The sequence below is a fragment of the Kutzneria sp. NPDC052558 genome, from assembly GCF_044547355.1.
Classification (GTDB): Bacteria; Actinomycetota; Actinomycetes; order Mycobacteriales; family Pseudonocardiaceae; genus Kutzneria.
Map to the genome: position 1 here is coordinate 586326 of NZ_JBIUAG010000002.1, position 92696 is coordinate 679021.

A 92696-nucleotide genomic window follows, 5' to 3' on the forward strand; every position below is an offset into this window, starting at 1 on the left:
GGAAGAACAGCGTCATCAGCCCGCTGTTCACCCATTCCCGCAGGTCGGCGGCGACCTCAAGGCCGCCGAGGCGCACCGACAGGTCGGTGCGCCACAGCGCCTCGTAGGACCCGGTGTCCACGTTGGACCACAGCAGGGCGGCCACGATCGCCGCCACGAGCACCCCGGCGCTGGCCGACTCGGTCCGCAGGAAGGCCCGGATCGGGGCGGCGATGCCGCGCTGCCACAGCGTCCGCTGCCGGGTGGGCTCGCTCACGAACCGGGAGTTTACCCAGCTCAGCTGAAGTCGAGCTCGGCGTCGCGGCTGCGCTTGAGCTCGAAGAAGTGCGGAAAACCGGCCAGCACCCTGGCCGCGTCGAACAGCTCCGCGGCGCGTTCCCCGCGCGGGATGGAGGCCAGCACCGGGCCGAAGTAGGCGACGTCGTCGATGTGGATGGTCGGGGTGCCGACCTCGTCGCCGACCGGGTCCATGCCGCGGTGGTGGCTCTTGCGCAGCTCCTCGTCGTACTCGGTGCTGGCCGCGGCGGCGGCCAGCTCGGCCGGCAGCCCGACCTCGGCCAGCGCCTCGGCGATCACGGCGTCGTAGTCCTTGTTGCCGCCGTTGTGGATCCGGGTGCCCAGGGCCGTGTAGAGCTCGCGCAGCACGTCGTCGCCACGCAGTTGGGCGGCGGCGATACAGACCCGCACGGGACCCCAGGCCCGGTCGCAGAACTCGCGGTACCAGGCGTCGATCTCGCGGTGCTCGTTGAGCACGGACAGGCTCATCACCCGGAAGTGCAAGTCGATGTCGCGGTGCTGCTCGACCTCCAGGATCCAGCGCGAGGTGATCCAGGCGAACGGGCAGGCCGGGTCGAAGTAGAAGTCCACACGGGTCACGGTGTTCCCCCTCGTCAAACGGGTTTGGCGCACCCTACCCGGCTGCGATACTCGGCGGATGTCGATCGTGACCACCGGCGTGGACGTCGCCGAGGAGACCATCGCCTTCAACAAGGGCCTGGCCGAGAAGATGGCCTCGGTGCCGCCGGTGTACGAGGTGACGGACATCGGCCGGCTGCGGTCCGGCTTCGGCTTGTTCCCGCCGCCGACGATCCTGCCCGAGGGTGTGGACCGGACCGTGCCCGGTCGTGACGGCGCGGTTGGCGTCCGTGTCTTCACGCCGGACGACGTCCGGGGCGTCTACCTGCACATGCATCCCGGCGGCCGGGTGCTCGGCTCGGCCCGCAACCAGGACGTGCGGCTGTGGGCGCTGGCCCGGGAGACATCGCTGGCCGTGGTGTCGGTCGAGTACCGCCTGGCCCCGGAGCATCCGCATCCCGCCGCCGTGCACGACTGCGAGGACGCGGCGCGGTGGCTGGTCTCCCAGTCGGCCAAGGAGTTCGGCGCCGACCGGCTGCTGATCGGCGGCGAGTCCGCCGGCGCGGAACTGGCCGTGCAGGTGCTGCTGAGGCTACGGGAATCGGGGCAGCACAAGGCTTTCCGGGCCGCGTACCTGGCCTACGGCGTGTACGACATGGCGTTGACGCCCAGCTCGCGGGCCTTCGGCGAGCAGCACCTGGTGACCGGGACGCCGGCCGAGCGGTGGTTCCGGGCGCAGGCATACCCGGGGCTGTCGGAGGCGGAGCTGCACGCCCCCGACATCTCCCCGCTGTACGCCGACCTGCGGGACCTGCCGCCGGCCCGGTTCGTCGTCGGCGCAAGGGATCCGCTGCTCGACGACAGCCTGTTCATGTCCGCCCGGTGGCGGGCCGCCGGCAGTCCGTGCGAGCTGGAGGTGGTCGCCGAGGCCGTGCACGGCTTCACCGCATTCCCCATCACCGTCGCGACCCGCGAAGTGGCGGCCCAGCACGCCTTTCTAGCCGCCCACTAGCCCGGTCCGGGACGCCACGAAGGCGAAGATGTCGGCCATGAGGGCGTTGCGCTGCTCTCGGGTCGATCCGATGCCGTGGCCGCCGTGCTCCTCCACGCGCAACAGCACGGGACGGCCGGAGGCGGTGGCCGCCTGGAGGCGCGCAGCCATCTTGGCCGGCTCCCAGGCCGCCACTCGCGGGTCGTTGAGGCCGACGGTGATCAGCGCCGCCGGATAGTCGACGCCGTCGACCACCCGCAGGTAGCTGTCGGTGATGAGCAGCGCGCGCAGGCCGTCCTCGGTGGTCTGGCTGCCGAACTCGGGCGCGTTGACCGGGCCGTTCTCGCTGAACTCCATGCGGGTCGTGTTGAACACGCCCACCTGCATGATCATCGCCGCGAACAGGTCCGGCCGCCGCACCAGCGCGCCACCGCTGGGGATGCCGCCGGCGCTGGTGCCGTCGCCGGCCAGCCGCTCCGGCCGCGTGTAGCCGGCGGCGACCAGGTGCGCGGCGCAGTCGATGAAGTCGGTGATGGTGTTTTCCTTGTTCAGCAACAATCCGGCCTCATGCCACTCGCGGCCGTACTCCCCGCCGCCGCGCAGGCCGGCCAGCGCGTACACGCCGCCGCGCTCCAGCCACGGCAGCAGCCGGGGGTTGAACGACCGTCGCAGCAGGAAGCCGTACGAGCCGTAGCCGGTCATCAGGGTGGGATTGCCACCGTCGAGCGGAAGTCCCTTGCGGTGCAACACGGTCAGCGGGATCAGCGCGCCGTCGCGGGCCGGCGCCCGCAGCTGGGTGATCTCGATGTCGCCGAAGTCCACGCAGGACGGTGCGATCCAACCGGTGTCACTCAGCTCGCCGTCGTAGCGGTACGCGGTCGGGGACTGCGTCCAGGAGCTGAACACGATCAGGGCCGACTTGCCGTCCGGATGGGCCGACCATTGCAGCACGGTGCCGCCAACCGGCAATGGCACCTCCTCGATCTCGCCGCCGGCCAACGGGATTCGGCGCATACGGGCGGTGCCGGCATCGATGTCGCGCACCAGCAGGTGATCCCCGACGACCTTGGCGCCCATCACCACCCGGTCGCTCTCGGGCACCACCGTGCGGCGCGTGCCGTCGGTGAGCGACCAAGCCTGCACTTGGTGGCGCGGGGCGTCCTTGTGCGTGACGACGTAGAGGGTGTCGCCGTGCACGGTGTGGGCGACGACGCCGTCGGACGGGTCGATGACCTTGCGCCACTGGCACGTCGCCAGGTCGGCCAGGCCGGAGCGGGGCGCGGCGTACAGGCTGAACCTGGACATCTCCTCGGTGATCGACTGGCCGGCGGCCTCGTGCGAGATGAGCGCGAACATCAGCTCGCCACTCTCGGGCAGCAGCATGTACGGCCGGTCGATCGGGTCCATCGGCAGCGTGAGGTTGTGGCCGCGACGCAGCGCGAGGACGGGTTCGTCCTGGCCGATCCGGTGCAGCCAGGTGGCGCTGTCCTCGCGGCGACGGTCGGCCGGCAGGGCCGGGTCGGGGTTCGGGTAGCGGTGGCAGAAGAAGCCGGAGCCGTCCGGCAGCCAGCTCGGAAAGCCGTGCGAGGACCGCTCCAGCCGGGTCGGCGTGAGCTCGCCGGTGGCCACGTCCAGCACGTGCACCACGCCCATCTCGCTGCCGCCCCGCGAGATGCCGCAGGCCACGAGGCGGCCGTCGGGGCTCGGCTCGTACCAGTCGATGCTGCTGTGCTCGTCGCCCTCGATCGCGCTCGGGTCGAGCACCGTTCGCTCCTGGTCGCCCTCGCGGACCAGCAGCACCGGCACGTCGGCGTCCTGCCGCAGGAAGAAGACGCGGTCCCCGGCCATGGCGAAGCCGGTGATCTCGACGCCGTCCCTGGTGACCTCGTCCAGCCGGGCCAGCAGGCCGGCCCGCAGCGGCAGGCCGGTCAGGTGCGCCTCGGCCGCCCGTCCCTGCGGCAGCGCCCACTCCCGCAGCTCAGGATCGTTCTCCAGCCACCGGTAGGGATCGGCCAGCTGGTGGCCGAACACCGTGTCCACGACGGTCTCCACCCGAGCAGTCGTCACCTGCGCCCCCCGTTGTTTGACAGCCCTGGTTCGGAGCGTACAGTCTTCCTGGTAAATGAACTGTACCGTCCAGTTCAGGAGGACATCATGCGCATCGACGTGCACGCGCACCTGTGGAGCGAGGACTACCTGGCTCGACTGGCCGCGATCGGCGTGCCGACCCAGGCCCAGCGGGGGATGGGGGCCGGTTCGGCCGAGGAGGAGCTGGCCGCCCGCTTCGCCCAGATGGACGCGGCGGGGGTCGATCTCCAGATCCTGTCGGTCACCCCGGTCTCGCCGCATGTGCCCGACGAGGCCGCCGCCGTCGCCGCGGCCCGGTTCGCCAACGACGAGTACGCCGAGATCGTGGCCAGGTATCCCGACCGGTTCCGGGCCTTCGCCGCGCTGCCGCTGCCGCACATCGACGCCTCGGTCAAGGAGCTCACCCGGGCCCTGGACGACCTGGGCATGGTCGGCGCGGCCGTCACCACCTCCGTGCTCGGGCGCGGCCTCGACGACCCCGCGTTCGAGCCGGTGTACGAGGAGCTCAACCGACGCGGCAGCGTGCTGTACGTGCACCCGGCCGGGGCCGGGGCCGAGTCGGAGCTGATCGCCGGCCACAACCTGACCTGGTCGATCGGCGCCCCCATCGAGGACACGGTGGCGATCACGCACCTGATCGCGGCCGGCATCCCCAGCCGCCACCCGGACATGAAGATCATCGCCTCACACCTGGGCGGCGCGCTGCCGATGGTGCTCAACCGCGCCGACCACCAGATCCCGTGGGAGGTCCCGAGCGCGCCCGAGCTGCCCAGCGTGGCCGCCCAGCGGATGTGGTTCGACACCGTCGGGCACGACCACGCCCCGGCGCTGCGGGCCGCCGTCGACACCTTCGGCGCGGAACGGCTGGTGCTGGGCACCGACTTCCCGTACCAGGCCGAGGCCGAGTACCAGGCGGCGATCGACTACATCGGCCGGACCGTGCGCCCCGAGCAGGCGGCCGCCATCCTGGACCACAACGCGGCGAAGATCTTCGGGCTCTAGAAGGGGGAACCGTCGAAGCGGTCGACGACGGTGAAGTCCTCGACCGCGGCCCGGCGCAGCTTGGTGATCACCTTGCGCGGGTGGCCGATCGCGATCAGGGCGGCTACCCCGAACCCGTCGGGAATGCCCAGCAGCCGCTTGACCGCCGGCTCCTGGCGGATCAGCACGCTGGTGATCACCCCGCCAAGCCCCTCGTTGCGGGCGGCCAGCAACAGGTTGTGGCAGAACGGATAGATCGAGCCGCCGCCGACGATCGACTGCCGGTCCAGGCCGTTGTCCACGGTGGCCAGCGCGCCGAACTCGGCTAGCACCAGCAGCAGCGCCGGCACGTGTTCCAGGTTGTCCCCGAACGCGTCCGGCGCCGGGGTCTCGCGGGCCTGCGCCAGATCGACCGCCGGCCCGGTCCAGCGGCCGTTGTCCTTGGCCGCGAAGGGAACAAGGCCCTCCCGAACGTGGGCCACGTACTCACGCCAGCCCAACTGGTAGAGCTCGCGGATCTTCAGGCGCGCAGCCGGGTCCTTGAGCACCAGCACCCGCCAGCCCTGCCGGTTGCCGCCGTTGGGCGCGAACCGGGCGTTGTCCAGCATCCGCCGCAGCACCTCGTCGGACACCGGCTCCTCGGTGAACTCACGGGTCGCCGGCGTGGTGCGCATCGCTTCGTAGAGCTCCATGAGAGCAGACTAGGGAAGGACCGTGCGATGGGTCTTATTGACGTTCATCACCACGCCGTTCCGCCGCGCTACGCCCTCGCGCTGCGCGGCAGCACCCCGATCCCCGGTGTCGACTACCCGACCTGGGAGCCGGAGCTGAGCCGGAAAGTCATGGACGACAACGGAATCGACGCAGCGGTGCTGTCGATCACGGCGCCCGGCGTGCATTTCACCGGCGATCCGGCGTCGACCCGGCGGCTGGCCCGCGAGGTGAACGAGTACTTCGCCTCGCTGCTGTCCGACCGATTCGGGGCGTTCGCCATCCTGCCGTTGCCCGATGTGTCGGCCGCGCGCGAGGAACTGGCCTACGCCATCGACGAGTTGGGCCTGGACGGCGTCGGCGTGCTGACCGCGTACGACAACCGATACCTTGGCGCGCCGGAATTCGAGCCACTGCTGGCCGAGATCGCCGAGCGGGGACTGGCCGTGCACGTCCACCCGGCCACGCCGGCGATGGCCGACCTGGCCACCTTCGGGCTGCCGCCGTCGCTGTACGAGTTCACCTTCGAGACCACCCGGGCGGCGGCGAGCCTGCTGTTCAACGGGGTGCTGGAGCGGTTGCCGGACCTGAGGCTGATCCTGTCGCACGCCGGCGGGAACGTGCCGTTCCTGGCCAACCGCCTCACCTACGGGCCGACGATCGGCTCGTACCTGCCCGAGCGGGACGTGCTAGGAGCGTTGCGGCGACTGCACTTCGACATCGCCATGTCGGCCAATCCGTTCACGCTGCCGTCGCTGGCCGCGTTCGCGGATCCGGCGAACGTGTTGTTCGGCAGCGACTTCCCGTTCATGCCGGCGTCCACCGCCGCGGAGACGGTGGCCGGGCTGGCCGACAGTCCGGTGTGGACGGACGCGGAGAAGGCGGCCGTCGGCCGGGACAACGCGCTGCGGCTGCTGCCCCGGCTGGCCGCCCGCCTCACTTCTTCGCGTAGTAGCTGAGGAACATGTCCACGCCGGAGACGATCAGGCGGTCCGCCAGCTTCTTGCCCGGGCTGCGGCCGTACACGCCGTAGACCAGGTTGGGCGAGAGCACCAGGCCCGAGAGCTGGAGGACCGCCAGCTCCACGTCGGCGATGTCCAGCAGGCCGCGCTGGCACAGGCGGCTCAGCGCCGCCGCGAACACCGCGTGCAGGCGGCTCGGGCCGTGCTCCAGCCAGGTCTCCCCCAGGTCCGGGAACCGCTTCGACTCGGCCGCGACCAGCGAGCGCAGGGCCAGCAGGCCCGGCGTGGCCAGCGCCGCCACCCACACCCGGCAGGCCTTGACCAGCTCGGTCCGCACGTCGTCGGACTCGCCGAGCCGGGCCGACACCAGCTGCTCCACCACCTCCAGCGCGCCGTGCAGCTGGCCGGAGACGACCGCCCGGAACAGGTTCTCCTTGCTGTCGAAGTGGTTGTACACCGTGACCTTGGAGACGCCGGCGGCCGCGGCGACGCGGTCCATGCTGACGTCGAAACCCTCGTCCAGGAACTCCTGGAGCGCGGCCTGCACGATCGCCTTGCGCTTGCCGTCGGCCCTCGCCCCCGACGGCGCCGTCCGCCCCGAATCGCCCATTCCCGTACTGTACCAGCCAGTTCAGTTGACGCCGGCCGGTAAACACTGGTGGCGGCTTCGGCCTCTCTCCTGACATGACGACAACGATGCAGGATCCCTTGCTGCTGACGGCGGTAATCGGTGCGGTCCGGCTGGCATGCTGGGGGATGATGTTGCACGCCGAGCGGGCGCGGCTGCGCGCGCTGGCTCGGCTGTCGCGGGCCGCCGGGCCGGGGTCGACGGTGGCGCGCCGGGACAGATCGGGCTGGCTGGTGATCGTCCGCGGGGAGGGCGAATGAGCTTCGAGGAGTTCTTCCGGGAGGCCTACCCCCGCATGATGGCCCGGGCCGTGCTGCTGTGCGGCGACCGGGCCGACGCCGAGGACGCGGTGGCCCAGGCGTTCGCCGAGGTGTTCCGCCGGTGGGACACCGCCAGTCGCTACGACGCCCCCGAGGCGTATCTGCACGTGACCATGACCCGCAAGGCGCTCCGGCTGGTGAAACGGCGCCGGCTGGAGGAGATGAGGGCCTTGGAACTCCCGGTTTCCCCGTACGCGACGCCGCACGAGGCGTTGGCGGCCAAGGAGGTGCTGGCCGCCGTCGCCGGACTGCCGCCGATGCAACGGGCCGTGCTGGTGCACTGCTGCCTCGACGGCATGAAGCAGGCCGAGGTGGCCAAGCTGCTGCGCATCCAGCGCGGCACCGTGGCGGCGCACCTGTTCAAGGCCCGCGAGGCGCTGTCGGCCAAGCTGGGGCTCGGCGCCAGAACCCCGGACGACGGTCTGGTCGGGGTGGTGCGGCGCGACCAGATCGCGGATTCGTTGCAAGTCGCGCAGCGGTGGCTGGCCGAGGGCTTCGCCGCGGACGAACGGGCCCGGGCCCGGGTGCGCACGGCCGTGGACCAGGTCAAGCCGCCCCGACGCCGGTGGGGGCGCGGATGATCACCCTGCGCGCGGTCCTGGCGATCCTGCTGCTGGTCGGCGTCTACCTGACCGCGCTGGTCGCGGTGGCCGTCGCCGGTGCGTTCGTGCTGCTCACCGCGTTGGTGGTACAGGGCTACGTCCAGGGCGAGACCAGCACGTTCAATGCCGCCATCGTGATCACCATGCTCGGTTCGGTGGCCGCGATCGCCGCCCTGGTCGGCGCGATCTTCACCGTCAACCGGGCGGCGGACGCCGACGGGGCGCCGGTCTCGGAGTCGGACGCGCCGGAGCTGTGGGCGTTCGTGCGGGAGGTGGCGGCCGAGGCCGGCGTCCGGCCGCCGGACGAACTGCGGCTGGACGGCGAGGTCAACGCCTCCGTCAGCGAGGACTCGCGGCTGCTCGGGCTGCTGCCCGGACGGCGGCGGCTGAACCTCGGGCTGCCGCTGCTGGCCGAGCTGACGGCGAACGAGCTCCGCGCGCTGCTCGGCCACGAGTTCGGGCACTACCTCGGCTGGCACACCCGCGTCGGCTCGGTGGTGCACCGGGGATACCTGGCGCTGGACCGCATCCGGGGCAACCTTGACTACGCCGACATGCATCCGCAGAGCCCGGTGTGGTTGTTCCGGCTGCTCATCCGGGTCTACACCAGCCTGTACGCGCACGTTTCCTTCGCTGTGCGGCGGCAGCAGGAGTTCGAGGCCGACGCCGTCGCCGCCCGCGTCGCCGGGCCGGAGGCCGCCGCCCGGGCGCTGCGGTCGCTGGCCGCCATCGACGCCCACTGGCAGGACTTCGTGCAGAACTACCTGGTGCTGACCGCCGCGACCGGGTTCGCGCCCGAGGATCCGCAGGCGATGTTCGTGGCGATGCTGGCCGAGCGCCGCCCCGCGCTCGACCGGCTCAAGGCCGCCGATCCCGAACCCGAGAAGCGCGACGCGTACGCCAGCCACCCCAGCATGGCCGACCGCTTGGCCCGGCTGGCCGACCTGCGCACCGAGACGCCGGCCCGGCTACACGAACCCGATCCGTCGACCTGGGCCTATCCCAAACCCGCCCTGCTGCGGCATTTGCTGCCCGACCACAAGGTCAAGTCGCTGCCGTCCGCCCAGTGGCTCGACAAGGCCGCCCGCACGGCCGCGCCGACCTCCGGATCCCGCCTCCTGCTCGGCGCGGACGGCACCCTCGCCACCGTGCTCGACCAGTTGGAGACCGGCTCCGCCGAGCTCGCCGCCCGCTTCGACGCCGAGGACCCGCATCGGGGTCTGGCCCGGCTGTGCGAGGCCCTGCACGGGCTCGTCGGCCATTACCTCGTCGAGGCCGGCAGCGCCCACTGGCGGCTGTCGTGGACCGGGCCCAGCGAGCTCGTCGTCAGCGAACTGCGCTCCGACGGCGTGCACGTGCTTCCCTTCGCCGAGCTCAATTCCCTCGTCTTCGACGCCGTCGACCACCACTCCGGCGTCGACCGCCTGCGCCTGCACCTCGCCTCCCTCCGCGTCGATCCCAGCCGTCACTACGGCCCCGTCGACACCACCACGCTGGTTGCCGTCGACACCACGCCCATCCGCCGCGAACGGGAACGCACCCGCCGAGTCCTAGCCTTCGGCGGCGTCGCGCTGGCCCTCATCGTCGGCATCTTCGTGTTCGCCGAGGTCACCCCCAAGCCCCTGCCCCGGGCCCTGACCACCGTGCAGCCCACCCTCGTCGTGCCGCCCACCACCGCTTTCCGCTACCCCACCAGCGACCTGTTACCCAGCTACCTGCCCACCTACTTCCCCACCCCCTCCTTCGACCTGCTCGCCCCCGCCCCCATCACCGTCCGCCCCGGCGACACCCTCGACCGCCTCGCCGCCTGCTACCTCACCACCGTCGCCGAACTCCAGCGCCTCAACGACCTCGGCGACTCCACCGCCCTCAAGGCCGGCCAGACCTTGTTGGTGCCCAACGCCATCCTGGCCTGCCGCTGACCGTGGCCGGACGAGCACGAAATCGGCTGGAAAAGCACTGCCACGGTGGCATATGCGCATGGGTCGTCCTAGCGTCGGGCGCAGCAGTCGTCCCGTTGGAAGGGAATCCTCCGTTGACGATCGAACTGCCGGAGACCATGCGCGCGGTCCGGTTCCACGCCGAGGGCCGGTCGCTGAGCCTGGAGACGGTGCCGACGCCGCGGCCCGGGCCGGGCGAGGTGGTGGTGAAGGTGGCGGCGTGCGGGATCTGCCACTCCGACCTGAGCCAGTTCGACGGGCACATCCCGGCCCGGTTCCCGGCGATCACCCCGGGGCACGAGGCCTCGGGCACGGTGGCGGCGGTGGGCGAGGGCGTGCGGCACTGGAACGTCGGCGACCGGGTGGTGATCGCGGCCGGCCGGGCCTGCGGCAACTGCGGGTCGTGCCGGCTCGCGGGCAGCGTCGACGACTGCGAGGCGCTGGAGATCATGGCCTTCGCCTACGACGGGGCGTGGGCGGAGTACGTGGCGACGCCGGCGGTGTCGTTGCTCGCGGTGCCCGAGGGCGTGCCGATCGAGCAGGCGGCGGTGCTGGCGGACGCCGTCTCGACCCCGTACAGCGCGCTGGAGACGGCCAATCTGCGCATCGCGGAGTCGGTGGGCGTGTGGGGCATGGGCGGCATCGGCACGCACCTGGTGCAGCTGGCCCGGGTGGCGGGGGCGTCGCCGATCATCGGTCTGGACCCGGTGCCGGGCGTGCGGGAGCGGGCCCTGAAGCTGGGCGCGGACTTCGTCCTCGACCCGCTGGCCGAGGACACCCCCGCGCGGATCATGGAGATCACCGGCGGCCGCGGCCTGCGGGTGGCGTTCGACTGCGTCGGCCGGACGTCCACGATGACGCAGGCCAACAACGCGTTGGGGTTGCGCGGCCGGCTGCTGCTGGTCGGCATCAGCGCCGACCAGGTCGAGCTCGGATGGGAGGGCGCGTTCGTGGGGCGCCGGCACACCGTGACCGGGCACCTCGGCTACACCATGAAGCACCTGAGCGAGCTGGTGGAGCTGGTGTCACGAGGACGGCTGGACCTGACCGCGTCGGTCAGCGCGGTGCTGCCGCTGGAGGAGTTCGAGGAGGGCATCCGCCGGCTGCGTGAGCACGACGGCCACCCGATCCGGGTGCTGCTGCGGCCCTGACGGTGGAGAGGCGGTCCACCCCGATCTCCACCGGCGGGAGGTCCTGCTCGGCGGGGGTGTCTCCGTAGCGTCCCGGCCATGGACAATTCCCTGATGGACATCGCCGGGTACATGGCGGTCCGCTTCGCCTTCATCGGCGGGGCAGTGGTGTTGGCGGTGCTCGGCCTGTTCGCGGTCGCCATGGTGTTGCGGCGGCTGGGCAGGCTGGACCGGGCGCGGGATCTGGTCGAGCCGGTGCTGCGCGAGCAGGCCCGGCGCCGAGGCGGCCTCACGAACATGGTCGTCGAGCGCGTGACCAAGCAGCGCCGCTGATGGGCGCGGTGGTGCAGTTCATGTTCCTCCGGTTCCTGATGATCGGCGGCGGCGTGCTCGCGCTGGTGCTGCTGCTGTTCGTGTTGGCCCTGATCTGGCGGCGGACGGGCCGCTGACGTGGCAGCCTGATGTCCGTGCGACTGCTCGATCGGATGCCGCCCGCGTGGCTGGTCATCAGCCTGCTCGGGACCTGCGTGTTCGTCGTCACGCTGGCCACCGTGCAGCGGGCGACCCCGGTCTGGCTGTGGGCGCTGTACGGCGTGAGCCTGGCTTGCTGGCTCGGTTTCGCGCTGTTGGAGCGGCGGGCGCCGCGCGCGGCCGGGGTGTCGCTGCTGGCCTGCCTGCTGGTGTCGGTGGCGTTGATCGGACCGGCTCCCGACGGCACGCCGGTGCTGCTGACCTGCGTCGCGCTGGCCGTCGTCTGCGCGCAGCCGCGGCTGTCGTCGCGGGCGCTGATCGGCCTGCTCGTCGGCACGTTCGTGCTGGCCGAGATCGGTGTCCTGGCGTGGGGACAGGACACCGCCTCGGCGCTCGGCGACCCGGCGGCGCTGCTGATCATGGCGTTGACCGGCCTGAGCTGGCGGCAACACCTGGTGCAGGCCCGTCTGCACGCCGAGTACGCCGCGTTGGACGAGCGGGCCCGCATCGCCCGCGAGCTGCACGACGTGCTGGCCCATTCCCTCGGCGCGCTCGGCGTGCAGCTCGAGGTGGCCGAGGGGCTGCTGGCCGAACGCGGCGATCTGGCCGGCGGCCTGCTCCGCGTGCAACGGGCCCGGCGGCTGGCCAACGAGGGACTCGACGAAGCCCGCCGGGCCGTCGCCGCCCTGCGGGCCGATGTGCCGCCGCTGCCCGAGTCGCTGGGGCAGCTCGTGGCCGACGGCCGGCGGGATCGGGGCCTGGACGTGGAATTCTCCGTCACCGGGGCGGAGCGGCCGCTGTCCGCCGGCACCACCGTGTCAATGCTGAGGATCGCTCGGGAGGCGCTGACCAACGCCGCCAAGCACGCCCCCGGCGCGTCGGTGTCGGTGGTGCTGGACTACGGCTCCGCCGTGTCGCTACGGGTGTACAACATCGCCGCGCCGGGGGAAGCCGCCCCCGGGCACGGTCTCACCGGGATGCGTGAGCGGATCGCGCTGGCCGGTGGCACCCTGACCGCGGGACGATCGGGAGAGGGTTGGCTGGTGACCGCCGAGGTGCCGGAATGATCCGGGTTGTCGTCGTCGACGACCAGCTCGTCATGCGGGAGGGCCTGGTCGCCCTGCTCGATCTCGTCGACGACGTCGAGGTCGTCGGCGACGCCGGCACCGGGGCGGAAGCGTTGGCGCTGCTGGCATCCCGGGCCGTCGACGTCGTGCTGATGGACCTGCGCATGCCGGTCATGGACGGCGTCGAGGCCACCAGCCGCATCACCGCCGAGTTCCCTGAGGTGGCCGTGGTCGTGCTGACCACCTACGCCGACGACGAGTCGATCACCACCGCCCTGCACGCCGGGGCCCGCGGCTACCTCACCAAGGACGCCGGCCGCGCCGAGATCACCGCCGCCCTCCGCGCCGTCGCCGCCGGGCAGGCCACCTTCGACGCCGCCGTCTCCCAACGCATCGTCGCCGCCCTCGCCGCCCCCGGTCGTCCCGCCGCCGGCCTCACCACTCGGGAGGCGGAGGTGCTCACCCTCATCGCCAAGGGCCTGGGCAACGCCGAGATCGCCGGGGCGCTGTTCATCGGCGAGACCACCGTCAAGACGCACATCAACAACCTCTTCGGGAAGATCAACGTGCGGACCCGGGCCGAGGCCATCCGCTACGCCTACCGCCATGGCATCGTGACGCCATGACGCTGTTGGAGCTGGCCCGGGCCGAGCGGACCGAGCTCGCCGGGTTACTGGCGACCCTGAGTCCGCGGGAGTGGGAGACGCCGAGCCTGTGCGCCGGGTGGCGGGTGCGGGACGTGGTGGCCCACATGATCAGCTACGACCAGCTCGACACCCGCACCCTGGTCGACCGGTTCACCCGCTCGGCCTTCGGGCTGCACCGGGCCAACGCCATCGGCGTCGACGAGCTGCGTGACGTGGACGTCTCGGAGCTGCTGGCCCTGTTCCGCCGGCACCTCGCCCCGCACGGCCTGACCTCGTGGTTCGGCGGCGTGCTGGGGCTGGAGGACGCCCTCGTGCACCACCAGGACATCCGCCGCGTCCTCGGCCGGCCCCGGCAGATCCCGGCCGAACGACTCCGGCCGGTCCTTCGCACCGTCGCGCTGAACCCGGCGGTCGGCGGGCCGTGGCGGGTCCGGGGATTGCGGGTGATCGCCACCGATCTGGGCTGGGCGGCCGGCTTCGGGCCGGTGGTCGCCGGCCCGGCCGAGCCGCTGCTGATGGCCATCGCCGGCCGCCGGGGCATCACGGCGGAGTTGACCGGCCCCGGCCTGCCGACGTTGACAGCACGGATCGAGCGCTGACCCGCTTCACCAGGCGGCGAGTTGGAGCCCGGCCTCGCTCTTCGTGCCAGCGCGCTCGAAGTCGAGCAGATACTGCTTGCGGGCCAGGCCGCCACCGTAGCCGGTGAGGCCCCCGCCGCTGCCGACGACGCGGTGGCACGGCACGATGATGCTGATCGGGTTCTTGCCGTTGGCCAGCCCCACGGCCCTCGCCGCGCTGGGCCTGCCGATCTGCTCGGCCAGTTCGCCGTAGGAAATGGTTTCGCCGTAAGGGATCTCGCACAGGGCGGTCCACACCCTGCGCTGGAACGGGGTGCCGCGCGGGGCCAGCGGCAGGTCGAAGGTGTCGAGCGTGCCGTCGAAGTACGCCGCCAACTGCTCGATGACCGCGCCGAAGGGCGAGGCGTCGAGCTCACCGAAGCTCTCCTCGGCCGGACGGTGCCGCTGGTCGGTCATGTAGAGGCCGGTGAGCTCCCGGCCCTCGCCGACCAGCGTCAACGGCCCGACCGGGCTGTCCACAATGGTCTTCACGTTCATGGCACAAGCATGACCCGTCTGGAGACCGCTGGCTGGCGGGAATCGGCCGTCATCGCCGGCGGTCGTCGCGGGGGACGAAGGCGGTCTCCCGGCGGAAGAGTCCCCCGGCTCGTCTTCCCGCCGCAGCTGCTGGAGATCAGGCTGATCGCCAGGGCATGGAGAGAGTCTCGGTTTCCAGGTCGCCGCCGGCGGCGTCGGCGACCAGCGCGGACAGGGTGTTGAGGCAGTGTTGGGCGGTGGGCCGACGGCCCGGCTCGCGGGCGGTCATGGCCCGCAGCAGCCCGGCCAGCGGCCCCGGCAGGTCGGCCGGGATCCGCGGATCCCGGCTGAGCCGGGCCAGGGCGGCCTCCATCTTGTTGGGACCGTCGAACTCCCGGCGGCCGGTGATGCACTCCAGCAGCACCAGGCCGAGGGCGTACACGTCGACCGCGGGCCCGAGCGCGCCGCCGAGGATCTGCTCCGGGGCCAGGTAGGCGGGCGTGCCGATGACCTCGTCGACGGCGGTCACCCGGGACTGCCCGGCCAGCAGCGCGATGCCGAAGTCGCTCAGGTGCGGGAAGCCGTCCTCGTCGAGCAGGATGTTGGACGGCTTCACGTCCCGGTGCACCACGCCCTGGGCGTGCACGTGCGCCAGCCCGTCGGCCAGCAGCGCGATCAGCACCACCGCCTCGGCGGTCAGCAGCGGGCCCTCGCGCAGCCGCCGGCTCAGGCTGATGCCGCGGATCAGCTGCATCACCAGGTACGGCCGGCCGAGGTGGACACCGCCGTCGTACACCGACACCAGCCGCCGGTGGTTGAGCCGGTCCAGCGCCCGGGCCTCGTCGGCGATCCGCCGGCAGGCGGTGTCGTCGAGGTCGGAGGGGAACAGCTTCACCGCGACCTGGAGGTCCAGCAGTTCGTCGTAGGCCTCGTACACCTCCGTGCCGGTGCCCCGACCGACCAGGCCCTCGACCTGGAACCGGGCCGGCAACGGCTGGCTCGGCGGCTCGTAGTCCACGTACGGCCGCTGGCGCATCGACTCACCTCCGCGCGTACCCCCGGTTGGCAGCTTTCCGTAACGATACGGGGCCGGCCGGCCGGGTGACTGCCGGTGTGAGATGTGGATCAGCTCCTGGCCTGTGGCAGCCTCGCTTTCCGGACCCCGCCGCGGGCCGACGGCGGCGGCACCACCGGGCCGATGTCCCCGTCCGGGGCCTGGTCGAGGTCCACGATCACCGGCGCGTGGTCGCTGGGGCCGGCGCCCTTGCGGGCGTGCCGGTCCACCCAGGCCGCCCGCACCCGGCCGGCCACCGGGGCCGAGGCCAGCACCAGGTCGATGCGCATGCCCAGGTCCTGGTGGAACATGCCGGCCCGGTAGTCCCAGTAGGAGAACACCCGCTCGGTCGGCCAGTGCTCGCGGACCACGTCGTGCAGGCCCAGCTCCAGCAGCGAATCGAGGGCGGCGCGCTCGGGACCGGTCACGTGGGTCTGGCCCACGAAGGCGGCCGGGTCGAACACGTCGGCATCCGTTGGCGCGATGTTGATGTCGCCGCACAGCACCGCGTCCGCCGGCCCCGACGCCGCGACCTCGCGCAGCGCCGCCAACCAGGCCAGCTTGTACCGGTAGTGATCGGAATCCGGCTCGCGGCCGTTCGGCACGTACAACGAGTGCACCCGGACGCCGCCGCAGGTGGCGGCCACCGCCCGGGCCTCCTGGTGCGGGAAGCCCGGCGCGCCGGCCAGCCCCACCACCACGTCGTCGAGGCCGACCCGGGACAGCACCGCCACCCCGTTCCACCGCGGCTCACCCACCACCGCGGCCTCGTAGCCGCGCTGGGCCAACTCATCGCCGAGCAGCGCCGTGAACGCGTCCTCGGACAGCTTGGTCTCCTGGAGACACACCACGTCCGGCTGCCGCTCGTCCAGCCACGGCAGCAGCCTCGGCAGCCGCTGCTTCACCGAGTTCACGTTCCACGTCGCCACTCGCACGTCCCCACGGTAGCCACCATTCCTGGCAATCGCCGCGATCACGCCGGCCACTCCCACCGGGCCCCGTAGGCCAGGCCGGGAGTCAGCTGGTGGAACCGCACATGCACCTCCCCGGCGCGGTCCACCGGCTGCTCACGGCCGTCCCGCGGCGGGTCCTCCCGCGGCGCCCCGTGCAGCGCGAACACGGTCGGCGGCCGATCGTCCCGACGGAACCGCAGCCGCAGGTCGAACCGCTCGCACGGCCGCTTCGGCACGCAGACCAGGTACTGCCGCATCGCCTGGCGGGTCGGCAGCCGGAACCGGACGGCAAGGTCGTGCCGCTCCTCCTTGGCCACCGGCGTCGGCAGGGCCAGCGTGAACCCGGCCGGATCGTCGGCCACCAGCGTGCCGCCGTAGAGCACCTGCACGTCGGCGGCCTGCCCGAGCGGGATCGGCGCGACCAGCTCCAGCTCGCGCAGCCCGTCCTGCTCGGCCACGATCCGGCGCTGCTCCAGCACCTCCGGCCGGTCCTGGTCCAGCGCCACGGCCACGCTCAGCTCGGTGGTACGCCAGCCGCCGAACCGCCCGCTCGACCCGGCGGCCAGCTCGGCGACCTGGCTGATGGCCTCGTCGACCCGGCGGCGGACCGTGCGCTCGTCCCGTTCCATCCGGATGGCCACCCACCGCACCCGGTCCTGGTAGAGGCCGGGCCGGACCTCGGGGCCGATGGCGAAGGCCACCAGCGTGGCCAGCCGCAGGTCGGACGGCAGCTGCTCGACCAGCTCGGTCAGCCGGGCGGTCAGCTTGCGCCGCACCGCCACCGGCCCGTCGCCGGCGTCGATGTCGCACGCCGCGCGCACGGCCGGCCCGACCCGCTGCTGGATGCCGCCGGCCAGCACGCCCCGCCCCTTGCGCAGCCGCTTCAACTCACGCACGAGCTCCAGGTGCCCGTTCATCGATCCGCCTCCCCGAAGACGTTCCCGCTCCCGGACAGGTTCTGGCGGACGAGTGGACCAGAAGTGGACACGGCGTGGATGAGCACGCTGGCGCTCAGCGCCGCCCCCATCCGCACGCCGCCGAGGAACACCCGGCCGGCCCCGATCCGGGTGAGGGTGTCCCGGTGGGCCGCGCCCACCGCGAAGGCGATCATCTCGGGTCGGGCCGGCCAGTCCGGGTCGGTGAGCGCGGCCAGCGCGGCCGGCCAGTCGGCCGGGTCGGTGGGCCGTCCGTCAGAAGCGAAGAAAACGATCGGACGGAGATTTCCCTTGAGAGCGTTCACGTCTCGCTCGATGGTGACCCGGAGCAACTCGAACACAGGCCCGAAATTCGTGCCGGCGCAGGGAATTCGGCCGGCCAGGTCGGTCAGCTCGGCCGCCGGGCGCAGCGGCTGCTGCACCCACGGCCTCGGCCCGACGACGATCACGCACACGCGGATCCGCGCGGCGGCGGCCGGATCCGCGTGCAAGGCGCCGCGAAATTCTCGTAACCCGGCGCGCAGATCGGCGATGTAGTCGGTCATGGAAGGGGAAAAGTCGCACACCACATAGCAGGGCAGCACAGGCTCCACCGCGGCAGCGTGCCCGGTGGACGTCGACAGATCGTGGACAGAACGCGGAAACGCGGGCACCCGGACGGGCGCTTGCGCGGCCGCGGCACGGATATCAGGCTCTGACGCCGGGAGGCCGCGTGGAGTTTCGGATGCTGGGGCCACTTCAGGCACGGCACGGCGGCGCGTCGGTGCCGCTCGGTGACCAACAGCAGCGATTCATCCTGGTCGTGTTGTTGTTGCACGCCAACCGGCCCATCTCGCCGGAGCGGCTGACCGAGATAGTGTGGCCGGGCCAGCCGAGTCGCCGATCGCTTGTTCGGGGATACATCAACAAGCTGCGCATAGCCTTTCGCGACACCGATGCGGAGATCGAGACGACGCCCACCGGCTACGTGTTGCACATCAACGAGGATCAGGTGGACCTCGCCCGCTTCGACCGGCTGCGCGAGGAGTCGCTGCGCACCGGCGACCAGCGCCGCCAGATCGAGCTGCTGCGCGAGGCGGTGGATCTGCGGCGTGGACCGTTCCTGGAGGACATCGACATCGACCGGGTCGGCGGGTCCGAGGTGGTGTCGCCGGATCCGGCCTATTCGGACGCGGTGGGGGATCTGGCCGAGCTGGAGCTGGCGGTGGGCGATCACCGGTCGGCGCGGGACCGGCTGCGCCGGGCGGTCCGGCAGGACCCGGCCCGGCAGAAGTACGCCGAGCTGCTCATGCGGGCGCTGCTCGCGGGCGGTGACAACGTGGAAGCTGTCCGCGTTTTCCGGGACGCCTCCGAGGCTTTGGCCGAGTACGGCATGGAGCCGGGCACGGCGCTGCGCAATCTGGCCGCACGGGCCGAGCGGGGCGAGCCGGCCAGCTCGCTGCCGTCACGGCCGGGCATGTTCACCGGGCGGGCCAAGGAACTCGACGTGATCACCGGCGGCGACGGCCGGGCGGTGTGGGTGAGCGGCGCGCCGGGTTCGGGCAAGACCGGGCTGGCGATCGAGGCGGCCTACCGGCTGCGGGACCGCTATCCCGACGGCCAGTTCCTGGTTCGGCTCAACGGTTTCACGCCGAACGTGGCCCCGGTGACCGTCTGCGAGGCGCTGACCCGCCTGCTGCTGGAGCTCGGCGTGCCGGCGGAGCAGATCCCGACCACGGACAGCCGCAAGGCCGCGCTGTACCAGACGAAGCTGTACGGCACGAGGACGTTGGTGGTGCTGGACAACGCCTTCTCGCCCGAGCAGGTCCGGCCGATGCTGCCGGAGGCCGACGGCTGCCTGGCCATCGTCACCAGTCGGCGGATGGGCGACCCGGACACCGGCGAGCCGATCCGGCTTTCCCCGCTGCCGGCCGAGGACGCCGCCGCGTTGTTCCGCGTGCTGACCGGCCCGCACCGCGTTCGCGGCAAGGCGGCGGAGGTGGCCGAAGTCGTCCGGCGGTGCGGGCACCTGCCGGTGGAGATCCAGCTGGCGGCCGCGTTGTTCCGCCGGCACGACCAGTGGCCGTTGGAACATCTGTTGGGACAGCTGGGCGACCTGTCCGGGACGGCCGCCGTGCAGGCCTCCTACCAGCAGCTGGACCTGTTGCAGCAGAAGACGTTCCGACTGTTCGGACATGTTCCCGGCGCGGACCTCCACGTGGCCGGGGCGGCGGCGCTGGTCGACAGCGACGTCGCCTGGGCCCGTACCGTGCTCGACACCCTGCACGAAGTCTGCCTGCTGGAGGAGATCGCCCCGGACCGGTACCAGATGCTCGATCCGCTCAAGGAGTTCGCGGCGTCGCTGCCTCAGCACACCTCGGACGCCTTGTTGCGGTTGCTGGACTTCTACCTGGTGACGCTGGCCGATGCCGCCGGCGTCGGCTATCCGTTCGACAATCTGCCCACCGTGGACCGATCGGCCCCGGCCGCCCCGACCTTCGCCGATCCGGACGCGGCGGTGGCGTGGATCGCCGCCGAGCGCGCCAATCTCGTGGCCGCGATCCGGCACGCCGCCACCAGCGGCGAGCCCGAGCACGCGTGGCGGCTGGCCGTGATGATGTGGCGGCACTTCAACACGACCAACCGGTTGGAGGACTGGGTCGACACCTTGCAGCTGGCCCGGGAGATCGTGCCGGACAACGACTACGCCCAGGCGCACGTGCTGCTTCGCCTGGCCACCGCGCACGACCGGCTCGGCCGGTTGACCGAGGCGCAGGCGTTGGCCGAGCAGGCGTTGCCCAAGTGGGAAAAGCTCGGCGACGCCTGGGGCGAGGCCGCCACGCTGTGCGCCATCGCCATCCCGGCCATGGAGCTCGGCGAGCACGAGTTCGCGATCACCCGGTTCGAGGCGGCGCTGGAGAAGTACCGGCAGTGCGGCGACGTGCGCGGACAGGCCCACGCTCTGAGCATGTTGGGCTACCTCAACGGAATCCGGGGACGTCCCGAGGTCGCGCTGGGGCGCCACCTGGCCTGCGTGCCCATGCTCCGCGAGATCAACCACGTGCCGGGTCTGGCCCACGCCTTGAACAATCTCGGCGCGGTCCAACTGGATCTCGGGCTGCTCGCCGAGTCGATGGCCAGTCATTTGGAGGCGTACGAGCACGCGTGCGAGGTGGACGACCGCTGTGCCGCCGCCTACGCGTTGAACAACATCGGCAACGTGCACCGGGCACGGGGAAAGCTGGCCGAGGCCGAGCACTACCAGCAGCGGGCCAAGGTCATGGCCACCGAGGTGAACGACGCCGACCTGCGCACCCAGCTGTACCACGACCGCGGCGCCACCGCCCTGGCCGGCGGCAAGCTGGCCGAGGCCCGCCGGGCGTTCCTGGCCGCGCTCGACCTGGCCATCGGCACTGGCAACCGCTTCTACCAGGCCCACGCCAACCACGGCGCGGCGCGAACCCTGCATGCACTGGGACATCACGCCGATGCCGCCGCCCACTGGAACGCCGCCGAGACCCAGTTCGCCGAGCTGGACCAGCCCGAGGCCGCCACCATCCGCACCGAACGCGCCACCCTCCACTGCCCCTGCCACGCGCCCCCGACGTCATGAAGGGCCCCTTACTGACGCTCAACGAGAGAAAGAGTCCCATCACCACACCCGACCCCGACACCCCATGTCATGAAGGGCCCCTTACTGACGCTCAACGAGAGAAAGAGTCCCTTCACCACACCCGGTCCCCACGTCCCATGTCATGAAGGGGCCCTTCCTGACGTTGAACGTCAGGAAGGGTCCCTTCACTGCACCGGCATCAACCGGGCCGGGTCGGGGGGCTAGTGGCGGTGCAGGACTCGGCTCAGTGATGGGGAAATCTCGCGCACGGTGCGGTGACCGCGCCACCGGCCCAGGGTTCGGGCCAGGTCACGGAGATCCATTCGCACGGTCGCGGAGTCGACCTGCGCGGCGTCGTCCAAGGTCTCGGCCAGGGTGAGGCAGCTCTGGTCGATCTCGCCGGCCAGGGCGTGGGCCAGCGAGCGCCGAGCGCCGAACCGGGCCCGGTTGCGGCGGGCCGACGGGGCCAGGCGGGTCAGCTCCAGGTCGAGGATCGCGGCGGCCTCGGCCGCGTGCCCGAGATCGCACAGCGCCCATCCCCGGGCCAGCCCGATCGGATCCGGCGCGGTGGAGCCGAGAACCGGGAACATGACACCGTCCGAAGTGGACTGGTCGAGCAGCTCGGCCGCCCGGTCCATGGCCCGCTCGCAGGCGTCGCGATCGCCGGCGATGGCATGTCCTTGCGCCTCACGGCGAAGCGCCATCCCCAGCGTGCGCGCGCTCGGCCGGCCGACGCGTCGTGCTTGCCGGGCAAGGTCGATCGTGCTCTTGGGGTCCTGCCGGTACAGGGCGAGGCCGGCCTCACGCACGAAGGCGTAGCTCTCGATCTCCCGGTCCCCGCCGGCCAGCGCCAGCTCCGAGGCCCGCCGGGTCCACGCCAGCGCCCCCGGCTCGTCGCCGGCCTCCTGGCACATCCAGCCGGTGTACTCGGCGATCCGCCCGCCGAGCAGCAGCAGCCGGGACCGGATCGGCTCCGGGTTCTCCGCGGCCAGCGCCACCACCGTGTTCGCCTGGGCCCGCAGGGATTCCAGCACCACCACCGGGCTGGTCACCATGCCCAGGGCCCGCAGGTTCTCGAACGAGGCGCGCATGCCGTCCAGCACCGACTCGTCCAGCACCGGCCGCGGCCCGCCGGCCAGGGCCAGGCCGACCATCGTGCCGGCGGCCAGCACCTGCCGCCGGTCCAGGGTGCGGGCCGCGCGGGCGGCCTCGATCAGCCGGCCGTCGGCGTCCAGGGCGTGGTCGCAGAGCTTGGCCATGGTCGGATTGGGCGGCTTCAGCTCGTTCTCGATCTTGCTGAGATAGCCTTTGCTGTAGTTGACCCGCCGGGCCAGCTCGCCCATCGAAAGGCCGGCGGCATCGCGGCATTCCCGCAGCAGCGCACCGAACGATTCGGTCATCGGCGCCTCCCCTGACGACGTGCCGCCGATTACACCACGGCCGCCCGGCCGGTCGCGACCATTTCGCGACCGGCGGGGCGAATTCGGTGGTCAGCCGTGCCAGGGGTTGCCGCCGTCGGTGGTGGCGCTGGTCGTGGTGGGCGGCGGGGTCGGGTCGTCGCCGTCCATGTGGTGGATCGCGCCGCTGGCCGGGGCGCCGAAGACGATGCACAGGGCGACCAGCGCGGCGCCGGCGGCCGCCAGCAGGCGGGCAAGCGAAGTGGACATGATGAATCCCCTCACGTGATGTGTCGGGTATTTCCACCGGGATTTCCGGGGCCCACATCAAGGATTCATCGACCAGAAAACGACAACAATATGGTGACCGTTTCCCGTCCCATCGGGAAACGGGAAACGGTCATTCAGCGACTCAGATCCACGGATCGCATTCGGCGGTGGCCGGCAGGTTGGCGTACTTGTCGCCCTCGAGGAAGACCGCGCTGGCGAAGCGGCGGCCGCCGTCCTCCAGGCTGATCAGCACCCAGATGTCGTTGGTGATGCCGTACGCGGTGACGGACTCGCCGTGCTTCCAGCAGTAGCCCGGGGCCGACTCGCCGGCCTTGAGGCTCTTGGCCTTGTCGACCGGGCAGGTCGTGGCCGCGCACCCCAGCCGGGCGTTGACGTCGTGCCAGGCCGTGACCCACGTGGCGGCGGCGGGATTCTTGCCGGTGGCGGCGTTCGCGGTGGCCGTGCCGCCGAGCAGGGTCGCGCCGACCAGTCCGACTCCGACGGCGATCTTGGCGATCGTCATGCATTGCCTCCTTGTCGTTGTCGATCAGGGGGCACGACGCCGGCCGGGCCGGCATGGTTGTCAGGCGGTCACGGTCGGTGCATCCACGGCGCGTCCACTTCCTGTCGACATCCGGCCCGGATCCTGCGCGCACAGCCAGTTCGATCAGGAGGTCAGAAGTGGACTACGACGTCGCCGTGTCGTTCGCCGAGGAGCAGCGGACCGCCGTCGAGGAGGTGGTCGAGGTGTGGCGGCAGCGCGGCCTGACCGTGCTGCACGGGCCCGACCAGACGCACGAATGGTGGTCCCACAAGGAAAGCGGCGACCTGCCGGACGCCCGCGTCCGGTTCCTGCTGCCGTTCGTGTCGTCGGTGGACGACTTCACGGCGGCCATGCTGCGCGCGGTCCGGGCCGGGGACGAGCACGTGCTGCCGGTGCTGGTGGGCGACACCGTTGTGCCGGCGGACCTGCTGCACCCGCACGTGACGTACCTGCGGGACGTCGCCGAGGAGCTCACCGAGGCACTGGCCGCCCGGGTCGAGGCGGCCGAGGCCGCCGGCCGGGATCGGGCCCCGGTCGCCCAGATCGTCAGCAGGGCCAAGGAGTTCGCGCCGGTGACGGCCACCGTGCCGGCCTCGTTCAGTCGCTACGCCGAGCAGGACGCGGCGCTGCGATACCTGGGCGAGCAGTTCGCGGCGGCGGTGCCGGGGCTGGAGCGGCGTGGCTTCGCCGGCACGGTGCACGTCGGCGACACGCGGATCGCCGTGCGGATCGAGCGGGCCGGCGACACCGTGTACGCCCTGGACATCCAGCGCGGCGGCATCGGCGGCGACGAGACCGTGAACTTCGTCGTGGGCCGGCACGACGCCGGCAGCGCGTGCAGCAATGGTTGGGCACGGCCGATCTACGACCTGGACGCCGGGGCGGCCGTGCTGGAGCTGCACGACCACTCGGTTCTGGGACGGGGCGCCGAACCCCGTTCGTACAGCCGGGAGGCGCTGTTCGCCGCGCTGTGGCAGCGCATCAACGCCGTGCTCGCCGCGACCGTCGGCTGAGCGGACGGAAATGGGCTCCCTCGGGGGGAGCCCATTTCCGCTATTCCGGGCGGGCCCGGTCGAGCACCTCCTCCAGGCGCAGCGGGCTCTGCGGGTGGTAGCTCAGGCACAGCGGGGCCCGGATCCGGCGGAAGCCGCCGGCCTCGGTCGTCGCGTAGAACTGCCCGCGCTCCAGCTTCCCGATGTCCGCCACCGCGCTTCCCTTGGCCCGCGCCATTTCCGTGGCCGCGCTGACCTGGGCCGCGGTGTTGAGGCGGCCGTAGAACTGCGTGGTCGCGTTGCCCACCACCTGGTTGTGCACGCCCTTGGGCGCCTGCGTGGCCAGCACCAGGCCCAGGCCGTACTTCCGGGCCTGCGAGGCCAGCAGGATCGTGCTCTGGGTGCTGGCCGTCAGCTTGCCCGAGGGGGCGATGGTCTGGGCCTCGTCCATCACGAGCAGCCCGCCCAGCGGCCGGTCCGCCGCCGGGTTTCGCTTGATCCAGGCGAAGACTTCCAGCTGTAGCTGGCTGACGAAGCCCTGCCGCTGCTCGTCGGCCGCCAGCCCAACGAAGCTGATCACCGACACCCGCGCCCGCTTGCCGTCCGAGGGCGTCAGCAGCAGCGCCGGATCCGTCGGCGCGCCCGCCCCGCCCAGCATCGGGTCGTTCACCATCGCCGCTCGCAGCGTCTCCGCCAGATCCGCCGCCGTGCCCGGGGCCGTGCTCAGTTTGCTCACCCCGTCCGGCAGTTCGGCCAGGACGTCCACGAACCCGGCCAGGTCCCGCTTTCCCTTGCGGGCGTAGTACCTCACCGCCTCCCTCAACACCGCCTGGCCGCGCCTGGCCCCTTTCGACGTGCCCGTCAGGCCCACGTGCGGCACCAGTCTCGCCACCGCCGCCTCCACCGAGGCCGTGAACTCGTCCGGGTCGTCCCCCACCCCGTCGAAGTCCGGCAGGGGCTGGAAACTCAGCGGCCGGCCGCCCGCCCGGCCCGGCGTCCACACCACCACTTCCGTGGTGGCCAGGTATTCCTTCGCGCTGTCCTCGTCGCCCGGCCCCCACCCTTGCGGCGGCTCCGGCCAGGCGTCGCCCAGCCTCGCCAGGTCGTTGTTCGGGTCCAGCACGATCGCCGACACCCCGCGCAGCGCGCACTCCTCCACGATCCGGCGCAGCAGCACCGTCTTCCCGCTCCCGGACCCCGCGAAGATCATCACGTGCTTGCGCAGCGACTCCAGCCCGATCCGTACCTCGTCCAGCCGGAACTCCTCCGGCTCCGCCGGCCACGTCACCGGCGGCGGCCGCGACTCCCGCTCCCGCGCCACCGCCTGCCCCACCCTGGGAGCAGGCAGGATCTCCCGCAGAAACGTCGTCGTGCTCACCGGCTTGCGCTGCGCCATCCACGCCAAGAGCTGCGGCGTGTGATCAGCCAGCATCACCTTGAGCGCACTGAGCGTCCGCAGATCGTCATCGGTGATCCGGACCCTTCCGCCACCAGCCCGTTCGATCTCCGCGACCTCGGCCTGGGTCGCCTTGCCGGTCCAGCTGCGATTCCCCTGGTCTATCAGGATCAGGTGACGATTGCGCACCCCCGGCTGGGCCTGTGCCGCGTCCCGAGCCCCGCGAACACCATGCACCACATGATTTCCGTGACCGCTGGCAATGAACCGGAAACTCCACAGCTCCTGCACATCTCGTTGCTCGTCGAGGGTGCGACGCAGGCCGGCGTGTAGAGCGCCTCCGGCCGGCTCGGCCGTCCACTCCAGCGCGTCGTTGCCAACCTCGCTGATCCACGATTTCAGGCCGGCCAGGAGAAGCCCCGGCATCGTGTCGTCCTCGTGGTGCTCCTTGAGATCACCCGCCAGGAGCTTGGCCTGGCGTCGCAGCTGCTCGAACTTCTCGTCGTAATCCCGGAGATGGTCCGGCGTCGGACCGGTCCGGACCGGGGCCTCCTCGGGCTTCTCGTCGAACGACCTCAGCTCGCGGATCTCCCCGAACATGCAGACCTCGGCGTGCGCGAGGATGGTCTTGAGCAGCTGCCGCGGCGTGTAGGCCGACCACGACTCGCCGAACGCCTCCGGCGCGACCGGCCAGGTCGGGTGCGGCGGCACAAACCCCTCGGCCGCGTACACCACCGACAGCCACTTGGTCACCAGCTTCCGACCGATCTCCGGGTCGCCGATCGTGTTCAGGATCGGGGTCTTGGTGAACCGGTCCTCGAACGAGTCGCTCGCCAGCCCTTCCAGCATCATCCACGTGTTGGGCAGACAGGCCACGATGGACACGGTCCGCCTGGTCACGTCACGCAGGCTCATCAAACCGTCGGCGATAGTCGCGACCTCCAGCTTGAGCTCGGGGCTGACCACCTCCGCGTCGGTCGCCTCCTGTCCGAGCGCGACCAGCGTGTCCAGCTGGTCGACGGCGATGACACACGGGCCGGTGATCGCCAGCACTCGGGAGATGTCCCGCACGAACGTGCGAGGATCCTGTCGCTCGGCCGAGATGCCCCAGGCCCGCTCCTGCTGCGCGGTTGCCGTTCCCCGCAGGAACGCCCGCCCGTCGTCGAAGTGCTCGGAGGCGTAGAGTGCCAGCGCCCGGATGGTGTTCGAGCACTCGCCGACGACCCGCTCGTCGACCTTCAGCAGGTGCCGGACGAGTTCGTCCAGGTCATTCGCGGTCAACCGGGCCCGGTTGAGCAGCGCCCGCCGCACCGACTCCGGCGCGTTGGCCCGCACGCACAACCGCCGCAACAGCGCGGTGATCTGGAGTTCGCCGTCCTCGTTGAGGCGGCGCAGCTCGCTGCGCATGGCGCTCGCGACGTCCGACCAGAAGGCGTCGCTCCTGGTCAACTCGACCAGGAAGAAGTAGCCGTCCCGCTGTTGCACGACACGGCGGGCTGAGCCCAGCAAGTGGGTCTTGCCGATGCCCTTCTGTCCCTGCAGCACCAGTCCGATCGGGCTGGGGCCGGTGCTGTCCGCCGCGTTCGCCACCTCGGTCTTGATGCGGTGCTCGGCCCGCATGTGCAGACCCTCCACATGGGACGGAGAGGTGCGCCACACGTCGTCCGGTGTCTCGGCGAAGTTGAAACGCAGCGCGGCCAGCGCCTTGCGTAGTTCGTCGGTCATGATTCCTCGATCGCCAACAGGTGCTTGTCCTCACTCCCGATCCGGATCGCCGCACGGTGGTCCTCATCGGTGAGCACCTTGCGGTTGGAGTCGGGAGCGAGCGCGGCCCGGTTCGCCTTGTTCATCGTCAGCAACACGTCGTCGACCGTCTTCCGGTCGATTCCCTCGGTCTGCGGCCGGATCTTGGCCAGGCGGACCCAGTCCTGGGACTTGAGGTCCTGATAGGCGTCGCGGATCGCCTTCTCGACACTGCCCCGATCGAGCACGTCCGCGAAGTCGGTGTCGTGCCACTGCAGGAAATCCGGGAGGTTCCTGGCCAGCTCAAAGATCATCTTGGCCAGCGGGCTGCTGCGCAGCGGCGTTTCGATCGCGCCCAATTCGCGGGCGCACCAGTCGATTCCCGCCTCGGTGATCTTGTGCACGTTCCGGATGCCGACCTTGGTCGACTCGATCAGGCCGTCCTTCACCAGCTTGTCGCGGCTGGTGGCGGGAAACTTGATGCCGTACTTCTTCTTGAGGTCGGGGTTCGGCACTCCGTTGCGGTCGAGCAACAGGAGCAGCAAGGTCGCCTGCTCGTGGCTGTCGTACATCTCCGACATGTGACGAGGCCTTTCAGGGGGTGGAGGCGGTGATTCGGCGGTCGATGCGGTCGAGCAGGGCGCGGACCTCGGACAGGAGGTCGTCGGGCAGGTCGAGGCCGGCGCCGTGGGTCTTGCTGAGGAGTTCGAGGTCGACGGACAGGTCGGGCAGGAGGGTGAGGTCGCCGGCGTCGAGGGCGGTGGTCATGCCGCGGACGGTGTCGCGGATGAGGGCCAGGCGGCCGGGGTAGGGGACCTGGGCGGGCAGCCCCCGGAGGGCGGAGGCGGCGTCACGCAGGGCTTCCCGGTCGGGGCTGGCCATGGGGAGGGAACCGTTGGCCATGAGGTCGTAGAGCTCCCGGGCGACGCCGGGACCGAACTTCAGGGGCCGCAGGTTGCGGAGGAAGCCGGGAAGGCTGGCGTTGTCGGCACGGCTGGTGAGCACGCAGAACAGCTGGCGTTGCCCGTCCCCGGGGGCCAGGGTCTGACGCAGGAAGTGCTCGGCCTCGCTGACCTGCCACCGGGTCACCTCCCCGTCCACCACGAGGCAGAGATGCTTGGCCAGCAAGGGAGAACGGTCCAGGAACTCGGGCACGCCGGACAGTGACTGCTCGGCGCGGACGCCGAGGTGGATCAGCTTGTCGATCAGCTCGGCGGCCGGCACGGCGGCGGAGCGGGGACTGGACACCAGCAGGTCCAGGTCGTACTCGTCGACATGGACCCTGGCCTCGGCCACGTAGGCGTCACGGTTGTCGGCCAACAGGTCCGTGCGGTCGAAGTGCTGCGCGATCACCGCGGCGACGGTCTCCAGGGCGTAGGAGAGCTGGTCGGCCGAGGGGGTCAGTTCCTCCAGCACCGGCAGTTGCTCCCCGAAGCTCCAGTACGAGACGTAGGGCAGCGTCAAGTGCCGCACCATCGCCTCGGGGGAGACGTCCTGGGACAACCAGTCGCTGAACAGCGGCTGCACGGCCTCCGCGCACTTGCGTTGCCACGCCTCGGCCCGCTCGTACTCGACCCGGTTGTCGAGGCGGGACAACACCGGCAGCACCATGTTTTTCGGCCGGTCGTAGGGCATGGCGTCGCGGGCCCGGTCGGCCCGGTGGGCGATGTCCACCACGTCGCTGAGGTTCTGGTCGTTGGCGGTGAACACGACCACCAGCCGGTCGGGCAGGTGCGCGGTGCAGATGCCGGCGGTGTCGGCGATGCCGGTGCGACTGTCGATCAGCACGAAGTCGTAGTTCGCGGTCCACTCGGCCCGGCGCTGCTCCAGGTATTCCGCGAACCCGCGCCGGTACAGCTCTTCCCAGTTGACGGCCTGGACGCGCTCCGGGTAGTCGCCGTCGAACCGGCCCGCGGCCAGCAGCGCGAGTGTGCCTTCCGGCAGGTCGAGCCGGATCTCGTACGAGCGTGGCGACACGTCGTCGAGGAAGTCGTGCGCCAGGTCGATGACGCCGCCCGCCGGCTCATCGGGCATGGCCTCCTTGAAGTAGTAGTGCAGGCCAGGGGCTTCGAGGTCCCAGTCGACGGCCAGCACGCGATAGCCCCAGCGCGCCAGCAGCACGGCGACGCTGGCCAGCGTGGAGCTGCGGCCGACCCCGCCCTTGTACGAGTAGAAGGTGACCACGGTTCCGGTCATCGCCGGAACCTCGGTATCGGCGCCGGCGGCATGAGGACCGGGTCCGGCTTCTCGATGAGCGGCCAGTCCGGCTGCCATTCCGGCGCCTGCTTGAGCAGTTCCACCAGGTCACGGGCCAAATCGCGGACCTTCCAGTGGAAGGACACGAACTTCTTCGTCTTCTGGAACGCCATGTCGGGATTGGCGAAATCCTTGAAGTCGACCCACGAGACCTCACGGGCCGCCATCGGGAAATTGTCCGAGTCGGCGTAGAGTATGGAATAGATCAGCCCCTGGGGAACGCCGACGCTGGCCAGCCCGAGCCGCTGCTGCCGTTCGCGCATGCTCAGCCACTCGGCCATGCACCATTTCGACTGGAAGTACGGCGGGTGCAGCACCTGGAGCATGATCTTGCTGTGCAGCAGGGCCCGTTGCAGGCTGGACGGCCAGTGCTCGCCGCGCGGCATCTCGCGGTCGACGTACACCCGTGGCTGCGGCGCGATCTCGTCGGCCAGGCAGTCCACCAGCTTCGAATAGAAGTGGTTCAGCAGCCATTTCTGCGCGCTGCCGTAGCGGCTGTAGCTGATGAATATGTCGTACTCGTAGCCGGACACGCGACCCATGATAAGCACGGATCACGTGGTGAAAAAAGGCAGAAAAGTGGTCAGAATTGAGGTTACCGGGCAGGAAGTTGACAAAAAGTGGGCATTATCGCGGAGCGGCGAGGCCCAGGCCGGCGCAGCGGGCGGGAATGAAGGGCTTGACGCGCTCGCGCGGCCGGCGGCTCCAGCGGCGGCGCGTTCCTGACCGATTTCGACGGCCACACCGGCACGGTCTTCTCAGTGGTCAGCCGGGGCGGGCTCGACACCGACCTGCGCACCCTCAACCTGAGGGGCGACGCGGCCGAGGCGGCCTACCTGGCGGCCTCGGCGCTGTAGCGGCGGGCCAGCACGGCGAAGGCGTCGACGAGCTCGGCGGGGCCGACGACCTCCAGGTCGGCGTCGAAGCGGCCGAAGCCGGCGGCGAGCGCGACCCAGGACCAGCCGCCGAGCACGAGGCGGCAGCGGTCGGGCCCGAGCTCCTCGACGATGCCGTCCCCGGCGTACTGGGCGGCGACGGCGGCGGGCATCGACAAGATCACTTCACCCCGGCACGGCCAGTCGTCGCTGCCGTCGGAGCCCTTGAAGCGGCCGGCGACGAACGCGGCGACGTCGGGCAGGTGCCGGGGCGTGAAGCGGGGGCCGGTGGGAGTGCGAGGCGCGATCCGGTCGACCCGGAAGATCCGCCAGTCGTCGCGGTCGAGGTCCCAGGCGACGAGATACCACCGCCCGCCCCGGGTCACCAAGTGATGGGGCTCGACCCGCCGCAGCGAGCCGGTGTAGTCGAAGCGCAGCACATGGCAGGCCCGGACGGCGGCCTCGATCTCCATCACCACCTGGACATCGACGGCGACGGAGCTGCCGGGAACGGCCGTGACCTGCAAGTCGATACGGTGCCGAAGCCGCGCGGGCATGACCTGCCGAATGGTGGTCAGCGCCCGCGCGGCGGCCTCCCCCACGCCGCTGGTGGTGATCGCGGTCTGGAGGGCGACAGCGATGGCCACGGCCTGCTCGTCGTCGAACAGCAGCGGCGGCAGCTCGGCCCCGGCCCCGAGCCGGTACCCGCCGTCCGGCCCCTTCAGCGTCCGGATCGGATATCCCAGCTCCCGCAACCGGTCCACGTCCCGCCGCACGGTCCGGGTGCTGACGTCGAGGCGCTCGGCCAGCAGCGCGGCCGGCCAGTCCCGGCGGGTTTGCAGCAGCGAGAGCAGCGACAGCAGCCGGCCCGAGGTTTTCGGCATGCCGACACAGTAGCGGCCACATTCTGTCCGCTACCCCTGGCAGAGTGGCCGTCATGACCGAGAACACCGATGTGCTCGCCGAGCTCGCCAAGGCCCGAAACGCCCTGATCCGCGCGACCGAGGGCCTGTCCGACGAGCAGGCGGGCCGGCGCACGACCGTCAGCGAGCTGTGCCTGGGCGGGCTGATCAAGCACGTGTCGACGATCGAGGAGCAGTGGCTGCGGTTCGTCGTGGACGGCCCGTCGGCCATGTCCTACGACCTGCCCGAGGGTGTGACCTGGCAGGACATCTTCTCCGGTCAGGCGGAGCCGCCGCAGTGGATGATCGATCACCGCAACGACTTCCAGCTGCTGCCGGGTGAGACCCTCGAAGGCGTCCTCAAGCGCTACGAGGAGGTCGCGGCCCGCACCACCGAGATCGTCACGACCGTGGATATGGACGCGACCCAGCCGTTGCCGGCGGCCCCGTGGCACGAGCCGGGCGGCGTGCGCAGCGCCCGCCGGGTCCTGATGCACGTGATCGCCGAGACCTCGCAGCACGCCGGCCACGCCGACATCCTGCGCGAGAGCCTGGACGGGCAGAAGTCGAGCTGATGACCGTCCTGTCCGCGAGGGCCCTCAACCGGGCCACCCTCGCCCGCCAACTGCTGCTCGACCGTGTCGATCACCCGGTGCTCGACACGGTCGGGCAGCTCTGCGGCATGCAGGCCCAGGAGCCGCAGGAGCCGTTCGTCGGCCTGTGGTCACGGGTCGAGGGCTTCGATCCGTCCGAGCTGTCGGAGCTGCTGTTGCAACGCCGGGTCGTGCGCACGCATCTGATGCGCCGCACGGTCCATCTGCTCACCGCGGACGACGTGATCGCCTGGCGGTCCCGGCACGATTCCATGCTGCGCCAACGGGTTCTCGGCACCTACCGCCAAGAGCTGGCCGGCGTCGACCTGGAGGCGATGGCCGCCGCCGGGCGCGAAGTGATGTCCGACGGCCAGCCCCGCACGGCGGCCGAGCTCGTGCGGGCGGTGAACCGGCCGGACCTGCCGAACCGACCGCTGGCCGAGTTGCTGATCGCCGCGCTGGTGCCGGTGGTCCAGGCGCCCCCTCGTGGCCTCTGGCGCGGCAAAGGCGGCGTTCGCAACGTGCTGCTCACCCACTGGCTCGGTCGTGAGCTGGCGCCACCGACCGACGGCGAGGAGCTGGTTCTCCGCTACCTGAAGGCCTTCGGCCCGGCGGCGACGGCCGACATCCGGGCCTGGTCCGGCCTGGCCGGCCTGCCCAAGGCGGTGAAAGCGGTCAAACCTGACCTGATCACCTTCAAGGACGAGCGCGGACGGGAACTGCTCGACCTCCCCGACGCCCCGAGGCCCGATCCCGACACGCCGGCCCCGGTGCGCTTCCTGCCGTCCTTCGACAACGCCCTGCTCGGCTACGACGACCGCAGCCGCATCGTCGACGACGAGCACCGGAACCTGTCCGTGGCCGGGGAGCGAGTGGTCCTCGTCGACGGCCGGGTCGCGGCGACCTGGACCGTCGTCGACGAGGCCGTCGCCGTCACGCCGCTGAGGCCCTTCTCCCGCAAGGAAAAGGTTTCCGTGCACGAGGAGGCCGACCGGCTGGCCGACTTCCTCACTCGACCAGGAACTCCAGCGGCAGCCACGGAGCCCGAGCGGTCAGGCTCAGCGCGGACAGGGCCTGCACGACGCCGACGGTGAGCTCCGATGTGGACATCGGCGCCGACAGGGCCACGGGATCGGGATTGTCCTGCCCCAGCGCGGCAAGCAGGTCCGAGCCCGGGGCCGGGCACAGATCGAGGGCCTTGAGCACGGTGGTGTGAAAGGCAGGATCCGAGTCGGCCTCGATGATCCGGCCCAGCCACGTGACGGCCTCGTGCCGCAGCGCCGGCTCGTCCCGGGGGTCGGCGCTGGTCAGCTCGGGCAGCTCGCCCGCCAGCTCGGCGGCGAACTCCACCGAGACGGCGCAGGACAACGCCACCAGGAACCGCCGCAGCACGGCGTCGACGTCCTGGTCGTCCCGGTCGACCATGACGCAGGCCAGCTCGGCCGGGCGGTTGAGCAGCAGCCGGGTGGTCTTGGCCACCTTGGCCGGCCCGGCGGCCAAGGCCACCTCGGCCAGGAAACCCAGGGCCGGCAGCACATCGTCGTCGGCCAGCAGGCCCTCCAGCACCTGGTACAGGTCGTCGATGGCGTCGTCGGCCTCGGCCTCGACGGCCCGCAACGCCGGCAGCAGGGCGTCGCCGACCGCGGCCGGCAACGCCGCCTCCACCGCCTCGACGCCGAGATCCAGCACGGCGTCGGCGTAGAGATGGTGCAGCGGGTCCGAGTCGATGTCGTCGAGGCCGAGCCGGCCGTGCTCGGCTGCGGAAGGGTCCAACAGCGACGGGTGCAGCAGGGCCACCCGCACCAGCAGATGCGCCCGCGCGGCGGCGGCGATCTGGCTGTGCTCGTCCTCGTCGCTGAGCTCCAGCTCCTCGTCGTCCTGCTCGGCCAGCCAGCCCACCACCGGGCTGTCGTCCAGCGTGGCCAGCCACATCCAGGGCGAACGCGCCTCGCCCTGAATGGAGTGGGTCATGGTGGCCAGGGCCCGCAGCCCGGCCCACAGCAGGGCCCGGAACTGCTGGCGGCTGCGCCGCTCGCCGTCGGCGGTGTCCTGCCAGGTCAGCTGGTGCTCGGTCATGAACCGGTCGAGCACGGCGTGCCCGCGCATGTCCTCGTCGCTGTCGTCGTGCTCGGTCGACGGCGTGTCGATCTCCCGCCGGACCGCGTCGACCAGGGCCTGGGCCAGCCCCGGATCGCCCTCGCCGCGGCCGACGATCGAGCCGCGGATGCCCAGCTCGTGCTCGACCCGGCCGGCGGCGATCAGCAGGCCGCCCAGGGCCCCGGCCAGCTCCCGGTCCCACGGGTGCTCGGTGCTGGCGCCGGCCACCACGTCGGCGGCGTCGATGGCCCGCGGCGGCCGCAGCGTGGGATCGATCAGGTGCCGCACGGCCCCGCCGATCAGGTACTGCGCGCACAGTCGTTGCAGGTCCCAGGCCAGGTGCTCGGCCACCGGGAACCGGGGCCGGGGCTCGTCGCGCAGCAGCGGGAACCAGTTGCCCTCGGCGTCCGGGCCGGTGGCCTTGTCCACCCGCAGCGAGTCCACGGTCCAGCCCATCAGGGCCGGGGCCGCGTCCCGCAGGTGCCGCCCGAGGCTCGCGCCCAGCGCCGTGGCCACGTCGATGGAGTCGGTGTCCACGGCCAGTCCGACGAAGACGCCGGCCGGGTAGCCGAGCACCCGCACGTCCAGCAGCTCGGGCCCTTCCTCGTCCTCCTCGTCATCGTCGTCGAGCACGGGAGCGGTCACTTCCCAGCCGCCCTGCACGAGTTCGAGAACCAGTTCGGGCACCTGGGCGCTCGCCAACTCGTCGTCCGCCTGGGTGTCGGGACCCGACAGATCGATCCACACCAGGTAGGGCATCCATTCCCCTTCCGCGCACGGCCGATGGGCATCGTAGCCACGACCACCTGCCCCCATCCGGTGGAATCGGTCACCGCGACGGTGTTCCCCTAGATGTCGACCCGCGTTCCGGCCAGGAACACCGCCGAGACCTTGGTCAGCGCGGTCAGGTCGGCCGTCGGATCTCCCTGCACGGCAAGGAGGTCCGCGTCGAAGCCGGGGGCGATGCGGCCCTTGCGGTGGCCCACGCCACACGACTGCGCGGCCAATCGGGTGATCGAGGTCAGCACGGCAGCATTGGAAAGCTGGGTGAACACCTGGAATTCCGGCAGGCCGTGCGGGAGGCAGTCATGCGGTTTGTCGGAAATGACGCCGGCATCGGACGAACAGACCAGCCGGGCGCCCCGCCACCGGGCGTCGGCCAGGACCGAGCGGGCGGCGACGACCTTCGGCGACAGCGGGACCCCGCCCGGCATGCGCCCGGCGGTGACGCCGACGAAGACGCCGGCGGCGACGATCTCCTCGACGGTGGCCCAGTCGGGGTCGGCTCCGTCGGCAGTGAGGAAGGTGGCGTGCTCGATGCCGTCCACGCCGGCCCGGACGGCGTCGCGGATGCCCGCGCCGCCGTGGGCGTGCGCGGTGACCGGCCGGCCGGCGGCGTGCGCGGTCTCGACGACGGCTCGGATCTGGTCCAGGTCGTACTGGGACTTGTGGGCGGCGCTGCCCGGGGTGATGCCGCCGCCGGTGGCCATGATCTTGATGACGTCCACGCCGCGGTCGATCCGCTCGGCCACCGCGTCGACCAGCGCCGACTGGTCCGGCGGGACTTCGCCGCCGAGGAACCAGCAGTGGCCGCCGGGGCTGGTGATCGGCGGGCCCGCGGCGAGGATCTCCGGCCCCAGCGGGAGGCCGGCGCGGGCCTCGATGGCCAGATAGTCCCGGTCACCGAGATCGCGGACGGTGGTGATGCCGGCGCGCAGGGCCCGCATCGCGTGCACGCGCATCCGCGCGAGCACGACCTCACGCGGCGTCTCGACCATGTCCCGGGGGATGTCGCTGCCGGGCTCGAAGGCCAGGTGGGAGTGCGCGTCCACCAGGCCCGGCAGCAGCGTGACCTCGCCGAGATCGGTCACCGGCACGTCGTCGGACGGCTCGACGATCCGGCCACCGTCGATCACGACGGTGGCCGGGCCGTGGTGGAGCGTGTCGCCGTCGAACAGCCGTGCGCAGCGGAGACCGATCACGAGGCCAGCATGGCACCGTCCGCGAGATAGCTGTCGACGGCCTCGCGCCGGGCGGAGGCGTCCCAGCCCAGCCGGCCGCCGACCAGGTCCGCGACCTGCTCGACCACGGCGCGACCCCGCTCCGGGGCCTCGAAGGCGATCCGGGTCCGCCGGCTGAGCACGTCGTCCAGGTCGAGCGCGCCCTCGTGGGTGACGGCGTGCACGATCTCGGCCGCCAGGTAGCCGTCGGTCACGTGATCGGCCAGGCTCGGGTCCTGCCCGATCAGCTCGAACAGCTCGGTGACGGCCGAGCCGTGCCGGCGCAGCAGACGCTCCACAGTGGACACCGAGAGGCCGTTCTTCGACGCCAGGGCGATCCGGTCGGCCCACAGCTCGCGGAAGCCGACCGCGCCGTGGATCGGCAGCCGAGCGGTCAGCGACGGGGCCACGCCGCCCAAGCCCTTGACCGCCACGTCGACGGCGTCGGCGGCCATGACCCGGTAGGTCGTGTACTTGCCGCCGGCCACCACGAAGTAGCCGGGCTCGGGCGAGGCGACGGAGTGCTCGCGGGACAGCTTGGCCGTCTCGCTGCCCTTCTTGCCGGCCAGCAGCGGCCGCAGGCCGGCGTAGGCGCCGACGATGTCGTCCCGGCTCAGCGGCTGCTTCAGCACCGAGTTCACGTGCTGGAGCAGGTAATCCACATCCTCGTCGGTGACGGTCGGGCGGTCCGGGGCGTCGGAGTAGGGCGTGTCGGTGGTGCCGATGATCCAGTGCCGGTCCCACGGGATCACGAACAGCACGCTCTTCTCCGTGCGCATGATCAGCCCGGTCTCCAGGTCGAGCCGTTCGCGCGGCACGACCAGGTGCACACCCTTGGACATCTGGATCCTGAACGCCGGGTTGTCCGGCGTCCACACCCCGGTCGCGCCGATCACGCGACGAGCCCGGACCCGGATCTCGTTGTCGGACAAGGCATCCCGCACGACCGCGCCGGCGACCCGGCCGCCGTCGCGCAGCAGCTCGGTGACCTCGGCCCGGGTGACCACGGTCGCCCCGTGCTGGGCGGCGGTGCGGGCCACCATCATGGTGAACCGGGCGTCGTCGACCTGGGCGTCGTAGTACCGCACAGCGCCGGTCAACGCGTCGTCCCGCAGGCTCGGCGACATGGCCAACGCCTTGGTGCGGGACAGGTGCTTGTGCATCGGCACCGAGGTCGCGCCGCCGATGGTGTCGTACAGCATCAGGCCGGCGCCCACGTACGGCCGCTCCCATCCCTTGTGGGTCAAGGGGTACAGGAACGGGACCGGCCGCACGAGGTGCGGAGCGAGGCGCTTGAGCAGCAGGCCCCGCTCCCGCAATGCCTCACGTACCAACGAGAACTCCAGCTGCTCCAGGTAGCGCAGCCCGCCGTGCACGAGCTTGCTGGACCGGCTGGAGGTTCCCGATGCCCAGTCCCGCGCCTCGACCAGCGCCACGGACAGGCCGCGCGAGGCGGCGTCCAGCGCCGCGCCGACGCCGACCACGCCGCCGCCTATCACCAGCACGTCGAACTCGGTCTCGGCCAGCGAGCGCAGCGCGGTCTCGCGGTAGCCGGCGTCCAGCCTTGCGGACATCGGGAAACTCCTTCTAGTCGATCAGTCAGCGCACGTCGTCGTCGACCCAGTCGAACGACTTGGTGACGGCCTTCTTCCAGTTGCGGTAGACGCGTTCCCGCTCGTCGGCGGCCAGCTCCGGCGTCCACCGCCTGTCCTCGGCCCAGTTGGCCCGCAGCTCGTCCTCGCCGCCCCAGTAGCCCACGGCCAGGCCGGCGGCGTAGGCCGCGCCCAGGGCCGTGGTCTCGGCGACCTTGGGCCGCACCACGGGAACGTCGAGGATGTCGGCCTGGAACTGCATCAGCAGCTCGTTGGCGACCATGCCGCCGTCCACCTTGAGCTCGGTCAGCGGCACCCCGGAGTCGGCGTTCATGGCGTCGAGCACCTCGCGGGTCTGGAAGGCGGTGGCCTCCAGCACGGCGCGGGCCAGATGTCCCTTGCTGACGAAGCGGGTCAGGCCGACCAGCGCGCCGCGGGCGTCGGATCGCCAGTACGGGGCGAACAGCCCGGAGAAGGCCGGCACGAAGTACGCGCCGCCGTTGTCCTCGACGCTGCGGGCCAGGCCCTCGATCTCGGCGGCCGAGCCGATGATGCCGAGGTTGTCGCGCAGCCACTGCACCAGCGAGCCGGTCACCGCGATGGAGCCCTCCAGCGCGTACACCGGGGCCTGCGAGCCAATCTTGTAGCAGACCGTGGTGAGCAGGCCGTTGTGGCTGGCCACCTTCTCGCGCCCGGTGTTGAGCAGCATGAAGTTGCCGGTGCCGTAGGTGTTCTTGGCCGTGCCGGGCTCGAAGCAGGCCTGGCCGAAGGTGGCGGCCTGCTGGTCGCCGAGGATGCCGGTGATCGGCACGCCGGCCAGCACGCCGCCGGCCCCGTGGCCGTAGTTCTCCGAGGAGGAGCGGATCTCCGGCAGCATGGACAGCGGAATGCCCATCTCGGCGGCGATCTCGGCGTCCCAGCTCAGCGTGTCCAGGTCCATCAGCATGGTCCGGGAGGCGTTGGTGACGTCGGTGACGTGCACGCCGCCGTTCGGGCCGCCGGTGAGGTTCCACAGCGTCCAGGTGTCGGTGTTGCCGAACAGCAGGTCGCCGTTGTCGGCCCGCTGCCGCGCGCCGGGCACGTTGTCCAGGATCCAGCGGACCTTGGGGGCGGAGAAGTAGGTGGCCAGCGGCAGGCCGACCTTGGCCTTGTACCGGTCGGCCCCGCCGCCCAGCGCGCCGAGTTCGTCCACAATGGACTGGGTGCGGGTGTCCTGCCAGACGATGGCGTTGTGGACCGGCTCGCCGGTGTGGCGGTCCCACACCACCGCGGTCTCGCGCTGGTTGGTGATGCCGACCGCGGCCAGGTCGCCGATGTTCAGGTCGGCCTTGGCCAGGGCCTGGCCGATGACGTAGCGGGTGTTGGCGGTGATCTCGGCCGGGTCGTGCTCGACCCAGCCGGCCCGCGGGAAGATCTGCTCGTGTTCCTTCTGCCCCACCGAGACGATCGAACCGGCGTGGTCGAACACGATCGCCCGGGTGCTGGTCGTGCCCTGGTCGATGGCGAGAATGTGCTGAGCCATGGAGGTTTCCTTCCGGTCAGAACGCGAGGTGGGAGAGGACACCGGCGATGACGCCACCGACGATGGGGCCGGCGACCGGCACCCAGGCGTAGCTCCAGTCGGAGTTCTTCGGCTCGGTGGAGGCCGGTTCTCCCTTGTAGCGCAGGGGAAGGATGGCGTGGGCGATGCGCGGCCCGAGGTCGCGGGCCGGGTTGATGGCGTAGCCGGTGGGGCCGCCGAGGGAGGCGCCGATGCCGACCACCAGCATGGACACCGCCAGCGGGCCCAGGCCCGACGGGGTCTTGCCGAACGACAGGATCACGAACACCAGCACGAACGTGCCGAGCACCTCGGTCAGGAAGTTCCAGCCGTAGCTGCGGATCGCCGGGCCGGTGGAGAACACGGCCAGCTTCTTGGCCTCGTCCGGATCCTCGTCGAAGTGCTTCTTGTAGGCCAGGAAGCACAGGCAGGCCCCGAGGAACGCGCCGGCCATCTGCCCGGCCAGGTAGACCAGGGTCGAGCCGAAGCTGACCGCCACGCCCGGGGCATAGGTGCTGGCCCCGCTGCTCAGGATGCCGATGGTGACCGCCGGGTTGAGGTGCGCCCCGGACTTGAACGAGACGTAGACGCCGGCCATCACGGCCAGCCCCCAGCCGAAGTTGATCAGCAGCCAGCCGCCGTCGAAGCCCTTGGACTTGACCAGCAGCACGTTGGCCACCACACCGGCGCCGAGCAAGATCAGCAGTCCGGTGCCGAGCACCTCGCTGAGGAACACCGCTCCGAGTGACACCCACTCCTCCATTCGTCATTGAACGGTCGACTCACCCCCAGTGAGTGAGGGGAACGTAAGCAGCGGGAACGGGCCGCTCAACGGCCACCGGTCGACAATGTCGAACGGTGACGCCGGCCACAGCGTGTCCACCCGGTTACCGTCCGATCGCCGCGCCTCTCCGGGGCGGCGCCGGCCTGGCCGTCCCACCACCGGGCGTTCGACATTGCCGACAACGTGCTCGTTTGATTAGCTGACGCCGTGCCCGGCCCCATCCAGTCCATCGAACGCGCCGCCGCCATGCTGCGGCTGCTGGCGCGCGGCTCCGGGCAGTACGGGCTGGCCGAGATCGCGGCCGCCCTCGGCCTGGCCAAGGGCACCGCGCACGGCATCCTGCGCACCCTGCAACGGGTCGAATTCGTCGAACAGGACCAGGAATCGGGCCGCTACCGGCTCGGCGCGGCCCTGCTGCACCTGGGCTCCAGCTATCTGGACGCCAACGAGCTGCGCTCACGGTCGATCAACTGGGCCGACACGCTGGCCGCCCGCAGCGGCCAGGAGGTGCGCATCGGCGTGCACCACGACGGGGCGGTGCTGGTCGTGCACCACGTGTTCCGGCCAGACGACACCATGCAGACCCTGGGCGTGGGCGCGATGCTTCCGTTGCACGCCACCGCGTTCGGCAAGGTGCTGCTGGCCTACGACGCCACCCTGGCCCGGGATCGCGAGCTCACCTCGCTGACCCGGCGCACCATCGTCTCGCCGCCGGCCCTGGAACGGGTGCTGGCCCAGGTGCGGGCCGACGGCTGGGCCAGCGAGGCCGAGGAGTGCATGCCGGGCGAGGCCGGCATCGCCGCCCCGATCCGCGCCCCCGGCGGCCTCGTGGTCGGGGCGATCGGCGTTTCCGGTGCGGTGGAACGGATCTGCGACTCGGCCAGCCGGCCCAAGCCGGCGCTGGTGGGTCAGGTGCGCAGTGCCGCCGATGCCGTCTCCCGAGCGTTGAGCGACTGAGCGGGGATCATGGCGCAACGGTTTGTGATGGCCATCGACCAGGGCACCACATCGACCCGGTGCATCCTGTTCGACCAGAGCGCCCGGCTGGTCGCGGTGGCCCAGCGGGAACACCGGCAGCACCACCCGCGGCCGGGCTGGGTGGAGCAGGACGCGGTGGAGATCTGGCGCAACGTCGACCGGATCGTGCCGCAGGCGTTGCGGGACGCCGGCGTCTCGGCCGAGCAGGTGGTGGCGCTGGGCATCACCAACCAGCGCGAGACGGCCGTGGTGTGGGACCGGCACACCGGGGTTCCGGTGGGGCGGGCCATCGTCTGGGAGGACATCCGCACCGAGGAGCTGGTGACGGAGCTGGCGGCCCGGCCGGAAAGCTCGGGCATACGCGAGCTCTGCGGCCTGCCGCTGGCCACCTACTTCTCCGCGCCGAAGCTGAGATGGCTGCTGGACAACACACCCGGGCTGCGGGATCGGGCCGAGCGCGGGGACGTGCTGTTCGGCACCATGGACACCTGGCTGATCTGGAACCTGACCGGCGGGGCCAGCGGGGGCCTGCACGTCACCGACGTGACCAACGCCAGCCGCACCATGCTGATGAACCTGACCACGCAGGCGTGGGACGCCGAGCTGCTGTCCTTTTTCGACATCCCGGCCCCGATGCTGCCGGAGATCCGGCCCTCCACCGAGATCCGCGGCGTCACCAGCCGGGTCGTGCCCGGCGTGACCATCGCCGCCGCGCTCGGCGACCAGCACGCGGCCCTGTTCGGGCAGACCTGTTTCGCCAAGGGCGAGACCAAATGCACCTACGGCACCGGCAGCTTCCTGCTGATGAACACCGGCGACACCCTCGTGCGCTCCGAGCACGGCCTGCTGACCACCATCGGCTACCAGCTCGGCGGCGAGCCCGTGACCTACGCCCTTGAGGGCTCGATCGCCGTCACCGGCTCGCTCGTGCAGTGGTTCCGGGACAAGCTGGGCCTGATCCAGAGCGCCCCGGAGATCGAGACGCTGGCCCGGACCGTCAGCGACAACGGCGGCTGCTACATCGTGCCGGCGTTCTCGGGGCTGTTCGCCCCGCACTGGCACAGCGAGGCCCGCGGCCTGATCGTCGGCCTGACTTCCTATATCTCCAAGGGACATCTGGCCCGGGCCGTGCTGGAGGCCACCGCCTGGCAGACCCGCGAGGTCGTGGACGCCATGACCGCCGAGCTCGGGCTGCCGTCCAAGGCGCTGAAGGTCGACGGCGGCATGACCTCCGACCACCTGCTGATGCAGATCATCGCCGACGTGCTCGACGTGCCGGTGATGCGCCCCATGGTGGCCGAGACCGTGTCGCTCGGCGCCGCCTACGCCGCCGGCCTGGCCGTCGGCTACTGGCCGGATCTCGAAGGCCTGCGCCGCAACTGGCATCTCGCCGCCCGCTGGAATCCACAGTGGAACGCCGCCGACCGCGAAGCCGAGTACGCCAACTGGAAGCGTGCGGTGGAACTCACGTTCGGTTGGGCGAAGCCGAAACGCCCGCGTCCGTAAGGGGCATTGCCAGGCCTGGTTGTCCCGATAGGGTGGTTCGCGGGGATTCGGGGGCCTCGGATGCCGACGGCGTCACCCCGGATCAGGTGGGGACAGATGCGCACACGTGTTGTTGTGCTGGCGGCCGCCGTGGCGGCGTCGGCGATCGCGGCGGCTGGTCCGGCTCAGGCCCAGGCGCTCGCCAGCAGATACACCGCCGTGACGCCGCAACGGGTTCTGGACACCCGCGACGGGACGGGCGTCTCGATCGAGGGCGATCATCTTGTGCTCGACCTGTCGCGGGTGACCCCGTCCGGCACGACGGCCGTGGTGGTGAACCTGACCGGGGCCGACGCGAACGTGGACAGCTTCGTCACGGTGTGGCCCGACGGCGACCCGAGGCCGACTGTGTCGAACCTGAACGTGTCCCGCGGGCAGACCGCGGCCAACCTGACCACGGTCGCCGTGCCGACCAGCCGCAAGCTGGACGTCTGGGTGCACGGTGACCTCGGCGTGATCGCCGACCTGTCCGGCTACTACGCGCCGACCGGCGGCTCCGGCTATTCGGGCCACTCGCCGTCACGAGTGCTCGACACCCGCACCGGCGGCGGGCCGGCCGGCCCCGACCGCACCACGGTGCTCGACCTGTCGTCGACGCTGCCGGCGAACACCACCGCGGTGGTGTTCAACCTGACCGGCACCAACACCACGGCCGCCACCTACCTCACGGCGTGGCCGGACGGCACATCCCGACCGGACGTGAGTTCCATGAACCTGGCTCCCGGGCAGACCCGGGCCAATATGGTCACCGTGGCCGTGCCGCCGAGCGGCAAGATCGACCTCTACAACCACGCGGGCAGCGTGGACCTGATCGCCGACGTGTCCGGCTACTACCTCAATGGCAGCGGAAAGTGGTTCTACCCCACGTCGCCACAGCGGCTGATCGACACCCGTGACAGCGCGCCGGTCGGCCCGGACAGCACCGTCACCGTGACGACGGGGCACACCGGCGAGGACGTCGTGGTGAACCTCACCGCGACCGACGCCACCGCCGCGACCTATCTCACCGCCTGGCAGCCCAAGACCGACTCGCACGTCGCCGGCTCCTCGCTGAATCTCGGGCCCGGTGAGACGGTGCCGAACATGGCGATCGTCTCGACCTGGAGCGACGCCTTCGGCGTCTACAACCACGCCGGCACGGTGGACGTGATCGTGGATCTCGCCGGCTACTTCGTGTCCAACATCCCTTAGGGAATCTCCAGCCGCCGCCAGGTGCCGAGGAAGACCAGGGCCGCGAGGCTGGATCCGAAGGACGCCAACAGGTTCGCGGTCAGGTAGAGCAGCCAGGTGAAGTCCTCCTGGTTGGCGCCAAGGCCCCCGTGGGCCAGCACCGACCACAGGAACACCGCGCCCAGCGCCAGGGCGGCCAACGCCAAGGCGCCCATGAACAGCACGAACAAGACGCGCAGGGTGCGCCGCCGACCGTCGTGGCGGCGCACCATGCCGCGCCGGGCCAGCCACCACGAGGCCAGGCAGGCCAGGGACAAGGCGATGGCGTCGGCCGCGAGGGTGTCGGACACCCGGTGCCACTTGGCTGTCACGGTCAACGCCCCGATGCCCAGCGCCCAGGTCATGCCGAAGAACATCGCCACCCCGCGCCACCGGTAGGGCACCACGAGCAGCGCGGCGAACAGCACGGTCATCGCGATCGTGGTGTGCCCGCTGGGCAGGCTGTTGGCGGCGTAGTGGCCGGACACCGGGACCAGCGGCGGCCGCGGCAGCACGAAGCGCTTGAGGCCCTGGGTCACGACCTGGCCGGCGACGATCACCCCGACCGCGGCCAGCGACAACGCCCACCGTCGCCGCAGCAGGCCGATCAGCGCGACCACCGCAACGGCCACCGCCAGCGAGTACACGGAGATGTCGTTCAGGTCCTTGTTGGCGCTGGTCACCTCGCTGGCCGTGACCTGGTCGGCCCCTCTCAGCGCCCCGTTCTCCAGCATCTGCCCCACCGGCGTCAACACCGCGAAGACGTAGACGGCGACCGCGACGAAGGCACTGACCACGGCGACGCGAAGCCACCGGCGAGCGGGATAGTCGGACACCTGAGCGAACCTCTCGTGAGCGGCGGCCCGCATGGTATCCACAGTGGACTAGCTCGGCCGCATCGCCTCCGCCAGCGCCCCGATCCGCCGGTCCAGCGCGGTCTTAGCCGGCTTCGGGCCGGCGCTCAGCGTGGCCAACTCGGCCCGGGCGTCGGCCAGCGCGGCCGTTGCGGGGCCGGTGGCCGGGGCGTGGTCGACGATGGCGTGCACCAGCGGCACGCACCGGCGCAGCGTGGTGATCAGGTCGGCCCAGTGCGGAGTGGCGCGCGGGGTGATCCGCCGGTGGGCCAGCACCGGCGGGCTGACCAGGTCGAGATTGCTCACCGCCGCGTCGAACTTCCTTCGGCGGACGGCAAGGTCTTCGTTGCCCGGCAACGCGGCCAGCAGCTCGTCGAGTGCCGTCAGCACGCTCTTGATCCGGCCCCGGACGATGGTCGTGGTGCGAATCGGCAGGATCAGCCAGGACGCCGCCACACCCAGGAGACCGCCGACCACGATGGCCACGAGCCGGATCGCCAGCAGTTCCGGTCCGCTCTGGCCGAGGGAGGCGTAGAGGAAGGCCAGCGCCGCCGTCACACCGCCGGCCCACCAGGCGTAGTTGACCGGCCGCAGCGCCGTGGCCGCGGTCAGCACCACGAAGATCGCCACGACGTCGAACGCCTGGTGCCGCCCGAAAATCAGCAGCAGCCCGGTGGCCAGCAGCGTTCCGCCCAGCGCCCCGGCCACGCGGAGCAGGCTCTTGTAGACCACGTCCCCACGGCCGCGATTGCCGCTGCACACGATGAACGCCGTCAGCACCACCCAGGCCCAGTGATCGCCGAACACCGTCCGGCCGACCACGAAGGCGACCGCGACCGCGACTCCCATCTGCACGGCCATGCGTTGCGAGATCGTGGGATTCGAGGCGGCCGCCGGCTTGGGCGTCGGCCGTGGCCTCGTGGCGTACACGCAGAGCAGGGCCAGGACCGCCGCCGCGGCGGCCCAGAGGGCGTTGGCGCCGGGCAGGATCAGCGCCGCCACCAGCGGGGCGGTCGCCAGGCGGCCGATCGCCGTCCACCGCGGGCCGAACCGGCGCACCCAGATCGTCGCCGCCACCGCCAGGCAGAACAGCGCGTCCCCGGCCGGCTGCCACAGCACGCCGAGCTGGCTCGTCGCCATGGCGAACGCCGGCAGCAGCAGGAGGTGGCTGAGCCGCTCGCCCCTGGACGTCGTGCGCTCGGTCCGCGACAACGTCAGCGTCAGCACCACGGCCAGCGTGATCACCTGGGCCGGCGCTCGCAGCACCACCAGCGCCGCCGCGCCCAGCAGCGCCGCCGCCATGGTCGGGGCCGCCTCGACCAGCACCGCTTTGCTACGCATCACTTACCATTCCAGCCCCGTCAGCAGGGGTTTCTCGGGCAGATAGTACGCAGTAGCGTAGTATCTGCGGGGCCTGGACGACCACCGAACATCGCCGGGGTCACACCGCCCCGGGGCGCCGCGCCGTCGAATGAAGGTGAACCCGTTTCACCATCACCGTCCGTATGGCGCTAGGGTGTGCCGCCGTGGAGATCACCCACTTGCGCTACGACGTTCCCCCGACCGGGCTTACCGGGCGGTGCCGGCCATGAGCGCCCGCCAGACGCGCATCGTGATCATCACCGCCGTGGTACTGGGACTGTTCTGCCTCGGCATGGTGTTCTGGGCGCTGACCCGGTCGCCCGACCCGGTCGCGGAGCCCGTGCCCCATCCGACGACCTCCGCCGCGCCCACGTCGTCGACGACGGCCGAGTCCACGACCACCGCCGCCACGACGACCACCGCGGAGCCGACGACCACGACCAGCCGGCCGCCCACCAAGGCGCCGTCCGCGCCGCCCAAGACCACGACCCGCCCGCCGGCCCCGCCCGCTCCCCCGGCGACCACGGTCAACGCCCTCTGCCAGGCCGGCCAGTGGCAGCGCGACACCCAGTACAACGGCGGCGCGCTGGTCCTGCACAACGGGGCCGAGTGGTACGCCCGCTCCTGGAACTACAACGCCGAGCCCGGCGTCAGCGCGGACGGCGTCTGGATCCGCGCGTTCAACTGCTGAGCGAATCCGGTCAGCAGGCACCGGCCGACCGTCCGTCCACTATGGATGGACGGCCGGCTGCTCGCGCAGGGCGTTGAGCACCAGGTTCACCGCCGCCCGCAGCGGCGATCCCCGCCGCACGACCGCGGTGATCGTCCGACTGACCGGCGTGGCCAGTTCTCTGGTCACGACCCGAAAACGCGGATCAATCGCCAGCTCCGGCAGCAACGTCACCGACAAGCCGGCCTCGACGTGCTGCAGCGTCATGAGGTAGTTGCTGAACCGACAGGCCACCCGCGGCTCGAAACCGGACTCGCGACACAGCCGCAGGGTCAGATTGGCGATGTAGGACTGGGGAATGTCCATCGCCCACGGCTGCCCGGCGAAGTGCGACAGCACGGCCGGGCCGCGCGGCAGCGGCCGGTCGGGCGAGGCCACCAGCAGGATCGGGTCGGTGGCCAGCGGCACGATGTCGAGATCGGCCCCCAGCGGCTGGTCGACGAAATCCGGCGTCGTGATGATCACGTCGGCGTCGCCGCCGCGCAGGGCCGGAATGCTGGCGTGCGGCTCCAGCTCCAGCAGCTCCACCTCCAGCTGCGGATGCTCGGCGGCCAGCCGGACCACCGCCGGCAGGGCCAGGGTGCGGATCGCGCTCTGGAACGCCCCCAGCCGAACCAGGCCGGCCGCCTCCTCCCGCAGCCCGCGCAGCTCGGCCTCCACGGTGTCCATGTGGTCGAGGATCGCCCGCGCCCGCCGGGCCAGCATCTGCCCGGCCGGGGTCAGCCGCACCCGCCGGCCGGTCCGTTCCAGCAGGCGGGTGCGGGTCTCCGTCTCCAGCACCGCCAGCTGCTGGGACACGCTGGACGCGCTCAGGTTGGCGTCCTGGGCCACCGCCCGGATCGTGCCCAGGGTGTCCAGCCGGCTCAGCAGCCGCAGCCGCCACGGGTTCAGCATGCCGCCATTGTGGTTCGGAAAAGCCGTGTGGACCCGTCCAGTCGACGATGCCACGGCGGGCCGCCGACCGGCGGCTCCCGCTAGGTGTTCCTCAGCTTGCTCGGCCAGATCTCGTGCTCCGGATCCCACCAAAGCGCGTAGAAGTGATTGCGTCGCATGAACCCGTACAACCTGCCCCTGCCACCAAAGCGGAGTCGGCTGATCCGGGTCTCGTCGTCGTAGCCCAGCTCAGTGAGGCGGTCAACCATCGCCCTGCTCGGGCACCCTGCGATCTCGTAGTGCTTGCCCGGCTCCTCACCCGAGGCGAACACCTCCATCACGGTCATGCTCTCAAGGCCCTTGAGACGCCCCAGCATCTTCGAGTGCTCACCAGGGTCGATCTTCGACAGACACCAAGGGCCGGCCGTGTCGATCCTGCTCATCCGGATGACGATCTGACTGTCCGACTCCTGCGGCTCGAACACGTGCCGCGGCATCTTGGCGGACTGGATGCCTTTCGACGCCGGTGAGTACGGCTGACGTCCGGCCACGATGGACTCCCTGACGACAGGCCGCTTCGACTTCTTGCTCACTCCGCCTGCTCAGCGGCAGTGAGTCCGTCGTAGTACTCGAACATGTCCGAATGCGAGATCACAGCGCTACCGCGTTCGCCATCGCCTAGTCGCGCGCCGTCTCGCGTACACCGCCATGGCCCTTCACGGTGGGTCAGCTCACTCAGCCAGTGTGCCGAACGGTCGCCGTAATACCCGAGCACGGAGTCGATCGTGTCGAGCTCGTCAGTCGTGAGGGACTTCGGATCACCACCGAGCGCGTCACGCTCGGTGAGATTCAGCCTTCCACGGTGCCGCCGGTACAAGTCGGGCACGACAGGCCCGTTCGCCCACGCCTCGATCTGCTCGTCGAACAGGGGCTTCTCTTCCCAGACGAGATGCCACGCTTGGCAGTAGTAGACGAGCTTCTGCAGCTTCATCGCGGTCATCGGGCCACGTTCGGCCAGGATGTACGCCGCGACGTCGACCGCGCGAGCCATGAGCTGTCCGCCCCCTCGTTGACCGGCTGCTCCAAGCAACCCAGTGTGCCCTCTCAGCGCGCAGCATGTCAGGCCGTTCACTTGGCCAGCGGCCAGACCTGTCGCGTGTCACCGAGGTGTGGAGCTGACACATGCCACGACCCACTTACGAATACATGTTCGATATTACGTCACTGCCGTGTCACAGTGCACTACCTGGTCGGGTGACAAAACATCGCGAAGGCCTCAGTCCGGCGGCCGTCCTTGCGCTCAGGACGCGGCCCGGCCGGATCGTGCCCAGGGTGTCCAGCCGGCTCAGCAGCCGCAGCCGCCACGGGTTCAGCATGCCGCCATTGTGGTCGGCCTCGGCTCAGACCCGGACCGTCTTCAACGCGCGGGTCCACGACTCCAGCTGGTCGAACAGGGTGGTCGCGGCGGCCTCGTGCTGCTCGCCCGGCGTGAAGGCGGTGAAGTTCTCGAAGTCGGTGTAGACGGAGAAGGACAGCTGCTGGCGGACGTGGGCCAGCTGTAGTTCGCTGGCCACGCCCCGCAGGTGCTCGATGGCCCGGGCGCCGCCGAGCGAGCCGTAGGAGACGAAGGCGGCGGCCTTGTTGTTCCACTCGCCGTACAGGTAGTCGATGGCGTTCTTGAGCACGCCGGAGGTGGAGTGGTTGTACTCGGGGGTCACGAAGACGTAGCCGTCGAACTCGGCGATCTTGGCCGCCCACGCCTTGGTGTGCTCGCCCTGGTAGCGGCCCATGGCCGGCGGGATGGCCTCGTCCAGGTGGGGCAGCGGGTAGTCGGCCAGGTCCACCAGCTCGTACTCGGCGCCGGTGCGGGCGCGGGCGCGGTCCATCACCCAGTCCGCGACGGGCTTGCCCTTGCGGCCGGGCCGGGTGCTGCCGAGGATGACGGCGATCTTCAGGTCACTCAACGGTCTGCTCCTTCACATGATCGTTCGCACCAGAGGGTAGGACGGCCGCTCGGGCCGACCCGCGGCCGGGGCCGGTCGGTCGTTGTTCGGCGAAGCCGCACAGGCAAGCCGGAATCGTGAGCTGGACGTGTCGCTCGGCCGGCTCCTACCGTCGAGGCCATGGCCGACTTCTGGACGGACGCCGAGCGTCATCTCATCCGCTACGCCGGCGCGGGCGAGTTCACCCGCGAGATCATCGACCGGGCCGAGGGCAGCTTCGTGGTCACCGAGGACGGCCGCCGCCTGCTGGACTTCACGTCCGGGCAGATGAGCGCCATCCTCGGCCACTCGCATCCGGAGATCGTGGCCACCGTGCGGGAGCAGGTCGGGAAACTGGACCACCTGTTCAGCGGCATGCTCAGCCGCCCGGTGGTCGACCTGGCCCGGCGGCTGGCCGAAACTTTGCCGGCGCCGCTGGAGAAGGTGCTGCTGCTGACCACCGGGGCGGAGTCCAACGAGGCGGCGCTGCGGATGGCCAAGCTGGTCACCGGCGGGCACGAGGTGGTGTCGTTCGCCCGGTCCTGGCACGGCATGACCCAGGCCGCCGCCGGCGCCACCTACAGCGCCGGCCGCAAGGGCTACGGCCCGGCCGCGCCCGGCAACTTCGCGCTGCCGGCGCCGTCCGGCGAGGACTGGCGGCAGCAGCTGGACCTCGGCTTCGAGATGATCGACGCCCAGTCGGTCGGCGCTCTGGCCGCCTGCCTGGTCGAGCCGATCCTCAGCTCCGGCGGGGTGATCGAGCCGCCGGTGGGCTATTTCGCCGCCCTGCTGGAGAAGTGCCGCGAGCGGGGCATGCTGCTGATCCTCGACGAGGCGCAGACCGGCTTGTGCCGCACCGGTTCCTGGTACGCGTTCGAGCGGGACGGCATCGTGCCGGACATCCTGACCCTGTCCAAGACCCTGGGCGCCGGCCTGCCGCTGGCCGCGGTGGTCACCAGCGCCGAGATCGAGCAGGCGGCCCACGACCGCGGCTACCTGTTCTTCACCACCCACGTCTGCGATCCGCTGCCGGCCGCCGTCGGCAACACTGTGCTGGACGTGCTGGTCCGGGACGGCCTCGACGAGCGGGCCCGGCACCTGGGTGGCTTGCTGCGCAAGGGATTGGACGAGATCGCCGGCCACCACGACGTGGTGGCCGACGTGCGGGGCCGGGGGCTGCTGGCCGGTCTGGAACTCGCCTCCGACGACCTCGGCCGACGGGTCACCGCCCGCTGCCTGGAGCTGGGTCTGCACATGAACATCGTGCAGCTGCCGGGCATGGTCGGGGTGTTCCGCATCGCCCCGCCGCTGACCGCGTCCGAGGACGAGATCGACCTCGGACTGTCCATTCTGGACTCGGCCATCGGCGACGTGGCCTAGGCGTCAGCCCGGTTGCGGCGCGCCCCATCCCCCGGCGACGGACAATCGGCGGTAGCTCGCACGGGGGACGACGATCAGGGGTTGATGACCGTGCCGAACGCCGCCACCACGTCCGGCGGGGACGAGCTGACGTACATGTCGCTCGGCGGCGACGAGTCGTCGAACGAACTGGTCCAGTGGATCGTGTCCGGGCAGCTGGCCCCGCCGATCTCGACGATCCGGTCGGTGATCAGCTTTCCGGTCCGCAGCTCGTACACCTTGACCGGGATGGCGATCTTGTGGAACGTCACGTCGGTCGGGATGGTTCTGAAGGCGCCGGTCAAGGCCGTGTACGGGCAGGTCTGCACCGGGCCGCCGTAGTCCTTGGTGCCGGCGCAGATCACCGCCACCGCATTGGCCGGGTCGGTCACCTGCCAGCCACCGGGCAGCTGCTTGGCGTACTCGTCGGTGCCGTAGATCAGCGACGGGTTGACGCCGTGCCCGTACGGCGGGGCGGCGCTGTACTGGGCGGGCTGGCTGCAGTAGGTCGGCTGGCCGTTGGTCGTGTCGGCGAGCAGCCGGCGGACGTTGGCCAGCTCGATCGCCTGCGTGGCCTTGACCACGCCGTCCTGGGCCTTGGCCAGCAGGGCGTTGTTCGGGTACTGGTCGATCAGCTGCTGGTAGCGCTTGCGGGCGGTCTCCCAGTCGTTGCCGGTCATCAGGTTGTCGCCGCAGCCGACCAGGGCGTCCGGGGCCACCTTCGGCACCACGGCGGCCGACCGGTCCAGGGCGTTGTGGGTCGGCTTGCGTTGGCGCAGCCAGTCGGTGACCGCGGCCGCGTGGCACGGGTCCTTGCCGGGCAGGCCGGCCAGGAAGCCGTCCAACGCCACGTCGACCATCTTCTCGTGGCCGGGCAGGTCGGCCAGCACCGAGGCCAGGCCGTCGAAGCCGGCCTTGAGCGCGTTCGCGTCGCCGGTCAGGCCGGTGTTGAGCTTGGCTCGGGCCGTGGCCAGCCGCTGGCAGGCCTGCACGGCCAGGTCCCCGTCGGCGGTCAGCGGGGCGTCGGCCACGCGGTTGCCCAGCCACACGCCTTCCATCGCGGTCAGCGCCTGCCCGCAGTTGCCGGTCTGCCGCGCCTGCGCGAGGGTCTGGCCGAGGTTGGCGTCGTCGAACCGAAGCAGCCCGAAGGCCAGCAGCACCAACGCCGTCACCACCAGCGCGATCGTGCGCTGGGGCCACCGCACCACCCCGCGGGCCCGGCCGCCGCCCAGGAACCAGGCGTGCGCGATGAGCGCCAGCCACCACAGCAGGATGAGGATCTCGAACCCCACCGACGGCACCGCCGCCACCAGCAGCGCGATCAGGCCGACCGTGATCACCAGGGTCACGATGCCCAGCCGGACCCGCCCCAGCATGAAGTAGCCGACGCTGAGCAGGGAGGCGTTGCCGATCGCCGCCGCCACCGGGTCGTGGGACCGCGGCGCGGGCGCCGGCTCCGGCTCGGGTGGCGGGTAGGTCGGGTACTGCTGCTGGTAAGGCGGGTAGTCCATCGCGGTCCCCCTACTAGTCGCCGTAGTGGACGGTAGCCGTGACCGGGGCGACGCCGGGCCTGTTCGACGCGGCGTCGCCCGACCGGACCAAGTCTTTCCGCACCATGGACCAGAGGTTAGGGCCGTCCGGCCGGGACCGGTCCCACCGTGGCAGCTACCGGTCACCCGGCCCGAGCTGCCGGCGCATGTCGTCGACCCGGGCCGTGCGACCCATCTGCTGGTACAGCGCCAACGCCTCCCTCCAGGCCGCACGGGCGTCGTCCGGTTGGTCGAGCGCGAGGTAGGTGTGCCCGAGCTGATCGAGAGTGCTCGCGAGCCTTTCGGTTTGGCCGAGAGAGTCCAGTAGTGGCAAGGCCTGGCGGTACTGCCGAACGGCCTCGTGGAGCTGGCCAGTGTGGTGGGCGATGTAGCCCAGGTTGAACCGGCAGCAGGACACGGTGTCGGGAGTGCCCTCGTCGTCCAGTCGAAGCGCCTCCTGGCAGTGATAACGGGCGGTCTCGTACTCGCCGAGGCGGGCCAGGCATTCGCCGACATGCGCGTGCGCGGCGGCCATCCACACCCGCAGCCCCAGGGCCACGAAGACATCGAGGGCCTGCTTGATGTGGTCGAGAGCCATTCGGTCGTCACCGTGCTCCGCCCACACCCACGAGAGCTGGTAGTGGACGAAACCCTGCTCGGCGAAGACATTCCGCCCTTCCGCCAGGGCCAGACCCTGGCGAGAGACGTCAAGCGCCTCGGTGTGCCGCCCCACGGCAGCGTAGGCGACACCCAGTCGGCGGAGGATGCGGACACGGGTCCCCGGGTCGGCGATGTCGGCGGCCGCGCGTTCCGCGGCCTCCCACATCGTGAGGTCCTCGCGCCGAAACCCCCGCCGGAAATGGAAGACCGCCACGTTCCAGGCCAGTTGCCAGATGGCGTCGCGCCAGCCCCGGACAATGGCGAGGTCCTGGGCGGCCAGCAGGTTGGCGTGCTCGGTGTCGAACCAGGCCAGCGCGGCCGAGTAGTCCGCCAGCGGCTGTGGACGGCACCCGGGGACGGGCGGGACCGGCGGATCCTGGGGTCGGTGCGGGGCCAGCAGACGGTCGGCGGACCGCGCGGTCTGGACGTAGAAGTCAAGCACCCGGCGCAGCGCCGCGTCCCGCTGCTCCTCGGCGATGTGGTGGTGGGCGGCGGCGACCGCGCAGTTGCGGATGATGTCGTGCATGGTGTGGCGGCCGCCGGGCCGCCGGATCAGCAACGAGGCCTCCTCCAGCTCCCGCAACACCTTCCGGACCTTCGGCAGCGACAGCCCGGTGAGGCTGGCGGCGGCGGGCAGGCTGATGTCGCAGCCGGGCGCGATGCCCAGCAACCCGAACACCTCGTGCTGCTCGGCGGTCAGGGACCGGACCGACCAGGACACCACCGCCGGCAGGCTGGCCGCGTCGTCGCCGTCGTCGAAACCGTCCAAACCGGACTCACGCAGCTCGGCGGCGAACTCCGTCAACGGGATGTCCGGGCGGGCATGGGCCCGACCGGCCACGACCGCCAAGGCCAGCGGATACCGTCCGCACAATTCGACCAACTCCGCCACGGCCTCGGGCTCGGCGGCCAGGCGCTTGTCACCCAGCCGCCGCGTGAGCGCGTCGTAGAACTCGCTCTCGCCGAAGACGCTGAGCGACAGGTGGTTGACGGTGTACCGCTGGAGCAACGCGGTCAGGATCCGCCGGCTGGTCACCAGCACCGTGCAGGTGTCCGTGCCGGGCAGCAGCGGCACCACCTGCTCGGCCGTCGCCGCGTTGTCCAGCACGATCAGCATCCGCTTGCCGGCGACCTGGCTGCGGTACAGGGCCGTGTGCTCCTCGAGATCGCCGCCGAGCCGTCCGGCGTCCACGCCGAGCGCGCCGAGAAATCCGCGCACCACGGTCAGCGGCGCCACCGGCTCGCTGTCCGGGCTGAACCCGCGGAGGTCGACGAACAGCTGCCCGTCGGGAAACCGGTCCAGGTGCTGGTGCGCCCAGCGCAACGCCAGCCACGTCTTGCCGATCCCGCCCGGGCCGGCGATCGCCGTGATCGTGGCGGTCGAGTCCTCGATCGCCGCCAATTCCTCGTCCCGCCCCGTGAACACCGCCGGCGCGGCCGGCAGCTGACGCGGCACCGCCGGCTCGTCGGCCGCGGGCGGGAGCACGTCCAGGCCGGCCACCAGTTCGTCGTATTCATCCGAATCGAGCGACAACGCCGCCGCCAACTGCCGCAATGACCCGAGCTGCGGATTTCTCTGCCGCCCGCTCTCCAATCCCCGAATCGTCCGAACCGACAGCCCCGACCGTTCAGCTAATTTCTCCTGCGTCAGGCCCGCCCGCAGCCGATACCGCCGTACGAGCGAATTGTCCCGATCCTCAGACACGACTCCCCCTCGCCCCGACCGGCACCATCTTGCCGGCGGCATTGCCTGGCCCCAATCCCGGCAGACATCCACGATAGGAGCGCATTCGAGGGAATTAGTCGAGCAGGCGACGCCCTGCCCTATCGGGCAACAGCGATAACTCGTTTGACAAAAAGGAGCAGGCACCCATGGAAAAACGGGCAATCAACGGCCTCCGGGCCGCTGCCGCGTCGTTCGGCATCGCCGCCGTCGCGGCCGCCGTCATGGCTGCGCCGGCGAGCGCCGCGGCGGACACCCCCTCGCCGGCCGCCGTCGGCCACAGCGCGGCCAGCCCCGCCGATTTCCAGACGGAGTACAACTTCGGCCCCAACACCTCGCTCGAGGTGAACAAGGTCTACGCCACCCCGCGAGGGATTCTCGTGTTCCAGTCGGACGGCAACCTCGTCGTGTCCGACGAGTACGGCTCCCCCCTGTGGGCCAGCCACACCGATTTCCAGGGCAAGTCCGCCGTCTTCCAGAGCGACGGCAACTTCGTCATCTACGACGGCTTCGGCCGCGGCGTCTGGGCCTCCGGCACCCTCGGCTCCGGCGCGGACCTGAAGTTCCAGGTCGACGGCAACCTCGTCATCTACGACCTCGCCGGCCGCCCCATCTGGGCCAGCGGCACCGGACACAGCTACTGATCCCGTGAGCGGGGGGGGGGGGGGGGGGGCCCCCCCCCCCCCCCCCCCCCCCCCCCCCCACCCCCCCCCCCCCAACCCCCCCCCCCCCCCCCCCCCCCCCCCCCACCCCCCCCCCCCCCCCCCCACCCCACCCTGGGGCCCCGGCCCCCCGGAAACCTGATATGCCCCGGGGGGGGGGGGGGGGGGGGGCCCCCCCCCCCCCCCGCCCCACGTCCCATGATCGAAGGAGCAGCCACATGAAGCAGAACCCTGTTGTCCTCCCGTCGTTCGGCCGAGTGGCCTGACGGCAGTCTCAGTAAGGGAACACGGTGTGGTGGCCGGCGAGGGTGAGCCAGCGGGTCTCGGTGAAGGCGTCGACGCCCCAGCGGCCGCCGAACTTGCCGTAGCCGCTGGACTTCACGCCGCCGAAGGGCGCCTGGGGCTCGTCGTCTACGGTCTGGTCGTTGACGTGGACGATGCCGGTCTGCAGGCGGCGGGCGATGGCGAGGCCGCGGGCGGCGTTCTGGGTGATGATGCCGGCGGTGAGGCCGTACTCGGTGTCGTTGGCGATGGCGATGGCCTGCTCGTCGTCGTCGACGGTGAGCACGACGACGGCGGGTCCGAAGATCTCCTCGGTGAAGATCCGCATGGCGGGGGTGACGTCGGCGAGCACGGTGGGCGCGAGGCGGGCGCCGGCGGGCTGGTGGCCGCCAGTGCGGACGGTGGCCCCGGCGGCGACGGCCTCGTGCACGAGGGTCGACACCCGGGCGGCGGCCTTGGCGTTGACCAGGGGCCCGACGATCGTGGCCGGGTCGATCGGGTCGCCATGGGGCAGCGCGGCGACCTTGGCCGCGAGCTTGGCGGTGAACTCCTCGGCGATCGACCGGTGGACCAGGATCCGGTCGGTGGACAGGCAGATCTGGCCGGCGTTGTTGAAGGAGCCGAAGGTGGCGGCGTTCACCGCGTAGTCGAGGTCGGCGTCGTCCAGCACCAGCAGGGCGTTCTTGCCGCCGAGTTCCAGGACCGCGGGCTTGATGTGCTCGGCGGCGATGCCGCCGATGATCCGGCCGACGTTGGTGGAGCCGGTGAAGTTGACGGTGCGGACCCGCTTGTCGGCGATGAGCGTGCGGGCCACCTCGGCGGCGTCGGCCGCAGCGTTGGTCACGACGTTGAGGACGCCGGCGGGCAGCCCGGCCTCGGCCATGATGTCGGCCAGGAACAGCCCGCAGGCGATCGGCGCTTCCTCGCTGGGCTTGAGCACCACGGTGTTGCCGACGGCGATCGGCACCGCGAACGCCCGCACGCCCAGGATGAGCGGCGCGTTCCACGGGGAGAACGCCGCCACCACGCCCAGCGGCTCCCGCAGCGCCAGGGACAGCTGGCCCTCGGTGTCGGTGGCCAGGACTTCGCCCTGCGGCTGGGTCACCGCCGCCGCGGCGTCGCGCAGGATGTTGGCGGCCAGGGTGACGTTGAAGCGGGCGAACACCGCGACCTCGCCGACCTCCTCGGCCATCAGCCGGGCCGCTTCGTCGGCTTTGGACTCCAGGATGTCGGCCGCATCGAGCAGGATTCGCCGCCGCTGGGCCGGCCGGGTCGCGGCCCAGGCCGGGAACGCCTCATGCGCGGCGTCCACCGCTCGGGTGATGTCCTCGGGCCCGCCGGCCGCGACCACCGCGTACACCTCACCCGTGTAGGGGTTGCGGTCCTCGGTCGTGTGCCGGCTCAGCGCCGGGACGTCCTTGCCGCCGATGAACAGTTCTCGTGTGATCGTCATGCTTCGAGGCTGCGCCGGCCACGCCGCCCTACCCAGCCACCTGTTGTTCCTACTACTGGCAGGGACATGCTGAGCGACGGTTCCCGCGTGATACTGGGGCCATGGATCCGAGCGCCGAACTCAGCGAGTTCCTTCGCACCCGCCGGGCCCGCCTCACGCCGTCCGACGTCGGGCTCCCCCAGTACGGGCATCGGCGCCGCGTGCCGGGCCTGCGCCGTGAGGAACTGGCCCAGCTCGCCGGCGTCTCCGTCGCGTACTACACCCGCCTCGAGCAGGGCAACGGCCGCAACGTCTCGGCCGAGGTGCTCGACGCCATCGCCGCCGCCCTCCAGCTGTCCGAGACCGAGCACGCCCACCTCGTGCACCTGGCCAAGCCGACCCGGTCGAAGCGGCGCAGCGCCTCGTCCCGCCAACAGGTCCGGGCCGGCCTGCTGGAACTTCTGTCCGCAATGGACGGTGTCCCGGCCTACATATGGGGCCGTCGCACCGATGTGCTGGCGTGGAACCGGAGCGCCTCGGCGTTGTTCGGGGACTGGGGCCAGCGGGCGGCCGAGGACCGCAACTGGGCCCGGGTGACCTTCCTGGACCCGCTGTCCCGCGAGCTTTTCGTGGACTGGGACGCCAAGGCCGCCGATGTGGTGGGCCAGTTGCGGTTGGATGCCGGCCTACATCCGCGTGATCCTCAGGTTGCCGCGCTGGTGGGCGAACTCTCGGTACGCAGCGACGAGTTCCGCGAACTGTGGGCGGCACATGACGTTCGCCGGAAGTCGCACGGGAACATGCGGCTGCTGAACCCGGTGGTCGGGGAGATTTCCGTGCGGTACGAGACGTTCGCGCTGCCGGGAGATCAGGAGCTGTCGCTGTCCACGTACCACGCGGAACCGGGATCGGCTTCGGAGCAGGGGTTGCGGCTGTTGGCCAGTTGGGGGACGGAGCCGGTCGCCGCGCGGCGATCCGACTGAGCTCAGCGGCGGCCGGAGAGGTCGTTCCACCGTGCCACCGCGTCCGCCCCGGCGGCGTCGCCGGCCTCCCGCAGCCCGGTGATCACGCCGTCGACGTCGGCGGCGGAGCGGTTCTGGCTGAGCTTGAACTTGGCCTCGACCCGCTTGATCGTCACCTCCACGCCGACGATGGCCCGCAGCTGCCCGGCGACAAACTGCTCCGGGGCGTCGTCGACCGACCAGGGGTGCGGACGGGAGCGCTCATGCCGGTCGGTGAGCTCTCGCACGAGATTGCCGACCCAGGACGGATCGTCGTGCACGGTGAGCGTGCCGTGGACGTGCGCGGCCAGGTAGTTCCAGGTCGGCACGACCCGCCCGTGCTCGGCCTTCGAGGCGTACCAGGCGGGCGTGATGTACGAGTCCGGCCCGCGGGCGATCACCAGCGCGTCGCCGATGATCTCCTGGCACCAATGGTCGTTGTTGCGGGCCAAATGCCCGCGCAGGACGCCGCGCTCCCGGTCGTAGACGAACGGCAGCATGGTGGCGACCAAGCCGTTGGAGGTCATGGTGACCAGGTCGGCGGCCCCGTGGTTGGCCAGCAGCTCGTGGACGGCCTCGTCATCGGGCGCGAAGTGCGCGGGCACGTACATCCGTCAATCCTCACACGGCAGGTGGGCCAGCTTGTCGGGATTTATCACCCGGCGGTACGCGGTGATCAGGCCGTCGACCAGCTGCACGGTGTCGACCGAGTAGACCCGGCCGTCGCGGTGGAACACCAGCGCCAGCTCGCCGCCGACCTCGGCGAACTCGATCCGGTCGGGCCGCCACTGCCGGCCGACCCGCACCATCACCTCGGCCACCCGCTCGCCGCCCTCGATGAGCTTGCGCGCGGCGAAGGCCTTGCCGCCGCCGTCGGTGACGTAGACGGCGTCGGGGTGCAGCAGCTTGACCAGGCCGGCCAGGTCGCCGGCCTGGTAGGCGGCTCGGAACGCCGTCAGCAGGCGTGCCCGCTCGGCCGGCGTCGCCCGGGGCTCGGCGGTCCGGGCGTCGGCCACCCGCCGCCGGGCCCGCGAGGCGAGCTGCCGGGCCGCCGGCGTGGTGACGTCCAGGACCTCGGCGATCCGGGCGAACGCCAGCTCGAACACGTCGTGCAGCACGAAGGCGACCCGCTCGGGCGGGCTCAGCTCCTCCATGATCAGCAGCATCGCCGAGGTCACGGACTCGTCGACCAGCACCGGCTCGGCCGCGTCGGCCCCGGTCAGCAGCGGCTCCGGCAGCCACGGCCCGACGTAGGTCTCGCGGCGGACCCGGGCGCTGCGCAGGATGTCGTAGGACCGCCGCGCCGACACCGTCACCAGCCAGGCCCGCAGGTCCTCCACCTCGCCGAGGTCCGCGCCGGCGGCCCGCAGCCACACGTCCTGCACCACGTCCTCGGCGTCGGCCACGCTGCCGAGCAGCCGGTAGGCCACGCCGAAGACCGCGGGCCGGTGCGTCTCCCAGTCGGCGCCGAGCAACGCGGCTCCCTTCCGTTCGGTCGACGGAGCCCAGCGTAGACAGCCATCCGAGCAAGCCTCAGACGTCGGCGCGGACGATCGCCTTGCCCGGCTTGACCCGGTTGGCCGGATCGAACGCCTTGGCCGCCTCGGCCAGCGGCCACACGTCGCCGACCGACACGGTGAGCCGCCCGTCCCGCACCCGCTGGGCGAGGTCGGCCAGCCGAGCCCGGTCGGGCTCGACGACAAAAAACACGGCCCGACCGTCCGCCGGCTTCACCGTGGGCGGGGCGGCGATGGTGACCAGCGTGCCGCCGGGGCGCACCAGCGCCGCCGACCGGTCCAGGATCTCCCCGCCGAGCACGTCGAACACCAGGTCGACCTGGCCGATGTCGGCCAGCTGCGAGATCTCCACGAAGACGTCGGCCCGGGCCCGCGCCCGGTCGTGGGCCCGGCCGGTGCCGATCACCCGCGCGCCGGCCTCCCGGGCCAGCTGGGCGGCGATCGAGCCGACGCCGCCGGCCACGCCGTGGATCAGCACGGTCTGCCCGGCGGTCAGGCGGCCGTGGTCGAAAAGGCCCTGCCAGGCCGTGAGCCCGGCGATCGGCAGCGCCGCCGCCAGCGTGTGGTCGATGTCGGCCGGCAGCGGGGCGAGGTTGCGGGCCTCCACCGCCACGTACTCGGCCAGCGTGCCGTTGCGGGTCCAGTCGGCCAGGCCGAACACCCGCTGGCCCACGGTCAGGCCGGTGGTGCCGTAGCCCAGCTCCACGACCTCGCCGGACAGCTCGTGCCCGGGCACGGTCGGCGTGCGGTCCCGCCCGGCACGGTCGGTCCAGGTGCCCGGCCAGTCCAGCTCGCCGGGCGTGAACCCGGCCGCGTGCACCCGTACGACGACGTCGTTCTCGGCGGCGTGCGGATGGGGCAGGTCCACAAGGGACAGTCCCGATTCCCGGTCCCGGGCGACGATGGCGCGCATCTGACGATCCTTCCTGGCGCGGTGTGGGTCGCCAGGGAGACGAGGCGGCACGGCCGAACGTGACCGGATCAGGGCAACACGATGTCGATGATCCGGGTGAGATCCGTCTCGCTCGGCCCGCGGCCGGTCAGCAGGAAGGCGTGCATGATCATCGCCGGCCCGATGTGCGCGGCCAGCGGGTGCAGCGCGCCGGGCGCGACCTCGCCGGCCCGCTCGGCGTCGGCCAGGATCGACTCGATCACCTGGAGCCGGGGCCGCACGATCGCCTCGACGAAGGTGTCCCGCAGGGTCTCGTCGCCCAGCAGCCCGGTGATCACGGCCAGGCCGGGGAAGTCGGTCTCGCCGGCGAACACCCCGCACAGCTTGGCGAACACCGCCCGCAGGTTCTCCCGGGCCGACCGCTCCCGGTCGATGTCCGCCATCGGCGGCATGACGTGGCGCACGGCGTCGAGCACCAGGGCCTGCCGGGTCGACCACCGTCGGTACACGGCGGCCTTGCCGGTGCGGGCCCGGGCGGCGACGCCCTCCATGGTAAGCCGGCCGTAGCCGACCTCGACCAGTTCCGCCAGCGTCGCCTGGTAGAGGGCGTCTTCCAGTTCCTGGCCGCGGCGGCGGGAGCGGACGGTTTCGGAGCTCACCACTCGATAGTAGACGTTGACGTTCACTACCCACAGGACTACGCTCCGTCACAGTGAACGTCTACGTCTACTAACTGGGGTGAGTTTCGGTGCCCGAGCACGAGTTGATGGACTTCGACGCCCTCTACCAGGGCAAATCCGTGCAGATGAACGACGACGGCCCGACCGTGGAGATCATTCCGTGGCAGCTGGACGGCCCGCAGCCGCTGGTCGTCGAGCTGGTCGAGGCCGGCGAGTTCACCGGCCCGGTCCTGGAGATCGGCTGCGGCCTCGGCGACAACGCCCTCTACCTGGCCGAGCAGGGCCTCAAGGTGACGGCCGTGGACGCCGCACCCACGGCGATCGAGCAGAACCGGGCCAAGGCCGCCGCCCGCGGGGCCGACGTCACCTTCGCGGTGGCCGACGCGACCGTGCTCGACGGCGTCGGCGACGGCTTCGCCAGCGCCCTGGACTCAGCCCTGATGCACTGCCTGGACGCCGACCAGCGCCGCGCCTACCTGGCCGCCCTGCACGACCGCTGCCGGCCCGGCGCCCGCCTGCACATCCTGTGCTTCCCGCCGGCCATCGGCGACTTCTTCCCGCTGGGGGCCGAGACCGACGAGGCCAGCCTGCGCCGCGACCTCGGCGAGCACTGGCGGGTCGAGCGCATGGAGATCCGCCGCTACACCACGGCCTTCACCAAGGACCAGTGGCAGACCATGGTCCCCAACTCCGAGGTCGAGTCCGACGACGATGGCCGCATCCTGCTCCCGATCTGGCAGATCACCGCGGTCAACTCCTGACCGCCGCGGGTCGTCACCGCTCGCTCAGGCCGTGGGGCCGAGCAGGGCGATGGCGGCCCGCACCGCCGTCTCGGTGACGTCGGTGACCTTCCCGCCGGCCTCGACCGTGCTGGCCATCAGCTCCCGCAGGCCGCCCAGCAGCACGATGGCCATCGGGCGCGGCACCCGCCTGATGCCCACGGCCCGCAGTTCCTCGGCGTCGGTGAGGGCCTGCACCAGCGTCACGAACTTCTCCATCAGGTCCCGCTGGAGGTCGCGGCCCAGCGTGCCCAGCGCGGGCACGTCGCGGATCCAGCTGCGGGTGACCGCGCGCTCGGTGTCGGCGCAGGCCAGCCAGGTCTCGACGGCCTGCCGGACCTGGGCGGTCCACGGCGCGGACGGGTCCACGGCCGCCGCGATCAGCCGGATCATCTCGTCGTTGGCCTCGGTGATCAGGGCCACGAAGCAGGTCTCCTTGCTGGAGAAGTGCTCGTAGAAGGTGCGCCGCGAGGTCCTGGCTGCGCGCACGATGTCGGCCACCGTCGTGTCCTGGTAGCCGCGCTCCTCGATCGAGGCCGACAGCCCGCCCAGCAGCCGCCGCCGGAAGTCCGTCGGAACCGTCGTTGTCGTCATCGCCGCCAGCCTCCCTTGAACTCCGGTGGTACACCAGCGTACCGTGACTTCGGTACGGAGGCGTACCGCATTGGAGGCCCGGTCCCGTGACGACTCTGCTCCCGCCCGGCCCGACCACCCACCGCCTCGTGCAGGCCGTCTCGGCGCTGACCCGGCCGCAGCGCGGCATGCGCCAGGCCCGCGCCCGCTACGGCGACGCCTTCACCATCAACTCCCCGATCTTCGGCCGGGCGCTGGTGATCAGCGACTCCGCCGAGATCAAGCAGCTGTTCCAGGCCGGCCCGGAGATCGCCGACAACGTGGAGCCCAACCTGGGCCGGGTGCTCGGGCCGGGCTCGCTGTTCGCGCTGTCCGGGGACGAGCACCGCAAGCAGCGCAAGCTGCTGGTGCCCCCGTTCCACGGCCGCCGCCTCGCGGCGTACGAGCAGATCATGGTGGACGAGACCGTCCGCGAGTTCGCCTCGTGGCCCGAGGGCGTCGAGTTCGCCACCATGCCGTCGATGATGCGGATCACCATCAACATCATCCTGCGCGCGGTGTTCGGGGCCGAGGGCGAGGAGTTCGACCAGCTGCGGGACCTGCTGCCGCGCTGGGTCAAGCTCGGCTCGCTGCTGGCCGTGCTGCCGGTGCCCACGGCCGACTGGGGCCGGTGGAGCCCGTGGGGCCGGTTCAAGATCATGCGCCGCGAGTACAACGAGATCGTGGCACGCCTGATCGCCAAGGCGCACAAGGGCGGCGGCCTCGACGAGCGGGAGGACATCCTGGCGTTGATGCTCCAGGCCCGCTACGACGACGGCACGCCGATGAGCCACCGCGACATCGCCGACCAGCTGCTCACCCTGCTCACCGCCGGCCACGAGACCACGGCCACCACCCTGGCCTGGGCGGTCGAGCGGCTGCGCCGGCACCCGGACGTGCTGGCCGCGCTGCACGAGGAGGAGCTGGCCGGCGGCAAAGCCTTGCGGGAGGCCACGATCCTGGAGGTCCAGCGGGCAAGACCGGTGATCGACATGGTCGGCCGCAAGATCAGGGCCGACGACGTCCGGCTCGGCCGCTGGACCCTGCCGCGGGGCATCACCGTGCTGGCCAGCATCGCCCTGATCCACGACGACGAGACCGTCTTCCCGCATCCCGAACGGTTCCACCCGCAGCGCTTCGTCGCCGCGAAACCCGATCTGTACCAGTGGATCCCGTTCGGCGGCGGCAGCCGCCGCTGCCTGGGCGCCGCGTTCGCGACCATGGAGATGAACGTGGTCCTGCGCACCCTGCTGCGCGAGTTCGACCTGACCCCCACGGCCGAGCCGGACGAGGCCTGGCACAACCGGGGCATCGCCAACGCCCCGGCCAAAGGCGGCCTAGCCGTCGTCCATCGACGCCACTGAGAGGACCCGAGGATGCCTCGCAAGCTCCCCCGGCTCACCGGCCGGCCCGTGATGATCACCGGCGCCGCCTCCGGCATCGGCCGCGGCCTGGCGGTGCGGCTGAACCGGCTCGGCTCGCCGGTGGCCATCGCCGACGTGGACGAGACCGGCCTCAAGCAGACCGCCGCGTCGCTGCGGGGCCAGGTGCTGACCCGCGTGCTCGACGTCCGGGACGCGGCCGACCAGCGCCGGTTCGCCGACGAGGTGCGGGACTGGCTGCCCGGCCCGCTGGCGGCGGTGTTCAACAACGCCGGCGTCGCGCTGTCGGCCACCGTGCTCGACGGCGACCCGGCCGACGAGCAGTGGCTCCAGGACATCAACCTCAACGGGGTTGTCCACGGCACCAAGGCTTTCCTGCCGATCCTGGTCGAGCAGGACGAGGGCGTCGTCGTGAACACCTCCAGCGTGTTCGGCCTGGCCGGCATCCCGTACCAGAGCGCCTACTGCGCGGCCAAGTTCGCGGTGCGCGGGTTCACCGACTCGCTGCGCCACGAGCTGCGCGGCACCGGCGTCAGCGCGGTCGCCGTGCACCCGGGCGGCATCAAGACGAACATCGTCCGAAATGGACGGATGCGCCAGGACCCCGATGGCCGCGACCGCAGCGAGGCGGAGATCGTGAAGTCCTTCGACGCCATCGCCATGACCACGCCGGAGCAGGCCGCGCGGATCATCCACCGGGGCGTGGAGGCCGGCAAGGCCCGGGTGCTGGTGGGGCCGGACGCGTACTTCTTCGACGCCGTCACCCGGATCGCACCCACCCACTACTACGACGTGATCAGCCGGATCGCCGACCGCTTCGGGAGCAACCGTGGCCAGTGACCACCTCGATGTGCTGATCGTCGGCGCCGGCCTGTCCGGCATCGGCGCCGCCCACCACATCCAGTCCGCCTTTCCCCACCGCACCTACGCGATCCTGGAGTCGCGGGCGGCTTTGGGCGGCACCTGGGATCTGTTCCGCTATCCGGGCGTGCGGTCGGACTCGGACATGCAGACCCTCGGCTACCGGTTCCGGCCGTGGACCCAGGCCAAGTCCCTGGCCGACGGCCCGTCGATCCTCCAGTACGTCAAGGACACCGCCGCCGAGGCCGGCATCGACCGGCACATCCGCTACGGCCACCGGGTCACCGCGGCCAGTTGGTCTACAAAGGACGCGCTGTGGACGGTCGAGGCCGAGCACGACGGCCAAGCCGTGCGGCTGACCGCGCGGCTGCTGTACGTGTGCACCGGCTACTACCACTACGACGGCGGCTACTCCCCGGCCTTCCCCGGCATCGAGCGGTTCGGCGGCAAGGTGATCCACCCGCAGCAGTGGCCGGAGGACCTGGACTACGCCGGCAAGAACGTCGTGGTCATCGGCAGCGGGGCCACCGCGGTCACGCTCGTGCCGGCCATGGCCGACAAGGCCGGGCACGTCACCATGCTCCAGCGCTCCCCCACCTACATCATCTCCCAGCCGGGCGTGGACAAGGTCGCCCTGCGGCTGCGCCGACTGCTGGGCAACCGCCTGGGCTACGCGGCCGCGCGGTGGAAGAACGTGGCCGTCTCCACCTTGCTGTACCAGCTCAGCCAGCGCCGCCCGAACGTCATTCGCAAGATCATCCGGAACGCGACGGTCAAGCTGCTGCCGCCCGGCTACGACGTCGACACCCACTTCCGGCCCCGCTACAACCCGTGGGACCAGCGGCTGTGCCTGGTGCCGGACGGCGACCTGTTCCGGGCCATCCGGCACGGCAAGGCCTCGGTGGCCACCGACGAGATCGCCGAGTTCACCGACTCCACGGTCAAGTTGCGCTCCGGGGCCGAGCTGCCGGCCGACATCGTGGTGACGGCCACCGGCCTGCGGCTGCTGGTCTTCGGCGGCATCCGGTTCACCGTGGACGAGCGGGAGATCAAGCTGCCGGAAACCATGGCGTACAAGGGCTTGATGCTCAGTGGGATGCCGAACTTCGTCTACACCATCGGCTACACCAACGCCTCGTGGACACTCAAGGCCGACCTGGTCAGCGAGTTCACCGTGCGGCTGCTCAAGCACATGGACGCCAACGGCTTCCGGCAGGTGGCGCCGGTCAACAACGATCCCGGGATCGCCGAGCGGCCGCTGCTGGACTTCCAGGCCGGCTACGTCCAGCGCTCGGTGCACGAGTTCCCGCGCGCCGGGTCGCGCCGGCCGTGGCAGCTGGGCATGAGCTACGCCAACGACGTGCTCCTGCTGCGCCACGGCCGGATCGACGACGGCACCCTCCGGTTCGGTTAGGGGATCAGGCCCACCACTTGTGGTACAGGGCGTCTCCGCCGCCGATGACGAAGGTGTCGATGCGGTTGAAGCCCCACGACACCGCGCCCGGTCCGGTCAGCAGGCCGCCGCCCAGGGACTCCCAGCCGGACCAGCCGCCGTCGAACCACTTGTGGTACATGGCGTTGTCGGTGCCGCGGACGAAGATGTCCAACCGCCCGGCGGCCCAGGACGACGCGCCCGGTCCCGAGGTCAGGACCCCGCCCAGGGACTCCCAGCCGGACCAGGCGCCGTCGAACCACTTGTGATACAAGGCGTTTCCGCCGCCACCGACGAAGACGTCGATACGCCCGGAGCTCCAGGAGACGGCCGCCGGGTAGGTCGTGAGGCCGCCGCCGAGCGACTCCCAGCCCGACCAGCCGCCCTGGAACCACTTGTGGTACAAGGCGTTGTCGCCACCACGGGCGAAGACGTCCAGCCGCCCAGCTGCCCACGACGAGACCGCCGGCGCCGAGGTCAGGACCCCGCCGAGCGACTCCCAACCGGACCAGCCGCCCTGGAACCACTTGTGGTACAGGGCGTTGTCGCCGCCCCGCACGAACAGGTCGATCCGGCCGTTGCCCCAGGAGACGGCGGCCGGGGCCGAGGTCGCGAAGCCGCCCAGGGACTCCCAGCCCGACCACGTTCCGTCGAACCACTTGTGGTAGACGGCATTGTCGGTGCCGATGGCGAACACGTCCAGCCGGCCGCTCGCCCAGGAGGACACGACCGGCGACGAGATGAGCGTGCCGCCGAGCGACTCCCAGCCCGACCACACCATGGGTGTCGCGACATCGCCGGCCGCCAGCGGTCTCAGGCCGGTCAGCGCTTCCGTGGCCGCATAGGACTTCGCGGGCGCGGCGGCCGCCGGCACCGGACTGGTCACGACCGCGAGCAACAGCAGCGCGGCCACCAGGATTCGGGATTTTGCCATGCGTTTTCCCCTGTTCGTTCAGCGGAAACAAGGCAGGAATCCCGAACGTAACCAGTGGATCACTCGCGAACAACCGCCGGGCAGCGCAGGACCGACGCCGGTGGCCCGGACGAAGGGCATTACCGCCCGGGGTCATCGCCGACTACGACGAACGCGGCCGGCTTCGACGGCCGGGCCGGCCGCTCCTTCGACGACAGCGGGCCGACAGGTGGTCGCCGGTCACCCCGCGCCGCGTCCGAGTGATGCGGAACACCTATTCCGCAGGGAACAGGATCGCGGACACTCCAGTTCGACCGGATGAGTGCACCACCATGACCTGGAGGAAGCCCATGCCCATCAAGGCATTGCGCTACAGCGAGTACGGCGGCCCCGAAGTGCTGCGCCTCGTCGACGTCGAGACCCCCGAGCCCGGCCCCGGCCAGGTTCGCGTGGCCGTGCGGGCGGCGGGCGTCAACCCGCGTGACGCCAAGCTGCGCGCCGGCCGCTACGCCCAGGAGCCGCTGGCCGCCCCGGCCGGGCTCGGCATGGAGCTGGCCGGCGCCATCGACGCCGTCGGCCCGGACGTGACCACCTGGGCGATCGGCCAGCCGGTGTTCGGCCGCTCCGCCACCCGCGACGCCGTCGCCACCCATGCCCTGTCCCCGGCCGACGACCTCGTGGCCAAGCCGGACTGGCTGACCTTTGCCCAGGCCGCGGCACTGCCGATCGCCGTCGAGACCGCCTACCGCGGGCTGGCCCAGCTCGGCGTCGAGGCCGGCCGGACGCTGCTCATCCACGCCGCCGCCGGCGGTGTCGGCCTGGTCGCCACCCAGCTGGCGCTGCTGCGCGGGCTGACCGTCGTCGGCACCGTCAGCCCGGCCAACCGGGAGGCCTACGCCAAGCTCGGCGGCATCCCCGTCGACTATGCCGCCGACGGACTGGCCGACCGGATCCGGGCCGCCGCGCCGACCGTCGATTACGTGCTCGACGCCTACGGCCACGGCCTGCTGGGCCTGTCCGTCGAGCTGACCGGCGATCCCGCCCGCGTCGTCACGATGGCCGACCCGACCGCCGCCGACCACGGCGTGCACCTGTCGATCGAGTCGTTCCCCATCCCCGAGGTGATGGCCGAGGTGCTGCCGCTGATCGAGGCCGGCCGGGTCGTGCTGCCGGTGGAGGCGACGTTCCCGCTGGCCGACGCCGCGGCCGCGTACCGGCGGGTGGAGACCGGCCACCGCCAGGGCAAGATCGTCATCACCGTGTGAAACCCGGTGGCGCCCGCCGGGGCCATCGACCACAGTGGCCCCATGCGGGATCCCCTCGCCGGCTACGTGCGCGGGCCGGCGGCCGCCACCGAGGCGACCGCCGTCGCCCTGGCGCGCGCCGCCGACGCCGAGATCGTCGTGCTGGTGGAGGGGGTCAGCGACCAGATCGCCGTCGAGACCCTCGCGCCCCGCCTCGGCCTCGACCTGGCCGCCGCCGGCATCGCCGTCCTGCCCACCGGCGGCGCGCACGCCATCGGCCGCTATCTCCGGCAGTTCGCCACCGCCCGGTCAGCCGTGCTGTGCGACGCCGGCGAGGCCCACCTCATCCACCACGGGTTGGCCCAGCTCGGCGTCTTCGTCTGCGATCACGACCTGGAGGACGAGCTCATCCGCGCCGCCGGCCTCCCCCTCGTGGAAGAAGCCCTTGCCGCGCACGGTGATCTCGCCGCCTTCCGCATCATCCAACGCCAACCCGCCTGGCGCGGCCGCCCGGAAGCCGCCCAGCTCCGCCGATTCCTCGCCGCCGGCGCCCAGCGCAAGCTCCGCTACGCCCGCCTGCTGACCGAGGCCATCCCCCTCGACCGCATGCCCCGACCGCTGACCTCACTGCTCCACCGTGTGTCCACTAAGGACTGATTCGCACCGGAAGGTTATACAGGCCACGGGTGATCGGGCTGGGCCACCATCGCAGTGAATCCGGATCCACGGCCAGCTCCAGACCGGGCAGGCGGCGCAACATGGTCCCGATGGCGATCTCCCCCTCGATCCGGGCCAGCGCCGCGCCGATGCAGATGTGCGGGCCGAGACCGAAGGCGACGTGGCGCTGCCGGCGGCCGAGCACGAACTCCGTCGGCCGGTCGAAGCGGGCCGGGTCGCGGTTGGCGGCCAGGACCGACACCAGCACGGGATCGCCGGGCTCGATCCGCTGGCCGCCGATCTCGACCGGCGCGGTGGGAAAGCGCCAGGTGGCGTTCTGCAAGGGGCTGTGCAGGCGGAGGGTCTCCTCGATGACCTCGGCCAGCACGCCGGGATCGGTGCGGGCCCGGTCGGCGTGCTCGGGGTGGGTGAGCAGGGCCAGGGCCGCGCTGCCGATCAGGCCGACGGTGGTCTCGTGGCCGCCGATGAGGATGAGGAACGCCGTGGAGGTGACCTCGTCGGCGGTGAGCTCGCCCCGCTCCTGCTGGGCGATGAGGTCGCTGACCAGGTCCGGCCCCGGATTCCGCCGCTTGCCCTCCACCAGCGCGCGGACCAGGACCTCGAGGGCGTCGGTGGCCTCCCGGACGAGGCTGCCGTCGGTGTCGTCGCTGCTGTCGATCACCAGCGCCCAGTGGTGCAGCTCCTCGCGACCGGACTCGGGCACGCCGAGCAGATCGCAGATCACGGCCATCGGCAGCGGATAGGCCAGCTCGACCACCAGGTCGCCGTGCCCGCGCTCGGCGATGCGGTCGAGCAGCTGGACCGTCAGCCGCTCGGCGTGCTCCCGCACCGGACGGATCCGCCGCGGGGTGAACGCGCCGGTCACGGCCCTGCGCAGGCGCGCGTGGTCCGCGCCGTCCCGGTTGATCACGCTGGCCACCAGGCCGGGCCGGTGGTCCAGCGGCAGGCCCATCTCCGAGCGTCGCCACCGTTCGTCGGCCAGCTCGGGGTTCTTGGCCAGGGCCGGGTGCCGCAGCGCCTCGACGGCGTCGTCGTAACGGGTGATCAGCCAGGCCGAGGCCCCGCCGGGGAAGTCGACCCGGTGCACCGGGGAGTGGGCGCGGAGCCAGTCGTAGGCGGGCGAGGGGTCGGCGTCGAAAGCCGGCCCGAACAGTGGAGGCGCGGACATACGGACCAGAGTGCCAGCTGAGCAGGGGTCACGGAGGCGGAACGGCCAAGGCACGGCGGGCGGCGGCAGCCAGGGCCTCGGGCGAGGTCACCACGGCGGCGATGTGGCCGTCGGGACGGAGCAGCCAGGTCTCCCCCGGCCGGATGTCGAGAACGTCCGGTGGTAGGCGGAGCGTGCGGACCGGGGCGGCCGGATCGACCTCGTCGACGGTGAGGGCGAGCAGGCCGTCGCGGACCAGCTGGCGGAGCCTGGTCACCTCCGGGCGGCCAGGCAGCGTGAACGGCATGTCCGGCACGAGGACGCCGACGGGCCGGTCGGGGGCCGGGGTGGTGAGCGGGGAATCGCGGTAGCAGAAGGGTTCGGCGAACCTGCCGCTGTCCACGCGGGCCCGGGCGTCGGCGGCCCCGACGGCCTCGTCGAGGACACGGCGGCGTTCCGCCCGCTCGGCTTCGGTCTGCGGCACCAGAAAACGCATGGTGGCACTGGTGATCGCCAGGTTTTCCCGGGCCGCCGCCAGGCGTTCGGCGTCGTAGCTGTCCAGCAGCGCCTCGGGGGCCCAGCCGCGCAGCACAAAAGCCAGCTTCCAGGCGGCGTTCTCGGCGTCGGCGACGCCGGAGTTGAGGCCACGGGCCCCGAACGGGGCGACCAGGTGGGCGCAGTCGCCGGCCAGCAGCACCCGGCCCACCCGCATCCGGTCCACACACCGGCTGTGGAAGCGGTAGACCGACTTCCACACCAGCTCGTACGGCCGGTCCCCGACGACCTGCCGGATCCGGGCGTCGACCGCCGCGTCGTCCGGATCGAGGCCGGCCGGGATCTGCCAGTCGATGCGGAACGTGGAGTCGGGGCACGGGTGGATCAGCACCTGCCGGCCGGGATTCCAGGACGGGTCGAAATGGAAGCGTCGCTCGGTTTCCCAACCGGGCAGGTCGGCCCGGATGTCGCAGATCAGGAACCGGTCATCGAAGCTCTGCCCCTCGAAGCCCACGCCCAGCAGCTTGCGCACCCGGTCGCCGCGGGCCCCGGCGGCGGCAACGGCGTAGGACGCCCGGATCCGCGTGCCGTCAAGACAAGTCAGCATCACCGCGTCAGCGTCCTGATCGATGCCCGCAACCTCGTGCCCCCAGCGGACGTCGATCAGCGGCTCGGCGGCGATCAGCTCGTCCAGCACCCGTTCGGTGTGGCCCTGGGAGATGTTGACGAACGCCGGCAGCGGGGACCGTCCGGGATCCACGAAGGACCAACTGAACAGCTCCCGGTCCCGGTAGAACGTGCGGGCGGTCGTCCACATGAGACCATCGTCGGCCAACCGCCCGGCCCCGACGGCCGACCAGATGTCCAGCACGTCACGCTGCTGGCAGATCGCCTTGGAGCCGACACCGTCCCGGGCCGGCCGGGAATCCAGCAGCACCACCGGAATCCCCCATCGCGCCAGCAGCAGCGCGGTGGTCTGGCCGACCGGGCCGTTGCCGATGACCGCGACCGGCGAGCTCATCCCTGCAACACGTCCCAGACCTCGCGGTCCCGCTCGGCGGTCCAGATCCGCGGCCAGTCGACGCCGTCGAACTCGTCCCACAGCCGTTGCACGTCGAACGGCAGGCAGTGCTCGAAGATCGGCCACGCGCCGAACTTCGGGGCCAGCGCGGCATGAGTGGCCTCGAACGCCTCCTTGACCGTGCCGCCCCGGCGGTGCACCTCGCCGACCTTCTCCCGCATCACCAGGAGAAACGACCGCGTCTGCTCGATCGCCGCGTCCACGGCGGCACGGCCGCGCGTGACGCCGCCGCGGCCGCCGATGAGCACCTCCGCGCCGAACTCCTTGACCCGGTCCAGAGTCCCGGTCGACCAGTCGGTGTGGAAGGCGTCGCCGGTGTAGAGCGCGGCCTCGGCCTCGACCAGGTCGCCGGCGAACAGCACCTTGGACCGCGGCAGCCAGGCCACGATGTCGCCGGCGGTGTGGCCGCGTCCGCAGTACTGGAGCACCAGCTCGCCGCGGTCGCCGCCGAGCTGGATGGTCATCGAGTCGCCGAACGTCACGTCGGGCCAGGTCAGGCCGGGCACCGACGCCGGCTCGCGGAACAGCCGTGGCATACGGCCGAACTCGCTGTCCCAGTCCTGCTGCCCGCGCTCGGCGATCAGCTTGCGCGTGTTGTCGTGGGTGACGATGACGTCGGCGTCGAAGGCGGACGCGCCGAGCACCCGAACGGCGTGGTAGTGCGAGAGCACGAGGTAGCGGACCGGTTTGTCGGTGTGCTCACGCAGCCGGTCCAGCCAGCCGCGGGCGGCGACCGGGGTGGCGCGGGCCTCGAAGGCCACCAGGAAGTCCTCCCCCTCGATCGCGCCCACGTTGGGATCGCCCTCGGCGGTCAGGGCGTAGACGCCGTCGGCGACGACGTCCAGGGTCTCGGTCTTGTCGCCGAGGTCGGCCGACGAGGCGAACGGCTTGGCCATGGCAGTCCTTCCGACGCTGGTCCCCCCACTGTGGCAGCGGCGACATATATTGGAAAAGGACGGGAACACTCTGAGACACATAAGGAGAACCAATGAGTCGGTTCTCGCTGCGGCAGCTGGAGTACTTCGTGGCCATCGCCGAGGCCGGCACCCTCAGCGAGGCCGCGGCCCGGCTGCGGGTGTCCCAGCCCGGCCTGTCCCAGTCGCTGACCGACCTGGAGCGGGCGCTGGGCGTGCAGCTGGCGGTGCGCCGCAAGGCCCACGGCATCACGCTCACCCCGTCCGGGTCCCAGGTGCTGCGGCACGCCCGCGACCTGCTGCGCCGGGCCGAGGACCTGGAGAGCGCCGCGTCCGGCGGCGACGCCCTGAGCGGCGTGCTGTCGCTGGGCTGCTACGTGACGCTCGCGCCGACCGTGTTTCCCCCGCTGCTCCAGGAGTTCTCGGCGCTGCACCCGGACCTGACCGTCGACTTCGTCGAGGACACCCAGGACGTGCTGCAACGACGGCTGCTGGGCGGCGAGCTGGACCTGGCCATCCTCTACGACATGCAGGTGCGGCCGGAGCTGACCCGCGCGGTGATCGGCTCGGCCCGGCCGCACATCCTGCTGCCGTCCGACCACCGCCTGGCCCGGGAACCCGCCGTGTCGCTGGTCGACCTGGCCGACGAGCCCATGGTGCTGCTGGACGCCCCGCCCAGCTCCCAGAACACCCTGGCCATCTTCGAACGCTTCGGCGTGAGCCCCGATGTCCGTTACCGGCCAACCACTTTCGAGCTCACCCGGGCCCTGGTCGGCCGGGGCATGGGCTACGCCCTGCTCGTGCAACGCCCCGCCAACGACCGCACGTACGAGGGAAACCCGGTGGTGGTCAAGGAGATCGCCGAGCCCATCGAGCCCTCGCACGTGCTGGTCGCCTGGCCCAAGGCCATGCGGCTGAACCGGAGGGCCGAGGCGTTCGTGCGGTTCTGCCTCGGCCGCTCCACTTAGGACTCCTGCGACCAGAAGCCGCAGTGGTGGTCCTGCCCCAGGTCGATCTGGGTGGCGCCGGCCGGCTGGAGCACCCGCGTCGTGTCGCCGTCGGCGAAGCGGGGCCACTGCGGCAGGCCGGGCCCGTTCGGGTTGCCGGTGCGGGCGAAGTTGGTCCAGTAGCCCACCATCTGCCGGGACAGCTCGCTCTGCTGCGGGTTCAGCGGCGCCCCGAAGTCGAACAGATAGCCCATCTCCGAGCCGTGGTACGCGCCGTGGTCGTAGCCGTCGGGCAGGCCGACGAAGTTGGGCACGGTGTGGTCGGCGAAGGAGTAGCTGTAGACCGGAACCTTCTGCGCCAGTAGGCGGTTCGAAGTCAGCGCCGGGCAGATCCAGCCCCGGTCGGAGGTCAGCACGTTCCACGCCCGCAGCGGCGAGTCGTAGGCCGACAACGGGTACTGCCGGGCCACCGCGTCGGCCCGGTCGCCGAAGGTCTTGGCCAGGTTGCGCTGGTAGGCGGCGGCGTCGAACTTGCCGTCCTCCTCGTACAGCCAGCCGAAGTAGCCCTGCTCCTCACGGTTGTTGCCCTGGAGCACCGGGACGTTCGTGAACTTGCCGGTCCGCAGCGCCACCCGCGGGTCCGTCGGCAGCAGCGGCGTGCCGTAGCCCACCTGCGAGAACTCCTTGCTGGCCTTGACCAACGTCAGCAGGTCGACCTTGCGCATGCAGTCCAGGTCGGCGCAGCCCAGCTTCACGGCCAGCGACCGGCCCTCGTCGGCGATCTCGTCCCGCGGCTCCCACCACTGGTTCGGCGCCGAGTCCGGGTAGTTCAGGTTGGCCGGGAAGTTGGTGTCGCAGGCGCCGCTCTCCACGACCGCCCGGCCGAACATGCCCTTGGCCGCCGGCGAGGCGAGCAGCGCGCACGTGGACAGCGCGCCCGCCGACTCGCCGAACACCGTGACATTGTGGGGATCGCCGCCGAAGGCCCGGATGTTGTCACGCACCCAGCGCAGCCCGGCCTGCTGGTCGGCCAGGCCGTAGGTGCCGGAGTCGGGCAGGCCGGGGTAGCCGAAGAACCCGATGGTGCCCAGCCGGTAGGCGACCGTGACGACGATGACGTCGCCTTCGACCGCGAGCCGGCTGCCGTCGTAGTCGGCAGCCGCGCCGGCGTAGAAACCACCGCCGTGCAGCCACACCATGACCGGCTTGGGCCGGGCGGCGGGCGTGCGCGGCGTGGTGACGTTCAGGTAGAGGCAGTCCTCCGACGAGCCCGGCATCAACTCGTCGCCGGTCGGCCCGATTTGAGGGCAGGCCGCCGGCCGCTCGGTCGCGTCCCGCACACCGGTCCAGGACTCCGCCGGCTGCGGCGGCTGCCAGCGCCGGTCGCCGGTCGGCGGGGCCGCGAACGGGATGCCGGTGAACGTTCTCGACTCGCTGCCGAGGGTCCCTCGCACAAATCCGTTGTCGGTGCGGACGACGTCCCCCGTGGACTCGGCGGTGGCGCTCGACAGTCCGACGAAGCCCAGGGTGGCGGCCAGCACGGCGGTCAGGGAGACAGCTGTACAGCGAATACCTTTTTTGGGCATGACACAACGTTACGACTGTCGGTCGGTCGCGCGAATCGCTCGATGGTGGCGACCTGCCGTGACCTTCGCGGACTACCATGCGACTAAAGTTCCATGACCTTCGCCGACCGACAGGTTTAACCACGCGGCGTTGACTCCACAGTGGTCAGCCGCGCACAGTCCTGAAGAATTCTCGGATTTCTGTGACCAGCTCGTCGGGCCGCTCCAGCGCGGCGAAGTGGCCGCCGCGGTCGAACTCCTTGAACCGCTGTAGGTTGTAGGCGCGGGCCACCCATTCACGCGGTGGGGTGAAGTTGTCCTTGGCGAACGACGCGAAGCCGGTGGGCACGTGCACGTAGCCCGGTGTGTTCCGGCCGAGCATGCCCTCGGTGCGCATGGTCTCGTAGTACAGCCGGGCCGAGGTGGCGGCCGTGCCGGTCAGCCAGTAGAGGGTGATGTCGGTGAGCAGCTCGTCCTTGCTGAACACCGATTCCACGTCGCCGCCGCAGTCGCTCCAGGCCCGGAACTTCTCCACGATCCACGCGGCCAGGCCGGCCGGCGAGTCGGTAAGGCCGGCGGCGAGCGTCGCCGGCTTGGTCCCCTGGAGCTGGGCGTACGCGCCCTCGGCGGTGAAGAAGTGCTCGGCCTGGGCCAGAAACGCCTGTTCGGCCGGGGTGAGCGGCGAGCCGTCCAGAGTCGGCGTCGCGCCCATCAGGTTCAGGTGGATGCCGGCCACGTGGTCGCCGTGATCGCGGCCGATGCGGCTGGTGATCTGCGCGCCGAAGTCACCGCCCTGGGCCCCATATCTTTGGTAGCCGAGTTCCCTGGTCATCAGGCCGTTGAACAGGGCGGCGATGGCCGTCGGGTTCAGGCCGGGCGTGCCGGGATGCGGGGAGAAGCCGAAGCCGGGCAGGCTGGGCGCGATCACGTCGAACGCGTCGGCCGGGTCGCCGCCGTGGGCCGCCGGGTCGGTCAGCGGGCCGATGATCTTGGTGACCTCGACGAAGGAGCCGGGCCAGCCGTGCGAGAACAGCAGCGGAAACGGCTTGGGGCCAACGCCTTTCGTGTGCACGAAGTGCAGGGTGTGGCCGTCGGCCTCGGCCAGGAACTGGGGCAGCTCGTTGAGCTTGCGCTCGGCCGCCCGCCAGTCGAACCCGGTGCGCCAGTACTCGACCAGCTCGGCCAGGTAGCCCGGCGGCGTGCCGTGGGTCCAGTCCGGTCCGGACAGTGCCGGCGCGAACCGGGTCCGGGCCAGCCGCTCGTTCAGGTCGGCGAGCTGGTCATCGCTGGTGTCACTGCGGAACGGGCGTGCCATGAGCTGTTTCCTTTGCCGTTGAATGCCTCCCTTCGAGCGTGCTGGATCCGCCGACCGTTGACTGGCAGAAAAACGACATCAGGTTTTTTCAGGTCAGATGCTGGGCGGCGTAGGCCCGCCACGGGCGCCAGGCCGCCGAATGCTCCGTGACGGCCGGAATCCCGAGCCGGCGGGCGGCCCGTCGGACGGCGGGATCGTTGGCGCTGAAGGCATCCGGGTCGCCGAGGGCGCGCATGGCGATCGCCTCCACGGTTCTGGTGTCGAGGCCCAGCGCCTTCAGCTGCGCCCGGGCCCGGTCCCAGTCGCTGCCGACGCCGAGATCCACTTCTCTCTCGGCCAAGGCGCGGATGAGGGGAATGTCCAGTGCCTCCAAGGTAGCCACCTCCGGGAACAGGTGCGTGAGCCCGTCTGACGCTGGTAGTTCGGTGCCGTACTCGACTGCCTTCGGCCCCAGCACCATGCGTACAACGAACTCCTCGGCGCTCACGGTTCGCGGCACCCGTCGGCCAGGGTTCTTGTCCACCAACGGCTTCAGCACCGGATCGGTCCGCAGCTGCTCGTCAACCGCGACCGGATCCGCGTCCAGATCGAGCAGCCGGCGGCACCGGGCGATGGCCGTGGCCAGATCCCGCAGGTCGACCAGGGTCAGCCGGCAGTCGATGTGCTCCGGCAGCGGCCGCAACGCCACGATGCCGTAGCCGTGGGGCAGACGCAGCGTCCGTCGATACGTCCCATCGCGCCACTCCTCCACTCCCGGCAGCGCCTCCGCCGCCAGCCGTCCGAACAGATGGTCCGCGTCCAGCGGCTGGCGGAAGGGCAGCCGCAGCGCCAACGTCCCCGGCGCGGCCGGTTGCTGCCGCTTCCTGGCCCGCTGCCTCAGCTCGCTCGGCGTAATTGCGAATACCTCGCGGACCGTGTCGTTAAACGTCCGCACGCTGGCGAACCCCGCCGCGAACGCCACATCACTGAGCGGCACCGGCGTCGTCTCCACCAACAGCCTGGCCATCTGCGCCCGTTGCGCCCGGGCGATGGCCAGCGGGCCCGCGCCCAACTCGGCCCGCACCTGCCGCTGCACCTGCCGCACGCTGTAGCCCAGCCTCGCCGCCAGGCCCGGCACGCCCTCCCGGTCCACCACGCCGTCGGCGATCAGCCGCATCGCCCTCGCCACCAGGTCGGCCCGCTCGTTCCACTCCGGCGAGCCCGGGCTCGCGTCCGGGCGGCACCGCCGGCAGGCCCGGAACCCCGCGCCCTGCGCCGCCGCCGCGGTCGGGAAGAAGCGCAGGTTCGCCGCTTTCGGCGGCGTGACCGGACAACTCGGCCGGCAGTAGATGCCCGTCGTCACGACCGCCGCGAAGAACCACCCGTCGAAGCGGGCGTCCTTGGCCCGCACCGCCCGGAGGCAGCGCTCCACGTCCTCGTGCACCGGTCCAGCATCGCACCTGCCCGATCGGGCCGGAGATGCCGCCCGATCGGTGACCCGGGTGAGCTTTGTTCGCGTTCGGCCGACCGAGACGATCAAGGCTGCTGACAGTGACACTGGGGAAAGCAGGCATCGGATGAGGTCGGCACGAGGATGGGCGGCGGTGTCGCTCGCGGCGGCGCTGCTGGTGGGCGGCGGCGCGCCGTTAGCGCACGCCGCCGGGGACGCGAAGCTGGTGGGGGCGGCGGTCTCCTTCCACACCAACGACGAGAACAAGGATTTCGACACCCACGTCACCGTGACGGTCCGGGACCGGAACAACGTGGTGGCGGCGGTCATCTCCGCCGACTTCGAACGCTTCGACACCAACACCGACTACGGGCCGTACCAGCTGGCGATCCAGAACCAGAGCAGCTGGCAGGACCTGCGCTCGGGCGTCACGACCATCGACATCGACCCCAACGGCAACGACACCTGGCGGTTCAACTTCACCGTCGACCTGACGTTCGCCGACGGCTCGCACCTGGGCAACCAGATCGGCGGGGTCGAGCTGACCCAGGACCGGACGTCCAACAGCTGGAACATCCTGCCGCCGCTGGACGACTACTACGCCCGGATGGACTTCAGCTGGATCCCGCAGGCGCGCACCGTCGCCGACTCGGTCCGGCTGGCCCAGGACCGGCGGATTCCGCCGCTGCTGTGGGAGGGGTGCCTGTCCGCCGACCAGAGCGGCAAGGGCGAGGGCTACCTGACGCACGTGCTGGCCGAGGTCGGGCTGCTCAAGGTCATCGAGGACCCCGACGGGCGCGCCGAGCTGACCAGGGCGTTCACCGGGACGCCGTCGCCGGTCGCCGACCCTCGGCACGTCTACCAGGACTGCCTCGACCAACTGGCCGCCAACTGGCGGGTCGGAACCGGTGTCCTCAGCACCACCCCGGGCTGGACCAAGGTCATCGCCGACGTCCGGCGCGTGCCGGCGCTGAGCGGCAAGCCCGGCACTGACAGCGTGCCCACCTGCCGCACCGGCGGCGGTGACCAGGACGAATGGGACTTCACCATGGCCCTGATGATCCGGGTCTGGGGCCTGCTCAAGCAGGAGTCGCCGGCCACCCTGTTCGGCGTCAACGATCCGGCCCGGTTCGACCAGCTGCGCCGCGACCTCGCCGACCGGGCCTGGTTGCAGGGCTCCGCGCAGGACGTGGACGCCACCGTGTGCAAGATCCTCGGGGTGTCGGTGCCGGAGACCGAGAACCACCAGTTCCTCATCCGCACCACCCGGCTGCTGCACAACGAGTCGCTGCCGATGGTGACGCCGCCGGCCGGCGCGTACGTCTCCGTGTACGACAAGGACACCAACACCGACAACAACGCCAACGGGGTCTCCGCCTACGTGCACGGAAAACTCGGCGGCGTGCTGAGCGGCGACTGGATCGAGTACAACGCCCGCGGCTACTCCCGGTACCAGATGATCGGGCTGCTCAACCTCTACGACTTCGCCGCCGACCCGAGCGTGCGCGCCGACGCCAAGAAGGTCCTGGACTTCCTGGCCCTCAAGCACGTGTCCGAGGCCGAGGACAGCAAGCGGATCGCCCCGTTCCGGCGCAAGGCCGAGAAGCAGTCCGACCTGCTGTTCGGCGTCGACCCCGTGGACCCCATGTTCGAGCAGCTGATCGGCGGGCTGCCCCAGCCGTCCACCCCGCCCGCCGGCGGCGGCAGCGTGTCGGAGGAGATGGCCCTGCCCTCCACCACCGGCTACCGGCCGCCGGCCTGGATGTACGACCTGGCCCTGAGCCGTCAGCACCGGGACTTCTACCAGCACTTCGACGGCCAGCACCAGGGCGAGATCTCCTACGGTGGCCCCGACTTCACCCTCAGCGGCGGCGGCGCGCCCACCCAGTGCCCCTACCCCGCCGGGGCGCTCGGCTGCGTCGGCTCCGGCAACGACCCCGGCACCGTCGAGCCCATTGTCCTGATGCCGCACCGCAATCGGACGGCTGGCGACAACCGTGACGACTATCCCAGCTACCACAACGAGATCTGGGTCGACCAGGGCTCCGTCACCGGCAAGCAGGAGTGCCTGTACCGCAACTTCGCCTGCGGCGCCGCGGTTCACGTGCCCGACAACATCGTGAACAACGTTCCCGGGTGTCGCGTCGCCTCCGGCTCGGACACCGCGCTTCGGTTCGACTCTTCTTGTTCTCCGTCGTATGCCGGCGACTGCTTCTTCGTCTACACCTCGTCGACCGGCGGGATCGCTTACCTGGTAACCCATTCCTGCGACCCCTCCGCCGGCGATCCGGCCATTGCCAACGCCTTCCAGGCCTTCATCGGCTACGAACGGACCACCGGCAAGGCGTCTGCCGGCAGTTCGGCCATCACGCTGTCCCTTCCGACCTCGGCTGTCGACCTCACCGGCGCCCCCGCCGGCGAGTCCGTCACCGGGCGTGTTTCCGGTGGATACCAGGTTGATGCCCCCGGTTCCGGGCAGACCGGCCAGGCCCTCAGCGGAGACCTCACCCTTTCAGGCGGGCGGTTCCCCGTTCCCTCGCAGACCCTGACCGCCAGCCTCTCCGGGCAGTCCGTGGGGTTGACCGCGGTCACCTCGGGCATCGGATCCGTCACCTTCCTCGACGGTTCGGCGGTGCTCGGCACCTCCACAGTGGACGGTTCCGGCGCCGCCCGGCTCACCGCCACCCTGGCCCCTGGCCAGCACCGGATCACCGCCGTCTACAACGGCAACGCGACTTACGTCGCCGCGATGGCCGATACGTCGGTGACCGTCGTGTAGGTGGTAAACAGCCCGGCGTGGTCGCATTCGGCCATGCCGGGCTTTTCTTTGTGCCAGGGTGGTGACTGTGAGGGGGAGAGGCGTTCGAGGGTTTAGGTTGGGGTTTTTGGGGAGGCGTGGGTTGGGTCGGATGTTGGCCCACCCGTTGCCGTTTGGGTGGTTGACGTTTGGCCCCCACCCGACCCCGCCCACAGACCTCATCCCTGGCCAGGTCCTTGCGGCATCCTTCGCTGCCGAATCGGTCGTTCTGTTCTCATGGGATTTAGCGCTTCTTGTTGCCGCCAAGCGCCTCTCGCGCTGATCGGCTGCGCCCGGCACTTTCATGTGGTCCGGGCCGCCAGGGTTACCTGAGGTTCACCGCTAGGACCATGGCCCGCTGGGTCCGATGCTTTAGCCCTTGCTGTGTCTGGCTGGGGTGCCGCGAGTCAGGTGGGGGGTGGGGTCTGTAGCGCGGTGGCAGGAGGGTGGGGGGTGCGGTTTACAGAGGGCTTGGGACGTGGGAGGGGTGTGGCTTTGGTTGTTTGCTTGCCGTTTGGGGGGTGGGCGCTTTACTAGCTTGGAAAGCGCTTTCCTGAAGGAATCTTCAGGGTGGACACGATCGGGTAATCATTGCCGGGTAAGGGGATTTGTCTCTGGTGAGTGGTAAGATGGGGGCATGTCAGCGAACCCGGAAATGTCGGTCGGCACCGAGAGGTGGCGGCTGAGTGACGGGGAGCTGCGGGAACGTGGGAAGTGGCTGGAGAAGCGGCGTAAGGCCGACTACCTGGAGCAGATCGAGGTTGTGCGGGAATGGTGGAATCGCACCAGCCGCACCAAGGATGATCGGGCGGCGATCGTGGCCGACCTGAGCGTCGGCTGGAACATCACCCGGGCAGAGGCCCGGGAACTGGTCCGGTACGCGGAGCTGTTCCAACGGGATGCCGTTCGCGACGTGGCCCAGGACGAGCAACTCAGCAGGCAGCATCTGGTCGTCATGGACAAGACGCTCGCCGAGGCGCCGGAGCCGGACCGGGAGAAGGTCGAGGCGGCGTTGGTGCGGTACGCGGCGACGCTCGACCTCGGCCAGTTCAAGGATGTCGCCCAGCGGATCCTGGTGTTGCTGGACCAGGACGGGAAAGCGCCTGATGACCGGGAGTCGGCCCAGCCCAAGCGGACGTTGACCATCCGCAAGCGCCGCAACGGCGGGGACATCGACGGGTTCCTCGACCTGGAGAGCCTGGCGTTGTTGGAGGCGTTGATCAGTCCGTTGGCCAAGCCGACATCGGCTGAGGACCCGCGCACGACCGCGGAGCGGCAGGGTGACGCGCTGGTGGAGATCCTCGAGCTGGCGGCGGGGTGCAAGGACCTGCCCGAGGAGGGTGGGGAGAAGCCGCACATCGCCCTCACCATGTCGTGGAAGGACTTTCAGGAGCAGAGGGGCACCGCCGACCTGGCGGGTATGGGGCCGCTCAACGCCGCCTCGGTGCGCAGGATCGCCTGTGACAGCACGATCCTGCGGGTGGTGCTGGGGGCCAGGTCCGAGGTGCTCGACATCGGACGGGCCAGTCGGACGATCCCCAACGCGATACGCAGAGCGTTGATCATCCGGGATAAGGGGTGCGCGTTTCCGGGATGTGGAAGGAAACCTCGGCAATGTCACGCGCACCATGTGGTGGAATGGGCTGACGGGGGGCCGACCAGTCTGGACAATCTGGTGTTGCTGTGCAGCGCCTGTCATCGGCTGATTCATCACAGCGACTGGACAGTGGAGATCAACGACGGGCTGCCGGAATTCCGCGACGGCCGCGATCGGGAACTGCGGGCAGGCTAAGGCATGTCCCTCGCGCGGTTGCCGAGGCCGGCCGCCGCACGAGACGACGGCCGGCTCCGCCGGCGGTGAAAGGCTAGGAGCGGAAGGGGCCTTCTATCTCCTGGCCGGTGTCCAAAGTGGCCTTGATGCGGTTGCTGGTGTAGTTGCCGCTGTCCTCGGCGAACTTGGTGCGGGCGATGAAGGTGCCGTCCTTGAGCACGGTGGGGGTCTGGGAGCCGTCCGGGCCGATCAGCACGACCTTGGCGACGTTGGGGGCAGCGATGCCGAAGTGGACGGACTCGGTGGAGCGATTGTCGGAGCTGAGGTAGTCCCACGGGCGGGAGGCGGTGAGGTTGGCGTAGGTGTGGTGGGTGCCGATGACGCTGCCGAGGCTGCGGGTGGGAATGCCGTTGGTGAGATCGCAGATGGCGGCGTACTCGTCGTCGCGAATGACCAGGTAGCCGGTGGTGGCATCGAGATCGAGACGGGCGGCGGCGCGGTAGGCGCCGGGAGGGAGCTTGGTGTAGGGGGTGTGGATGCACGCGTTGACGAGCGCCATGTCGGGCCCGGAAGCGGCGGTGGCGCCGGAATCGCGGAACAAGGGCACGGCGAAGACAACGCCGGCGGCCAGGGCGACAACGGCGGCGGCAGCGGTCAGGGGCACGCGCCACGGATGGGAACGCGAAGGCTGGGAGCCCAGGTGGGGCTCGATGTCCTCGGCCCACAAGCGATCCCGCAAGCCCTCGGGCATGGGGCGCTGCTCGGGCAGGTCGGCGGTCTCGTTCACGGCCCCTCCTCAAGGGCGCTCAGGTGGATGCCCGGACCGGTGTCCCGCAGCAGACCACGAAGCTTGCTGCGGGCCCGGGAAATCCGGGCCCGAACGCTCACCTCGGCGATGCCCAGCACCTCGGCGGCGTCGGCGATGGAAACCTCGCCGAGCAGGCACAACTCCACAGCCCGGCGTTCGCCCTTGGGCAGGCGTTCGACGGCGTCGAGAACCTCCCGCAGGCGGTGGTCGGCGTCGATCTGGTCGACGACCTCCTCGGCGTGGTCCCGGGTGGTGTCGTTGAGCGGAATCCGCGTCAACAGCCGGGAGAACCGGCCGGCCCGCCGGTACTCGTGCCGGGCCAGATTGCTGGCCACGGTGAACAGCCACGGCCGGGCGCTGGCGTTGACGAGGGTCATGTCGCCCAGCTTCCGCCACGCGGCCAGGAAGGTCGAGGACGTCAGGTCCTCGGCCACCGACCACGAGCCGGTCAGCCGGTAGGCGTAGTTCCACACCGCCTCGGCATGCCGCCGGTAAAACTCGCCGAACGCGGCCCGGTCACCCCGGGCGGCCTGCTCCCACAGTGCCTGATCACCGGGCCCCTGGTCCTCGCCCGGTGGATCCGCGTCACCGTCCGCATCGGGTCGCCCCACCCATTCTCCAGCCGTCGTCACACCCAGGCAGTTCCCACTCGCCCGGCCAACGTTGCGTCTGGTGTGGGACGAGATCCGGCCGCGCCCGCGAAGGCACGGCCGGACCGGATGCTAACGCCGGAACGGACCGGTCACCACCTGGCCGTTGTCGAGCGTCGCTCGCACGGAGTTGGTGGTGGACTGGTTGCTGTCCTCGCCCCACGGGGTCCTGGCGACGAACGTGCCGTCCTTGACCGAGGCCGGCGCCTGCGTGCCGTCCGGGCCCACCAACGACACCTTGGCCACGTTGTCGGACGCGATGCCGAACAGGACGGACACCTTCTCCTCGTTCCACGCGCTGAGGTAGTCGAACGGTCGGCCCGAGGTGAGGTTGGCGTAGGTGTGCGTGGTGCTCACGTCCCCGCCCATCACGCCGCCGGCCCTGCCGTTCTCGATCACGCAGACGGCGGCGTTCTTGTTGTTGCGGATCACCAGGAAGCCGAGCTGAGCGCTCAGGTCGTACCGGGCGCCGGCGCGCCAGCTGGCCGGGTCGGGCAGGCCCGGGGTGTTCTTCACGCACTCCTTGGCGATCAGCGCGTCGCCGGAGGCATGGGTGTCCTCCGCGCCGGCCACGTTCACGGTCGTGCTGTTGGGAATGGCGGCGAAGGCCACGGCGCTGCCAGCGACGATCGCAACGGCCGCGGCGGCCACGGACAGGGTCACGGTGAGCTTCTTTGTCGTCATGCCCGGTGTGTTCCCGGCCGCCCCGACCGTGTTGCGTCCCGGTGCTCACCAGGTCACGGGCAGCTCGTGCACGCCGTAGATGCTCATGTCGGTCCGCAGTTTCACGTCGGCGGCGGGGATGGCCAAGGCGAGCCCCGGGAACCGCCGCAGCAGGCCGTCGAAGCCGGCGCGCATCTCGATGCGGGCCAACTGCTGCCCGAGGCACTGGTGGGGCCCGTGCCCGAAGGACAAGTGGCCGCGGGCCTTGCGGCGCACGTCGAGCGAGTCGGCCTCATCGAAACGCTGGGGGTCGTGCCCGGCGGCCAGCAGGGAGACGACGACGGTGGAGCCCTCGGGGATGGTCTCGCCGCCGACCTCCAGGTCCTCGGTGGCGTAGCGCAGGAACAGGTCGCCGACGGCGAGATAGCGCAGCAGCTCCTCGACGGCGTCGGGCATCAGGCCGGGGTCGGCCCGCAGCTCGGCCAGCTGGTCGGGGTGCTCCAGCAGGGCGAACGTGCCCAGGGCGAGCATGTTGGCGGTGGTCTCGTGTCCGGCCAGCAGCAGCAGGAACGCGATGCCGATCAGCTCCTCGACGCTGAGATCGGGATCGCCGGCCAGGTCGGACAGCAGGTCCTCGCCGGGCTCGGCCCGCTTGCCGGTGATCAGCTGGGCCAGGTAGGAGGTCAAGGCGTTCCAGGCGGCCATCTTCTCCTCCAGCGTCTGGTCCTTGACCAGGAACTGGGCCGAGTTGACCTGGAAGGTCTCCCGATCCTCGTAGGGCACGCCGAGCATCTCGCAGATCACCAGCGAGGGCACCGGCAGCGCGAACGCCTTGACCAGGTCCACCGGCGCGGCCATGGCGGCCAGCCGGTCCAACTGGGCCTCGACGATCTCGACGATGTGCTCCTCCAGCGACCGCATACGCTTGACGGTGAACGCGCCGATGAGCTTGCGCCGCAGCCGGGAGTGATCCGCCCCGTCCATGGCGATGAACAGCCCCGGCACCTGCGGGGACGGCTCGGTCGGGGCGGGCATGCCCGGGGCCTCCCACGGCACGTGCAGGACGCCGAGGTCCTGCCGCGAGCTGAACCGGGTGTCGGCCAGCACCTGGCGGACGGCCTCGTGGCCGGTGACCAGCCAGCCCTCGTGGCCGTCGGGGAAGACCAGCGGGCTGACGGGCCGGGCCGAGCGCAGCCGGGTGATCGCCCGGGGTGGGTCGAACGGGCCGGCGTCGCGGTCCGTGGGCAGGCCCTGCGGGACGGGAACCGCTTGAGTCATCGGACGTTCCTTCCGTGGTGGGCGTCGACGGCAACACTGGCCGCCGGCGCTGACACCGAACCGCCATGGCCCTGACACCGCCCGTGGCAAAATCGGGCAGGTGCAGATCGGGATGCTCGGACCGTTCGAGGTCCGCACGGACGACGGCGTGCTCGCCGACGTTCCGGGCGCCCGACTGCGGGGACTGCTGGCGGCGTTGGCGCTGGAACCGGGGCACGTGGTACCCAAGGCGAGGCTGGTCGACTGGATCTGGGGCGAGAGCCCGCCCGCGGATGCGGCGAATGCCTTGCAGCGCCTGGTTTCCCGGCTGCGCAAGGTGCTGCCGGACGGTCTGGTCGACGGGCAGCCGAACGGCTACCGACTGGTCGTCGATCCGGATGCCGTGGACGCCGTGCGGTTCGAACGCCTCATCGGCCAGGATCCGCGCGAGGCCCTCACGCTGTGGCGCGGCGCGGCCATGCAGGACGTTGGCCTCCAGGAGAGCGCGGCGTTCGACGCGGCGGTCACCCGGCTGGAGAGCCTGCGTCTGACGGCCCTGGAGGACCACTTCGACGCGGAGCCCGGCCACGGCGCGGAGCTGATCACGGAGCTGACCGACCTGGTGGCCGCGAATCCGGTGCGGGAACGGCTGGTCGCCGCGCTGATGCGGGCCCTGGCCGCGAGCGGCCGTGAGACCGAGGCGCTCCAGCTCTACCAGCGCACGCGGGAAACCCTGGCCGACATGCTGGGCGTCGACCCCTCGCCGGAGCTGTCCGCACTGCACGTCGCGCTGCTACGAGGTGAGCTGGGCCGCCGGGCCGACAGCCGCACGACCAACCTCCGGGCCGAGCTGACCAGCTACGTCGGCAAGGAGGCCGATGTCGCCGCGGTCCGCGAGCTGGTGGCCGAGCACCGGCTGACCACGCTGATCGGCCCGGGTGGCTCGGGCAAGACCCGGCTGGCCACCGAGACCGTGCGCACGATGCTCGGGGAGCTGCCGGACGGGGCCTGGCTGGTGGAGCTCGCGCCCATCGGCGCCGACGGTGACGTGGCGCAGGCGACGCTCGCGGCCCTGGGCCGGCGCGACGCCCTGCTCGACGACGCCCCCGACCTGGAGCCGACCGACCGGGTCGTCGCCGCGATCCGGGAGCGGGAAACGCTGCTGATCCTGGACAACTGCGAGCACGTGATCGAGTCGGCGGCGAAGTTCGCGCACCGGGTACTCGGCGAGTGCCGGCGGCTGCGGATCCTCGCGACCAGCCGGGAGCCGCTCGGCATCACCGGCGAGGCGCTGTGGGCGGTCGCGCCGCTGGTGCTGCCCGCGGACGACGCCGGGCCGGCGGAGATCGAGGCGGCCCCAGCCGTCCGGCTGCTGCGGGACCGGGCCGCCGCTGTGCGGCCGGATCTCGTCACCGATGCCGCCACGCTGGCCCGGGTCTGCCGGGCGCTGGACGGCATGCCGCTGGCGATCGAGCTGGCGGCGGCCCGGCTGCGCACCATGTCCCTGGCCCAGCTGGCCACCCGGCTCGACGACCGGTTCCGTCTGCTCACCGGCGGCAGCCGAACGGCGCTGCCTCGGCACCGGACGCTGCGAGCGATGATCGACTGGAGCTGGGACCTGCTGTCGGACAACGAAAGGATCGTGCTGCGGCGGCTGTCGGTGTTCGCCGGCGGCGCGAGTCTCGAAGCGGCGGAACGGGTCTGCTCGCCCGACGCGCTGGAGTTGCTGTCGGCGTTGACCGAGAAGTCGCTGGTGGTGGCGGACGGCGAGCGCTACCGCATGCTCGGCACGATCCGGGAGTACGCCGAGCAGCGCCTCGCCGAGGCCGGGGAGACGGATCTGGCCCGGCAGGCTCATCTCGCGTACTTCACCGAGCTCGCCGAGACCGCCGACCCGCACCTGCGCCGGGCCGAGCAGCTGACCTGGCTGGCGACGGTCAAGGCCGACCACGACAACATCACCGCCGCGATGCGCGGTGCGCTCGCGGCCGGCGAGGCCGAGGCGGCGATGCGGCTCTCGGTCGGCGCCGGCTGGTACTGGTGGCTGGCCGGGCGCAAGACCGAGGGCGCCGAGCTGACCCTGGCCGCCGTCGCCCTGCCCGGCCCGGTCTCCGATGAGGTCCGGGCCACCGTCTACGCGTTCGTGGTGGCGTTCCTGGCTTCGGGGCGCGGCGATCAGTACCAGTCGCCGGAGTGGATCCACGAGGCGTACGCCAGGGGCCGGGGTGTGCGCGACCCGCACCCGGCGCTGAAGTTCGTGGCGGTGTGGGAACGCCTGTTCCAGGCACCGGGTGAGTTCGTGCCCGCGTTCGAACCGCTGTTCCAGGACGACGATCCGTGGGTGCGCGCCCTGGCGTGGCTGCAACTCGCCAAGACGTGGATGACCGCGGGCGACGACGGCGGCGAGGCCGACGCCTGCCTCGCCGAGGCGCTGGTTGGGTTTCGGGCGGTCGGCGAACGCTGGGGCATCTCGTTCGCCCTGATGGAGACGGCCAATCGGATGGCCGCGCGCGGCGAGTTCGCCGAGGCCTGCCGGCACTACGAGCAGGCGATCGCGATCGTCACCGAGGTCGGCGCGATCGAGGACGTCGTGCAGATGCGGTCCCGCCAGGCCCAGTTGCACTGGCTGTCGGGCGACCGGAAGTCCAGCGCCACCGCCTTGGCCGAGGCCGAGCGGCTCGCGGAACGGGTGGCCTGGCCGAACGCGCTGTCCGAGCTGGCCCTGGCCAAGGCCGAGCTCGCGCGCTGGGACGGCGACGCCGAGCAGGCCCGCCGGCAACTCGACGTCGCGATGGCCATGGTGGCCAACGAGGCCGAACGGGAGAACCTCCGCCCGGTGATCCAGAACCTGCTCGGCTACCTGGCCGAGGATCTCGATCAGGCCCGTGACTACCGCGCCGAGGCGCTGCGCGCGGTGTCCGCGATCGACGTCGGGCACGCGCCCGCGGTCGCCCAGGTGCTCGTCGGCATCGCGGATCTGGCTCTGCGTCAGGGAAGTCTCGCGCAGGCCGCGCGGCTGCTCGCCGCCAGCACCGCCGTGCGCGGCCATCCCGACCGGTCCTACCCGGACGTCGCCCGGATCGAACAGGCCGCGCGCAGCGGCCTCGGCGACGCCCGGTTCGCCGCGGCGACCGAGGAAGGGGCCGGGGCGGACTGGCGGGAGCTGACCGCCGTCACGCTGGGCTGAGGACCGCCCACTGGTTTGGCGGTCGGCGATAATGGGGACAAAAGGTGCGAACAGCATCGAGAGGAGCGGCACGATGGCGTCCATCTGGCAGCGGATCACCGCCTTCCTGCGCAGTCCCCAGGGCCGCAAGCTGACCGAACAGGTCAAGCAGGCGGCCAAGGATCCTCGCAACCAGCAGCGTGCGCGGGACGCGCTTCGCCGGCTGCGCAAACGCTGACCGAATCGAGGACCGTATCTGTCCTCGATCACTCATAGGGTGGTGGCCATGGACATCAGGATCGAGCTCGTCATCCTGCCCGTGACCGACGTGGACCGGGCCCGGGACTTCTACGTCAACCAGCTCGGCTTCCACCTCGACCACGACCACACGGTCAGCGACGAGGTGCGGTTCGTGCAGCTCACCCCGCCCGGCTCGGCCTGCTCCATCGCCTTCGGCAAGGGCCTGACCGACGCCGCCCCCGGCTCGGTCAAGGGCCTGCAGGCCGTGATCGAGGACGCCGACAAGGTGCGGGCCGAGCTGGTCGAGCGGGGCGCGCCGGTCAGCGAGGTGCAGGAGCTGGCCTGGGGTCGCTTCGTCTTCCTCGACGACCCCGACGGCAACCACTGGGCCTTCCAGCAGATCGTCCGCCCGGCCTGACGCGAAGGTGTCACAACCCGGCGGGCTGTCCGGTCCCTAGTGCGTACCGGAAATTCCACTGGGGAGGACACCCATGAACGCGCGCCTGGACATCTACCGCAACCCCGTGTCGGCCAAGGTGCTGCGGCACCTGTTCTCGGCCAGCAAGGTGCTGGCCGACTCGCCGCTGCCGCACACCGTGCAGCGCCTGGTGGAGATCCGCGCCAGCCAGATCAACGGCTGCGGCTTCTGCCTCGACATGCACACCAAGGACGCCACCCACGCCGGCGAGGACTCGGTTCGCCTGCACCTGGTCGCCGGCTGGCGCGAGGCCACCGTCTTCACCGAGGCCGAGCGGGCCGCCCTCGAGCTGGCCGAGCAGGGCACCCGCACCGCCGACGCCGCCGGCGGCGTCACCGACGACGCCTGGTCCGCCGCCGCCAAGCACTACGACGACGACCAGCTCGCCGCCCTCGTCGCGCTGATCGCCGTGATCAACACCTACAACCGCATCAACATCATCAACCAGCAGCCAGCCGGCGCCTACGAGGTCGGCCAGTTCGGCTGAGTTCGGCCATAGCGGGGACGGAAGCCCGTCCCCGCTGCCGACTCAAGGATGAACATAATTGCCGAACGGGGATCTCACCTGGCACTGAGCCGATCGAGACGCTTCACATCATCGCTGCCCTCAAACCCCTTCGCCGCACATGCGTCCACCAACTCGCGCCCCAGCTCACCCAATCGACGTACGAGACCTTCGACCTCGACCTTCCCGCATGACGCAACCAGGCCCGTGTTCGTCGAGATCTTCACCCCACCCTGCCCGAGCGATTCGAACTCCACCCAGTACGGGCCGTCGAAGAACCTCACCCGCCTGACGGAATCGCCGCCGTCGACGACCCCCAGAGCGGCCTGAAACTCCACCAACAGCGCTATGACCAAGTCGTTCCAGCCCCGCTCCGGAAACGGGTCGCCATTCATGGTGAACCACACGTCACCCCAAATAGCACCAGACCTCGAAGCACTCAACGATTCGACGTCAACATCAATTTCAACCATGCCACTCAGCTACTTCCATACCGGATATGCTGTTTCTATGGTACGCATCGCCTTGTTGACCCACATTTCCAGATCCAAACCATTTGCCGATCCTCAGCAGGTGATGGTGCCGCGGCGCAGGGCGTGGCCGCTGTCGTTGGTGTCGTCGGACCAGTAGACGGGCTTGGAGCCGCTGACGCATTCGTCGGCGCCGGAGAGGGAAAAGCCCTCGTTGTTGTAGTTGGGCATGCCGCTGGGGCGGTTGTAGACGGCGGTGACGGCGAAGGAGCCGGCGGCGGTGAGCTTCATGGTGCGGTGCTGGCCGGAGCAGGTGTCGTCGCAGACGACCCAGAGGCGGGAGGCCTGGGGCTCCCACTGGAGTTCCATGACGGCGGGCATACCGCTGCTGACCGAGGTGACACGGGTGAAGGCGCCGGAGTCCTGGAGCACGTAGCCGTAGATCATGCCGGTGCCCTCGACGCCGACGAAGAACACGCCGCCGGTGTGGGAGCCGTAGCGGCTGGGGTCGTAGGTGGCGCCGGTGGAGGAGTCGACGAGGCCGGCGAGGGCGGAGTCGGGGATCCAGGTGATGCCCTCGAAGCCGAGGTTGGCGCCGACGGGCGGCAGGTCGGCGGTGAGGTTCCACTCCCGGGTGGCGGTGAGGGTGGTGCCGGTGCCGCTGACGTCGTAGCGCAGCACGGAGGTGCGGCTGGTGCCGGAGGCGTCGGTGTTGCGTTCGGTGGAGACGTAGACGCCGCCGGCGGAGCCGGCGCCAGTGAGGGTGACGCCCTCGTCGTCGGGAGTGCCGGAACCGTTGGGGTAGCGCAGGGTCTTGCCGGACGTCCACCCCGAGGTGGTGTCGGGCTTCCAGCCGGCGCCGTTGCGGACGAGCCGCCACAGCTTGCCGGAGTTCTGGGCGGCCCACAGCACGCCGCCCTCCTGGTACAGGCCACTGAGGTCCTCGCCGAAGACGTTGGAGCCGTCGGCGGTGGTCACGGTGCCGCTGCCCGGCCAAGCCACCGGCGTCGCGCAACTGTTGGGCGCGCCCAGGCTCAAGGGGGCCTGGATGAAAGCACCGGTGCCGTCGGGGCAGCGGGACCACGACGGGTTGGAGTGCTGGGTCCAGCTGACGCTGTCGACCAGGGTGCTGCCGTGGTAGAGCCGGGCCGAGTCGGAAGAGCCCAGCCCGAACGAGCTGTGCACGTCGAACGCCTTGAACCCGCCGGCGGCCAGGGTGGTCCCGCCGGGGATGGTGTACTGGGAGCTGTCCTGGTTGTCCTTGAGGACCCAGCCCGAGACGTCCACGGCGGCGGAGCCGGTGTTGTAGAGCTCGATCGAGTCGTTGACGTCGCCGGTGGTCACGACCTCGTTGACACGCACGGTGTCCCCGGCCGCGGCATGGGCCGGGCCGCCGGTCAGCAAGGCGGCTAACGCTGACACTGCGACCAGACCCACGGCACTGCGGCGTGCGCGCGATTCGCTCACGAAACCCTCCCAGGATGAGGCAAACGGCCTACGACACTGGCCGACCGATCATCCCGGCGGGTGGGTTTCCGTTGAACAGTCGCAGAATTACTGGCACTGGGCCGTTCGGCTGAAGGTCACGTAGGTCCGGGCGACAGCCCGGGTGAATCCGACAAGTGCTCGGCGCTGCGGCTCGATCGCTGAGCCGTCCCCCGCCCGGGGGGGGCCCCCCCCCCCGGCCCCCCCCCCCCCGGGGGCCCCCCCGCCCGGGGGGCGGGGGGGGGGGGGGCCGCGGGCCGGGGGGCCACGGGGACCGGGGGAGGCCGGGGCGCCCCGCAAG

At 71.1% G+C, this 92696-nt stretch carries 85 protein-coding genes (1 of these 85 only partly in view); 35 read left to right on the plus strand and 50 right to left on the minus strand.

Features of this window, described 5'->3' with window-relative positions:
* Positions 1-256, minus strand: partial view of a Na+/H+ antiporter NhaA gene (gene nhaA / locus ACIG5F_RS05850; RefSeq protein WP_396516245.1) — the start only. Its footprint begins 1631 nt before the window's first position; only the first 256 of its 1887 coding nucleotides appear in the window; it begins with the start codon at positions 254-256; its stop codon lies off the left edge, out of view.
* 20 nt (positions 257-276) lie between these two features.
* The gene (locus tag ACIG5F_RS05855) at positions 277-876 is read right to left on the minus strand and encodes a DsbA family protein (RefSeq protein WP_396516246.1); all 600 of its coding nucleotides are present in this window, start codon (positions 874-876) and stop codon (positions 277-279) included.
* A gap of 58 nt (positions 877-934) precedes the next feature.
* Between ACIG5F_RS05855 and ACIG5F_RS05860 the strand changes: the two genes are divergently transcribed.
* A complete protein-coding gene (locus ACIG5F_RS05860; RefSeq protein ID WP_396516247.1) occupies positions 935-1867 on the plus strand; it encodes an alpha/beta hydrolase in 933 nt (310 codons plus the stop codon).
* Here ACIG5F_RS05860 and ACIG5F_RS05865 read toward each other — a convergent pair.
* On the minus strand, positions 1853-3913 hold the full coding sequence (locus tag ACIG5F_RS05865; RefSeq protein ID WP_396516248.1) for a prolyl oligopeptidase family serine peptidase: 2061 nt from the start codon (positions 3911-3913) through the stop codon (positions 1853-1855). The genes ACIG5F_RS05860 and ACIG5F_RS05865 overlap by 15 nt on opposite strands.
* A gap of 87 nt (positions 3914-4000) precedes the next feature.
* On the opposite strand from ACIG5F_RS05865, the gene ACIG5F_RS05870 reads away from it, so the two are divergent.
* The gene (locus ACIG5F_RS05870) at positions 4001-4936 is read left to right on the plus strand and encodes an amidohydrolase family protein (protein WP_396516250.1); all 936 of its coding nucleotides are present in this window, start codon (positions 4001-4003) and stop codon (positions 4934-4936) included.
* Here the strand turns inward: ACIG5F_RS05870 and ACIG5F_RS05875 are convergent.
* The gene (locus ACIG5F_RS05875; RefSeq protein WP_396516251.1) at positions 4933-5607 is read right to left on the minus strand and encodes a nitroreductase family protein; all 675 of its coding nucleotides are present in this window, start codon (positions 5605-5607) and stop codon (positions 4933-4935) included. The genes ACIG5F_RS05870 and ACIG5F_RS05875 overlap by 4 nt on opposite strands.
* 27 nt (positions 5608-5634) lie before the next feature.
* Here ACIG5F_RS05875 and ACIG5F_RS05880 point away from each other — a divergent pair, with 27 nt between their 5' ends.
* Entirely contained in the window at positions 5635-6585 is a 951-nt protein-coding gene (locus tag ACIG5F_RS05880; protein ID WP_396516252.1) for an amidohydrolase family protein, read from the plus strand.
* Here the strand turns inward: ACIG5F_RS05880 and ACIG5F_RS05885 are convergent.
* Complete coding sequence (locus ACIG5F_RS05885; RefSeq protein WP_396516253.1) at positions 6563-7198, minus strand: TetR/AcrR family transcriptional regulator; 636 nt, start codon at positions 7196-7198, stop codon at positions 6563-6565. The genes ACIG5F_RS05880 and ACIG5F_RS05885 overlap by 23 nt on opposite strands.
* A 74-nt stretch (positions 7199-7272) precedes the next feature.
* Here ACIG5F_RS05885 and ACIG5F_RS05890 point away from each other — a divergent pair, with 74 nt between their 5' ends.
* From ACIG5F_RS05890 to ACIG5F_RS05925, 8 genes are all read left to right on the plus strand, one after another.
* Positions 7273-7476, plus strand: a complete 204-nt coding sequence (locus ACIG5F_RS05890; RefSeq protein ID WP_396516254.1) for a hypothetical protein — start codon at positions 7273-7275, stop codon at positions 7474-7476.
* A complete protein-coding gene (locus ACIG5F_RS05895) occupies positions 7473-8117 on the plus strand; it encodes an RNA polymerase sigma factor (protein WP_396516255.1) in 645 nt (214 codons plus the stop codon). Before ACIG5F_RS05890 ends, ACIG5F_RS05895 begins: the two co-directional genes overlap by 4 nt.
* Positions 8114-10060, plus strand: a complete 1947-nt coding sequence (locus ACIG5F_RS05900; protein WP_396516256.1) for a M48 family metalloprotease — start codon at positions 8114-8116, stop codon at positions 10058-10060. The genes ACIG5F_RS05895 and ACIG5F_RS05900 overlap by 4 nt, the downstream gene beginning before the upstream one ends.
* A gap of 113 nt (positions 10061-10173) precedes the next feature.
* A complete protein-coding gene (locus ACIG5F_RS05905; RefSeq protein ID WP_396516257.1) occupies positions 10174-11229 on the plus strand; it encodes a zinc-binding dehydrogenase in 1056 nt (351 codons plus the stop codon).
* 78 nt (positions 11230-11307) lie between these two features.
* Positions 11308-11541 (plus strand): hypothetical protein, encoded by a 234-nt coding sequence (locus ACIG5F_RS05910; protein WP_396516258.1) that lies wholly within the window; start codon positions 11308-11310, stop codon positions 11539-11541.
* 134 nt (positions 11542-11675) lie between these two features.
* Positions 11676-12746 (plus strand): sensor histidine kinase, encoded by a 1071-nt coding sequence (locus ACIG5F_RS05915; RefSeq protein WP_396516259.1) that lies wholly within the window; start codon positions 11676-11678, stop codon positions 12744-12746.
* Entirely contained in the window at positions 12743-13372 is a 630-nt protein-coding gene (locus ACIG5F_RS05920; protein ID WP_396516260.1) for a response regulator, read from the plus strand. The genes ACIG5F_RS05915 and ACIG5F_RS05920 overlap by 4 nt, the downstream gene beginning before the upstream one ends.
* Positions 13369-13992 (plus strand): maleylpyruvate isomerase family mycothiol-dependent enzyme, encoded by a 624-nt coding sequence (locus ACIG5F_RS05925; protein WP_396516262.1) that lies wholly within the window; start codon positions 13369-13371, stop codon positions 13990-13992. Before ACIG5F_RS05920 ends, ACIG5F_RS05925 begins: the two co-directional genes overlap by 4 nt.
* Positions 13993-13998: 6 nt before the next feature.
* Here the strand turns inward: ACIG5F_RS05925 and ACIG5F_RS05930 are convergent, their stop codons facing one another.
* From ACIG5F_RS05930 to ACIG5F_RS05950, 5 genes are all read right to left on the minus strand, one after another.
* A complete protein-coding gene (locus tag ACIG5F_RS05930; protein WP_396516263.1) occupies positions 13999-14508 on the minus strand; it encodes a methylated-DNA--[protein]-cysteine S-methyltransferase in 510 nt (169 codons plus the stop codon).
* A 136-nt stretch (positions 14509-14644) separates the two neighbouring features.
* Positions 14645-15523 carry a serine/threonine-protein kinase gene (locus ACIG5F_RS05935; RefSeq protein ID WP_396516264.1) on the minus strand — a complete coding sequence of 293 codons (879 nt, stop codon included), beginning with the start codon at positions 15521-15523 and terminating at the stop codon, positions 14645-14647.
* Positions 15524-15612: 89 nt separating this feature from the next.
* Positions 15613-16476, minus strand: a complete 864-nt coding sequence (locus ACIG5F_RS05940; RefSeq protein WP_396516265.1) for an exodeoxyribonuclease III — start codon at positions 16474-16476, stop codon at positions 15613-15615.
* 38 nt (positions 16477-16514) lie between these two features.
* Entirely contained in the window at positions 16515-17411 is an 897-nt protein-coding gene (locus tag ACIG5F_RS05945) for a hypothetical protein (protein ID WP_396516266.1), read from the minus strand.
* Positions 17408-18022 (minus strand): hypothetical protein, encoded by a 615-nt coding sequence (locus tag ACIG5F_RS05950; RefSeq protein ID WP_396516267.1) that lies wholly within the window; start codon positions 18020-18022, stop codon positions 17408-17410. The genes ACIG5F_RS05945 and ACIG5F_RS05950 overlap by 4 nt, the downstream gene beginning before the upstream one ends.
* 131 nt (positions 18023-18153) lie before the next feature.
* Between ACIG5F_RS05950 and ACIG5F_RS05955 the strand changes: the two genes are divergently transcribed.
* On the plus strand, positions 18154-21021 hold the full coding sequence (locus tag ACIG5F_RS05955) for a BTAD domain-containing putative transcriptional regulator (RefSeq protein WP_396516268.1): 2868 nt from the start codon (positions 18154-18156) through the stop codon (positions 21019-21021).
* Positions 21022-21242: 221 nt separating this feature from the next.
* Here ACIG5F_RS05955 and ACIG5F_RS05960 read toward each other — a convergent pair whose 3' ends face one another.
* The 3 genes from ACIG5F_RS05960 to ACIG5F_RS05970 form a co-directional block, all read right to left on the minus strand.
* On the minus strand, positions 21243-22421 hold the full coding sequence (locus tag ACIG5F_RS05960) for a multiprotein-bridging factor 1 family protein (RefSeq protein WP_396516269.1): 1179 nt from the start codon (positions 22419-22421) through the stop codon (positions 21243-21245).
* 90 nt (positions 22422-22511) lie between these two features.
* Positions 22512-22688, minus strand: a complete 177-nt coding sequence (locus ACIG5F_RS05965) for a hypothetical protein (protein ID WP_396516270.1) — start codon at positions 22686-22688, stop codon at positions 22512-22514.
* A gap of 142 nt (positions 22689-22830) precedes the next feature.
* Positions 22831-23211 (minus strand): hypothetical protein, encoded by a 381-nt coding sequence (locus ACIG5F_RS05970; RefSeq protein WP_396516271.1) that lies wholly within the window; start codon positions 23209-23211, stop codon positions 22831-22833.
* A 158-nt stretch (positions 23212-23369) separates the two neighbouring features.
* Between ACIG5F_RS05970 and ACIG5F_RS05975 the strand changes: the two genes are divergently transcribed.
* A complete protein-coding gene (locus ACIG5F_RS05975) occupies positions 23370-24245 on the plus strand; it encodes a hypothetical protein (protein ID WP_396516272.1) in 876 nt (291 codons plus the stop codon).
* Between the two features lie 40 nt (positions 24246-24285).
* On the opposite strand, the gene ACIG5F_RS05980 is transcribed toward ACIG5F_RS05975, so the two are convergent.
* From ACIG5F_RS05980 to ACIG5F_RS06000, 5 genes are all read right to left on the minus strand, one after another.
* On the minus strand, positions 24286-27345 hold the full coding sequence (locus ACIG5F_RS05980; RefSeq protein ID WP_396516273.1) for a helicase HerA domain-containing protein: 3060 nt from the start codon (positions 27343-27345) through the stop codon (positions 24286-24288).
* Positions 27342-27944 (minus strand): hypothetical protein, encoded by a 603-nt coding sequence (locus ACIG5F_RS05985; protein ID WP_396516274.1) that lies wholly within the window; start codon positions 27942-27944, stop codon positions 27342-27344. The genes ACIG5F_RS05980 and ACIG5F_RS05985 overlap by 4 nt, the downstream gene beginning before the upstream one ends.
* A gap of 13 nt (positions 27945-27957) precedes the next feature.
* Complete coding sequence (locus tag ACIG5F_RS05990; protein ID WP_396516275.1) at positions 27958-29559, minus strand: tyrosine-protein kinase family protein; 1602 nt, start codon at positions 29557-29559, stop codon at positions 27958-27960.
* Positions 29556-30152: a TIR domain-containing protein gene (locus tag ACIG5F_RS05995; protein ID WP_396516276.1), complete on the minus strand. Its 597-nt coding sequence runs from the start codon at positions 30150-30152 to the stop codon at positions 29556-29558. Before ACIG5F_RS05995 ends, ACIG5F_RS05990 begins: the two co-directional genes overlap by 4 nt.
* 299 nt (positions 30153-30451) lie before the next feature.
* The gene (locus ACIG5F_RS06000) at positions 30452-31378 is read right to left on the minus strand and encodes a helix-turn-helix transcriptional regulator (protein WP_396516277.1); all 927 of its coding nucleotides are present in this window, start codon (positions 31376-31378) and stop codon (positions 30452-30454) included.
* Between the two features lie 53 nt (positions 31379-31431).
* On the opposite strand from ACIG5F_RS06000, the gene ACIG5F_RS06005 reads away from it, so the two are divergent.
* Together ACIG5F_RS06005 and ACIG5F_RS06010 are read left to right on the plus strand one after the other, a co-directional pair.
* A complete protein-coding gene (locus tag ACIG5F_RS06005) occupies positions 31432-31971 on the plus strand; it encodes a DinB family protein (protein WP_396516278.1) in 540 nt (179 codons plus the stop codon).
* Complete coding sequence (locus tag ACIG5F_RS06010; RefSeq protein WP_396516279.1) at positions 31971-33083, plus strand: winged helix DNA-binding domain-containing protein; 1113 nt, start codon at positions 31971-31973, stop codon at positions 33081-33083. The genes ACIG5F_RS06005 and ACIG5F_RS06010 overlap by 1 nt, the downstream gene beginning before the upstream one ends.
* On the opposite strand, the gene ACIG5F_RS06015 is transcribed toward ACIG5F_RS06010, so the two are convergent.
* The 5 genes from ACIG5F_RS06015 to ACIG5F_RS06035 all read right to left on the minus strand — a co-directional run bounded on the left by ACIG5F_RS06015 (position 32998) and on the right by ACIG5F_RS06035 (position 39969).
* Positions 32998-34845: a hypothetical protein gene (locus ACIG5F_RS06015; protein ID WP_396516280.1), complete on the minus strand. Its 1848-nt coding sequence runs from the start codon at positions 34843-34845 to the stop codon at positions 32998-33000. The genes ACIG5F_RS06010 and ACIG5F_RS06015 overlap by 86 nt on opposite strands.
* An 89-nt stretch (positions 34846-34934) precedes the next feature.
* A complete protein-coding gene (locus ACIG5F_RS06020) occupies positions 34935-36068 on the minus strand; it encodes an amidohydrolase family protein (RefSeq protein ID WP_396516281.1) in 1134 nt (377 codons plus the stop codon).
* Positions 36065-37660, minus strand: coding sequence for a glycerol-3-phosphate dehydrogenase/oxidase (locus ACIG5F_RS06025; protein ID WP_396516282.1), 1596 nt, complete (start codon positions 37658-37660; stop codon positions 36065-36067). The genes ACIG5F_RS06020 and ACIG5F_RS06025 overlap by 4 nt, the downstream gene beginning before the upstream one ends.
* A gap of 25 nt (positions 37661-37685) precedes the next feature.
* Positions 37686-39200 carry a glycerol kinase GlpK gene (glpK, locus tag ACIG5F_RS06030; protein ID WP_396516283.1) on the minus strand — a complete coding sequence of 505 codons (1515 nt, stop codon included), beginning with the start codon at positions 39198-39200 and terminating at the stop codon, positions 37686-37688.
* 16 nt (positions 39201-39216) lie between these two features.
* On the minus strand, positions 39217-39969 hold the full coding sequence (locus ACIG5F_RS06035; protein WP_396516284.1) for an MIP/aquaporin family protein: 753 nt from the start codon (positions 39967-39969) through the stop codon (positions 39217-39219).
* Between the two features lie 240 nt (positions 39970-40209).
* Here ACIG5F_RS06035 and ACIG5F_RS06040 point away from each other — a divergent pair, with 240 nt between their 5' ends.
* From ACIG5F_RS06040 to ACIG5F_RS06050, 3 genes are all read left to right on the plus strand, one after another.
* Positions 40210-40959, plus strand: coding sequence for an IclR family transcriptional regulator (locus tag ACIG5F_RS06040; protein WP_396516285.1), 750 nt, complete (start codon positions 40210-40212; stop codon positions 40957-40959).
* A gap of 9 nt (positions 40960-40968) precedes the next feature.
* Entirely contained in the window at positions 40969-42486 is a 1518-nt protein-coding gene (gene glpK, locus ACIG5F_RS06045) for a glycerol kinase GlpK (RefSeq protein ID WP_396516286.1), read from the plus strand.
* Positions 42487-42582: 96 nt separating this feature from the next.
* Entirely contained in the window at positions 42583-43716 is a 1134-nt protein-coding gene (locus tag ACIG5F_RS06050; protein WP_396516287.1) for a hypothetical protein, read from the plus strand.
* Here ACIG5F_RS06050 and ACIG5F_RS06055 read toward each other — a convergent pair.
* Complete coding sequence (locus tag ACIG5F_RS06055; RefSeq protein WP_396516288.1) at positions 43713-44603, minus strand: phosphatase PAP2 family protein; 891 nt, start codon at positions 44601-44603, stop codon at positions 43713-43715. The two genes, ACIG5F_RS06050 and ACIG5F_RS06055, sit on opposite strands and share 4 nt — an antisense overlap.
* A gap of 15 nt (positions 44604-44618) precedes the next feature.
* Entirely contained in the window at positions 44619-45929 is a 1311-nt protein-coding gene (locus ACIG5F_RS06060; protein WP_396516289.1) for an FUSC family protein, read from the minus strand.
* 247 nt (positions 45930-46176) lie between these two features.
* On the opposite strand from ACIG5F_RS06060, the gene ACIG5F_RS06065 reads away from it, so the two are divergent.
* A complete protein-coding gene (locus tag ACIG5F_RS06065) occupies positions 46177-46641 on the plus strand; it encodes a hypothetical protein (RefSeq protein ID WP_396516290.1) in 465 nt (154 codons plus the stop codon).
* A gap of 39 nt (positions 46642-46680) precedes the next feature.
* Here ACIG5F_RS06065 and ACIG5F_RS06070 read toward each other — a convergent pair whose 3' ends face one another.
* The 4 genes from ACIG5F_RS06070 to ACIG5F_RS06085 all read right to left on the minus strand — a co-directional run bounded on the left by ACIG5F_RS06070 (position 46681) and on the right by ACIG5F_RS06085 (position 49517).
* On the minus strand, positions 46681-47574 hold the full coding sequence (locus tag ACIG5F_RS06070; RefSeq protein WP_396516291.1) for a LysR family transcriptional regulator: 894 nt from the start codon (positions 47572-47574) through the stop codon (positions 46681-46683).
* An 80-nt stretch (positions 47575-47654) separates the two neighbouring features.
* Positions 47655-48146, minus strand: a complete 492-nt coding sequence (locus ACIG5F_RS06075) for a hypothetical protein (protein ID WP_396516292.1) — start codon at positions 48144-48146, stop codon at positions 47655-47657.
* Positions 48143-48604: a Panacea domain-containing protein gene (locus tag ACIG5F_RS06080; RefSeq protein ID WP_396516293.1), complete on the minus strand. Its 462-nt coding sequence runs from the start codon at positions 48602-48604 to the stop codon at positions 48143-48145. The genes ACIG5F_RS06075 and ACIG5F_RS06080 overlap by 4 nt, the downstream gene beginning before the upstream one ends.
* A 349-nt stretch (positions 48605-48953) precedes the next feature.
* On the minus strand, positions 48954-49517 hold the full coding sequence (locus ACIG5F_RS06085; protein ID WP_396516294.1) for an NADPH-dependent FMN reductase: 564 nt from the start codon (positions 49515-49517) through the stop codon (positions 48954-48956).
* 159 nt (positions 49518-49676) lie between these two features.
* Between ACIG5F_RS06085 and ACIG5F_RS06090 the strand changes: the two genes are divergently transcribed.
* Positions 49677-50915 carry an aspartate aminotransferase family protein gene (locus ACIG5F_RS06090; RefSeq protein WP_396516295.1) on the plus strand — a complete coding sequence of 413 codons (1239 nt, stop codon included), beginning with the start codon at positions 49677-49679 and terminating at the stop codon, positions 50913-50915.
* 74 nt (positions 50916-50989) lie between these two features.
* Here the strand turns inward: ACIG5F_RS06090 and ACIG5F_RS06095 are convergent, their stop codons facing one another.
* Both ACIG5F_RS06095 and ACIG5F_RS06100 read right to left on the minus strand, forming a co-directional pair.
* Positions 50990-52444: a hypothetical protein gene (locus ACIG5F_RS06095; protein ID WP_396516296.1), complete on the minus strand. Its 1455-nt coding sequence runs from the start codon at positions 52442-52444 to the stop codon at positions 50990-50992.
* Positions 52445-52598: 154 nt separating this feature from the next.
* Entirely contained in the window at positions 52599-54827 is a 2229-nt protein-coding gene (locus ACIG5F_RS06100) for an ATP-binding protein (protein ID WP_396516297.1), read from the minus strand.
* Positions 54828-54994: 167 nt separating this feature from the next.
* Between ACIG5F_RS06100 and ACIG5F_RS06105 the strand changes: the two genes are divergently transcribed.
* On the plus strand, positions 54995-55489 hold the full coding sequence (locus ACIG5F_RS06105; RefSeq protein ID WP_396516298.1) for a hypothetical protein: 495 nt from the start codon (positions 54995-54997) through the stop codon (positions 55487-55489).
* Between the two features lie 292 nt (positions 55490-55781).
* On the opposite strand, the gene ACIG5F_RS06110 is transcribed toward ACIG5F_RS06105, so the two are convergent.
* Positions 55782-57242 (minus strand): aldehyde dehydrogenase family protein, encoded by a 1461-nt coding sequence (locus tag ACIG5F_RS06110; protein WP_396516299.1) that lies wholly within the window; start codon positions 57240-57242, stop codon positions 55782-55784.
* A gap of 101 nt (positions 57243-57343) precedes the next feature.
* Between ACIG5F_RS06110 and ACIG5F_RS06115 the strand changes: the two genes are divergently transcribed.
* Complete coding sequence (locus ACIG5F_RS06115; RefSeq protein ID WP_396516300.1) at positions 57344-58204, plus strand: helix-turn-helix domain-containing protein; 861 nt, start codon at positions 57344-57346, stop codon at positions 58202-58204.
* 2 nt (positions 58205-58206) lie between these two features.
* Here ACIG5F_RS06115 and ACIG5F_RS06120 read toward each other — a convergent pair whose 3' ends face one another.
* From ACIG5F_RS06120 to ACIG5F_RS06135, 4 genes are all read right to left on the minus strand, one after another.
* A complete protein-coding gene (locus tag ACIG5F_RS06120; RefSeq protein WP_396516301.1) occupies positions 58207-58833 on the minus strand; it encodes an FMN-binding negative transcriptional regulator in 627 nt (208 codons plus the stop codon).
* A 3-nt stretch (positions 58834-58836) separates the two neighbouring features.
* Complete coding sequence (gene sigJ, locus ACIG5F_RS06125; RefSeq protein ID WP_396516302.1) at positions 58837-59697, minus strand: RNA polymerase sigma factor SigJ; 861 nt, start codon at positions 59695-59697, stop codon at positions 58837-58839.
* A 58-nt stretch (positions 59698-59755) separates the two neighbouring features.
* Positions 59756-60652 carry an NADP-dependent oxidoreductase gene (locus ACIG5F_RS06130; protein ID WP_396516303.1) on the minus strand — a complete coding sequence of 299 codons (897 nt, stop codon included), beginning with the start codon at positions 60650-60652 and terminating at the stop codon, positions 59756-59758.
* Positions 60653-60720: 68 nt separating this feature from the next.
* Positions 60721-61290 carry a TetR/AcrR family transcriptional regulator gene (locus ACIG5F_RS06135; protein ID WP_396516304.1) on the minus strand — a complete coding sequence of 190 codons (570 nt, stop codon included), beginning with the start codon at positions 61288-61290 and terminating at the stop codon, positions 60721-60723.
* Between the two features lie 89 nt (positions 61291-61379).
* Between ACIG5F_RS06135 and ACIG5F_RS06140 the strand changes: the two genes are divergently transcribed.
* Positions 61380-62072: a class I SAM-dependent methyltransferase gene (locus tag ACIG5F_RS06140; protein WP_396516305.1), complete on the plus strand. Its 693-nt coding sequence runs from the start codon at positions 61380-61382 to the stop codon at positions 62070-62072.
* A gap of 24 nt (positions 62073-62096) precedes the next feature.
* On the opposite strand, the gene ACIG5F_RS06145 is transcribed toward ACIG5F_RS06140, so the two are convergent.
* Complete coding sequence (locus tag ACIG5F_RS06145) at positions 62097-62684, minus strand: TetR/AcrR family transcriptional regulator (RefSeq protein ID WP_396516306.1); 588 nt, start codon at positions 62682-62684, stop codon at positions 62097-62099.
* Positions 62685-62770: 86 nt separating this feature from the next.
* Between ACIG5F_RS06145 and ACIG5F_RS06150 the strand changes: the two genes are divergently transcribed.
* Genes ACIG5F_RS06150 through ACIG5F_RS06160 form a run of 3 tightly spaced genes read left to right on the plus strand, consistent with a single transcriptional unit; the run spans position 62771 to position 66359 of the window.
* Entirely contained in the window at positions 62771-64066 is a 1296-nt protein-coding gene (locus tag ACIG5F_RS06150) for a cytochrome P450 (RefSeq protein ID WP_396516307.1), read from the plus strand.
* Positions 64067-64078: 12 nt separating this feature from the next.
* Positions 64079-64924, plus strand: coding sequence for an SDR family NAD(P)-dependent oxidoreductase (locus tag ACIG5F_RS06155; RefSeq protein WP_396516308.1), 846 nt, complete (start codon positions 64079-64081; stop codon positions 64922-64924).
* On the plus strand, positions 64914-66359 hold the full coding sequence (locus ACIG5F_RS06160; RefSeq protein ID WP_396516309.1) for a flavin-containing monooxygenase: 1446 nt from the start codon (positions 64914-64916) through the stop codon (positions 66357-66359). The genes ACIG5F_RS06155 and ACIG5F_RS06160 overlap by 11 nt, the downstream gene beginning before the upstream one ends.
* 4 nt (positions 66360-66363) lie before the next feature.
* Here the strand turns inward: ACIG5F_RS06160 and ACIG5F_RS06165 are convergent, their stop codons facing one another.
* Complete coding sequence (locus tag ACIG5F_RS06165; protein ID WP_396516310.1) at positions 66364-67311, minus strand: carbohydrate-binding protein; 948 nt, start codon at positions 67309-67311, stop codon at positions 66364-66366.
* 311 nt (positions 67312-67622) lie between these two features.
* Here ACIG5F_RS06165 and ACIG5F_RS06170 point away from each other — a divergent pair, with 311 nt between their 5' ends.
* Both ACIG5F_RS06170 and ACIG5F_RS06175 read left to right on the plus strand, forming a co-directional pair.
* The gene (locus tag ACIG5F_RS06170) at positions 67623-68555 is read left to right on the plus strand and encodes an NADP-dependent oxidoreductase (protein WP_396516311.1); all 933 of its coding nucleotides are present in this window, start codon (positions 67623-67625) and stop codon (positions 68553-68555) included.
* A gap of 42 nt (positions 68556-68597) precedes the next feature.
* A complete protein-coding gene (locus ACIG5F_RS06175; protein ID WP_396516312.1) occupies positions 68598-69191 on the plus strand; it encodes a TOPRIM nucleotidyl transferase/hydrolase domain-containing protein in 594 nt (197 codons plus the stop codon).
* Here the strand turns inward: ACIG5F_RS06175 and ACIG5F_RS06180 are convergent.
* The 3 genes from ACIG5F_RS06180 to ACIG5F_RS06190 are packed head-to-tail and all read right to left on the minus strand — an operon-like array spanning position 69181 to position 72831.
* A complete protein-coding gene (locus tag ACIG5F_RS06180) occupies positions 69181-70380 on the minus strand; it encodes a cytochrome P450 (RefSeq protein WP_396516313.1) in 1200 nt (399 codons plus the stop codon). The genes ACIG5F_RS06175 and ACIG5F_RS06180 overlap by 11 nt on opposite strands.
* Positions 70381-70408: 28 nt before the next feature.
* A complete protein-coding gene (locus ACIG5F_RS06185) occupies positions 70409-71875 on the minus strand; it encodes an FAD-dependent monooxygenase (protein WP_396516314.1) in 1467 nt (488 codons plus the stop codon).
* Complete coding sequence (locus ACIG5F_RS06190; RefSeq protein ID WP_396516315.1) at positions 71872-72831, minus strand: MBL fold metallo-hydrolase; 960 nt, start codon at positions 72829-72831, stop codon at positions 71872-71874. The genes ACIG5F_RS06185 and ACIG5F_RS06190 overlap by 4 nt, the downstream gene beginning before the upstream one ends.
* A gap of 92 nt (positions 72832-72923) precedes the next feature.
* Between ACIG5F_RS06190 and ACIG5F_RS06195 the strand changes: the two genes are divergently transcribed.
* Entirely contained in the window at positions 72924-73817 is an 894-nt protein-coding gene (locus ACIG5F_RS06195) for a LysR substrate-binding domain-containing protein (protein ID WP_396516316.1), read from the plus strand.
* Here ACIG5F_RS06195 and ACIG5F_RS06200 read toward each other — a convergent pair.
* The 3 genes from ACIG5F_RS06200 to ACIG5F_RS06210 all read right to left on the minus strand — a co-directional run bounded on the left by ACIG5F_RS06200 (position 73814) and on the right by ACIG5F_RS06210 (position 78099).
* Complete coding sequence (locus tag ACIG5F_RS06200) at positions 73814-75382, minus strand: carboxylesterase/lipase family protein (protein ID WP_396516317.1); 1569 nt, start codon at positions 75380-75382, stop codon at positions 73814-73816. The genes ACIG5F_RS06195 and ACIG5F_RS06200 overlap by 4 nt on opposite strands.
* A 145-nt stretch (positions 75383-75527) precedes the next feature.
* Positions 75528-76676 (minus strand): epoxide hydrolase family protein, encoded by a 1149-nt coding sequence (locus ACIG5F_RS06205; RefSeq protein WP_396516318.1) that lies wholly within the window; start codon positions 76674-76676, stop codon positions 75528-75530.
* 88 nt (positions 76677-76764) lie between these two features.
* On the minus strand, positions 76765-78099 hold the full coding sequence (locus ACIG5F_RS06210; protein WP_396516319.1) for a DNA-3-methyladenine glycosylase 2 family protein: 1335 nt from the start codon (positions 78097-78099) through the stop codon (positions 76765-76767).
* 133 nt (positions 78100-78232) lie between these two features.
* On the opposite strand from ACIG5F_RS06210, the gene ACIG5F_RS06215 reads away from it, so the two are divergent.
* Complete coding sequence (locus tag ACIG5F_RS06215) at positions 78233-80884, plus strand: Ig-like domain repeat protein (RefSeq protein ID WP_396516320.1); 2652 nt, start codon at positions 78233-78235, stop codon at positions 80882-80884.
* A gap of 655 nt (positions 80885-81539) precedes the next feature.
* On the plus strand, positions 81540-82694 hold the full coding sequence (locus ACIG5F_RS06220; RefSeq protein WP_396516321.1) for a DUF222 domain-containing protein: 1155 nt from the start codon (positions 81540-81542) through the stop codon (positions 82692-82694).
* Positions 82695-82767: 73 nt separating this feature from the next.
* Here the strand turns inward: ACIG5F_RS06220 and ACIG5F_RS06225 are convergent, their stop codons facing one another.
* From ACIG5F_RS06225 to ACIG5F_RS06240, 4 genes are all read right to left on the minus strand, one after another.
* Entirely contained in the window at positions 82768-83460 is a 693-nt protein-coding gene (locus tag ACIG5F_RS06225; RefSeq protein WP_396516322.1) for a hypothetical protein, read from the minus strand.
* The gene (locus ACIG5F_RS06230) at positions 83457-84092 is read right to left on the minus strand and encodes an RNA polymerase sigma factor (RefSeq protein WP_396516323.1); all 636 of its coding nucleotides are present in this window, start codon (positions 84090-84092) and stop codon (positions 83457-83459) included. The genes ACIG5F_RS06225 and ACIG5F_RS06230 overlap by 4 nt, the downstream gene beginning before the upstream one ends.
* 111 nt (positions 84093-84203) lie before the next feature.
* Positions 84204-84815 (minus strand): hypothetical protein, encoded by a 612-nt coding sequence (locus ACIG5F_RS06235; protein ID WP_396516324.1) that lies wholly within the window; start codon positions 84813-84815, stop codon positions 84204-84206.
* A 45-nt stretch (positions 84816-84860) separates the two neighbouring features.
* Complete coding sequence (locus tag ACIG5F_RS06240) at positions 84861-86072, minus strand: cytochrome P450 (protein ID WP_396516325.1); 1212 nt, start codon at positions 86070-86072, stop codon at positions 84861-84863.
* Between the two features lie 100 nt (positions 86073-86172).
* Between ACIG5F_RS06240 and ACIG5F_RS06245 the strand changes: the two genes are divergently transcribed.
* The 4 genes from ACIG5F_RS06245 to ACIG5F_RS06260 all read left to right on the plus strand — a co-directional run bounded on the left by ACIG5F_RS06245 (position 86173) and on the right by ACIG5F_RS06260 (position 90422).
* Positions 86173-89238: a BTAD domain-containing putative transcriptional regulator gene (locus ACIG5F_RS06245; RefSeq protein ID WP_396516326.1), complete on the plus strand. Its 3066-nt coding sequence runs from the start codon at positions 86173-86175 to the stop codon at positions 89236-89238.
* A gap of 73 nt (positions 89239-89311) precedes the next feature.
* A complete protein-coding gene (locus ACIG5F_RS06250) occupies positions 89312-89455 on the plus strand; it encodes a hypothetical protein (RefSeq protein ID WP_396516327.1) in 144 nt (47 codons plus the stop codon).
* A 48-nt stretch (positions 89456-89503) separates the two neighbouring features.
* Entirely contained in the window at positions 89504-89875 is a 372-nt protein-coding gene (locus ACIG5F_RS06255; protein ID WP_396516328.1) for a glyoxalase superfamily protein, read from the plus strand.
* Positions 89876-89948: 73 nt separating this feature from the next.
* Positions 89949-90422, plus strand: coding sequence for a carboxymuconolactone decarboxylase family protein (locus tag ACIG5F_RS06260; RefSeq protein WP_396516329.1), 474 nt, complete (start codon positions 89949-89951; stop codon positions 90420-90422).
* A gap of 74 nt (positions 90423-90496) precedes the next feature.
* On the opposite strand, the gene ACIG5F_RS06265 is transcribed toward ACIG5F_RS06260, so the two are convergent.
* Together ACIG5F_RS06265 and ACIG5F_RS06270 are read right to left on the minus strand one after the other, a co-directional pair.
* The gene (locus tag ACIG5F_RS06265) at positions 90497-90913 is read right to left on the minus strand and encodes a hypothetical protein (RefSeq protein ID WP_396516330.1); all 417 of its coding nucleotides are present in this window, start codon (positions 90911-90913) and stop codon (positions 90497-90499) included.
* A gap of 93 nt (positions 90914-91006) precedes the next feature.
* Positions 91007-92377 carry a lamin tail domain-containing protein gene (locus ACIG5F_RS06270; RefSeq protein ID WP_396516331.1) on the minus strand — a complete coding sequence of 457 codons (1371 nt, stop codon included), beginning with the start codon at positions 92375-92377 and terminating at the stop codon, positions 91007-91009.
* Positions 92378-92696: the final 319 nt, after the last annotated feature.

Coding starts and splice junctions, on each gene's coding strand:
- ACIG5F_RS05860 (WP_396516247.1), top strand. CDS start 935: ATGTCGATCGTGACCACCGGCGTGGACGTCGCCGAGGAGACCATCGCC.
- ACIG5F_RS05870 (WP_396516250.1), top strand. CDS start 4,001: ATGCGCATCGACGTGCACGCGCACCTGTGGAGCGAGGACTACCTGGCT.
- ACIG5F_RS05875 (WP_396516251.1), bottom strand. CDS start 5,607: ATGGAGCTCTACGAAGCGATGCGCACCACGCCGGCGACCCGTGAGTTC.
- ACIG5F_RS05880 (WP_396516252.1), top strand. CDS start 5,635: ATGGGTCTTATTGACGTTCATCACCACGCCGTTCCGCCGCGCTACGCC.
- ACIG5F_RS05885 (WP_396516253.1), bottom strand. CDS start 7,198: ATGGGCGATTCGGGGCGGACGGCGCCGTCGGGGGCGAGGGCCGACGGC.
- ACIG5F_RS05890 (WP_396516254.1), top strand. CDS start 7,273: ATGACGACAACGATGCAGGATCCCTTGCTGCTGACGGCGGTAATCGGT.
- ACIG5F_RS05895 (WP_396516255.1), top strand. CDS start 7,473: ATGAGCTTCGAGGAGTTCTTCCGGGAGGCCTACCCCCGCATGATGGCC.
- ACIG5F_RS05900 (WP_396516256.1), top strand. CDS start 8,114: ATGATCACCCTGCGCGCGGTCCTGGCGATCCTGCTGCTGGTCGGCGTC.
- ACIG5F_RS05910 (WP_396516258.1), top strand. CDS start 11,308: ATGGACAATTCCCTGATGGACATCGCCGGGTACATGGCGGTCCGCTTC.
- ACIG5F_RS05920 (WP_396516260.1), top strand. CDS start 12,743: ATGATCCGGGTTGTCGTCGTCGACGACCAGCTCGTCATGCGGGAGGGC.
- ACIG5F_RS05925 (WP_396516262.1), top strand. CDS start 13,369: ATGACGCTGTTGGAGCTGGCCCGGGCCGAGCGGACCGAGCTCGCCGGG.
- ACIG5F_RS05930 (WP_396516263.1), bottom strand. CDS start 14,508: ATGAACGTGAAGACCATTGTGGACAGCCCGGTCGGGCCGTTGACGCTG.
- ACIG5F_RS05935 (WP_396516264.1), bottom strand. CDS start 15,523: ATGCGCCAGCGGCCGTACGTGGACTACGAGCCGCCGAGCCAGCCGTTG.
- ACIG5F_RS05945 (WP_396516266.1), bottom strand. CDS start 17,411: ATGAACGGGCACCTGGAGCTCGTGCGTGAGTTGAAGCGGCTGCGCAAG.
- ACIG5F_RS05955 (WP_396516268.1), top strand. CDS start 18,154: ATGCTGGGGCCACTTCAGGCACGGCACGGCGGCGCGTCGGTGCCGCTC.
- ACIG5F_RS05960 (WP_396516269.1), bottom strand. CDS start 22,421: ATGACCGAATCGTTCGGTGCGCTGCTGCGGGAATGCCGCGATGCCGCC.
- ACIG5F_RS05965 (WP_396516270.1), bottom strand. CDS start 22,688: ATGTCCACTTCGCTTGCCCGCCTGCTGGCGGCCGCCGGCGCCGCGCTG.
- ACIG5F_RS05970 (WP_396516271.1), bottom strand. CDS start 23,211: ATGACGATCGCCAAGATCGCCGTCGGAGTCGGACTGGTCGGCGCGACC.
- ACIG5F_RS05980 (WP_396516273.1), bottom strand. CDS start 27,345: ATGACCGACGAACTACGCAAGGCGCTGGCCGCGCTGCGTTTCAACTTC.
- ACIG5F_RS05985 (WP_396516274.1), bottom strand. CDS start 27,944: ATGTCGGAGATGTACGACAGCCACGAGCAGGCGACCTTGCTGCTCCTG.
- ACIG5F_RS05990 (WP_396516275.1), bottom strand. CDS start 29,559: ATGACCGGAACCGTGGTCACCTTCTACTCGTACAAGGGCGGGGTCGGC.
- ACIG5F_RS06000 (WP_396516277.1), bottom strand. CDS start 31,378: ATGCCGAAAACCTCGGGCCGGCTGCTGTCGCTGCTCTCGCTGCTGCAA.
- ACIG5F_RS06005 (WP_396516278.1), top strand. CDS start 31,432: ATGACCGAGAACACCGATGTGCTCGCCGAGCTCGCCAAGGCCCGAAAC.
- ACIG5F_RS06010 (WP_396516279.1), top strand. CDS start 31,971: ATGACCGTCCTGTCCGCGAGGGCCCTCAACCGGGCCACCCTCGCCCGC.
- ACIG5F_RS06015 (WP_396516280.1), bottom strand. CDS start 34,845: ATGCCCTACCTGGTGTGGATCGATCTGTCGGGTCCCGACACCCAGGCG.
- ACIG5F_RS06025 (WP_396516282.1), bottom strand. CDS start 37,660: ATGTCCGCAAGGCTGGACGCCGGCTACCGCGAGACCGCGCTGCGCTCG.
- glpK (WP_396516283.1), bottom strand. CDS start 39,200: ATGGCTCAGCACATTCTCGCCATCGACCAGGGCACGACCAGCACCCGG.
- glpK (WP_396516286.1), top strand. CDS start 40,969: ATGGCGCAACGGTTTGTGATGGCCATCGACCAGGGCACCACATCGACC.
- ACIG5F_RS06050 (WP_396516287.1), top strand. CDS start 42,583: ATGCGCACACGTGTTGTTGTGCTGGCGGCCGCCGTGGCGGCGTCGGCG.
- ACIG5F_RS06055 (WP_396516288.1), bottom strand. CDS start 44,603: ATGCGGGCCGCCGCTCACGAGAGGTTCGCTCAGGTGTCCGACTATCCC.
- ACIG5F_RS06060 (WP_396516289.1), bottom strand. CDS start 45,929: ATGCGTAGCAAAGCGGTGCTGGTCGAGGCGGCCCCGACCATGGCGGCG.
- ACIG5F_RS06065 (WP_396516290.1), top strand. CDS start 46,177: ATGAGCGCCCGCCAGACGCGCATCGTGATCATCACCGCCGTGGTACTG.
- ACIG5F_RS06070 (WP_396516291.1), bottom strand. CDS start 47,574: ATGCTGAACCCGTGGCGGCTGCGGCTGCTGAGCCGGCTGGACACCCTG.
- ACIG5F_RS06080 (WP_396516293.1), bottom strand. CDS start 48,604: ATGGCTCGCGCGGTCGACGTCGCGGCGTACATCCTGGCCGAACGTGGC.
- ACIG5F_RS06090 (WP_396516295.1), top strand. CDS start 49,677: ATGGCCGACTTCTGGACGGACGCCGAGCGTCATCTCATCCGCTACGCC.
- ACIG5F_RS06095 (WP_396516296.1), bottom strand. CDS start 52,444: ATGGACTACCCGCCTTACCAGCAGCAGTACCCGACCTACCCGCCACCC.
- ACIG5F_RS06105 (WP_396516298.1), top strand. CDS start 54,995: ATGGAAAAACGGGCAATCAACGGCCTCCGGGCCGCTGCCGCGTCGTTC.
- ACIG5F_RS06110 (WP_396516299.1), bottom strand. CDS start 57,242: ATGACGATCACACGAGAACTGTTCATCGGCGGCAAGGACGTCCCGGCG.
- ACIG5F_RS06115 (WP_396516300.1), top strand. CDS start 57,344: ATGGATCCGAGCGCCGAACTCAGCGAGTTCCTTCGCACCCGCCGGGCC.
- ACIG5F_RS06120 (WP_396516301.1), bottom strand. CDS start 58,833: ATGTACGTGCCCGCGCACTTCGCGCCCGATGACGAGGCCGTCCACGAG.
- ACIG5F_RS06130 (WP_396516303.1), bottom strand. CDS start 60,652: ATGCGCGCCATCGTCGCCCGGGACCGGGAATCGGGACTGTCCCTTGTG.
- ACIG5F_RS06145 (WP_396516306.1), bottom strand. CDS start 62,684: ATGACGACAACGACGGTTCCGACGGACTTCCGGCGGCGGCTGCTGGGC.
- ACIG5F_RS06155 (WP_396516308.1), top strand. CDS start 64,079: ATGCCTCGCAAGCTCCCCCGGCTCACCGGCCGGCCCGTGATGATCACC.
- ACIG5F_RS06165 (WP_396516310.1), bottom strand. CDS start 67,311: ATGGCAAAATCCCGAATCCTGGTGGCCGCGCTGCTGTTGCTCGCGGTC.
- ACIG5F_RS06170 (WP_396516311.1), top strand. CDS start 67,623: ATGACCTGGAGGAAGCCCATGCCCATCAAGGCATTGCGCTACAGCGAG.
- ACIG5F_RS06175 (WP_396516312.1), top strand. CDS start 68,598: ATGCGGGATCCCCTCGCCGGCTACGTGCGCGGGCCGGCGGCCGCCACC.
- ACIG5F_RS06180 (WP_396516313.1), bottom strand. CDS start 70,380: ATGTCCGCGCCTCCACTGTTCGGGCCGGCTTTCGACGCCGACCCCTCG.
- ACIG5F_RS06185 (WP_396516314.1), bottom strand. CDS start 71,875: ATGAGCTCGCCGGTCGCGGTCATCGGCAACGGCCCGGTCGGCCAGACC.
- ACIG5F_RS06190 (WP_396516315.1), bottom strand. CDS start 72,831: ATGGCCAAGCCGTTCGCCTCGTCGGCCGACCTCGGCGACAAGACCGAG.
- ACIG5F_RS06195 (WP_396516316.1), top strand. CDS start 72,924: ATGAGTCGGTTCTCGCTGCGGCAGCTGGAGTACTTCGTGGCCATCGCC.
- ACIG5F_RS06200 (WP_396516317.1), bottom strand. CDS start 75,382: ATGCCCAAAAAAGGTATTCGCTGTACAGCTGTCTCCCTGACCGCCGTG.
- ACIG5F_RS06205 (WP_396516318.1), bottom strand. CDS start 76,676: ATGGCACGCCCGTTCCGCAGTGACACCAGCGATGACCAGCTCGCCGAC.
- ACIG5F_RS06215 (WP_396516320.1), top strand. CDS start 78,233: ATGAGGTCGGCACGAGGATGGGCGGCGGTGTCGCTCGCGGCGGCGCTG.
- ACIG5F_RS06220 (WP_396516321.1), top strand. CDS start 81,540: ATGTCAGCGAACCCGGAAATGTCGGTCGGCACCGAGAGGTGGCGGCTG.
- ACIG5F_RS06235 (WP_396516324.1), bottom strand. CDS start 84,815: ATGACGACAAAGAAGCTCACCGTGACCCTGTCCGTGGCCGCCGCGGCC.
- ACIG5F_RS06240 (WP_396516325.1), bottom strand. CDS start 86,072: ATGACTCAAGCGGTTCCCGTCCCGCAGGGCCTGCCCACGGACCGCGAC.
- ACIG5F_RS06250 (WP_396516327.1), top strand. CDS start 89,312: ATGGCGTCCATCTGGCAGCGGATCACCGCCTTCCTGCGCAGTCCCCAG.
- ACIG5F_RS06255 (WP_396516328.1), top strand. CDS start 89,504: ATGGACATCAGGATCGAGCTCGTCATCCTGCCCGTGACCGACGTGGAC.
- ACIG5F_RS06260 (WP_396516329.1), top strand. CDS start 89,949: ATGAACGCGCGCCTGGACATCTACCGCAACCCCGTGTCGGCCAAGGTG.
- ACIG5F_RS06265 (WP_396516330.1), bottom strand. CDS start 90,913: ATGGTTGAAATTGATGTTGACGTCGAATCGTTGAGTGCTTCGAGGTCT.